General features: G+C 71.2%; 100 protein-coding genes, 3 rRNA genes and 7 pseudogenes (2 of these 110 running past the window's edge). 35 read left to right on the top strand and 75 right to left on the bottom strand.

Features of this window, described 5'->3' with window-relative positions:
• Both DNK56_RS12125 and DNK56_RS12120 read right to left on the bottom strand, forming a co-directional pair.
• Positions 1 to 231 carry the beginning of an IS1182 family transposase gene (locus DNK56_RS12125; RefSeq protein WP_111335593.1) on the bottom strand. It extends 1,425 nt beyond the left edge of the window, so 231 of the gene's 1,656 nt are visible here — the first part of the coding sequence; its start codon is at positions 229 to 231; its stop codon lies off the left edge, out of view.
• A gap of 33 nt (positions 232 to 264) precedes the next feature.
• Positions 265 to 1,665, bottom strand: a complete 1,401-nt coding sequence (locus DNK56_RS12120; RefSeq protein ID WP_274543569.1) for an RNA-guided endonuclease InsQ/TnpB family protein — start codon at positions 1,663 to 1,665, stop codon at positions 265 to 267.
• Between the two features lie 23 nt (positions 1,666 to 1,688).
• Here DNK56_RS12120 and tnpA (DNK56_RS12115) point away from each other — a divergent pair, with 23 nt between their 5' ends.
• Positions 1,689 to 2,117 (top strand): IS200/IS605 family transposase, encoded by a 429-nt coding sequence (tnpA, locus tag DNK56_RS12115; protein WP_111333421.1) that lies wholly within the window; start codon positions 1,689 to 1,691, stop codon positions 2,115 to 2,117.
• Positions 2,118 to 2,221: 104 nt separating this feature from the next.
• Here the strand turns inward: tnpA (DNK56_RS12115) and DNK56_RS12110 are convergent.
• Positions 2,222 to 3,388: pseudogene (locus DNK56_RS12110) on the bottom strand (right-handed parallel beta-helix repeat-containing protein); the annotation flags it as partial.
• 120 nt (positions 3,389 to 3,508) lie between these two features.
• Here DNK56_RS12110 and hmgA point away from each other — a divergent pair.
• Genes hmgA through DNK56_RS12095 form a run of 3 tightly spaced genes read left to right on the top strand, consistent with a single transcriptional unit; the run spans position 3,509 to position 7,042 of the window.
• The gene (gene hmgA, locus DNK56_RS12105) at positions 3,509 to 4,834 is read left to right on the top strand and encodes a homogentisate 1,2-dioxygenase (protein ID WP_111333419.1); all 1,326 of its coding nucleotides are present in this window, start codon (positions 3,509 to 3,511) and stop codon (positions 4,832 to 4,834) included.
• A gap of 46 nt (positions 4,835 to 4,880) precedes the next feature.
• Positions 4,881 to 5,666 (top strand): GntR family transcriptional regulator, encoded by a 786-nt coding sequence (locus tag DNK56_RS12100; protein ID WP_111333417.1) that lies wholly within the window; start codon positions 4,881 to 4,883, stop codon positions 5,664 to 5,666.
• 56 nt (positions 5,667 to 5,722) lie between these two features.
• Complete coding sequence (locus DNK56_RS12095; protein WP_158558540.1) at positions 5,723 to 7,042, top strand: type ISP restriction/modification enzyme; 1,320 nt, start codon at positions 5,723 to 5,725, stop codon at positions 7,040 to 7,042.
• Between the two features lie 6 nt (positions 7,043 to 7,048).
• Here DNK56_RS12095 and DNK56_RS12090 read toward each other — a convergent pair whose 3' ends face one another.
• The 3 genes from DNK56_RS12090 to DNK56_RS12080 all read right to left on the bottom strand — a co-directional run bounded on the left by DNK56_RS12090 (position 7,049) and on the right by DNK56_RS12080 (position 9,058).
• Complete coding sequence (locus tag DNK56_RS12090) at positions 7,049 to 7,675, bottom strand: TetR/AcrR family transcriptional regulator (protein ID WP_111333415.1); 627 nt, start codon at positions 7,673 to 7,675, stop codon at positions 7,049 to 7,051.
• 166 nt (positions 7,676 to 7,841) lie between these two features.
• Entirely contained in the window at positions 7,842 to 8,105 is a 264-nt protein-coding gene (locus DNK56_RS12085; RefSeq protein WP_093709516.1) for a hypothetical protein, read from the bottom strand.
• Between the two features lie 152 nt (positions 8,106 to 8,257).
• Entirely contained in the window at positions 8,258 to 9,058 is an 801-nt protein-coding gene (locus tag DNK56_RS12080) for an SGNH/GDSL hydrolase family protein (RefSeq protein WP_199563778.1), read from the bottom strand.
• A gap of 277 nt (positions 9,059 to 9,335) precedes the next feature.
• On the opposite strand from DNK56_RS12080, the gene DNK56_RS12075 reads away from it, so the two are divergent.
• The 7 genes and pseudogenes from DNK56_RS12075 (at position 9,336) to DNK56_RS12045 (ending at position 16,345) form a co-directional block, all read left to right on the top strand.
• Positions 9,336 to 9,560, top strand: coding sequence for a hypothetical protein (locus DNK56_RS12075; protein WP_111333410.1), 225 nt, complete (start codon positions 9,336 to 9,338; stop codon positions 9,558 to 9,560).
• A 90-nt stretch (positions 9,561 to 9,650) separates the two neighbouring features.
• On the top strand, positions 9,651 to 12,305 hold the full coding sequence (locus tag DNK56_RS12070; RefSeq protein ID WP_146610497.1) for an ABC transporter permease: 2,655 nt from the start codon (positions 9,651 to 9,653) through the stop codon (positions 12,303 to 12,305).
• A gap of 23 nt (positions 12,306 to 12,328) precedes the next feature.
• Positions 12,329 to 12,598 (top strand): annotated as a pseudogene (locus DNK56_RS12065) (IS982 family transposase); the annotation flags it as partial.
• 246 nt (positions 12,599 to 12,844) lie between these two features.
• Positions 12,845 to 13,387: a TlpA family protein disulfide reductase gene (locus DNK56_RS12060; protein WP_111415641.1), complete on the top strand. Its 543-nt coding sequence runs from the start codon at positions 12,845 to 12,847 to the stop codon at positions 13,385 to 13,387.
• The gene (locus DNK56_RS12055) at positions 13,384 to 15,252 is read left to right on the top strand and encodes an ABC transporter ATP-binding protein (RefSeq protein WP_111333404.1); all 1,869 of its coding nucleotides are present in this window, start codon (positions 13,384 to 13,386) and stop codon (positions 15,250 to 15,252) included. Before DNK56_RS12060 ends, DNK56_RS12055 begins: the two co-directional genes overlap by 4 nt.
• Positions 15,249 to 15,920 (top strand): ABC transporter ATP-binding protein, encoded by a 672-nt coding sequence (locus DNK56_RS12050; RefSeq protein ID WP_241989846.1) that lies wholly within the window; start codon positions 15,249 to 15,251, stop codon positions 15,918 to 15,920. Before DNK56_RS12055 ends, DNK56_RS12050 begins: the two co-directional genes overlap by 4 nt.
• Complete coding sequence (locus DNK56_RS12045) at positions 15,920 to 16,345, top strand: S26 family signal peptidase (protein ID WP_111333402.1); 426 nt, start codon at positions 15,920 to 15,922, stop codon at positions 16,343 to 16,345. The genes DNK56_RS12050 and DNK56_RS12045 overlap by 1 nt, the downstream gene beginning before the upstream one ends.
• A gap of 34 nt (positions 16,346 to 16,379) precedes the next feature.
• Here DNK56_RS12045 and DNK56_RS12040 read toward each other — a convergent pair whose 3' ends face one another.
• Positions 16,380 to 16,754 (bottom strand): GntR family transcriptional regulator, encoded by a 375-nt coding sequence (locus tag DNK56_RS12040; RefSeq protein ID WP_111333400.1) that lies wholly within the window; start codon positions 16,752 to 16,754, stop codon positions 16,380 to 16,382.
• A 69-nt stretch (positions 16,755 to 16,823) separates the two neighbouring features.
• On the opposite strand from DNK56_RS12040, the gene DNK56_RS12035 reads away from it, so the two are divergent.
• Both DNK56_RS12035 and DNK56_RS12030 read left to right on the top strand, forming a co-directional pair.
• Positions 16,824 to 17,744, top strand: a complete 921-nt coding sequence (locus DNK56_RS12035; protein WP_111335718.1) for a GNAT family N-acetyltransferase — start codon at positions 16,824 to 16,826, stop codon at positions 17,742 to 17,744.
• Positions 17,725 to 18,222, top strand: coding sequence for a DUF402 domain-containing protein (locus DNK56_RS12030; protein ID WP_111333398.1), 498 nt, complete (start codon positions 17,725 to 17,727; stop codon positions 18,220 to 18,222). Before DNK56_RS12035 ends, DNK56_RS12030 begins: the two co-directional genes overlap by 20 nt.
• Before the next feature lie 15 nt (positions 18,223 to 18,237).
• Here DNK56_RS12030 and DNK56_RS12025 read toward each other — a convergent pair whose 3' ends face one another.
• From DNK56_RS12025 to DNK56_RS12015, 3 genes are all read right to left on the bottom strand, one after another.
• A complete protein-coding gene (locus DNK56_RS12025) occupies positions 18,238 to 19,137 on the bottom strand; it encodes an esterase/lipase family protein (protein ID WP_111333396.1) in 900 nt (299 codons plus the stop codon).
• Between the two features lie 213 nt (positions 19,138 to 19,350).
• Positions 19,351 to 20,349, bottom strand: a complete 999-nt coding sequence (locus tag DNK56_RS12020) for a DNA polymerase Y family protein (RefSeq protein ID WP_111335714.1) — start codon at positions 20,347 to 20,349, stop codon at positions 19,351 to 19,353.
• A complete protein-coding gene (locus DNK56_RS12015; protein ID WP_199563780.1) occupies positions 20,346 to 23,903 on the bottom strand; it encodes a DNA polymerase III subunit alpha in 3,558 nt (1,185 codons plus the stop codon). Before DNK56_RS12015 ends, DNK56_RS12020 begins: the two co-directional genes overlap by 4 nt.
• A gap of 126 nt (positions 23,904 to 24,029) precedes the next feature.
• On the opposite strand from DNK56_RS12015, the gene DNK56_RS12010 reads away from it, so the two are divergent.
• Together DNK56_RS12010 and DNK56_RS12005 are read left to right on the top strand one after the other, a co-directional pair.
• Positions 24,030 to 25,031, top strand: coding sequence for a DUF3533 domain-containing protein (locus tag DNK56_RS12010; protein ID WP_111333394.1), 1,002 nt, complete (start codon positions 24,030 to 24,032; stop codon positions 25,029 to 25,031).
• A gap of 27 nt (positions 25,032 to 25,058) precedes the next feature.
• Positions 25,059 to 25,583 (top strand): hypothetical protein, encoded by a 525-nt coding sequence (locus DNK56_RS12005; protein ID WP_111333392.1) that lies wholly within the window; start codon positions 25,059 to 25,061, stop codon positions 25,581 to 25,583.
• 63 nt (positions 25,584 to 25,646) lie between these two features.
• Here DNK56_RS12005 and DNK56_RS12000 read toward each other — a convergent pair whose 3' ends face one another.
• The gene (locus DNK56_RS12000; RefSeq protein ID WP_111333390.1) at positions 25,647 to 26,810 is read right to left on the bottom strand and encodes an RNA-guided endonuclease InsQ/TnpB family protein; all 1,164 of its coding nucleotides are present in this window, start codon (positions 26,808 to 26,810) and stop codon (positions 25,647 to 25,649) included.
• A gap of 17 nt (positions 26,811 to 26,827) precedes the next feature.
• On the opposite strand from DNK56_RS12000, the pseudogene tnpA (DNK56_RS11995) reads away from it, so the two are divergent.
• Positions 26,828 to 27,250: pseudogene (gene tnpA, locus DNK56_RS11995) on the top strand (IS200/IS605 family transposase); the annotation flags it as partial.
• A gap of 132 nt (positions 27,251 to 27,382) precedes the next feature.
• Here the strand turns inward: tnpA (DNK56_RS11995) and DNK56_RS11990 are convergent.
• The 3 genes from DNK56_RS11990 to DNK56_RS11980 all read right to left on the bottom strand — a co-directional run bounded on the left by DNK56_RS11990 (position 27,383) and on the right by DNK56_RS11980 (position 29,904).
• Positions 27,383 to 28,180, bottom strand: coding sequence for a tetratricopeptide repeat protein (locus DNK56_RS11990; RefSeq protein ID WP_111333388.1), 798 nt, complete (start codon positions 28,178 to 28,180; stop codon positions 27,383 to 27,385).
• A 305-nt stretch (positions 28,181 to 28,485) separates the two neighbouring features.
• Positions 28,486 to 29,028 carry a DUF5067 domain-containing protein gene (locus tag DNK56_RS11985; protein ID WP_241989845.1) on the bottom strand — a complete coding sequence of 181 codons (543 nt, stop codon included), beginning with the start codon at positions 29,026 to 29,028 and terminating at the stop codon, positions 28,486 to 28,488.
• Positions 29,029 to 29,061: 33 nt separating this feature from the next.
• The gene (locus DNK56_RS11980; RefSeq protein WP_111335710.1) at positions 29,062 to 29,904 is read right to left on the bottom strand and encodes an MFS transporter; all 843 of its coding nucleotides are present in this window, start codon (positions 29,902 to 29,904) and stop codon (positions 29,062 to 29,064) included.
• Between the two features lie 71 nt (positions 29,905 to 29,975).
• On the opposite strand from DNK56_RS11980, the gene DNK56_RS11975 reads away from it, so the two are divergent.
• A protein-coding gene (locus DNK56_RS11975; protein WP_111333386.1) for an IS3 family transposase occupies positions 29,976 to 31,168 on the top strand; the annotation gives its coding sequence in 2 pieces (ribosomal slippage) (positions 29,976 to 30,240 and positions 30,240 to 31,168; 1,194 coding nt in all).
• A 46-nt stretch (positions 31,169 to 31,214) separates the two neighbouring features.
• On the opposite strand, the pseudogene DNK56_RS11970 reads toward DNK56_RS11975, so the two are convergent.
• Positions 31,215 to 31,757: pseudogene (locus DNK56_RS11970) on the bottom strand (MFS transporter); the annotation flags it as partial.
• Between the two features lie 250 nt (positions 31,758 to 32,007).
• Positions 32,008 to 33,168, bottom strand: a complete 1,161-nt coding sequence (locus DNK56_RS11965) for a DUF5685 family protein (protein WP_111333383.1) — start codon at positions 33,166 to 33,168, stop codon at positions 32,008 to 32,010.
• Positions 33,169 to 33,536: 368 nt separating this feature from the next.
• Between DNK56_RS11965 and DNK56_RS11960 the strand changes: the two genes are divergently transcribed.
• Positions 33,537 to 33,980, top strand: coding sequence for a cell division protein SepF (locus DNK56_RS11960; protein ID WP_111333381.1), 444 nt, complete (start codon positions 33,537 to 33,539; stop codon positions 33,978 to 33,980).
• A gap of 15 nt (positions 33,981 to 33,995) precedes the next feature.
• On the opposite strand, the gene DNK56_RS11955 is transcribed toward DNK56_RS11960, so the two are convergent.
• Both DNK56_RS11955 and DNK56_RS11945 read right to left on the bottom strand, forming a co-directional pair.
• Positions 33,996 to 35,207: an acyl-CoA dehydrogenase family protein gene (locus DNK56_RS11955; protein ID WP_111333379.1), complete on the bottom strand. Its 1,212-nt coding sequence runs from the start codon at positions 35,205 to 35,207 to the stop codon at positions 33,996 to 33,998.
• Positions 35,208 to 35,328: 121 nt separating this feature from the next.
• The gene (locus tag DNK56_RS11945) at positions 35,329 to 37,053 is read right to left on the bottom strand and encodes an MFS transporter (protein WP_111333376.1); all 1,725 of its coding nucleotides are present in this window, start codon (positions 37,051 to 37,053) and stop codon (positions 35,329 to 35,331) included.
• 523 nt (positions 37,054 to 37,576) lie between these two features.
• On the opposite strand from DNK56_RS11945, the gene DNK56_RS11940 reads away from it, so the two are divergent.
• The gene (locus DNK56_RS11940) at positions 37,577 to 38,602 is read left to right on the top strand and encodes a phosphatase PAP2 family protein (protein ID WP_111333374.1); all 1,026 of its coding nucleotides are present in this window, start codon (positions 37,577 to 37,579) and stop codon (positions 38,600 to 38,602) included.
• 77 nt (positions 38,603 to 38,679) lie between these two features.
• Here DNK56_RS11940 and DNK56_RS11935 read toward each other — a convergent pair whose 3' ends face one another.
• Positions 38,680 to 38,895: an I78 family peptidase inhibitor gene (locus DNK56_RS11935; protein WP_111333371.1), complete on the bottom strand. Its 216-nt coding sequence runs from the start codon at positions 38,893 to 38,895 to the stop codon at positions 38,680 to 38,682.
• Positions 38,896 to 39,515: 620 nt separating this feature from the next.
• On the opposite strand from DNK56_RS11935, the gene DNK56_RS11930 reads away from it, so the two are divergent.
• Both DNK56_RS11930 and DNK56_RS11925 read left to right on the top strand, forming a co-directional pair.
• Positions 39,516 to 40,298 carry a hypothetical protein gene (locus tag DNK56_RS11930; protein WP_111333369.1) on the top strand — a complete coding sequence of 261 codons (783 nt, stop codon included), beginning with the start codon at positions 39,516 to 39,518 and terminating at the stop codon, positions 40,296 to 40,298.
• A 149-nt stretch (positions 40,299 to 40,447) separates the two neighbouring features.
• Positions 40,448 to 40,705 (top strand): hypothetical protein, encoded by a 258-nt coding sequence (locus tag DNK56_RS11925; protein ID WP_111335708.1) that lies wholly within the window; start codon positions 40,448 to 40,450, stop codon positions 40,703 to 40,705.
• 96 nt (positions 40,706 to 40,801) lie between these two features.
• Here DNK56_RS11925 and der read toward each other — a convergent pair whose 3' ends face one another.
• From der to aroH, 5 genes are all read right to left on the bottom strand, one after another.
• Positions 40,802 to 42,271: a ribosome biogenesis GTPase Der gene (gene der / locus DNK56_RS11920; RefSeq protein ID WP_111333366.1), complete on the bottom strand. Its 1,470-nt coding sequence runs from the start codon at positions 42,269 to 42,271 to the stop codon at positions 40,802 to 40,804.
• 64 nt (positions 42,272 to 42,335) lie between these two features.
• Positions 42,336 to 43,043, bottom strand: coding sequence for a lysophospholipid acyltransferase family protein (locus tag DNK56_RS11915; RefSeq protein WP_111333364.1), 708 nt, complete (start codon positions 43,041 to 43,043; stop codon positions 42,336 to 42,338).
• Entirely contained in the window at positions 43,040 to 43,756 is a 717-nt protein-coding gene (gene cmk, locus DNK56_RS11910; protein ID WP_111333362.1) for a (d)CMP kinase, read from the bottom strand. The genes DNK56_RS11915 and cmk overlap by 4 nt, the downstream gene beginning before the upstream one ends.
• A 138-nt stretch (positions 43,757 to 43,894) precedes the next feature.
• Positions 43,895 to 44,980, bottom strand: coding sequence for a prephenate dehydrogenase (locus tag DNK56_RS11905; RefSeq protein ID WP_111333360.1), 1,086 nt, complete (start codon positions 44,978 to 44,980; stop codon positions 43,895 to 43,897).
• Positions 44,977 to 45,339, bottom strand: a complete 363-nt coding sequence (aroH, locus tag DNK56_RS11900) for a chorismate mutase (protein WP_111333358.1) — start codon at positions 45,337 to 45,339, stop codon at positions 44,977 to 44,979. Before aroH ends, DNK56_RS11905 begins: the two co-directional genes overlap by 4 nt.
• 128 nt (positions 45,340 to 45,467) lie before the next feature.
• On the opposite strand from aroH, the gene DNK56_RS11895 reads away from it, so the two are divergent.
• Positions 45,468 to 46,166, top strand: coding sequence for a nucleotidyltransferase domain-containing protein (locus DNK56_RS11895; protein ID WP_111333355.1), 699 nt, complete (start codon positions 45,468 to 45,470; stop codon positions 46,164 to 46,166).
• 23 nt (positions 46,167 to 46,189) lie between these two features.
• Here DNK56_RS11895 and DNK56_RS11890 read toward each other — a convergent pair whose 3' ends face one another.
• From DNK56_RS11890 to DNK56_RS11830, 13 genes are all read right to left on the bottom strand, one after another.
• Entirely contained in the window at positions 46,190 to 47,206 is a 1,017-nt protein-coding gene (locus DNK56_RS11890; protein ID WP_111333353.1) for an ADP-ribosylglycohydrolase family protein, read from the bottom strand.
• A complete protein-coding gene (locus DNK56_RS11885; RefSeq protein ID WP_111333351.1) occupies positions 47,203 to 47,934 on the bottom strand; it encodes an NUDIX hydrolase in 732 nt (243 codons plus the stop codon). Before DNK56_RS11885 ends, DNK56_RS11890 begins: the two co-directional genes overlap by 4 nt.
• A complete protein-coding gene (locus tag DNK56_RS11880; protein ID WP_111333348.1) occupies positions 47,931 to 49,010 on the bottom strand; it encodes an AAA family ATPase in 1,080 nt (359 codons plus the stop codon). The genes DNK56_RS11885 and DNK56_RS11880 overlap by 4 nt, the downstream gene beginning before the upstream one ends.
• Positions 49,007 to 49,660 (bottom strand): nicotinamide riboside transporter PnuC, encoded by a 654-nt coding sequence (gene pnuC / locus DNK56_RS11875; RefSeq protein WP_111333345.1) that lies wholly within the window; start codon positions 49,658 to 49,660, stop codon positions 49,007 to 49,009. The genes DNK56_RS11880 and pnuC overlap by 4 nt, the downstream gene beginning before the upstream one ends.
• A gap of 133 nt (positions 49,661 to 49,793) precedes the next feature.
• On the bottom strand, positions 49,794 to 50,951 hold the full coding sequence (locus DNK56_RS11870; RefSeq protein WP_111333343.1) for a pseudouridine synthase: 1,158 nt from the start codon (positions 50,949 to 50,951) through the stop codon (positions 49,794 to 49,796).
• Positions 50,951 to 51,598, bottom strand: a complete 648-nt coding sequence (gene scpB, locus DNK56_RS11865) for an SMC-Scp complex subunit ScpB (RefSeq protein WP_111333341.1) — start codon at positions 51,596 to 51,598, stop codon at positions 50,951 to 50,953. The genes DNK56_RS11870 and scpB overlap by 1 nt, the downstream gene beginning before the upstream one ends.
• 4 nt (positions 51,599 to 51,602) lie before the next feature.
• Positions 51,603 to 52,577, bottom strand: a complete 975-nt coding sequence (locus DNK56_RS11860; protein ID WP_111333339.1) for a segregation and condensation protein A — start codon at positions 52,575 to 52,577, stop codon at positions 51,603 to 51,605.
• A gap of 72 nt (positions 52,578 to 52,649) precedes the next feature.
• Positions 52,650 to 53,240, bottom strand: coding sequence for a hypothetical protein (locus tag DNK56_RS11855; protein ID WP_111333337.1), 591 nt, complete (start codon positions 53,238 to 53,240; stop codon positions 52,650 to 52,652).
• A complete protein-coding gene (locus DNK56_RS11850; protein ID WP_111333335.1) occupies positions 53,237 to 54,355 on the bottom strand; it encodes a ParA family protein in 1,119 nt (372 codons plus the stop codon). The genes DNK56_RS11855 and DNK56_RS11850 overlap by 4 nt, the downstream gene beginning before the upstream one ends.
• Before the next feature lie 366 nt (positions 54,356 to 54,721).
• Positions 54,722 to 55,837, bottom strand: a complete 1,116-nt coding sequence (gene ald / locus DNK56_RS11845) for an alanine dehydrogenase (protein WP_111333333.1) — start codon at positions 55,835 to 55,837, stop codon at positions 54,722 to 54,724.
• A gap of 172 nt (positions 55,838 to 56,009) precedes the next feature.
• Positions 56,010 to 58,046, bottom strand: coding sequence for a tetratricopeptide repeat protein (locus tag DNK56_RS11840; protein WP_111333331.1), 2,037 nt, complete (start codon positions 58,044 to 58,046; stop codon positions 56,010 to 56,012).
• Between the two features lie 180 nt (positions 58,047 to 58,226).
• Positions 58,227 to 58,853, bottom strand: coding sequence for an NUDIX domain-containing protein (locus DNK56_RS11835; RefSeq protein WP_111333329.1), 627 nt, complete (start codon positions 58,851 to 58,853; stop codon positions 58,227 to 58,229).
• A gap of 89 nt (positions 58,854 to 58,942) precedes the next feature.
• Complete coding sequence (locus DNK56_RS11830; protein WP_111333327.1) at positions 58,943 to 60,610, bottom strand: CTP synthase; 1,668 nt, start codon at positions 60,608 to 60,610, stop codon at positions 58,943 to 58,945.
• A 420-nt stretch (positions 60,611 to 61,030) separates the two neighbouring features.
• Here DNK56_RS11830 and DNK56_RS11825 point away from each other — a divergent pair, with 420 nt between their 5' ends.
• On the top strand, positions 61,031 to 62,833 hold the full coding sequence (locus DNK56_RS11825) for a glycoside hydrolase family 15 protein (RefSeq protein ID WP_111335706.1): 1,803 nt from the start codon (positions 61,031 to 61,033) through the stop codon (positions 62,831 to 62,833).
• A gap of 63 nt (positions 62,834 to 62,896) precedes the next feature.
• Here DNK56_RS11825 and DNK56_RS11820 read toward each other — a convergent pair whose 3' ends face one another.
• The 6 genes from DNK56_RS11820 to DNK56_RS11795 form a co-directional block, all read right to left on the bottom strand.
• A complete protein-coding gene (locus DNK56_RS11820) occupies positions 62,897 to 63,784 on the bottom strand; it encodes a sulfurtransferase (RefSeq protein WP_111333325.1) in 888 nt (295 codons plus the stop codon).
• A gap of 138 nt (positions 63,785 to 63,922) precedes the next feature.
• A complete protein-coding gene (locus DNK56_RS11815) occupies positions 63,923 to 64,999 on the bottom strand; it encodes a glycosyltransferase family 4 protein (protein ID WP_111333323.1) in 1,077 nt (358 codons plus the stop codon).
• Between the two features lie 234 nt (positions 65,000 to 65,233).
• Positions 65,234 to 66,979, bottom strand: a complete 1,746-nt coding sequence (recN, locus tag DNK56_RS11810) for a DNA repair protein RecN (RefSeq protein WP_199563782.1) — start codon at positions 66,977 to 66,979, stop codon at positions 65,234 to 65,236.
• A 109-nt stretch (positions 66,980 to 67,088) separates the two neighbouring features.
• The gene (locus DNK56_RS11805; protein ID WP_111333319.1) at positions 67,089 to 67,994 is read right to left on the bottom strand and encodes an NAD kinase; all 906 of its coding nucleotides are present in this window, start codon (positions 67,992 to 67,994) and stop codon (positions 67,089 to 67,091) included.
• The gene (locus DNK56_RS11800) at positions 67,991 to 68,806 is read right to left on the bottom strand and encodes a TlyA family RNA methyltransferase (RefSeq protein ID WP_111333317.1); all 816 of its coding nucleotides are present in this window, start codon (positions 68,804 to 68,806) and stop codon (positions 67,991 to 67,993) included. The genes DNK56_RS11805 and DNK56_RS11800 overlap by 4 nt, the downstream gene beginning before the upstream one ends.
• Positions 68,807 to 68,813: 7 nt before the next feature.
• The gene (locus DNK56_RS11795) at positions 68,814 to 69,095 is read right to left on the bottom strand and encodes a hypothetical protein (protein ID WP_443064223.1); all 282 of its coding nucleotides are present in this window, start codon (positions 69,093 to 69,095) and stop codon (positions 68,814 to 68,816) included.
• Positions 69,096 to 69,137: 42 nt separating this feature from the next.
• On the opposite strand from DNK56_RS11795, the gene DNK56_RS11790 reads away from it, so the two are divergent.
• The gene (locus DNK56_RS11790) at positions 69,138 to 69,485 is read left to right on the top strand and encodes an SCP2 sterol-binding domain-containing protein (RefSeq protein WP_111333313.1); all 348 of its coding nucleotides are present in this window, start codon (positions 69,138 to 69,140) and stop codon (positions 69,483 to 69,485) included.
• 4 nt (positions 69,486 to 69,489) lie between these two features.
• Here the strand turns inward: DNK56_RS11790 and DNK56_RS11785 are convergent, their stop codons facing one another.
• The 4 genes from DNK56_RS11785 to DNK56_RS11770 form a co-directional block, all read right to left on the bottom strand.
• Complete coding sequence (locus DNK56_RS11785) at positions 69,490 to 70,317, bottom strand: ABC transporter ATP-binding protein (protein WP_111333311.1); 828 nt, start codon at positions 70,315 to 70,317, stop codon at positions 69,490 to 69,492.
• Positions 70,318 to 70,367: 50 nt separating this feature from the next.
• The gene (locus tag DNK56_RS11780) at positions 70,368 to 71,441 is read right to left on the bottom strand and encodes a FecCD family ABC transporter permease (protein WP_111333309.1); all 1,074 of its coding nucleotides are present in this window, start codon (positions 71,439 to 71,441) and stop codon (positions 70,368 to 70,370) included.
• Positions 71,438 to 72,397, bottom strand: coding sequence for a FecCD family ABC transporter permease (locus tag DNK56_RS11775; protein ID WP_111333307.1), 960 nt, complete (start codon positions 72,395 to 72,397; stop codon positions 71,438 to 71,440). Before DNK56_RS11775 ends, DNK56_RS11780 begins: the two co-directional genes overlap by 4 nt.
• Positions 72,398 to 72,565: 168 nt before the next feature.
• Complete coding sequence (locus DNK56_RS11770; protein WP_111333305.1) at positions 72,566 to 73,594, bottom strand: HAD hydrolase-like protein; 1,029 nt, start codon at positions 73,592 to 73,594, stop codon at positions 72,566 to 72,568.
• Positions 73,595 to 73,665: 71 nt separating this feature from the next.
• On the opposite strand from DNK56_RS11770, the gene DNK56_RS11765 reads away from it, so the two are divergent.
• The gene (locus tag DNK56_RS11765) at positions 73,666 to 74,946 is read left to right on the top strand and encodes a DUF1015 family protein (protein ID WP_111333303.1); all 1,281 of its coding nucleotides are present in this window, start codon (positions 73,666 to 73,668) and stop codon (positions 74,944 to 74,946) included.
• Between the two features lie 71 nt (positions 74,947 to 75,017).
• Here DNK56_RS11765 and DNK56_RS35325 read toward each other — a convergent pair whose 3' ends face one another.
• The 5 genes and pseudogenes from DNK56_RS35325 to DNK56_RS11740 form a co-directional block, all read right to left on the bottom strand.
• The gene (locus DNK56_RS35325; protein ID WP_199563845.1) at positions 75,018 to 75,833 is read right to left on the bottom strand and encodes a tetratricopeptide repeat protein; all 816 of its coding nucleotides are present in this window, start codon (positions 75,831 to 75,833) and stop codon (positions 75,018 to 75,020) included.
• Positions 75,834 to 77,240: 1,407 nt separating this feature from the next.
• Positions 77,241 to 77,357: ribosomal RNA gene (gene rrf / locus DNK56_RS11755) — 5S ribosomal RNA — on the bottom strand.
• Between the two features lie 136 nt (positions 77,358 to 77,493).
• Positions 77,494 to 80,619: ribosomal RNA gene (locus tag DNK56_RS11750) — 23S ribosomal RNA — on the bottom strand.
• A 305-nt stretch (positions 80,620 to 80,924) separates the two neighbouring features.
• Positions 80,925 to 82,450 (bottom strand): 16S ribosomal RNA (locus DNK56_RS11745).
• The 16S, 23S and 5S rRNA genes sit together here, the layout of an rRNA operon.
• A gap of 608 nt (positions 82,451 to 83,058) precedes the next feature.
• Positions 83,059 to 83,448: pseudogene (locus tag DNK56_RS11740) on the bottom strand (DNA-3-methyladenine glycosylase); the annotation flags it as partial.
• 67 nt (positions 83,449 to 83,515) lie between these two features.
• On the opposite strand from DNK56_RS11740, the gene DNK56_RS11735 reads away from it, so the two are divergent.
• Positions 83,516 to 84,964, top strand: a complete 1,449-nt coding sequence (locus tag DNK56_RS11735; RefSeq protein ID WP_111333299.1) for a recombinase family protein — start codon at positions 83,516 to 83,518, stop codon at positions 84,962 to 84,964.
• A gap of 41 nt (positions 84,965 to 85,005) precedes the next feature.
• Here DNK56_RS11735 and DNK56_RS11730 read toward each other — a convergent pair whose 3' ends face one another.
• Both DNK56_RS11730 and DNK56_RS35905 read right to left on the bottom strand, forming a co-directional pair.
• A complete protein-coding gene (locus DNK56_RS11730; RefSeq protein WP_111333297.1) occupies positions 85,006 to 85,617 on the bottom strand; it encodes a DNA-3-methyladenine glycosylase in 612 nt (203 codons plus the stop codon).
• Between the two features lie 50 nt (positions 85,618 to 85,667).
• Positions 85,668 to 85,784, bottom strand: a pseudogene (locus DNK56_RS35905) (DNA-3-methyladenine glycosylase); the annotation flags it as partial.
• A 74-nt stretch (positions 85,785 to 85,858) separates the two neighbouring features.
• Here DNK56_RS35905 and DNK56_RS11720 point away from each other — a divergent pair.
• The 3 genes and pseudogenes from DNK56_RS11720 (at position 85,859) to DNK56_RS11710 (ending at position 87,870) form a co-directional block, all read left to right on the top strand.
• On the top strand, positions 85,859 to 86,641 hold the full coding sequence (locus DNK56_RS11720; protein ID WP_111333292.1) for a sporulation protein: 783 nt from the start codon (positions 85,859 to 85,861) through the stop codon (positions 86,639 to 86,641).
• A gap of 164 nt (positions 86,642 to 86,805) precedes the next feature.
• Positions 86,806 to 87,213, top strand: a pseudogene (locus DNK56_RS35900) (hypothetical protein); the annotation flags it as partial.
• Between the two features lie 150 nt (positions 87,214 to 87,363).
• Entirely contained in the window at positions 87,364 to 87,870 is a 507-nt protein-coding gene (locus tag DNK56_RS11710) for an HNH endonuclease (RefSeq protein WP_111333290.1), read from the top strand.
• A 62-nt stretch (positions 87,871 to 87,932) separates the two neighbouring features.
• On the opposite strand, the gene DNK56_RS11705 is transcribed toward DNK56_RS11710, so the two are convergent.
• The 4 genes from DNK56_RS11705 to DNK56_RS11690 form a co-directional block, all read right to left on the bottom strand.
• Entirely contained in the window at positions 87,933 to 88,700 is a 768-nt protein-coding gene (locus DNK56_RS11705; protein ID WP_111333288.1) for a sulfite exporter TauE/SafE family protein, read from the bottom strand.
• Between the two features lie 61 nt (positions 88,701 to 88,761).
• The gene (locus DNK56_RS11700; protein WP_111333286.1) at positions 88,762 to 89,691 is read right to left on the bottom strand and encodes an SPFH domain-containing protein; all 930 of its coding nucleotides are present in this window, start codon (positions 89,689 to 89,691) and stop codon (positions 88,762 to 88,764) included.
• 74 nt (positions 89,692 to 89,765) lie between these two features.
• On the bottom strand, positions 89,766 to 90,197 hold the full coding sequence (locus DNK56_RS11695) for an NfeD family protein (RefSeq protein ID WP_111333284.1): 432 nt from the start codon (positions 90,195 to 90,197) through the stop codon (positions 89,766 to 89,768).
• A gap of 73 nt (positions 90,198 to 90,270) precedes the next feature.
• On the bottom strand, positions 90,271 to 91,068 hold the full coding sequence (locus tag DNK56_RS11690; RefSeq protein WP_111333282.1) for an ABC transporter ATP-binding protein: 798 nt from the start codon (positions 91,066 to 91,068) through the stop codon (positions 90,271 to 90,273).
• A gap of 166 nt (positions 91,069 to 91,234) precedes the next feature.
• Here DNK56_RS11690 and DNK56_RS11685 point away from each other — a divergent pair, with 166 nt between their 5' ends.
• Entirely contained in the window at positions 91,235 to 92,014 is a 780-nt protein-coding gene (locus DNK56_RS11685) for a hypothetical protein (protein WP_111333280.1), read from the top strand.
• Between the two features lie 70 nt (positions 92,015 to 92,084).
• Here the strand turns inward: DNK56_RS11685 and DNK56_RS11680 are convergent, their stop codons facing one another.
• Both DNK56_RS11680 and DNK56_RS11675 read right to left on the bottom strand, forming a co-directional pair.
• On the bottom strand, positions 92,085 to 92,729 hold the full coding sequence (locus DNK56_RS11680) for a response regulator (RefSeq protein ID WP_111333278.1): 645 nt from the start codon (positions 92,727 to 92,729) through the stop codon (positions 92,085 to 92,087).
• Complete coding sequence (locus DNK56_RS11675; RefSeq protein WP_111333276.1) at positions 92,722 to 93,867, bottom strand: GAF domain-containing sensor histidine kinase; 1,146 nt, start codon at positions 93,865 to 93,867, stop codon at positions 92,722 to 92,724. Before DNK56_RS11675 ends, DNK56_RS11680 begins: the two co-directional genes overlap by 8 nt.
• Before the next feature lie 423 nt (positions 93,868 to 94,290).
• Here DNK56_RS11675 and DNK56_RS11670 point away from each other — a divergent pair, with 423 nt between their 5' ends.
• Positions 94,291 to 95,097, top strand: a complete 807-nt coding sequence (locus tag DNK56_RS11670; protein ID WP_111333274.1) for a transglycosylase SLT domain-containing protein — start codon at positions 94,291 to 94,293, stop codon at positions 95,095 to 95,097.
• A gap of 98 nt (positions 95,098 to 95,195) precedes the next feature.
• Here the strand turns inward: DNK56_RS11670 and DNK56_RS11665 are convergent, their stop codons facing one another.
• On the bottom strand, positions 95,196 to 97,769 hold the full coding sequence (locus DNK56_RS11665; protein ID WP_111333272.1) for an ABC transporter ATP-binding protein/permease: 2,574 nt from the start codon (positions 97,767 to 97,769) through the stop codon (positions 95,196 to 95,198).
• 227 nt (positions 97,770 to 97,996) lie between these two features.
• Between DNK56_RS11665 and serB the strand changes: the two genes are divergently transcribed.
• Positions 97,997 to 99,253: a phosphoserine phosphatase SerB gene (gene serB / locus DNK56_RS11660; RefSeq protein WP_199563783.1), complete on the top strand. Its 1,257-nt coding sequence runs from the start codon at positions 97,997 to 97,999 to the stop codon at positions 99,251 to 99,253.
• A gap of 120 nt (positions 99,254 to 99,373) precedes the next feature.
• Here the strand turns inward: serB and DNK56_RS11655 are convergent, their stop codons facing one another.
• The 4 genes from DNK56_RS11655 to DNK56_RS11645 form a co-directional block, all read right to left on the bottom strand.
• Positions 99,374 to 99,892 (bottom strand): SixA phosphatase family protein, encoded by a 519-nt coding sequence (locus tag DNK56_RS11655; RefSeq protein ID WP_111333270.1) that lies wholly within the window; start codon positions 99,890 to 99,892, stop codon positions 99,374 to 99,376.
• A 74-nt stretch (positions 99,893 to 99,966) separates the two neighbouring features.
• Entirely contained in the window at positions 99,967 to 100,176 is a 210-nt protein-coding gene (locus DNK56_RS11650) for a hypothetical protein (protein ID WP_111333268.1), read from the bottom strand.
• A gap of 155 nt (positions 100,177 to 100,331) precedes the next feature.
• Positions 100,332 to 100,442 (bottom strand): SGM_5486 family transporter-associated protein, encoded by a 111-nt coding sequence (locus DNK56_RS36455; protein WP_018553371.1) that lies wholly within the window; start codon positions 100,440 to 100,442, stop codon positions 100,332 to 100,334.
• Positions 100,443 to 100,468: 26 nt separating this feature from the next.
• Complete coding sequence (locus tag DNK56_RS11645; protein WP_111333266.1) at positions 100,469 to 101,779, bottom strand: CynX/NimT family MFS transporter; 1,311 nt, start codon at positions 101,777 to 101,779, stop codon at positions 100,469 to 100,471.
• A gap of 68 nt (positions 101,780 to 101,847) precedes the next feature.
• On the opposite strand from DNK56_RS11645, the gene DNK56_RS11640 reads away from it, so the two are divergent.
• Positions 101,848 to 102,534: a FadR/GntR family transcriptional regulator gene (locus tag DNK56_RS11640; protein ID WP_111333264.1), complete on the top strand. Its 687-nt coding sequence runs from the start codon at positions 101,848 to 101,850 to the stop codon at positions 102,532 to 102,534.
• Here DNK56_RS11640 and DNK56_RS11635 read toward each other — a convergent pair.
• From DNK56_RS11635 to DNK56_RS11600, 7 genes are all read right to left on the bottom strand, one after another.
• Positions 102,531 to 102,905, bottom strand: coding sequence for a hypothetical protein (locus tag DNK56_RS11635; RefSeq protein ID WP_111333262.1), 375 nt, complete (start codon positions 102,903 to 102,905; stop codon positions 102,531 to 102,533). The two genes, DNK56_RS11640 and DNK56_RS11635, sit on opposite strands and share 4 nt — an antisense overlap.
• A 220-nt stretch (positions 102,906 to 103,125) precedes the next feature.
• A complete protein-coding gene (fabI, locus tag DNK56_RS11630; protein ID WP_111333260.1) occupies positions 103,126 to 103,893 on the bottom strand; it encodes an enoyl-ACP reductase FabI in 768 nt (255 codons plus the stop codon).
• A gap of 5 nt (positions 103,894 to 103,898) precedes the next feature.
• On the bottom strand, positions 103,899 to 104,618 hold the full coding sequence (gene fabG, locus DNK56_RS11625; protein WP_111333258.1) for a 3-oxoacyl-[acyl-carrier-protein] reductase: 720 nt from the start codon (positions 104,616 to 104,618) through the stop codon (positions 103,899 to 103,901).
• Positions 104,619 to 104,745: 127 nt separating this feature from the next.
• A complete protein-coding gene (locus DNK56_RS11620) occupies positions 104,746 to 105,132 on the bottom strand; it encodes a type II toxin-antitoxin system VapC family toxin (RefSeq protein ID WP_111335702.1) in 387 nt (128 codons plus the stop codon).
• A 5-nt stretch (positions 105,133 to 105,137) separates the two neighbouring features.
• Positions 105,138 to 105,422, bottom strand: a complete 285-nt coding sequence (locus tag DNK56_RS11615; RefSeq protein WP_111333256.1) for a type II toxin-antitoxin system Phd/YefM family antitoxin — start codon at positions 105,420 to 105,422, stop codon at positions 105,138 to 105,140.
• A 197-nt stretch (positions 105,423 to 105,619) separates the two neighbouring features.
• Positions 105,620 to 106,516 carry a helix-turn-helix transcriptional regulator gene (locus DNK56_RS11610; RefSeq protein ID WP_111333254.1) on the bottom strand — a complete coding sequence of 299 codons (897 nt, stop codon included), beginning with the start codon at positions 106,514 to 106,516 and terminating at the stop codon, positions 105,620 to 105,622.
• Between the two features lie 509 nt (positions 106,517 to 107,025).
• A complete protein-coding gene (locus DNK56_RS11600) occupies positions 107,026 to 107,478 on the bottom strand; it encodes an ATP-binding protein (RefSeq protein ID WP_111333250.1) in 453 nt (150 codons plus the stop codon).
• Between the two features lie 170 nt (positions 107,479 to 107,648).
• On the opposite strand from DNK56_RS11600, the gene DNK56_RS11595 reads away from it, so the two are divergent.
• Together DNK56_RS11595 and DNK56_RS11590 are read left to right on the top strand one after the other, a co-directional pair.
• Positions 107,649 to 108,518 carry a helix-turn-helix domain-containing protein gene (locus tag DNK56_RS11595; protein WP_111333248.1) on the top strand — a complete coding sequence of 290 codons (870 nt, stop codon included), beginning with the start codon at positions 107,649 to 107,651 and terminating at the stop codon, positions 108,516 to 108,518.
• Positions 108,515 to 108,736 (top strand): DUF397 domain-containing protein, encoded by a 222-nt coding sequence (locus DNK56_RS11590; protein ID WP_111333246.1) that lies wholly within the window; start codon positions 108,515 to 108,517, stop codon positions 108,734 to 108,736. Before DNK56_RS11595 ends, DNK56_RS11590 begins: the two co-directional genes overlap by 4 nt.
• Positions 108,737 to 108,983: 247 nt before the next feature.
• On the opposite strand, the gene DNK56_RS11585 is transcribed toward DNK56_RS11590, so the two are convergent.
• The 3 genes in view from DNK56_RS11585 to DNK56_RS11575 are tightly spaced (each overlapping or abutting the next) and all read right to left on the bottom strand, a layout consistent with a single transcriptional unit that may run on beyond the window.
• Positions 108,984 to 110,591 (bottom strand): class I SAM-dependent DNA methyltransferase, encoded by a 1,608-nt coding sequence (locus DNK56_RS11585; protein ID WP_241989842.1) that lies wholly within the window; start codon positions 110,589 to 110,591, stop codon positions 108,984 to 108,986.
• Positions 110,588 to 112,114: a restriction endonuclease subunit S gene (locus tag DNK56_RS11580; protein ID WP_111333244.1), complete on the bottom strand. Its 1,527-nt coding sequence runs from the start codon at positions 112,112 to 112,114 to the stop codon at positions 110,588 to 110,590. The genes DNK56_RS11585 and DNK56_RS11580 overlap by 4 nt, the downstream gene beginning before the upstream one ends.
• Positions 112,111 to 112,753, bottom strand: partial view of a DEAD/DEAH box helicase family protein gene (locus DNK56_RS11575; protein ID WP_241989841.1) — the final stretch only. It continues 3,053 nt past the right edge of the window; the window shows 643 of its 3,696 coding nt (coding positions 3,054-3,696); its start codon lies beyond the right edge, outside the window; it ends in the stop codon at positions 112,111 to 112,113. Before DNK56_RS11575 ends, DNK56_RS11580 begins: the two co-directional genes overlap by 4 nt.

The raw sequence follows: 112,753 nt of genomic DNA, 5'->3' as shown, positions 1-112,753 counted from the left end.
CCGGTCGGTGAGCCCTTCTGCGTACTGCAGGACCGAGACCAGCGCCAGCGCGCCGGGCGAGACCGCCGGACGCCCCCGCTTCGCGAACGCCTCCGCGAAGGACCCGTCCTCGAACAGCGAGCCGAGAGCCTCGCGCACCCGCACCGCAAGCGTGCCCTTCGGGAACGCCGCCCGCACCACCCGAGCGGTCAGCTCCGGCACCCCACGGTCATCCCGGGACTCCAACGACACCCAGCCCACCCCTCGCTCCAACGAACAGAACGATCATGCCAACCACAACGAGTCGACGACGCCAGTTTCTGCATTCCCCAACGGAGTCGTGAACGAGGGAGATTCCCGCCTGGCTTGCGCCGGTGGGTTGGACGGCTTACGCCGCCTGACGACTGCCCTCCCGGCAGCCGGGATGACCACGGTGTGGCCGATCCGGTACAGGTGCAGGATGTTCCGGGCCGCGTTCTCGTCGGCGTTGCCGGTCCATCCGCACATGCTGTTCTTGCACACGAACGTGGCCTGGTCCTCGCGGCTGCCGGGTGTGACGAGCCCGCAGGCGTGGCAGCGCTGGGAGGTGTACGGGGCCGGGACCTTGACCAGGGTGCCCCCGTTTCGGGCGGTCTTGTACCCGAGCATGGTCATGGTCCGGCCCCATGCCTCTTGGGCTATGGAGCGGTTCAGTCCGGCCTTGGCCGCGACGTTCCTGCCCGGCTCCTCGATGGTGCCCTTGGCGCTCTTGGTCATGTTCGTGATGTGCAGGTCTTCCACCACGATCACGCCATACGTGCGGGCGAGCATGGTGGTGGTCTGGTGCTGCCAGTCGGTTGCTCGTCGCGTGGCTGTTGCTCGGAGTCTGCCGATCCGGCGGTACACAGCGCGCAGGCGGCCTGAGAACTTCTCTCCGCGCTTGCGGTGCTGCTTGAGACGTGCGGCGTGCTGCTCAAGGCGGAGCAGCACGGTTTTTTCCTTCTCGGTGAGCCACTTGTCCCGGTCGGCGGTGCCGTCGGGAAGGCGCGGCGCGTGGCTGTGGTCCTGGTGGTTGCCGTCCGATAGGGCGAGGGGGAGGTTCACGCCGAAGTCGATGCCGATCTCGGGACCGGTGTGCGGGGCCGGGACGGCCTCTCGGGTCTGGACGCGGAAGGCGATGTGCCAGCCGAGCGAGTCCTTGACCAGCCGTGCCCCGGTGATCCGGTTGTCGGTGTCGGCCCGCTTGCCGATGGGAAGGTCGCGGGTCCAGCGGAACCGGACCCGTCCGATCTTCGGGATCTGGGCCTCGCCCCAGCGGCGGTTGATCCGAACGATGTTCAGATCCCGGCCCTGCGGCACGTCCACCGTCAGCGGAGTGCGGATGCGGGCCTTGAAGTTCGGCTCGTCCGCCCGTCCTTCCCAGCAGTTCTTCCATGCCTGGAAATACGTCTTGAGGACGGCCTGTGCCGCCTGTGCGGGCAGCACACCGAGCCAGTCGATCTCTTTGCGGGCCTGCCGGATCGCCTCGTCCGCAGCCTTCAAGTCGCGGCGGTACTTCGGCGTCATCGTCCAGAAGTCGTGCAGCAGGTTCCACGTCGTACGCGCCGCGTGGCCCTGGTCGTCCATGAGCCGGACTTGCGCAGGAGTGAGCGCCAGTCGGGCGCGGTGCCCGAACTGCCGCTTCTCGTACGCGATTTCCTGACCCATGATCTTCACCCTAGCATAGGTTTATGTCACCACGATGGAACCCCAATCCCGATGTACGCACAGGACGTCACGTCGTCTACAACTTGCACGTCCACTTGGTTTTCGTAACGAAGTACCGACGCAAGGCCATGACCGACGCCATGCTGACGCGGTGCGAAGAGATCATGCGGGAGGTGTGCAGCGACTTCGAGGCCGAGCTGAAACAGTTCAACGGCGAGGACGACCACGTGCATCTCCTGGTGCACCACCCGCCAAAGGTCCAGCTCTCCAAGCTGGTCAACAGCCTCAAGGGAGTCTCGGCCCGGCTGCTGCGCAAGGAGTACGACAGCCACGTGCGCCGATATCTGTGGGGCGGACACTTCTGGTCCGGCTCCTACTTCGCAGGCTCCTGCGGCGGCGCACCGCTGACCGCGGTCAAGCAGTACATCGAGAACCAGAAGCGGCCCGTCTGACCGTTGCCCCGGAGGCTCGCAGCGAACTCCGGCGCTGCGCGCCTCCGCGCCAAGGATGGCCTTCACCCCCGCCCTGAAGGGCGGAGCACTGGCCAAGATCAGAGGTAGAGGTTCCAGTTGCCGCCCGCGGTGATGATTCCGGTGCCGGGCGGCATGGAGATCTGGGGGCAGACCACCCCGTCCTCGTAGCCGCGTTCGGCGGGCGGCCGGGCGCAGGTGCCGTCGGCGACGTAGCGGTAGTAGTCGGCGTTGTTGTCGTGGATGAGGTTGCGTTCGAAGCGAGCGTGGTTCTGCGGGAGCCCGGGGTGGCCGGGGAAGGCGCTGTCCATGGATGCGCCGCCCATGTTGTGGTCGAACTCGTTGTCGTGGACGTAGACGGAGTCGCCCGCGGTGCCGGAGTAGCCGACCATGCTGTGGTGGCTGCGGCAGCCGGTGATCTCGATGGAGTAGCGCGGCACGTCGTAGCCGTAGCCGTCGTTGATGTTCGAGGCGCTGCCGGGGTAGATGCCGGAGTCGCCGTTGCCGTAGGACTCGCAGTTCTTGTACAGGCCATGGTCACTGGCGAAGGTCAGGAAGCCGTACTCGTCGTTCCAGCGGGTCAGTACGTCGTCGATGACGAAGCCGTCCTGGGCCAGGACGTAGAGCGAGTTGAAGGTGGTGCGCTGGGCGGTGAAGTTCTTGAAGTAGACGCCGTCGGAGCCGTCCGAGCGGATGGCGTTGAGCTTGCGGTACTTGGCGTCGATGACGACGTCCGTGCGGGCGGCGCCGGTGCCCTCGATCTGGAGGTCCTTCTTGCCGAGGATCGCCACCAGGTTCTGGTTGTGCGGGCACTTCAGCTGCTGGGCGTAGCTGAGGATCTGGTAGCCGAGCTTGGAGTCGGGTGCCTTCAGCCGGGCGCACTCCCCCGCCGGCTTCGGCAGCGAGGGCTCCTCCTCGTACAGGCCGGGGAGGATCGCGATGTTCATGCCGGGGCGGTCGACGGCGTCCACGGCCTGCTGGAGGTGGCGGTAGCCGGAGGCGCGGCAGCGTTCGAAGAGCTTGAGGTTGCGGGTCCTCAGCGCCTCGGGGAAGCCGGACACCCGGCGTTCGAAGTCGGCGCGGTCGGTCTTGCAGACCAGCAGGTCGGGTGCGCCGGACCGGTACTCGGGGACGCTGCCGGTGCCGTCGGGCAGGGTGACCGGCCGTTCCTCGTGCGCCTGGGCGGCCGGAGCCGCCAGAGTTGCGGCGACGAGCGCCGCCAGGACCACCGAAAGTCTACGTGTCCACGACATGTGGCGGAGAGTAGAGCATTGTTCAGCTTTTTGAACCCCTTCCGCACGGCGAATGCCGTTGACGCGCCCGCCTTCCATTCCTACGGTTGTGCATAGGATTTCTTCTCACCGGGAGCGCACATGAGCGGCATCGAGCAGGCGAGGAAGACGGCGGAGGCGCTTGTGTACTCCACCGGTTTCGGCAATCAGCACAGCTCCGAGGCAGTACCGGGAGCGCTCCCGCACGGGCGCAACTCGCCCCAGCGGGCCCCGCTGGGGCTGTACGCGGAGCAGCTGAGCGGTTCGGCGTTCACCGAGCCGCGCGCCCACAACCAGCGCAGCTGGCTGTACCGCATCCGCCCCTCGGCCGCCCATCCGCCGTTCGTCCGCACGGACAACGGCGCGCTGCGCACCGCCCCGTTCACCGAGACCGTCCCCGACCCGAACCGGCTGCGCTGGGACCCGCTCCCGGACCCGGCGCCCGGCACGGACTTCCTCGCCGGTCTGTGGACGCTGGGCGGCAACGGCGACGCGGCGCAGCGCACCGGCATGGCCGTGCACCTCTACCACGCCGACACGTCCATGGACCGGGTGTTCAGCGACAGCGACGGCGAACTGCTGATCGTCCCCGAGCACGGCGGGCTCCTCCTGCGCACCGAGCTGGGCATGCTGCGCGCCGAGCCCGGTCATGTGGCCCTGATCCCGCGCGGCGTCCGCTTCCGGGTGGAGCTGCTCGACGCCACGGCGCGCGGGTACGTCTGCGAGAACTACGGCCGCCCCTTCGTCCTGCCGGACCTGGGGCCGATCGGCGCCAACGGGCTGGCCAACGCCCGCGACTTCCTGGCGCCGGTCGCCGCCTACGAGGACGTGGAGCGCCCGGTCGAGGTGGTCAACAAGTACTGCGGCAACCTCTGGACGGCGACGTACGACCACTCCCCGCTCGATGTGGTGGCCTGGCACGGCAACCACACCCCGTACGTCTACGACCTGCGCCGCTTCAACGTCATCGGCTCGATCAGCTACGACCACCCGGACCCGTCGATCTTCACGGTGCTGACCTCGCCCTCGGACACGCCGGGCCTGGCCGGGGTCGACTTCGTGGTGTTCGCGCCGCGCTGGCTGGTCGGCGAGGACACGTTCCGCCCGCCGTACTTCCACCGCAATGTGATGAGCGAGTACATGGGCCTGATCGAGGGCGCCTACGACGCGAAGACGGCCGGCAAGGGCGGCTTCGTGCCCGGCGGCGGCTCGCTGCACAACATGATGTCGGCGCACGGCCCGGACCGGGAGACCTTCGACAGGGCGAGCGCGGCCGAGCTGAAGCCGCAGAAGATCGACGACGGACTGGCCTTCATGTTCGAGACCCGCTGGCCGGTCACCGCCACCGCTCAGGCGGCGTCGGCGGACCGTCTTCAGCACGGTTACGACGACGTATGGCAGGGTCTGAGCCGCAACTTCCGGCCGTGACGGACCCCGCCGCCCGAGCCGGCGTCCCCGCAGGCAGGAGAACCAGGTGCCGCACCCCGCTCCCCGTACCCCCGCGCCCCGCGATGCCTCGTTCGCGCCCGACTCGCTGGTCCTGAACCGCAAGCTGCCGCTGTGGTACCAGGTCTCGCAGTCGCTGCGGGCGTCGATACTGGGCCGCGCCCCGGACGCCACGCTGCGGCTGCCCACCGAGGAGCGGCTCGCGGCGCACTACGGGGTGAGCGTCCTGACCATGCGCCAGGCACTCAAGGAGCTGGAGACGGAGGGCCTGATCAGCCGGCACCGGCGGCGCGGCACGTTCATCGAGCCGCACGCCCGCCGCAGCTCGCCGGTCCGGCTGCTGGGCTCCATCGACGCGATCGTGGCCCAGCAGTCGGGCGAGCGCTCCACGCTGCTGGACCACGGCCCGGTCCCGGTGCCGGGCGAGGTGGCGGAGTACTTCCCCGGCTGCGCGGAGGTCGTCGGCTACCGCCGGCTGCGGTGCGAGGAGGAGAGCGGCGAGCCGACCAACTGGGCGCAGAACTGGGTGCACCCCGAGGTCGCGGCGGACCTGGACGCGGCGGACCTCGACCGGTGGCCGATGACGAAGGTGCTGCGCGACCGGGTCGGGGTGCCCATCTCCCGGATCACCGACACGGTCGAGGCCCGGCTCGCCGACCCGGCCACCGCCGAACTGCTGGGCGTGCCGCTGCTGAGCCCGATCCTGTACTACACGGGCGTCACCTACGACGAGGGCGGCCGGGTGGTCGATGTGGCGCAGATCCGCTACCGGGGCGACCGGTTCTCGTTCTCGGTGACGGTCGAGGCGCACTGACGGTCGAGGGCGCACCGACGATCGAGGCGCACCGGGCCGTGCACGGGGTCGTTACGATGCCGGGGAAGGCGGCGGGCGCGGCAGGCGGGGAGGGCGACACGGTGGCAGCACCGGCAGCGGCCGGGTCCGGCACGGACCCGAGCGGCCCGCTCCTCGACGACCTCATGCCCTGGTCGGTGCGGCCGCTGCGGACCGGGCGCGCCTGGGTCACCGCCCCCGACGCGGCATCGCTGCGGGCCCGCTGGGAGCGCCTGGTACGTGCCGAGGCCGAGGAGCGCGAGCGGCTGTTCGCGCCGACCCGGGCCCGTACGCAGCACAGCGCGGTGGCCGCCCTGCCCGGCCGGCCCGGCGCCACCGGCCGCTTCGCCCGTGAGTCGGGGCCCTGTCCGGAGCCGGTGCGGGTGCTGCACGGCCCGTTCGACGAGCAGTGGCTGCTCCCCGACCACCGGCTGATCGACGTGGCCCGGCCCGAGCTGTGGCGGGTGGCCGACGCCGGGCAGCTCTTCCTCGTGGAGCACGGCCGGGTGCCACACGATCCGGGCCCGCCCGTGTCGGTGACGACGCTGCTGCCGGACGGCCACTCCCCCGCCGGGCGCCCCGGCCGCGTCCGCCCGCTGCACCGCCGCCCCGGCGGCCTCGAACCCAACCTCGCGCCGGGCCTGCTGCCCGTGCTGCGCGCCCGGTACGGGGACGGGGTGAGCGCCGACGCGGTGGCGGCCTGGATTCTGGCGGCGGCCCGCCCCTCGCCGGCCGGCTGCGTGGTCCCGCTCCCGGCGGACGCCGCGCGCTGGGCGGAGGGGGTCGGGCTGGGCCGGGAGCTGCTGCGGCTCCAGTTGCGCGGGGCGCGCGGGGCGAAGCGGCCCCGGCTGCCGGGCGGGCAGCGGCCGTATGTGCGGGCCGCCGTGGGGCCGGACCCGGCGCCCCTGGTGTACGACGCCGGGGAGCGGGTGCTCCACCTCGGTGCGGGCCGCATCGCGCCGGTGCCCGCGGGGGCGTGGGAGTTCCGGGTGAGCGGGGTGCGGGTGCTGGAGCTGTGGTGCGAGCGGCGGGCGGCGGCGTGCGGGGCGGCGGGGGCCAGGGGTGCGGGCGCCGGGGATGCGGGGGCCGGGGATGCGGGGCTCGACGCGGTGCGGGCGCGCGGCTGGCTCCAGGAGTGGACCTCGGAGCTGCTGGAGCTGATCTCGCTGCTCGCCCTGCTGGCCGAGCTGCGGCCCCGGCAGGAGGCGCTGGCCGGGGCGCTGGCGGCGGAGCCGGGGATCGGCGCCGACGAGCTGCGGGCGGCCGGGGTGCTGCCGGTGCCGGAGGCCGCGCGGCGGCCCGCCTCGGTGCTGGATCACCGCGAGGAGGGCCCGGACGGGCAGTTCGCGCTGCTGTGAGCGGGGCTACTTCCGGGACGCGTCCCGGTCCGGGAGGGCGGCGGGGCGGTCCAGGGCGCCGAGCAGCCGGACGAAGCCGGACTCCAGGAAGGCGGCGAGTTCGTCCGGGGCGTCCGGCTCCTCCAGCGGCCAGCTGGTGACGGCCTCCTCGGCGAAGGCGAGCCAGGCGCGGGCGGCCAGGGTCAGCCGGGGCGACGGCGGCATGCCGAGTGCGCGCTGTCCCTCCTCGACCCGGCGGGCCAGGGTGGCGCGGGTGGTCTCGACGATGTCCTCGACGGCGGGGTGGCTCCCGGCGGCGCCCCGGACGAGGGCGAGATAGATCCTGCGGCGCCCGGCGACGTACGCGACGAATCCGGCGATGAACGCGCGCGTCCAGCAGACCGGGTCCAGCGAGGCGTCCGGTTCGGTGGCGGCGGCGAAGTCGTCGCACACCTGGCGCACCACGGAGCGGTAGAAGTCGCGTTTGGACTCGAAATAGTGGAAGAGCAGGCCCCGCGATATTCCGGCGCGGCGGGCCACGGCATCGGTGGACAGCTCGTCCAGGGTGCGATCGGCGAGCATATCCATGCCGATCGCCACCAGCTGGGCTCTTCGCTCATCGGGGCGCAGGCGCGCTGCTCGCTTCTCGGACATGGGCACAGTGTAGAAGTAGTTCGACTTCGAATTACCTCCCTACCCGTCCGAGTCCGCCGGGCACGGTGCGTAACCGGGTGCGGACATAGCGACGCGCCACTGCCGCTCCGGGGATGACGGAAGAGCGGGCAGCGGCGCGCTGCGTGAATCCTGGGCGGCCGTGGGGTCAGTGGCGGCTGCCGAAGAGGGAGCGCCGCAGCCGGCGCAGTGGCGCGAAGAGCGAGACCCGTGCACTTCGGCTGCGCCGGGCATGCCCGGCGTCGCGCGAGGTCAGCTCGCGCATCAGCAGGGTCGCTTCCGCGGATTCGCGCTGCGGGACGACGGGGCCGCCCAGCACCGCGAGATGGCGGTCGAGGCGCGAACTCGTCGCACCGCTCCCGCAGGTAATGGCAGGTACGCGCGCCCTGCTGCGTACCGTTATCTGTTCCATGTCACTCCCCACCCGTACGAGGGCACTCGGCCGCAGGTTAACCCTATCCCCTGCCACTGACACTCGTGTATCCCACCACCGGGATTGCGCACACGTGTACGGAGGTTGACGCCGTGTCGGCGGGCGCGCCCCTTCCCGGGGCGCGCCGCCGGTCAGTCGAGCGCGTTGAGGACGGGCAGGTAGCCACCGGACTGGCCGGCGGCGAAGGGGTGGTACGACTCGCCGATGTTCAGCCAGTTGAGGCTGTGCAGCCAGGAGTCGCCGGAGCAGATCTCGTGCCCCGCGAAGGCGGAGGTGACGCTGCCGAAGCTGAAGCCGTGGTCGGCGGCGCGCTTGGCGGTGGCCGTGTTGAGGTAGTCGGCGGCGCCGTTGATGGCGCTGCGGATCGTGTCGTTGAGGCCGACGATGCAGGAGCCGCCGATCTTGTAGAAGCGCGGGTAGCCGAGGACGACCACCCGGGCGTTGGGCGCCTTGGCCCTGATCGCGGAGTACACCGCGTCGAGCTTGCCGGGCAGCGTGTTGTCCACGTAGCCGCGGGCGGTCGCGATGCGGCTGAGGCAGGTGGACTGCGACCGGAGGACACAGGTCGTCATGACGTCGGCGAAGCCCGCGTCGTTGCCGCCGATGGAGATGGAGACCAGGTCGGTCGAGGAGTTGAGCGGGCCCAGCTGACCGGCGGTCACATCGCCGGTGCGCGCGCCGGAGCAGGCGGTGAAGGCGAAGGAGGAGGGCGAGTGGGCCGCGGCCCAGAGGGAGGGGTAGGCGCGGGTGCTGCGCTTGCAGTCGCCGCTGGAGCCGATGTAACTCCCGGAGCCGACACCCGAGGAGTACGAGTCCCCGAGGGCGACGTAGTCGACGGAGGCCGCGGCGCTCGCGCTGCCCGCCCCGGTCAGGGCGAGAACGGCACCGAGCAGGACTGAGGACGAGAGGGCCACGAGTCTGGACAATTTCACGGGATCTCCCTTGGACCGGCCGGCAGGATCTCTGCCTACTCAGTGGTAGCAGCGCGGACCGGCTTTTCGGAAGTGTTCATGCCAAGTCAAATGGGTGAGCTTTCGACGACGGCGCCGTAACGGCCGGAAGGGCCAACTACCCGTTCCCACCAGGGGGTTGCAGCTACCCCGCACGGATGTTCTACTCCATTGGTCCAGGCCAATACCCCGCGGGCAGGAGTCATCTCCTGTGACTCCCGCGCATTCGCGGCGGCACCGACGAGAAGAGGAGATTTCCGTGAAGTTCATTACCGGACTCGGCGACACCCTGCTCCGGAAACTGGTGCCCGAAACCGAGGCGCAGGCCGCCTGTGTCACCTGCGGCACGGGCTGCACGTCGTACAAGCAGTACAAGTGCGAGCAGGGCATCCGGCAGTTCGCCCGGTGCTGCTACATGGCGGGCCGCAGCAACTGCTCCGCACCGTATTGCGGCAGCTGGACCTACTGCGGCAACTACTGCTGATCCCGGCCGCACCCCTGAGTGGCGCGGCCCACGGTTGACCGCCCGCCCCACCGAACGGACCCCGACGAGGAGAACCTTGTGCTGCGTCTGATGCGACAGCAGCTGCTGAACCACTGGGCGCGCTCGCTGGCGCTGCTCGTCGGGATACTCGTGGCCGTCTCCTCGTTCGCCGTCCTCTCCGCCACCACCGAGTCCGCCCGGCTCACCGTCACCGGCACCGTGGGCGACAGCCGGGGCGCGTACGACCTGCTGATACGGCCCCCGGAAGCCGCGCAGGGGCTGGAGACCGAACGCGGACTGATCCGGCCCAACTCGCTCTCCGACGTCTACGGCGGCCTCACCCGCGCCCAGCTCGCCGCCGTACGCCGGGTGCCGGGCGTAGAGGTGGCGGCCCCGCTGGAGGTGCTCGGCTACGCCACGGAACCGGGATCGGTGAGCATCGACCTCGCCGGGCTCGTGCCGGACGGCACCCGGGGCACCTACGAACTCGGCCGGACCTGGTCCTACGACCGCGGCCTGTCCACCATCAGGCAGCGGCCGCACACCGTCTTCATCACCCCCTATCCGCTGGAGACCCGTCCCGGAAAGAGGGTGGTCCGCCAGGAGGCCGACGGCAGGGCCGAATACCTGACCAACCGCTACTTCGAGGTACTGCCCTCCGGTGAACGCCGCGAGGTGTGCAAGGGCGGCCTCCGGGCGGAGGAGCAGTCCCGCGGACTCAGCCCCGCCGTCACCTGCCTGTCCTGGTCGGGGATCACGGCGCGGGGCGAACAGCCCGGGACCCAACATTCCGGACCGTGGACTCGCGTCGTCTTCTCCTTTCCGGTGTCCTATGTCATCGCCGGCGTCGACCCCGAGGCCGAGGCCGGGCTCTCGGACCTCGCGAACGCCGTGACACGGGGCCGCTACCTCACCTCCGCCCCGCCCCGGCAGGTGCCCGGCCGGGGCGGCGAAGCCCCCGGCGCGGTGCTGCCGATGCTGCGCTCCGCCGACGCCTCCAGCGATCTGGCGGTCGCCGTCACCCTCTCCCGGGAGGACGACGGCCACCAGATCCTGAGCAAGAGGTTCGACGCCGGGTCCCGGCAGCTGGAACATGCGGTCGGCAAACGGAGCCAGGCCGTACTGGGCTCGCTCCAGGCCACCGGACCCGTCACGTACGACACGGACGGAGACGGTACCGTACGGCCCCGCACCGTGTCCCGCCCCGACAAGGAGGTCGCCGCACTACCGCTCGACGGCCGGGACCTGTGGTTCCGCTCGCTCGTACCGCAGGGGGAACAGGGCGAGCGGCCCCCCGCCGTACCCGAGATCGTGGGCTCCTTCGACCCCGGCCTACTCCCCGGGTTCGACACGGCGAGCCGCGTCCCGCTCGGCACCTACACGCAGCCGGAGCTCACCGGCGCCGACGCGCGGTCCAGGAAGCTGCTCGGCGGGAAACCCCTGCGCCCCGCCTCCTCCCCGACCTCCTACATCCAGCAGCCGCCGCTGCTGCTGACCTCGACGGCGGCCGCCGACTGGCTCGGCGCCCACGGCTACCTGACGTCCGGCCAGGCCGCGGCCCCCATCTCGGCAATCCGGGTACGGGTGGCCGGGGTCACCGGCGCGGACGCCGCTTCCCGTGAGCGCGTCCGGCTGGCCGCCGAGGCCATCGGCCGCGTTCCCGGTCTCCGGGTGGACATCGTGCTCGGCTCGTCGCCCGCCCCGCTCACCGTCGAACTGCCCGCGGGCGAGCACGGCCGGCCCGTGCTCGCGCTCACCGAGTGGTGGAGCAAGAAGAACGTCGCCTCGCGGATCGTCCGGGCGTCCGACACCAAGTCGCTGGTCCTGCTCGGTCTGGTCCTGGTGGTGTGCGTGCTGTTCGTCGCGAACGCCGCGGCGTCCTCCGTACGCTCGCGCCGGTCCGAGTGGGGACTGCTCACCGCGGTCGGCTGGCGGCGCCGGCATCTGTTCGGTGTGGTGCTCGGCGAACTGCTGCTGCTCGGCACGGTGGCCGGGCTGCTCGGCGCCGCCGCGGCCTGGGGGGCCGCGCGGGCGCTCGGGGTCGACGCGTCGGCCACCCATGTGCTCTCGGCCGTCCCCGTGGCACTGGCCGTCGCGGCGGCCAGCGGTGCGGTGCCGGCCTGGCTCGCGTCCCGCGTGCAGCCGGTGACCGCGCTGCGCCCGGCGGCCGCCACCGGTAGCCGGGCGAGGATGTTCGCAGGGGTGACCGGCCTGGCCGTGGCCAACGCCGTACGGGCCCGGGGGCGCAGTCTGCTGGGCGCCATGGCCGTCGCGACGGCGACCGCCGCGACCCTGCTGCTCCTGGCGGCGACCTACGCCTTCCGCGGGACACTCGCCGGGTCGCTCCTGGGCGAGACGATCTCCGTCCAGGTGCGCTCGGCCGACGTGGCGGCCGTGGTGACCATGTCGGTGCTGTCCGTCGTAGCCGTGGGCGACGTGCTGTACCTCGGCGTCCGGGAACGGGCCGCCGAGTTCGCCCTGTTGCGGGCGGTCGGCTGGGGCGACGGCGTGGTCACCCGGCTGGTCCTGCTGGAGGGCGCGCTCATCGGACTGGCGGGGTCGCTGGCCGGGGTACTGCTCGGGGGGGCGGCCGTGCTCCGGCTGTCCCCAGGCGGCTGGACGGCTCTCCTGCCCGCGGCCTGCGGGGTGGTGGCCGCGGGCCCGGTACTGGCCGCCGCCGCGGGCTTCGTCCCCGTACTGATCCAGCGCAGGCACCCCACCACCCGGCTGCTGGCGGAGGAGTGAACGCCGTGGCGTATGCCGTACCGGCCTTGCGCGGGGCCGAACTGCTGCGGCCGTCGTTCAAGCGGGAGAAACGCCGCACGGGCGAGTCTCTGCTGAAGTCGGTGCGGCAGCTGATCGAGTCGGTGAACGACACCCTCAAGGGCCGGCTCGGCCTGAGAACAGCGTGGCGGCCGGACCTTCGAGGGCGTCGCCGTCCGCGTCGCCCAGCGCGTCCTCGCGCTGGCTCGGCGATCCGGCACAACCACAAGACCGGACAGCCGGTCATGCGATCCCTGAACGCCTACGACCACTGATCACACCGGAACAACTCGTCCAGTGCCCCTCCCGGCAAGCTTTGCCCCGTCGCGCCGCCCAGCACGCACGCTCGCCGCGTTGGCCAAACGCCCTGGTAACTCCTTCCCCAAGCTCTTGACGAGCAGGGGAGGCCCCATCCAAGGACTTCCGGCCGCCTTGCGATCGCACGCACTGGACAACGCTCCTCACGGGGCAAACATTGCCGGTCACGGCACTAGTGAAGATCCCCTGAAAGAGGAATGGGCATGATCTATCTGGCCACCGGACTCGTACTCGTGGGAGCCGTCACGGTACTCAATCTGATGCTGACCCTCGCGGTGATCAGGCGGCTGCGCAAGCACGAGGACGAGCGGCGGCAGCAGAACTTCGTCCCGCCCGAGTCCGGCCCGGAGACCGGCGCGGCGCTCCCCGCCTTCACCGCCGTGACCCTGGCTGGCGAGCCGGTCACCGCGGACTCGCTGAAGGGCCGTCAGGCGGCGCTCACCTTCCTGTCCACGGACTGCTCCGCCTGCGTCATGGCCGTGAACGACATGCCCGAGTTCGCCCGGCGGACCGGCATGGACGCCTCGCAGATGCTGGTGGTCATCGCCGGGGACGAGGCCGACGCGCACAGGATGGCGGAGCCGCTCGCGGGCATCGCGACCGTGGTGGTGGAGGAGACCGGCGGCCCGCTCTCGGCGCTGTATTCGATCCGGGCGACCCCGACGACCGTGCTGGCGGACCCGGACGGCACGGTCACCTACGCCGAGGCCGGCACCAACCCCGTGCTCGAAGGTCTCCCGGCGTGACCGGCGGCCAGGAGCCGGCCGTGCACCGGCTGGGCGGTCCCCGCGGACTGGTCACCGGAGCGGGCGCGGCCCTGGCCCTGACCTGGCGGGCGGGGCGGGGCGCCTTCACCTGCCAGGTCCTGCTCACCCTCGTACAGGGGCTGCTGCCCGCCGCGGTCACCCTGCTCACCAAGTGGCTCTTCGACTCCGTGCAGTACGGCACCACGCCGGGCGGGCTGCCGCCGATGGCCCTGGTGGCGGCGCTCGGCCTGTGCGGCACCCTGCTGGCGGCGCTGCCGTACGCCTCCGACTACGCCAAGTCCCGGCTGCGGCGCGGGATCTCCTACCGGGCGCAGCGGGAGCTGTACGGCAAGGTGGAGGGGTTCGTCGGGATGTCCCGCTTCGAGAACCCGGACTTCCTGGACCGGCTGCGGCTGGCCCAGGACTCGGCGACCGGGGCGCCCGACCAGATCACCACGGCGATGTTCGGCCTGGTGCAGCAGGCCACGGCCGTGACCGGGCTGGCCGTGGTCCTCTCCGGGGTCTCCCCCTGGCTGACGGCGGTCACCGTCGCGGCGGCGGTGCCCGCGCTGTTCATCCAGGTCTCGCTCAGCCGCCGCGAGGCGCAGATGGTGTGGGCGATCAGTCCGCGCAACCGCCGCCAGTTGTTCTACCAGACCCTGATGCTGGACCTCGCCGCCGTGAAGGAGGTCCGGCTGTTCGGCGCCGGCGGCTTCCTGCTGCGGCGGATGAACGCCGAGACGCGGGCGATCAACGCCGCCGAGGAGCGGCTGGACCGCCGGGTGCTGGCCTTCCAGGCCCCGACCTCCGCGCTGGGCGGGATCATCGCCGCGTGCGGGCTGGCGTGGATGATCCACGGCGCGCAGTCCGGCCGGTTCGGTGCGGGCGACGTGTCGGCGTTCATCGGTGCCTCGGCCGGTGTCCAGGGCGTCCTCTCCTCCGCCATCCTGCATGTCACCAGCGGCTACCAGGCGCTGCTGACCTTCCGTCACTTCGTCGACATCCGGCGGCTGCCCACCGACCTTCCGGTCCCGGCCGCGCCGCTGCCCGTCGCGCCGCTGCGCGACCGCATCGAGCTGGACGACGTCTGGTTCCGGTACGGGGAGGACGGGCCGTGGATTCTGCGCGGGGTGAGCCTGACCCTGGAGCGCGGCGAGTCGGTGGCGCTGGTGGGGCTGAACGGGGCGGGCAAGAGCACCCTGGTCAAGCTGCTGTGCCGGCTCTACGACCCGACGCGGGGCACGGTGCGCTGGGACGGCACCGACATCCGGGACCTGGACCCGGCGCTGCTGCGGGAGCGGATCAGCGCGGTGTTCCAGGACCGGGTGGCCTACGACCTGTCGGTGACGGACAACATCGCGATGGGCGACCTGCGCCACCACGGCGACCCGGAGCGGATCGCCGCGGCCGCGCGCCGGGCGGACGCGCACGACTTCGTCTCGCGGCTGCCGCGCGGCTACGACACGATGCTGTCCCGGATCTTCCCGGAGGCCGACGAGGAGGACCCGGACTCGGTGGGCGTCACGCTGTCCGGCGGGCAGTGGCAGCGCCTCGCCCTGGCCCGTGCGATGCTCCGCGAGGGCCGCGACCTGCTGATCCTGGACGAGCCGAGCGCCGGTCTGGACGCGGCGGCCGAACAGAGCCTGCACGAGCGGCTGCGCGCCCACCGCGAGGGGACGACCAGCCTGCTGATCTCCCACCGGCTGGGCACCGTGCGCCGGGCGGACCGCATCGTGGTCCTGGAGGACGGCCGGACCCGGGAGTGCGGCAGCCATGACGAACTGATGGACCTGAAGGGCGAGTACGCGAGACTCTTCTCCCTTCAGGCGTCCGGATACACCGAGAACAGGGAGGTGGAGGTGTGAGCGCCGCGATGATCGAGGTCAGCTCCCTCTCCAAGACGTACGGGGCCGGCTCCGGCTCACCGGTCCGCGCCTGCGACGGGATCGATCTGACAGTCGCCCGGGGCGAGTTCGTCGCGCTCACCGGCCCCTCGGGGTCGGGCAAGTCCACCCTGCTGTACTTGCTGGGCGCGCTCGACCGGCCCGATGCGGGGAGCATCGACGTCGACGGGGAGCGCATCACCTCGATGAACCGCGCGCGGCTGGCCGCCTACCGGCGCCGGGTGGGATTCGTCTTCCAGCGCTTCCATCTGCTCCCTTCGCTGACCGCGCTGGACAACGTCATCGCGCCGGTGCTGCCACACCGGGTCGACTTCGACCGGCGGGCCAGAGCCCGGGAACTACTGGCCTTTGCCGGTCTTGAGGGCCGGGAGCATTCGCTGCCGTCGAGGCTGTCGGGCGGACAGCAGCAGCGGGTGGCCATCGCCCGCGCTCTGATCGGCGGTCCGCGGCTGGTCCTCGCGGACGAGCCCACGGGCAACCTGGACTCGCGATCGGGCGGGGACGTCCTCGATCTGCTGGCCGGGCTGCGCGAACGACACGGCACCACGGTGGTGCTGGCCACGCACGACGCCCAGGTGGTGGAGCGCTGCGACCGGGTGATCCGGGTGCGGGACGGGCGGGTCTCGTGATGTCCGTCGCCGTAATGTGCGCCGGTGCCGTACTGGTGGCCGGACTCGGCGCGTGGTGGGTGCGGCGCACCTTCGTCACCGTGACGGTGCGCGGGTACAGCATGATGCCGACCCTGGCCCCCGGCACCCGCGTGCTGATGCGGCGCGGCACGCGCGGGGTGCGCAAGGGCGGCATCGTGGTGGTCGCCTGCCCGGAGCCGGACACCGCGTGGCGGGGCAAGGCGCCGATCACCGGGGACCTGGCGGCCACCGAGTGGTACATCAAGCGGGCGGTGGCCCTGGCGGGCGACCCGTTCGCCGGTGAGCCGGTCCCGGAGGGCTTCCTCGCGGTGGTCGGGGACAACCGGCACAGCGACGACTCACGGCGGTTCGGACCCTGCCCGATGGACCAGGTGCTCGGCTCGGTGGTCCGCACCCTGGGGTGACGGGGCACGCGGGGCGGACGGAGGAGGGCGCCGCTCAGTCGGCGAAGACCGCGCGTACCGCGTCCTGGGCGAGTTCCAGGGCGCGGGCGTGCGAGAGGCCGAGGCGGCGGGCCTGTTCGGCGTACGCGCGGGCCGCGGCGGCCGCGTTGCGGTCGGCGGTGTCCCCGGCGGCGGCGATGAACGTGCCGTTGCGGCCGCGGGTCTCGATGACGCCGTCCGCCTCCAGCGCCCGGTACGCCTTGGCGACGGTGTTGGCGGCGAGGCCCAGTTCCTCGGCGAAGCCGCGTACGGTCGGGAGCCGGTGGCCGACCGGCAGCACGCCGGAGCGGGCCTGCTCGGAGATCTGGGCGCGCAGCTGCTCGTAAGGGGCGGTGCCGGATTCCGGGTCCACGGTGATGTTCGCAGTCACGGGCCGATTGTCCCCCACGGACGGAAATCGGGAGGCGTGCGGGGCGGCGGCGCCGGTACGGTCCCGGCCATGACTGTCATCGTGCGCGACTTCCGGCCCGCCGACGCCGAGGGGTGGGTGCGGGTGCGGCGCGCCGCGCTCCCGTACATGATCACCACGCCGGAGCAGGTCGTCTTCGAGCTGGCCGCCGCTCCCGCCGGGCGGCGGTCCCGGCCGCTGGTCGCCGAGGAGGACGGCGAGATCATCGGGACGGCGCAGGTCGGTCTGGCCCACGACAGCCCCGAGCCCGGACAGGCGTTCTGCAATCCGTACGTCCATCCGGAGCGGACCGGCCGGGGCGCGGGCTCGCTGCTGCTGCGCACCGCCGAGGAGTATCTGGCCCTGGCCGGCGGGACCGCGGTGCACAGCTGGGTCATGGACACGCCCGGCAACCGGGAGTTCGCCGCGCGGCACGGCTACACACCGGGCCGGCCGGCCCACTTCCTCCATCTGGACCTGGCCCGCGGCACGCTGCCGCCCCGTCAGGAGCTCCCGGCCGGAGTGGAGCTGCGGACGGCCGCGGACTTCGCCGGCGACCCGCGCCCGCTGTTCGAGGCGGACGCCGAGACCACCGCGGACGAGCCCGGCGACACGCCGTCCGTGCTCGACGACTACGAGGAGTGGCTCGCCGGGACCTGGCACGACCCCGGCCTCGACCACGCCCTGACCTCGGTCGTGGTGGCGGACGGCGAGGTGGTGGCGTTCAGCGTCGCGCGCACCGACGGGGTGGACCGCTACTGGTCGGGCATGACGGGCACCCGGCGGGCCCACCGGGGCCGGGGGTACGCCAAGCTCGCGAAGAACGACTCGCTGCACCGGGCGCGCGCCGCCGGGTACACCGACGCGTACACCGGCAACGACGCCGGCAACGAACCGATGCTGGCCGTCAACCGCTGGTTCGGCTACGAGATCTGTGCCACGGAGGTACGCCATGTCCACCGCTTCGCCTGACGGAGCCCTGACCGTCGTCCTGCTGAAGGCCGGCCGGACCAAGCTGCGCTATCCGGCGGTGCGGATCGCCGACGACGGCACCCGGGTCACGGTGCGGGCCCCCTGGGCGGTCCCGGGCGTCCGCGACTTCGGGTTCGTACGGTTCGAGCCGGGCGACGTGTTCACCGAGCACTACTGGCGCGACGCCTGGTTCTCGGTGAAGGAGGTCCGCACGGGCACGGGCGAGCTCAAGGGCTGGTACTGCGACATCACCCGGCCGGCCGAGGTCCGGGACGCCGAACTGGTCGTCGAGGACCTGGACCTCGACCTGTGGGTGTCGGCCGACCGCTCCGCCGTCCTGTGCCTGGACGAGGACGAGTTCGCCGCGAGCGGACTGGCCGGCCGCGACCCGGAGGCGGCCCGCGCCGCCGTGCGCGCCCTGGACGAGCTGGAGCGGCTGGCCCGCTCGGCGGACGGCCTCGCCCCGCTGCTGGCGTGAGGGGCCCGGCGGGGGTCAGCGCGCGCCGATGACGGAGGCACAGGTGGTGGGGGTGGCGTGCGCCGGGTCCAGGGCGTTGGCCACCTCGTGGTAGGCGATCCGGTCGATGGTCCCGATCGCCACGTGCTCGGACAGGTCGAGCGGGCAGAGGTCCTGGAGGAGGACGTTGCGTACGTTCGGCCCGTCCAGGAACTGGCTGCGGTACGGGGTGACGACCTCGTCGTAGCGGGTGGCGATGACGGTGTAGCGCACACCGGGCACGGTGTCCGGCAGGGAGTTGAGCTTGGTGATGAAGGGCGATCCGGCCACCTGGTCGGCGAGTCCGGGCGTACCGGCTTCGAGCAGGTCGCCGGCGCCGGGGAAGTACGGCAGGAGCCTGGTCAGGCCGAGCAGGGTGGTGCCGTGGTTGTCGGGGGCGATCCCGATCAGGGCGTTGACCTTGGCGGCTCCGCCGAGGAACTTCAGGTAGTAGTTCGGCATCATGCCGCCCTGGGAGTGGCCGACGATATCGGTCTCGGACGCGCCGGTGGAGGCGAGCACCTTGTCGACGAAGGCGGCGAGCTGTCCGGCCGACGCGTCGATCGGGCCGAGGCCGTTGAAGACCGGGACGCCGGGCAGTTGGCCGTAGTCGAGCGAGTAGACGCAGTAGCCCCGGTTCACCAGGTAGGGGGCGAGGACGAGCCAGTTGTCGATCGAGTTCCCGAAGGTTCCGTGCACCAGGACGACGGGACGCGGGTGGGCGGCGGAGGGCTTGCAGGAGTAGTCGTTCCAGCCGCGCGAGGTGGTGGCCGTCGCGGTGGTGGGGGCGGCGGCTGCGGCCGCCGCGGGGGTGGCGGCCACGGCGACGGCGAGGAGCAGGGCGGCGAGTGTCCGGCGGGCGCGTGGGGAGCGCGGCGCGCGGGTCCAGGGCAGCATCGTGGGGGTCTCCTTGCGGCTCAAGGGAGTTGCGATGGCTGTGCACCCTGCGGCCCGGACCACAAGTTTCCGCTGTCTTTCTGTGTGCTCATGCCAAATTACGCACGAGTAGGGTCCAGTGGGAAGTTACGCGTCGGTAAAAAGTGCGCCGCCCGACCGCACCGCGAGCCGCCCGGCCCGGAGCCGCCCCGCCGGCATGACACCCCGCCCCGCTCAGGCCGCCAGCCGTCCCGGCATCACCGCGCGCGGGCCGAACCGTTCCCGCAGCCGGTCCGCGACCGCCTCGATCCGCCGCGCCCGCTCGTCCACCGGGTCGAAACTCAGCTGGCGGGCGGCCCGTTCGGCCTCGCCCAGCCCCTCGGCGCGCAGCCCGATCCCGCGCACCCTGGCCCGCTGGAGGGCGAACGAGTCGTGGATGCGGTACGCGAGCGCGGTCAGCTCCGCGGAGTGCGCGGTGGGTTCGCGGAGCGTACGGCTCCGGGTCAGCGTCGCGTAGCCGGTCCGGTCGGCGTAGCGCACCGAGACCGCGAGCGAACGGCACACCTGCCCCTCGCCGCGCATCCGCGCGCCCAGCTCCTCGGTGAGCGACATGAGCGCGCCGCGCTGCCGCTCCCGGTCCAGCTCGTCGCGCGGGAAGGTGCGTTCGGCGGCGACCGCGCGGGCGGCGGCGTTCGGCACGACGGCGGAGCGGTCGATGCCGTGCGCCCGCTCCCACAGCTCGCGCCCGGTCCGCGCCCCGGTGATCCGCTGGAGGGTGGCGAGCGGGGCGGCGGCGATCCGGCCGACGGAGTCGAGCCCGTACCCGCACAGGGTGCGGGCCGTCGCCGGCCCGACACCGTCCAGCGCGGCGGCCGGCCGGTCCGCGAGGAAGCCGGCCACCCCGCCCTCGGGCACCACGAAGGTCGTCCCGGGCGCGGCCTGCCGCAGCGCCATCCGGGCCAGCATCGGGTTCTGGGCGGCCCCGATCGCGCAGTCCACGCCGTACAGGGCCAGCGCGCGGACCCGGATCACCGAGGCCAGGTCCCGGACGTCCCGCCCGAAGTAGCGCAGCGCGCCGCGCACATCGGCCAGCGCCCCGTCCGGCGGGGCCGCCTCCACGACCGGGGTGAGCGAGCCGAGCAGGGCGAGCAGCCCCGCGTACCCGGCGGCGTCCGGGGGCCCGCCGCCGATCCGGCGGAACCGCAGGCAGAGAATGCCGGGCCGCCCGTTCATCCCGCGCTCCCCGGGCTCCGGTGCCACAGCTTCCGGCCGGTGGGCAGCCCCTCGCCCGGCGGCTTGAGGTCGGCCCACGGGTTCATCTCGTAACCGGTGGACATCCGGATGCGGCGGCCTCCGTCGCCGCCCGGTGCCGGGTCATCGCGGGACCCGGACCCGGACCCGGACCCGGACCCGGGCTCGGGCACCTGCGCCAGTCGGGCCGCGACCGCGTCGAGCCCACCGGTGCGCCGCAGTTCGGCCAGCTCCGCGAGGTCCCAGGCGGCCGCGCCGACGACGCTCAGGCTGCGGGACCCGCGCCGCTGCACCACCCCGCGCACCAGCAGCAGCCAGGAGTGGAAGACGGTGTGCGCGCAGGCGGCGTGGCTGTCGTCGAAGAAGGCCAGGTCGACCAGGCCCGTACCGTCGTCCAGGGTGGTGAAGACGACCCGGCGGCCGGAGCGGACGGGCGGGGTCTGGGTCGCCGCCTTGGCGCCCGCGACCAGCACCGTCTCCCCGTGCCGCGCCTCGCGCAGCCGCTTGGCCGAGACCGCGCCGAGCTCCTTGAGGAAGGCGTGGTGATCGCTCATCAGATGGCGCGAGACGTCCATGCTCAGCACGCCCAGTTCGGCGCTGAGCCGTTCCGCCTCGTTGAGGTCGGGCAGGCCGACGGGCGCGGTGCGGTGCCCGCCGTCGAGCGGGAGCTGCGCACCGGCGCCGCCGGAACCCGCGCCCCGCCGGGCGCGGTGCAGTTCGGACAGGTGCAGCAGCAGATCGCGGCGGTTGGCCCCGAACGCGTCCAGCGCGCCGACGCGCGCCAGCCGTTCGGCGACAGGCCGGCCGGGACGGGCCCGCTGCCAGAAGTCCAGCAGGGAGCCGTAGGGCTGCCCGTCCTCGATCCGGGCGACCTCGGCCTCGCTGATCCCGTGGACGTCCGAGAGCGCCAGCCGCAGCCCCCAGCGCTTCTCCGCCACCCCCTCATCCGCTCCCTCATCAGACATCAGTTCGATTCGATGGGTGGCCGCGGACCGGTTCACGTCCAGCGGCAGCACCGGGACCCCGCGCCGCCGTGCGTCGGCGAGCAGCAGCCGCTTCGGGTACATGCCGGGGTCGTGGGTGAGCAGCCCGGCGTAGAAGGCCGCCGGGTGGTGGGCCTTCAGCCAGGCCGACTGGTACGTGGGCACCGCGAAGGCCACCGCGTGCGCCTTGCAGAAGCCGTAGCTGCCGAACGCCTCGACGATCTCCCAGGCACGGGCGATGACCTCGGCCCCGTATCCGCGGGCCGCCGCGTGCTGGGCGAACCAGACCCTGATCCGGCTCTGCGACTCGGGGTCGGAGAGCCCGCGCCTGACCCGGTCGGCCTCGTCGCGGCCGCAGCCGGTCATGATGTCGACGATCTGGATGACCTGTTCGTGGAAGACCACCACGCCGTACGTCTCGCGCAGCGGTTCCGCCAGGTCGGGGTGCGGGTAGCGGACCGGGGCGCGGCCGTGCCGGGCCTCGATGAACGGGCGGACCATGTCGGCGGAGACCGGGCCGGGCCGGAACAGCGAGATGTCGACCACCAGGTCGTGGAAGTTCTCCGGCTGGAGCCTGCCGACCAGGTCCCGCTGGCCGGGCGACTCGATCTGGAAGCAGCCCAGCGTCTCGGCCGTCCTGATCAGCTCGTACGTGCGCGGGTCGCCGGGCGCCACGGCGTCCAGGTCCACCTCGCGCCCCGAGGCGCGCTTCACCTCGGCGACCGCGTGCGCCATCGCCGACTGCATCCGCACGCCCAGCACGTCGAGCTTGAGCAGCCCGAGGTGCTCCACGTCGTCTTTGTCGAACTGGGACATCGGGAAGCCTTCGCCGCTGGTGGGCACGACGGGGGTACGGGACATCAGCGAGGAGTCCGAGAGGAGGACCCCGCACGGGTGCATGGCGACCCCGCGCGGCAGCGCGTCCAGCGCCTCCACCAGCTCCCACAGCCTCCCGTACGTCTCCCGGGTCCGGGCCACCTCGCGCAGTTCGGGCAGCTCCTCCATGGCCGCGCGGGCGTCGCGGGCCCGGATGTGCGGGAACGCCTTGGCGAGCCGGTCGGTCTCGGCCGGGTTCAGGGAGAGCGCGGCGCCGACGTCGCGGATGGCGTGCCGCACCCGGTAGGTCTCGGGCATGGCGACGGTGGCGACCCGCTCGGCGCCGAAGCGGTCGATGATCGTGCGGTAGACGTCGAGCCGGCGGGCCGATTCGACGTCGATGTCGATGTCGGGCAGCACGAAGCGCCGCTTGGACAGGAAGCGCTCCATCAGCAGCCCGTGCTCGACCGGGTCGGCGTGGGCGATGCCCAGGAGGTGGTTGACCAGCGAACCGGCCCCGGAGCCGCGGGCGGCCACCCGCACCCTCATCGCGCGTACGTCGTCGACCACCCGGGCGACCGTCAGGAAGTACGAGGCGAAGCCGTGGTGGGCGATGATGTCCAGCTCGTGGTGCATCCGGTCCCAGTACTCCCGCCTGCGGTCGTAGCCGCGCAGCACCATGCCGGCGGCGGCGCGGGAGGCCAGCACCCGCTGGGCGGTGCGCCGGTCCGCGCCGACGAGGCGGGGCTCGGGGAAGCGGACGGAGCCGAGGCCGACGTCCCCCTCGGGATCGACTGCGCAGGCTTCGGCGGTGTGCCGGGTCCCGGCGAGCAGCCGCGCCCCGGCCCCGGCGCCGAGTCCGGCGGCGGCGGTGATCCGCTCGGCGGTCTCCGCCATCGCGCGGGCGTCCTTGAGCCAGCGCTCACCGCTGTCGAGCGGGGCGCGGCGCGGGTCGACGGGGACGAGCCGGCGGGCGGCGTCGAGCACGTCGGCGACCGGGCCCTGTCCGGCGTCGGCGTACCGGACGGCGTTGGTCAGCACGGCCCGTACGCCCTGTTCGGCGGCGAGGCCGACGGTACGGGCGGCGAGCCGCAGCGAGCCGGGCCCGGTGCCGGTGCGCCCGTGGTGGACGGCTTCGAGCCGCAGGGCGTCGCCGTACAGCTCGCGCCAGGGGGCGAGGAGGGCGGCAGCCAGGCCGGGGCGGCCGGCGGACAGGGCCCGGCCCACGTCGGAGGCGGGGCCGAGCAGCACGACGAGCCCTTCGGCGGGCAGCGCGGACCGGTCGGCCAGGGGCCGGCCACCCTCGGGAACGGCGGCGTGGGCGGCGGTGACCAGCCGGCACAGGGCGGCCCAGCCACGGGCGCCGTCGCGGGCGAGGAAGGTCGCACGGGGTGCGGATTCATCGACAAAGGCACCGCCGCGCACCGGGTTCCGGGGCCGGGGCGCGGCCCTGGCCTCCCCGGCCACCGAACCCACCGCGAGGTCCACCCCGAACAGCGGGCGCACCCCTTCCCGGGCGCAGGCACGGGCGAACCGGACCGCGCCGGCCAGGGTGTCCCGGTCGGTCAGGGCGAGGGCGTCCATGCCCCGCTCGGCGGCGCGTGCGGCCAGCCGCTCCGGGTGCGACGCCCCGTACCGCAGGGAGAACCCGGAGGCGGTATGCAGATGCGTGAACCCTGGCACCTGCACCTCCTGGACCGATTCGTACGCGCTACCCACCCCCTCGCTCTCCACCATAAACCAAATTTCGAACACACGTACGATACCCGGAGCCGTCCGTTCCTCCCCCGGTCCGCGCCTCCCCCTCCGCCGTTCGGCCGCGCCCCGACTGCGCGGGCGGCGGGCACCCCGGAGCGTGGGGGCATGACTTTCGCCGCCGAGGTGAGGAAGGCCGTCACTCCACGGGCCGCTCTGCTCGTCATCGGGGTGCTGGCGCTCCAGCTGCTGTTCATCGCGTCCTACATCGGAGCCCTGCACAACCCGAAGCCGACGGACGTCCCCTTCGGCGTCGTCGCGCCCCGGCAGGTGTCCGCCTCCCTCGTCACCGAGCTGGACGAACTGCCCGGCGGCCCGCTCGACCCCCGCGCGGTCGCCGACGAGGCCACCGCACGCCGGCAGATCCTCGACCGGAAGCTCGACGGCGCCCTGATCGTCTCGCCCCGGGGCAACCGGGACACCCTGCTGGTCGCCTCCGGCGGGGGCACCGTCCTGGCCAACTCCCTGACGAAGATCATCAAGGAGGCCGAGGCATCCCGGGAGCGCACCGTGCGCGCCGTGGACGTGGCCCCGGCCTCGCCCCGGGACTTCGACGGGCTGTCCTCGTTCTACCTGGCCGTGGGCTGGTGCGTCGGCGGCTACCTGTGCGCCTCGATCCTGGCCATCAGCGCGGGCAGCCGCCCGGCCAACCGGCAGCGCGCGCTGATCCGGACCGGGGTCATGGCCCTGTACGCGATCGCGGGCGGCATCGGCGGCGCGGTCATCATCGGCCCGATCCTCGACGCCCTGCCCGGCAGCTTCTGGGGGATGTCCGGCCTGGGCGCGCTCACCGTCTTCGCGGTCGGCATGATCACCCTCGCTCTGGAGGCCCTCACCGGCATCGTCGGCATCGGCCTGGCCGTCCTGATCGTGGTCATCGCGGGCAACCCGAGCGCGGGCGGCGCCTTCCCGCTCCCGATGCTCCCGGACTTCTGGCGCGCGATCGGCCCGGCCCTGCCCCCGGGCGCCTCGACCTGGACGGCGCGCTCGATCGCGTACTTCCGCGGCAACGCGGTGACCGGCCCGCTCCTGGTGCTGTCCGCCTGGGCGGTGGCGGGCACGCTCATCACCCTCCTGACAGCCCTGCGCAAGAAGCCGGACCCCCGCTAGTCCGCCCCGGGCCTACCATCGGCCCCTATGATCACACTGGCCGTCACCGTCGGGCTCGCGTTCGCCGGCTTCGTCATCACCTATCTCAACGGGCTGCGCCTCGCACAGCGCCAGGAACGCCTCGCCCGGGTGAACCGCCAGCTCAGCGACCTCTACGGCCCCCTGTTCGCCCCCACCGAGGCCAACAGCCGCATCTTCGCCGCGTTCCTGGAGCGCAACGCCCGCGCCGACGGCAGGTCGCCCTTCGCCCATGAGACGCCGCCCACGGACGAGGAGCTGGCCGAGTGGCGGCTGTGGGTGACGACCGTCTTCCTGCCGAACATCCGGGCCATGCGCGATCTCGTCCTCGGCCACGCCGACCTCCTGCGCGAGCCGGTGATGCCGCCGCTCCTGCTCCAGCTGTGCGCCCATGTCTCGGGGTACGAGATCACGGCCGCCCGCTGGGCGCAGGGCGGTTACGAGCACCATCTCTCGGTGGTGCCGTTCCCCGCCCAGGAGGTGGCCGTGTACGCGCGCAGGGGCTTCTCCGAAGTCAACTTGACCCGGTCCTGAAGGGCCGGGTTTGGAGGTAGCGCCCGACTGGCTGCCGGGTTGGCTCCTCCGTCCAGTCATCCCTTATGGGGTGGCAGGGACGCGTGACTCACGCCCCGCGGTCCACACGGCCTCGCCCTTGCGGGCGAGGTTGTGGGACGCGTTGTCGTCCGCGTTGGCCAGGAACCCGCAGGCCCGGCACGCGAACGTCGCTTGACCGACACGGTTCTTCCGGTCGATGTGACCGCACTCGGAGCACTGCCGGCTGGTGTGGGCCGGATCGACGTACACCAGCGGCACCCCGGCCCGGCGTGCCTTGTACTCCACGAAGGAGGCAAGCTGGTGGAAGCTCCACGAGTGCAGAGATGACCGCTGGTCCTTGCGGAGCCGTACCCGGCTGCGGATGCCCGTCAATTCTTCGAGGGCGATACCGGCGCCGGTGCGTTCAGCGGTGGTGACGATCTTCTTCGAGACGATGTGGTTGACGTTGGCGGTATGCCGGGCTTCCTTCCGCGAACGCTTCTTCAGGAGACGCTTCGCGGACTTGGTGCCCTTGGCCTGCAACGTGCGCCGCAGGTCGAGCTGTCGCTTGCGGTGCCGCTTCAGGCCCCGGCCGGCGGCCCGGTACCCGGTCGATGTGGTGGCGATGTTGACGATGCCGAGGTCGACGCCGACGAACCCGTCCGGCTCGTACACCTCGGGCTCGGGGATGTCGCAGACGGCGACGAGGTAGAACACGCCGTCGCGTTCGATCAGGTCCGACTCGCCCTTGCGGTGCTCGCGCAGCATCTTCAACGCGTCCGGCGAGCAGGCGAACCGCACGCCCTTGAGACGTCCGGCCACCGTCCAGACCGACACCGTTGCGGCGTCGTGCTGCCAGGACAGGCAACGATCGTCATACGGCTGCGCGGCCCCGGGCCGGAACGTGACCGGCTTCGACTCCGCCTTGATCCGCCGCTTCGAACCCGGCTTTCCCAGGTTCCCCGCCTTGATGTTCGCCTTCAACGTGGTGTAGGCATCACACGTCTTCTTGATGACGTGCTGGGCGGCCTGTGCCCCCAGCCCCCGGGCCTTCAACTCGGTGTAGGTGTGCTTGCGCAGCTCGTACTCACGCGGCACACCATGATCGAACGCCACCGCCGACACCCAGCAGGCGGCCTCGTTGACCGTGCGCAGGGTGGAGCGCAGCGCGGCGGCCTGACCGGCCTCCGGCATCAGCTTCACCTGAGTCACGAGCTTCACAGCCATGATCGTAGCGTCGACCTATGTCACCTCGCTGGGAGCCAAACCCCAACATTCACAGGGGCAGAACCGTCGCCCACACCCTCCACGCCCACTTGGTCTTCACGCCCAAGTACCGGCGTGGCCCCCTCACTGACGCAATCCTCACGCGCTGCGAGGAGATCATGCGCGCGGTATGCGCGGACTTCGAGACCGACCTGGCCGAGTTCAACGGCGAACGCGACCACGTACACCTCCTGGTGCACCATCCGCCGAAGGTCGCCCTGTCACGACTGGTCGGCTCCCTCAAGAGCGTCTCCGCCCGCCGGCTCCGGCAAGAGTTCCCCGACCACATCCGGAAATACCTGTGGGGCGCACACTTCCGGTCCCCGTCCTACTTCGCGGCATCCTGCGGCGGAGCACCACTCAGCATCATCAAGGACTACATCCAGCAGCAGAAACATCCGCTCCAGATCTGGACTCCGAGTCGGAGCAGTCCAGAGAAGCGATCCCTCCCAGGCCCGAAGGCCCGGGGTTCCTCGCTAGATCCCGCTGAAGAAGGAGCAGGCCGCCTCCCCGGCCGACACCGCACCGGCTGATCAGCCCACCGACCCGCGCCACCGGTCGCGCTGCCGGCGGGTCCACCGGGTGCCCCGGTGGCGGGGGCCCAGTACGCGTTCCATGTCGGCCGACAGCCGTTCGTACGCGTCGAGGGCGCCCGCCGCGTCACCGGCCCGCGCCCGCAGGCCGGCCAGGGTCAGCCGGGTCAGCAGGACGACGTGGTGGTCCGCGCCGCGCAGCCGCGTCCGCTCCCGCAGCAGCCGCTCGTACGCCTCCACGGCACCGGCCTCGTCCCCCTGGTGCCGACGCACCTGGGCCAGATGCCACAGGGCGGCCACATCGGGCGGTTCCTTCCGCACGACCACCGCCTCCGGGAGCCGCCCCTCCAGCTCGTCCCACCGCAGCACGGGCGGCACCCACCCCTCCCGCTCCCGCCAGTACGCCCGGTTGCGGCGCGCCCACGCGGCGCGGGCGGGGTCCTCGCCCGGCAGCAGCAGCCCGTACGCGTCCGCCGCGCCTGTCGCGTCACCGGCCTCCGTCCGCACCTGGGCCAGGAGCAGCCGGGTGTCCAGGACCAGCGGATGGTCCGCGCCCCAGGCCGCGGTCCGCAGCTCGACCAGCCGTTCGTAGGACGCGACGGCGACCGGGTCCCCGCTCTCCCTGCGCCGGGCGGCGGTGTACCGCAGTTCGCGGGCCTCGCCCCTCTCCTCGCCCAGCAGCCGGTCCCGGCCGGTCAGCAGCCGGCCCGGATGGCACTTCAGATCCCTGCGGACGGCGCGGGTGTCCCCGAGGACGCCCACTCCGATCGCCACCCAGCGCGTCCACTTCCTGTCCATGCTTGCCCCCGTCTCCGCACCCGTACGTCCACCGTACCCAGACAACCCCCGGCCCTGGGCGCCGTCGCGTCCGGGGCCGGGGGTCAGAGGCTTCCGTTGCGGAAGCCGGTCGTTATCCTTCAACCAACTCACAGGTTTGCAACGCACCTTGACAGAGCCTTTGGTGTCGGCGACATGTTAAGCGCCAGGGCCGGGCCGCTCACCACACCGCGCTCATCGAAGGAATGTCGGCTCACGTTTTGACCGTGACGAAGCCCCGCTGCCCCGGAACTCGGGTTCCGGCGGGCGGCGGGGTTTCGGCGTACTCAGAAACTCGCGGTGCGGTCGAAGCCTGTGACCTTCAGCTTGACGCCGTTCACAGTTTTGAGCGTTGTGGGGAACTCGCCTTTGGCCGTTTGGCCGGGCTGCACGTCGGTTTCCATCTGGGTCCCGTTCTCCAGCCGGGTACCGTCCGCGCTGACAACCTCCCAGTCCCATGAGTAATTGGACTTCTCGCTGCTGTTGTTCTTGATCGTCCACACGAGCCAGATGTTGGTGATCCCGGCCGATGAGCGGTCGTCGAGTTGGAAATCGACGAGGTCCGCCCGCTCGTCCTGAGACTTCTTCGTCGTTTCGGTTGAGGCACTGGCCGCCTCGCTCGGTGCGTCCGTGACGCTGTCGTCGGAGCCGCCGCTCAGCGCAATTACCATGACAATCACGCCGATGACGACAGCTGCGACCAGCGCGCCACCGCATCCCCACAGACAGCCGCGACTCCGTCGGCTCTTCCGCGGCGGTTCGTACGGAGGCGGACCGCCGTCCGGCTCTCCCCACCGAGGACCGTTTTCAGGCTGTTCATTGGATGGCATGGTCCGCCTCCTCCGCATACGGGTGTCGCCACGCTAGGGAAGTCGGGAGGAGCACCGCGAGCCGGGAGAAGCCATTCGGGTGATGGCCCCGGTGACCGGACAGGCTTTCTCCTTGACCACCAGCGGCGCGAGGCAAAGCCCCCGGACCTGAGCAATGGCCAGCGGCACGACGGCGGCGGCCGCGATGATCAGGGCGCCCACCGCCAGCGTCGTGCGAAGCCCGAACACCTGAGAGGCGGGGCCCGCCAGGAGGTATCCGATGGGCACGGGAAGGATCTGCCCGAGCGTTGAGTAGGACAGGGTCCGGCCCAGCCGGTCCGCCGGAATCCTCTCCTGCACCAACGAGGCCCACACGGTCATGCTCACCGCCAGCCCCGAGCCCGCCAACGCCGTGGCGGCCGCGAGGACGGGCAGCGGTACGGCCGCCGCCATCGCGCCCAGCGGCACCGCCATGGAACCGGTTCCCGCACAGACCACGACCCCGACCCGACGCGGCTTCCACATCAGGGCGAGCGCCGCCCCGGCCACCAGCCCCGCGGTGAAGCCGGAGACCACCACGCCCCACGGGGCGGCGCCGCCGAGCACCCGCTGTCCGTACACCGGGCCCAGGAGCTGGTAGCCGACCAGCCACACAGGAACGATCACGGCGGCTTGGCAGACCATCACCCACAACCAGCGGCGGGAGCGGAAGTCATCCCAGCCCTCGCGCAGGTCGGCGGTGAAGCCGGTCCGGACCTTCACGTTCTTGGCCTTGAGGCTGATCCGGGAAAAGAGCAGGGCCGAGGCAGCGAACGTGAGAGCGTCCCAGCCGAGGGCCCAGCCAGGGCCGACCACGGCGACCAGGACGCCGCCCAGGGCGGGCCCCGCCACCTTCATGAGCTGCACTGATCTTCGTGGAGTCCCTGAAGCCTGGGTTACGCTTCCAGGCGTAAGGAGAACCACGAGCTGTGCCAGCACCACGCAAATACCCCGATGAACTCCGTGAGCGCGCCGTCCGCGAGGTCCGCTCCACCGGCCGCCCGGTCGCTCACGTGGCCCGCGACCTCGGCATCCACAAGGAAGCCCTGCGGTCCTGGGTCCGCCAGGCCGAGGCAGACGCCGGAGAGCGCGACGACCGCCTCACCACCGCCGAACGCGACGAGCTGAAGGAACTGCGCAAGGAGAACGCCGAGTTGAGGCGGGCCAACGAGATCCTCAAGGCCGCCTCTGTGTTTTTTGCCCAGGAGATCGACCGTCCCCGGACGAGGCCGAGCAGGTGATCGACCACTTGCGCGAGAAGGACCTCGGGGTCGATCCCGTATGCCGGGTGCTTCAGCTGTCGCCGTCGACGTACTTCGCGCGCAAGAAGCGGCCGAAGTCGGCCCGCCGCCTGCGCGACGAGGAACTGATCCCGCTGGTCACAGCCGTATGGGAGGACTCCGGACGCACCTACGGCGCACGCCGCGTCACCCGCGCTCTGGCCCGCGCCGGCCACCCGGTCGCGCGGTGCACGGTCGAGCGGCTCATGCGCGAGCTCGGCATCGAGGGCGTCACCCGCGGGCAGCGCCGCCGCACCACGATCCCGGAGCCGGCCGCCCCGCGCCCGCCGGACCTGGTCAACCGCCGCTTCGAGGCGAGCCGCCCGAACCAGCTGTGGCTGGCCGACCTGACCTACATCCGCACCTGGTCGGGCTGGGTCTACGTCGCCTTCGTCCTGGACGCGTACTCCCGGCGGATCGTGGGCTGGCAGGCCGCCACCCATATGCGCACCGACCTCCCGCTGGACGCGCTGGAGATGGCCCTGTGGCGGCAGAAGATCAAGAAGGACGCCGACCTCATCCATCACAGCGACAGGGGGTCGCAATACGTGTCCATTCGCTATACGGAGCGTCTCGCCGAGGTCGGTGCCTCGGCGTCGGTCGGGTCCGTCGCGGACAGCTACGACAATGCGATGGCCGAGGCCCTGAACGGCACCTTCAAGGCCGAACTGATCGAGCATCAGGGGCCGTGGCGGGACTATGACGAGGTCGAGCGGGCCGTCTTCCAGTGGGTCGCGTGGTACAACGGTGAACGACTCCACTCCGCCCTCGGCTACGTGCCACCAGATGAGTTCGAGCAGGATTACTGGGCGAGACTGGAGCAAGTCCCGCAGACCGCTTGATCACACGATCGCGGACTCCACGAAAGTCGGGGCAGCTCATCACGGTGTTCTGCCCGATCTTCAGCAGGGCATTGGCCGCGTGCCGGAGTTCGGCCGGAACGACCTCCACGACGATGCCGCCGGCCGCCGGGGTGAAGAAGGCCCCCGCCGCCCCGCAGACGGCCGACATCGCCACCAGGTGCCAGACCCGGGCCGTACCCGAGAGGAGCAGGAGCACCGCAGCCGCCTCCGCGGCCGCGCAGACGATGTTGGACCACACCATGACTCGGTGTCGGGGCAGCCGGTCCGCGACGACGCCGCCAACGAGCAGCAGCAGGATCTGTGGTACGACGCTCGCCGCGAGGACCGCGCCCAGCGCCCCCGGCCCGCCACCAATCTTGAGCACCGCGAAGGCGAGCCCAATGGGCGCCACAGCCGATCCGGTCCAGGAGAGCAGGCGGGCGGCGAAGTGCAGCCGGTACGGTCTGATCGTCAAGGGGGCGCCTGCCTCCCGGACCCGGGCCGCCCAGCTGATACGGGGGACGGGCCCTGCTGGATTCCGGTCGTGCAGCCGCGCCTTACGCAAGATCCAACTCCACCCAGAGAACACGAAATCCCGGCGGTCAGGTGCCGCCGGGAAGGTCACCCCGACTCTAGAGCACCCCGAAGATCGTCTGTCTCGGACGCACCAACAGGCGCCCTTGGACTTAACCGTGAAGACTCAGTGCGTTGCGGGGTGCCGGGCCGGCTTCGAGGACCGGCGCGCCGTCCCGCTCCCGCCAGCGCTCCCAGTCCCGCGCCGCCTGCTGTTGTGCGTGCGTACTCATGGCCCCACCGTTCCACATGGGACCGGCTCCGCCTCAGCAGTCGCAGCCGCAGTCGCAGCAATTGCAGCAATCCCCACAGCTGCTGCACGCGTCGCAGCCGTCGCAGCAGTCCCCGCAGTCGCACTGACTGCACAGCCCCTCGCGCCGCTGGCGGGTCCAGGGGTCCTCGAAGGTGCCGCAGCACATCTGGCAGGTGCAGGCGAGCCCGGCCCACACCAGGCAGCCCATGACGAGCCCGCGCCGGTCGCGCGGCGGCTCGGGCGGCCGGGGCCCGGCGGGCCCGCCCGGTCCGGTGGGGGTGTACGGGTTGCCCGGCGGCGGCCCGAAGGAGCCCGCGGGCCCGGTTCCTGACGGTGCGCCGGGCCCGGCGGCCGCTTCGTCGGCCCGGTGCGAGCAGACGTCCGTGGCGAAGGCCCGGTCCACCGAGCGCCGCAGTTCATGGGCCAGCAGGACGTGTGCGAGGCGGTCGTCGGTGAACTCCGCGTCGCGCAGCGCCAGCCGTACGCCCCGCAGCGCGTCGTCGCACAGCCGCCGGGCCTCGGCGCGCGAGGTGCCGGTCGCGGTGAGCGGGTTCCAGGCGCCCGACGCGGCGTCGGCCTCCTGGTCCTCCACCGCGTCCAGCAGATGCGCGAGGCGTCCGAAGAGGCGTCCGGCCTCGGCGAGCGGTTCGGCGTTGTGCGGCTTGCCCGCGAGGACGGCGGTGTGCGCGAAGGCCGCGGCGGTGGCGGTCTCGGTGGGCTCGGTGACCGTCAGCAGCGGGGTGCCGGGGCCGGCCAGCAGCTCGATGCCGGTCTGGCGGTCCACGGCGTCCACGAGGACCGCGGTGTCGAAGCCGAGCCGCGCACCGGTGCGGGCCCCGGCCCGGTCCCAGCTCGCCGCCACCCGGCGGGCCGCCGCGGCGACCGGGCGGCGGGCCAACAGGCCGTCCCGGTCGGCGACGTGGTCCCGGACCTTCGCCGAGGCCAGCACCAGCGAGACGGCCGCCGCCAGCCGGGCGCCCTCGCCGCGCGCGACGGGCGCGGTGCGCATCGAACGCAGCGGGCAGGGCCCGGCGGTGCGGCGCTGTCCGGGCGTGCGTTCGACCTGAGCCTCCGTCAGCACCGAGACGATCAGGCCGTCGTAATTGGTGACGATCCGGGCGAACTGCCCGTGGTCGGAGCGGAGCGCCAGGCAGAGCCCGCACAGATGCGCCATCCACTCGGTCCTGAGCCCCTCGGAGAGGCGATGCGTACAGGGCCTGACTATTCCGAACACGGTCTTCCCCCCGGAGTTTCGTTCATGTGTGCGCCGCACTCGGGCGCGAGCGCGACGGCATCGTACCGAGCGGACCGTTCACCCGTACGTCCCCCATGTCACCCGTACGGCCCGGAGCATCATATTTTCTTTCTTCACCCCCCTTTACCTGTACGAATCCTGACGAATCGCCACATCCTCTGCACCAGTACCGTCACGAATGTCCTGCGCGCCGCCTATCCCCTTGGCGCGCGATCCGCATCATGGACGACCATAGGGATACGAAAGAGATGCGGAACACCAAGGAACCGCGGTGAGAGGAGGCGTCCATGGGATCGGTGCGCAAGGCGAGCGCCTGGCTGGGCCTCGTCGAGGACAACGACGAGCGGTACTACGACGACGACGAATACGCCGAGGGTGCGCGGACCGGCACCGGCCAGGCCTGGGTGACCGATCCGCGCGTGCGGGTGGCCTCCGAGGCGGCCCAGGAGACCGGCCGCCGGATCGCCACGGTGACCCCGGACAGCTTCCGGGACGCCCGCAGCATCGGCGAGCTGTTCCGGGACGGCGTCCCGGTGATCATGAACCTCACGTCCATGGACTCCGCCGACGCCAAGCGCGTGGTGGACTTCGCCGCCGGGCTGATCTTCGGACTGCGCGGGTCGATCGACCGCGTGGCCACCCGGGTCTTCCTGCTGACTCCCGCCGACACCCAGGTGCTGAACGGCGAAGCCGCCGGCCGCCCGGCCGACGGCTTCTTCAACCAGAGCTGACCGCCCTCCGGGCGCTCATCGGAACGCGTCCAGACCGGTGAGCGCCTTCCCCAGGACCAGCTGGTGCATCTCCACGGTGCCCTCGTAGGTGAGCACCGACTCCAGGTTGGTCGCGTGCCGCATCACCGGGTACTCCAGCGAGATCCCGTTGGCGCCGAGGATCGTGCGCGAGGTGCGGCAGATCTCGATGGCCTCCCGTACGTTGTTCAGCTTCCCGAAACTGACCTGCTCCGGACGCAGCCGCCCCGCGTCCATCCGCCGGCCCAGGTGGTGGGCGAGCAGGATTCCCTTGTGCAGCTCGACCGCCATGTCGGCGAGCTTGGCCTGGGTGAGCTGGAAGCCGCCGATGGGCCTGCCGAACTGCTCCCGGCTCCGCGCGTACGCCACGGCCGCCTCGAAGCTCGACCGGGCCGCGCCCATGGCGCCCCAGACGATGCCGTAGCGGGCATGGCTCAGACAGCTGAGCGGGCCGCGCAGCCCGGTGACGCCCGGCAGGACGGCGTCGGCGGGCAGCCGTACCTCGTCCAGGATCAGTTCGCTGGTGACCGAGGCGCGCAGCGACCACTTGTGCCGGATCTCGGGCGCGGAGAAGCCCGGCGCGTCCGTCGGCACCAAGAAGCCCCGGATGCCGCTGCCGTCCTGGCTGTCGCCGGTCTGCGCCCAGACGACCGCGACCCCGGCGACCGAACCGTTGGTGATCCACATCTTGCGGCCGCTGAGCACCCAGTCCCCGCCGTCGCGCCTGGCGTACGTGCGCAGGCCGGCCGGGTCCGAGCCGTGGTCCGGTTCGGTGAGGCCGAAGCAGCCGATGGTCTCGCCGGCCGCCATGCCGGGCAGCCACCGCCGCCTCTGCTCCTCGGAGCCGTAGCGGTGGATCGCGTACATGGCGAGGGAGCCCTGTACGGAGACGAGCGAGCGGATGCCGGAGTCGGCCGCCTCCAGCTCCAGGCAGGCCAGCCCGTACTGGACGGCGGTGGCGCCCGCGCAGCCGTACCCCTGGAGCGACATGCCGAGCGCGCCGAGCGCGCCCAGTTCGCGGGTCAGCTCGCGGATGCCGGGCAGCTCGCCGTTCTCGTACCACTCGGCGATGTGCGGCAGGACGCGGTCGGCGGCCCAGGTGCGGACCGTGTCGCGGATCGCGAGGTCCTCGGGGTCCAGCAGGTCGTCGAGGCCGATCGGGTCGTGGGGGTCGAAGGGCGGGAGCTTCGGGGTGGGGGCGGTGGACATGAGGGTGTGCCTCCGGCAGAACGACGGGGAACGGCTACGGGACGGCTGGGAACGGCGACGGGACTACGGGTCGGTTACGAGCAGTCATGGCCAGGCATGGACGGCTCGAAAACTAGCAGCGTTAGTTACGTTGCCGTGCCGACGTTACGACCCGGTGTGCCGCTCGTCCAGAGCCCCCCGCCCCGGCCGGCCGGCGCCGGGCGGGCAGCCGTACCGCCGCGTCCGGGCACTCGACGGCTGCCGCGGGTGCCGGGGCCACCGCGTCCAGGCGCTCCGCGGACTCGCGCGGCTCGCACAGCTTCGGCGCGCACTCCATCAGCCGGGGCAGCCGCAGCGCGGCCAGCGCGCCGAGCAGCAGCAGCCCCGCGCTGACCATCAGCGTGACGTGCAGCCCGTCGATGAAGGCGTCCCGCGCGGTGGCGCGCAGCACAGCGCCGAGGGGGCCGCCCAGTTGCGCGGCCTCCTGGTACGCCTCGCCCAGGGAATGCGAGGCCGCCGCACTCGCGGAGGCGGGGACCCCGGCGGCGGGCAGGCCGGCCAGGCCGGGGGTGTACGCGGCGTTCATCACGCTGCCCAGCAGCGCTATGCCCATCCCGGCGCCCAGCTGGTAGGAGGTCTCCCCGATCGCCGCCGCCCCGCCGGCCCGGTCGGCGGGAGCCTCGCTGAGCATCGACTCGTACGCGCCGAAGAGCGTGGACTGGAGGCCGAAGCCCAGGGCGACGAACGCGACGGCCAGCAGCCAGGCCCGGTCGTGCCGGCCCATCGCGGTCAGCGTGAGCACCGAGGCGGCGGTCAGGACGAACCCCCAGCCGACCATCCGGCGCGGCCCGAGCCGGCGCAGGGTGTGGGAGCCGGTGGCGCCGGCGGCCATCGCGGCGAAGGTGAGCGGGAGCAGTCTGAGGCCGGTCTCCAGGGGGCTGAGGCCGAGGACGAGCTGGAGGTACTGGACGGCGACGAGCTCCAGGCCGACCAGGGCGAGCATGGCGAGGACGATGCAGCCGACCGCGGTCGAGAAGGCGGGCCTGCCGAACATGCCGATGTCGATCAGCGGATGGGTGCGCCGTTTCTGGCGGCGGACGAAGGCGACCAGCAGCGCGGCGCCGAGCAGCAGCGGCACCAGGGTGGCGGCACCGGTCAGCCCCTCCCCCGTACCGGCCCGCTTCACGCCCAGGACCACGCCGAGCACTCCGGCCGCGGCCATCAGCGCGCCGAGCACGTCCCACGGGCCGTCGTCGCTGCCCCGCGACTCGGGGAGCAGCAGCCGGCCGACGGGGAGGATCAGGGCCATCAGCGGGATGTTGATCAGGAAGACCGAGCCCCACCAGAAGTGCTCGACGAGGAATCCGCCGATGACGGGGCCGGTGGCGGCGCCGACCGCGGCGACGGCGGACCAGACGCCGATCGCGACGGCCCGCTCGCGCCGGTCGGGGAAGACCTGGCGCAGGATCGAGAGCGTCGCGGGCATGATCATCGCCCCGCCGACGCCGAGCAGGGCCCGGGCCGCGATGAGCACGCCCGCGCTGCCGGCCAGGGCGGCGACGGCGGACGCGACGCCGAAGAGGGCGTAGCCGATCAGCAGGACGCGGCGGCGGCCGACCCGGTCGCCCAGGGTGCCGAAGAGGATCAGCAGGGAGGCGCAGACCAGCGGGTAGGCGTCCACGATCCAGAGCAGCCCGGCGGCGCTGGGCCGCAGGTCCTCGGTGACGGCGGGGACGGCGACGTGCAGCACGGTGGCGTCGAGCGCGACGAGCAGCAGGCTGAGGCAGAGGACGACGAGGACGACCCAGCGATTGGCACCGTCGGCGGCCGAGCGCAGGCGGATTCGGGCGGTGGTCGTCCCGGACATGCATCTACCTCCCAAAAGGTCCCTCGCACTCGGCGGGCCCATGGGACGCGGTGTCCACCGTCCCTCGGGGGCCCGGCATCGAACGGGCGAGTGATCCGTCAGCGTACGCGAGTTCGGCAGGGCCACACGTGGCCCATCTCATACCGTCCGACCCGGTGAAGTGTGGCGTACGCCACTGCCGCACACCCGTTCGGGTCACCGTCGGGACCTGCGGCGATCCATCGGCGGCCGCCCGGCGGCGCCGCACGGCCGCCCACCCGAAGCCGTACGGTAACCGGACTGCCACCCTCCGTTCCGTTCCGGCGCGCTGTCGATAAACACACTTCGAAGACCCGGAGACAGTGCGGCTATTTCGGTGAATTATCTTTTCGAACAGGCATCGCATAACCCTCGTAAAGAAATACGAGAGTTATTCATGCTCCCTGGAAAAACCCGCCCGGTGAGACGCAGTCCACATCACATCGTCATCACGAACCGCCCGGATCGACCGGGACACTCACTCACTCGCTGTAACGTCGATTGGGTGCGTACCGACATCTTCGCCCGGCTGGACCGGGAGCCGGAACCGCCGAAGATAGAGACACCGCGGATGAGCCGTCACCGCATCGCTCTCTTCGGCGGGACGTTGGCGTTCTATGTGGCCATCGTCGTCGCCGTGCTCATGTCGACCTGGCTGGTGGCCCTGGACTGGAAGGTCATGCTCTTCCGGCCCTACGAGCAGTGGCCCTCGATCCACGCCGCCCTCGACTACTACGTGGTCCTCGGGCAGCGCGGACCCACGGCGGTCATGGTCGCCTGCTGGCTCGGCTGGCGCTCCTGGCGGCAGCACACCCTGCGTCCGCTGCTGACGCTGGGCGCCTCGCTGCTCCTGCTCAACCTGTCGGTGGGTGCGGTCAAGATCGGCCTCGGCCGGCTCGGCCCGCACTACGCGACCAGGATCGGATCGGCCGAGCTCTTCGCCGGCGGCGATATATTTCCCTCGGGTCACACCGCCAACGCCGTGGTGACCTGGGGCATCCTCGCCTACCTGGCCGCCACCCCGAGGGCCAGGCGCTATCTGTCGGCCCTGTCCGCGATCGTCTCGCTCGGCGTCGGCCTCACGACGGTCTACCTCGGTACGCACTGGCTGAGCGACGTGCTCCTCGGCTGGGCGGCCGGCCTGCTCATCCTGCTGGGCCTGCCCTGGGTGGAACCGCTGATCACCCGCGCCGAGAACTGGATCTTCGTCGCCCGCGCCCGGCTGGGCGCACCCGGCAGCAGGCCGCTGCGCCCGGCGCCCGCCGCCGCCCCCGCCGCCGCCCCCGTGGCCGCCCCGGCCGGCCGGCCGGGCACGCCGCAGACCGGGGACGAGCCGGCCGCGCAGAGCCCGGCACACGGTCAGACGGGGCGCCCGCCGACCGCGAGCACCCGCCCGCGCCCCGCGCCCGCCGTCCACGCGGTGCGCTCGGAGCGGTCCCCGGTCACCCCGGCCGGCAGCCGCCGCCCGCCGCACGCGGACCGCGCCTCGCGCGGGGGTACGGCTCCGGCCCGCCCGGTCGCCGGCGGCTGACGCCCCTTCCGTACCGCCCCCAGGGCCCCGGCCGCGACGGCCGGGGCCCTTCGCGCGTCCGGCGGGCCCGCGGGCGGTCAGCCGGTCCAGCAGCGCCGGACGACGCCGCCGTCGACCTCGAAGTTGATCCGGCCCGCCTGGAACTCCATCGTGACGAACGTGCCCGGCGCGAGGGACCGGACGGTGGTCCAGCCGTGCTCCCGGGCCCGCCGCTCGGCGGTCTCCGCGGCGAGGCCCACATACGCGCCGGTGGCGTCGTCGGGCTGGGCGGGAGGGGTCGGTATGGGTGCCATACCTTCACCGTAGGCGGCCGGGGGCGGAGGCGGTAGCCGGGGCCTCACGGGGCCGCACGGCACCTTCACGTCCCTCACCGGTCACGCTTGTGTCACAGGATCACGACATGTGTTCCCCTCGGGCTCCTTCACTCGAACGAGCGATTCACAACCGGACGCACAGTAATCGCACAGGCCGGTGAACGATCATCGGACCGGTAGGCCCGGGGCGCGGAAACCGGGCGGAAACCGGGTCGATTTCCGCCTCCCGGCGCAGTTGAATTCCGCACGGAAAGCACGCCGCAAAGGCGGGCTTCGCCGGTATTTAACCTTTCCTTATTGTGCCCTTGTCCGAAAGGGCCGCCGGAGCCGCCTCCGGGAGGGCCCGGACACGCGCCGGCGACCGTATAGCGGACATCCCGCTCCCCCGCATTCCGACCCTGCGCGGGCGGCCCGTCGCGCCCCCGTCGCGCCCCCGTCGCGCCCCCGCCGCCCCCCGCCGCCCCGCGCCGCCCGCGCGCTCCGCACGCCCCCCGGCCCGATTCCGTACGCCTTCCGGCGTGACCCCGGCAGCGGATCGCCCGTTGTCATCACTGAGCCGGGAACCGCCCGGCGCACGTACCGAGTTCGAGGAGCCACCCGTGCCGCGCATGCTCGATGTCAGCGAGGACGTACGCGCCGAGATCGGCGACGCCGAAGCCGACCGGCTGCTCGTCGGCGACAACGCCCCCGGCAGCTACGACTGCACCTCCTGCCGCACCCCCGGCGACTCCGAGCAGGAGCGCACCAGCACGGTGCTGTTCGTCGGCGACGAGACCGCCGTGCTCGCCTTCGCGCACGCCAGCTGCATCCCCTCCCAGGTCGTCCAGGTCGCCGAGGAGCAGCTCCAGGGCGCCGTCCGCAGCATCACCGGCGGCGACGGGGGCGAACCGGAGCGGGTCGTGCCCGAACAGGCCGTCCTCGGCATCACCAGCGGCCTCGTCCTGATCGACGACGAGCTGCACCCGGCCCTGGTCGTGGAGCCGACCGGCGCCATCGCCCGCCCCGGCACGGACGGCCGGGACGGTGACCAGTTCCTCCAGCTGCTCCTGGAGCAGGGCTTCCAGCCGGTCCACCGCATGGAGCAGGTGCCCGAGGTGCTGCACGGCTGGTCGATCCTGCTCGCCATGGGCCAGCTGCACGCCGTGCTCCAGCCGGGCACGGGGGGCGGCTCCCCGGTCGCCTGGTGGCAGGCGCACGCGCCGCTCCAGGTCACCGAGGGCTGGCGGACGGCCGTCAACAAGTCGCAGACCGTCCTCGTCTACGCCGCCCCGGCGGGCTCCATCGGCCAGCAACCCCGCGAGGACCTGCTGCGCGACGCGCTGGAGAAGGCGTCGGCAGCCGGGCTCCTGGTCGCCGCCGCCATGCCGCTGGCCGGGACCTGACCGTGCCGGCGCTCCCGCGCCGCCGGCGAACAGGTGTCTTCCCGACGGGTGTTTCTCCGGCGGGCCCGCATCCGACGACCGACGAGGTCGTTGGCCCTTACGTGCACTCATACGACCCCTCCCACCAGCGCCAGGGCCCCATCCCCGCCATGCGTCCCTCGCAGGAACCCTCGGGCGGCCCGTCCCACACCCCGATCTACGACGCGCTGTACTCCGAGTACCGCCGCTCGTTCCGGGCGCTGCCGGGAGACCGGACCGGGGAGGAGAATCTGGGCCTCCAGGCCCTCGGCACCGGTCTGCCCGGCTCGCGCGCCCCGATGCGCGGCCTCGGCGGCTGGCAGCGGGTGGGACGGCACGCCGGGCACGCCCGGCCCGCGGCGCTGCCGCCCGGCTCGCGGGACGCCTGACCGCGGGGACCGGCGCAGGCCCCGGGACACGGCGCAGCCCCGGACCGCACGCGCGCCGTGCGGTCCGGGGCTGCGCCGTGCGCGTACCCCTGGGGGCTACTTCTTGCGGCCGCGCTTCTCGCGGACCCGCACCGAGATGTGGATCGGGGTGCCCTCGAAACCGAACTCCTCGCGCAGCCGGCGCTCGACGAACCGCCGGTAGCCGTGCTCCAGGAAGCCGGAGGCGAAGAGGACGAAGCGCGGCGGCTTGGTGCCCGCCTGGGTGCCGAACAGGATGCGGGGCTGCTTGCCGCCCCGGACCGGGTGCGGGTGGGCGGCGACGATCTCACCGAGGAAGGCGTTGAGGCGGCCGGTCGGGACGCGGGTCTCCCAGCCCTCCAGCGCGGTCTCGATCGCGGGGACCAGCTTCTCCATGTGGCGGCCGGTGCGGGCGGAGACGTTGACCCGGGGGGCCCAGGCGACCTGCGCCAGCTCCGTCTCGATCTCCCGCTCCAGGTAGTAGCGGCGCTCCTCGTCCAGCGTGTCCCACTTGTTGAAGGCGAGCACGACGGCGCGGCCCGCTTCCACGGCCATGGTGACGATGCGCTGGTCCTGGACGCTGATCGTCTCGCTGGAGTCGATCAGGATGACCGCGACCTCGGCCTTCTCCAGGGCGGCGGCGGTGCGCAGCGAGGCATAGTAGTCCGCGCCCTCCTGGAGGTGGACCCGGCGGCGGATGCCGGCCGTGTCGATGAACTTCCAGGTGACGCCGCCGAGCTCGATCAGCTCGTCCACCGGGTCGCGGGTGGTGCCGGCCAGCTCGTTGACGACGACGCGCTCCTCGTTGGCCACCTTGTTCAGCAGCGAGGACTTGCCGACGTTGGGGCGGCCGATGAGCGCGATGCGGCGCGGGCCGCCGGTGGCGGTGCCGAAGGACTGCGGCGGGGCCTCGGGCAGCGCCTCCAGGACGGCGTCCAGCATGTCGCCGGTGCCGCGGCCGTGCAGCGAGGAGACCGGGTGGGGCTCGCCGAGGCCGAGCGACCACAGAGCGGTGGCGTCCGCCTCGCCGCTCTGGCCGTCCACCTTGTTGGCACAGAGCACGACGGGCTTGCCGGCCCGGCGCAGCAGCTTGACGACGGCCTCGTCGGTGTCGGTGGCGCCGACGGTGGAGTCCACCACGAAGACGACCGCGTCGGCCGTCTCGATGGCGTACTCCGCCTGGGCGGCGACGGAGGCGTCCAGGCCGAGGACGTCCTGCTCCCAGCCGCCGGTGTCGACGACCTTGAAGCGGCGGCCCGCCCACTCCGCCTCGTAGGTGACGCGGTCGCGGGTGACGCCCGGCTTGTCCTGCACGACGGCCTCGCGGCGGCCGATGATCCGGTTCACCAGGGTCGACTTGCCGACGTTGGGGCGACCGACGACGGCGAGGACGGGCAGCGGTCCGTGACCGGCCTCGTCCAGCGCGCCCTCGACCTCTTCCGGGTCGAACCCCTCCTGCGCGGCGAGCTCCATGAACTCCGCGTACTCGGCATCGCCAAGCTCTCCGTGCTCGTGGTCCGAGCCGCCGGAGTGAATCTGGTCGTTCATGAAGTCCGTTCCTCTTTGCATCATCATCGATGGACCGCGCAGCGCGCGGTCCACTACTCAAGTCTTACTCGGTGCGCCCGGTGAGGCGCCCGGCGTGCTCCAGGTGGCCGGTCAGCCGGTCCTGGATGCGCAGCGTGGCCTCGTCCAGCGCCTTGCGCGTACGTCTGCCACTGCCGCCCACCCGTCGCCCGCCACCACCCTCGCGGGAGCTTCGCGCCCCTTCCTGGGCTTCGAAGGGTGCTCCGAAGACGATGTCGACGCGGCTGCGCAGCGGCGGCAGTGCCGATATCAACCTGCCGCGGCGCTCGGTGCTTCCCAGGACGGCCACGGGCACGATCGGCGCCCCGCCGCGCAGCGCGAAGTACGCGAGTCCGGCGCGCAGCGAGGCGAAGTCTCCGTCGCCCCTGGTGCCCTCGGGGAATATCCCGAGCACCCCGCCGCTCTCCAGCACGCCGAGCGCGCGGGTGATGGCGGTGCGGTCGGCGGTCGTGCGGTCCACCTCGATCTGGCCGATTCCGTGCAGGAACGGGTCCAGGGGGCCGACGAACGCCTCTTTCTTGATCAGGAAGTGGACGGGCCGGGGCGCGGTGCCCATCAGCATCGGCCCGTCGATGTTGTGCGAGTGGTTCACCGCGAGTATGACGGGTCCGGCGGCGGGTACCCGCCAGGCGCCGAGGACACGGGGCTTGAAGAGCCCGTACATCAGCCCGATCCCGATGCCGCGCCCGACCGCCGCACCGCGCGGCGAGGGCGCGCCCGTGGCGTCGGTCACTTCGCGGCCCGCGTCTCCCCGACGAGGGTGACGACACACTCGATGACCTGCTGGAGCGTCAGCTCGGTGGTGTCCACCTCGACGGCGTCGTCCGCCTTGGCGAGCGGCGAGGTCTTGCGGCCGGAGTCCGCGGCGTCCCGCTTGATCAGCGCCTCCTTGGTGGCGGCGAGATCGGAGCCCTTGACCTCGCCGCTGCGGCGGGCTGCGCGGGCCTCCGGCGACGCGGTGAGGAAGATCTTGAGGTCGGCGTCGGGCAGCACGGTGGTGCCGATGTCGCGGCCCTCGACCACGATGCCCTTCTCCGCGCCGGCGGCGATGGCGCGCTGGAGCTCGGTGATCCGGGTGCGCACCTCGGGGACGGCGCTGACGGCGCTGACCTTGGAGGTGACCTCCTGGGTGCGGATCGGGCCGGAGGCGTCCTCGCCGTCGACGGTGATGGTGGGGGCGGCGGGGTCGGTGCCGGAGACGATGACCGGCTTTCCGGCGGCGGTCGCGATCTGGGCCGCGTCCTGCACGTCGACGCCGTTGTTCAGCATCCACCAGGTGATGGCGCGGTACTGGGCGCCGGTGTCCAGGTAGCTGAGGCCGAGCTGGGCGGCGACGGCCTTGGAGGTGCTGGACTTGCCGGTGCCGGAGGGGCCGTCGATGGCGACGACCACGGCGGCCGGGGCGGTCCGGACGGCGGCGCTTACGGTTTCCACGGTGGTGGACACCTTCCTGGTGCTCGGGCGGGCTGGGCGGGACGCGTGAACCCGCCCCGCACAAGGTTACCGAGTGCCGGGACGGGTCCGACCACCCCTGTGGACAACCGTGCGACCGGGGTGCGGCGCGGCGGGGGCGGCGACGCGGGGCTACTGCCGGAGCGACCAGCCCCGCTCGCGCAGTGCGGCGGCCAGGGCCGGGGCGGCGCTGGGTTCGACCATGAGCTGGACGAGCCCGGCCTGCTGGCCGGTGGCGTGCTCGATGCGCACGTCCTCGATGTTGATGCCGGACCTGCCCGCGTCGGCGAAGATCCCGGCCAGCTCGCCGGGCCGGTCGCTGATGAGGACGGCCACGACCTCGTAGGAGGCGGGGGCGGCGCCGTGCTTGCCGGGCACCCGGACGCGTCCGGCGTTGCCCCGGCTCAGGACGGAGCGGATGCCCTCGGTGCCGGCGCGCCGCTCGTCCTCGTCGGCGGACTGGAGCCCGCGCAGCGCGGTGACGGTCTCCGTCAGGTCGGCGGCCACCCCGGCGAGGACGTCGGCGACCGGGCCCGGATTGGCGGCCAGGATCTCCACCCACATCCTCGGGTCGGAGGCCGCGATCCGGGTCACGTCCCTGATCCCCTGCCCGCACAGGCGCACCGCGGTCTCGTCGGCGTGCTCCAGGCGGGCCGCGACCATGGAGGAGATCAGCTGCGGGGTGTGCGAGACGAGGGCGACGGCCCGGTCGTGGGCGTCGGCGTCCATGACGACCGGCACGGCGCGGCACAGCGCGACCAGTTCCAGGGCGAGGTTGAGCACCTCGGTGTCGGTGTCCGGGGTCGGGGTGAGGACCCAGGGGCGGCCCTCGAACAGGTCGGCGGTGGCGGCGAGCGGTCCGGAGCGCTCCTTGCCTGCCATGGGGTGGGTGCCGATGTAGGCGGTGAGGTCGGCCCCCAGCGCCTCCAGCTCGCGGCGCGGGCCGCCCTTCACGCTGGCGACGTCGAGGTAGCCGCGGGCGACGCCGTCGCGCATGGCGGCGGCGAGCACGGCGGCGGTGTGGGCGGGCGGTACGGCGACGACGGCGAGGTCCACCCGGTCCTCGGGCGGTGTGTCGGTTCCGGCGCCGAGGGCGGCGGCGGTCCTGGCCGACTCGGGGTCGTGGTCCACGAGGTGGACGGCGATGCCGCGGCTCGCGAGGGCGAGGGCGGCGGAGGTGCCGACGAGGCCGGTACCGATGACGACGGCGCTTCTCACTGGGCGATGTCCTTGCGCAGGGCGGCGGTGGCGCCGAGGTAGACGTGGTTGATCTCGGCCTTGGACAGATAGGTCTCGACGTGGGCGAGGATGCGTACGACGCGGGGCATGGCGCCCTCGATGTCCAGTTCCTGGGCGCAGATCAGCGGGACGTCGACGATGCCGAGGCCGCGCGCCGCGGCGGCCGGGAAGTCGCTGTGCAAGTCGGGCGTGGCCGTGAACCAGATGCTGATCAGGTCGTCCGCGACGAGTTCGTTGCGTTCCAGGACGGCGGTGAGCAGGGCGCTGACCTGCTCGTCCATGTGCCCCGCCTCGTCCCGCTCCAGCTGGACGGCTCCGCGGACCGCTCGTACCGCCACGTCGTGCTCCTTGCTTGTCCGTATCGCTTCGGGCGCTTGTGATCAGCGTAGAGGGGCGGCGGGGGCGCGCGCCGGGGCGCCCTTTTTATGAGACGCGCCGGTGCGGGGCGCTGGCGTACGCTCCCGGCATGATCGCTCCGACCGACGAGGAACTGGCGCGCCGGCACACGGTCTACTCCTGTGTGATGGGGTCACGCGCCTTCGGTCTCGCCACGGAGGACAGCGACACCGACCGGCGGGGCGTGTTCCTGGCGCCGACGCCGCTGTTCTGGCGCTTCGAGAAGCCGCCCACGCATATCGAGGGCCCGGCCGAGGAGCAGTTCTCCTGGGAGCTGGAACGCTTCTGCGAGCTGGCCCTGCGCGCCAATCCCAATGTGCTGGAGTGCCTGCACTCGCCGCTGGTGGACCATGTGGACGCCACCGGCCGCGAACTGCTGGCGCTGCGCGGCGCCTTCCTCTCGCTGCGGGCCCACGACTCCTTCGTGCGTTACGCGGTGGCGCAGCGCCGGAGGCTGGAGGCGGACGTCCGGCGGTACGGCGCCCCGCGCTGGAAGCACGCCATGCATCTGCTGCGCCTGCTGGCGAGCTGCCGGGATCTGCTGCGCACCGGCGTCCTGGACATCTCGGTGGGCGAGGCCCGCGAGGACCTGCTGGCGGTCAAGCGGGGCGAGGTCCCCTGGCCGGAGGTGGAACGCCGCATGACCCGCCTGGCCGCCGGGACCGAGGAGGCGATCGCCGCCTCCCCGCTGCCGGCCGAGCCGGACCGGGCGCGCGTGGAGGACTTCCTGATCCGCGTCCGCCGCGCGTCGGCGCTGGCGGCGGGCTGAGCGCCCGCCGCCGTACGGCCCGTTCACGCGTCCCAGAGCGCTCCCAGGGCCAGCAGGTCGGACCGGTACTCGATGCGGTCCACCCACGCGGTGGGCCAGGCGCCGGCGCCGAGGTGGGCTCCGGCCAGGGCGCCGGTCAGGCAGGCGATGGAGTCCGAGTCGCCTCGGGTGCAGGCGGCCCGGCGCAGGGCGGTGACGGGCTCGTCGGGGAAGAGCAGGAAGCAGTGCAGGGCACTGGCGAGGGCCTCCTCCGCTATCCAGCCGTCCCCCGTCCGCTCGCACGGGTCGGTCTCCGGGGAGGGGCTGCGCAGCGCGTCCTGGACGGTTTCCAGCGCGGCCAGGCACTCGTCCCAGCCCCGCCTGATGAACGCCTCGGGCGAGGCGTCGTGGGTGTGGCGCCACAGGTCGCCGAGCCAGCCGTCGAGGTAGCGGTCGCGGTTCTCGTACGCGTAGGAGCGCAGCAGGCCGATCAGGCCGAGGGGTTCGGCGCCCCGGGCGAGCAGGTGCACGGCGTGGGCGGTCAGGTCGGAGGCGGCGAGCGCCGTGGGGTGGCCGTGGGTGAGGGCGGACTGGAGCTGGGCGGCCCCGGAGCGCTGTTCGCCGCTGAGGCCGGGGGCGAGTCCGATGGGGGCGACGCGCATGTTGGCGCCGCAGCCCTTGGAGCCGGTCCGGCTGGCCTCCTGCCAGGGCCGGTCGCCGTCGAGGAGGTGACATGCCTCCAGGCAGGTGCGGCCGGGGGCGCGGTTGTTGTCGGGCGAGTGGTACCAGTCGACGAACTCCTCGCGCACCGGGCGGGCCAGCCGCAGCCCGGTGAGCGTGCCGCGGTCCATGGCGGTGCGCAGGCCCCGGCCCAGGGCCAGGGTCATCTGGGTGTCGTCGGTGACGAGGGCCGGCTTCGGCAGCTCCATCTCCCGCCAGGGCCCGCACTTGGCGAGGATCGACGGCACGTCGTTGAACTCGGTGGGAAAGCCCAGCGCGTCACCGAGGGCGAGGCCGGTCAGGGCGCCGGTGGCGGCCCTCTTCGTACGGGTCGTGGTCATCTCTCGCGTCCTTCCGGTCGCAGCAGCGGGGGGTGCAGGGTGGTGGCGTCGCCCGCCCGGTAGAGGGCGGCGGGTTTGCCGCGGCCGCCGGTGCGGCGCGGGGCCCCTTCCGCGGGCCGGACGAAGCCCGGTGTGGCGAGGACCTTGCGGCGGAAGTTGGGGCGGTCCAGCTCCACGCCCCAGACGGTCTCGTAGACCTGCTGGAGCTCGCCGAGGGTGAAGTGCGGCGGGCAGAACGCGGTGGCCAGGCAGGTGTATTCGAGCTTGGCGCCGACGCGTTCGCGGGCGTCGGCCAGGATGCGGTCGTGGTCGAAGGCGAGCGGGCCGGTGCGGTCGGCGTCCCACCACCGGGCGCCCGCCGCGTCGCCGCCGCCGCGCGGTTCGGGCAGGTCGGGGACGAGCGCGGCGTGGGCGACGGAGACCACGCGCATCCTCGGGTCGCGGTCCGGGTCGCTGTAGGTGCGCAGCTGTTCCAGGTGGAGGCCGGAGACGGTGCCGGTACTCAGCCCGGTCTCCTCGGCCAGTTCGCGGCGGGCGGCCTCCCCGGCGGACTCGCGGGGCAGCAGGAAGCCGCCGGGCAGCGCCCAGTGGCCCCGGTACGGCGCTGCGCCGCGTTCGACGAGCAGGACGTGCAGCCGGGACGCGCGGACCGTGAACACCGCGAGATCGACGGTGACCGCGAACGGTTCGAAGGCGTGCGGGTCGTAGCCCTCGGGGGCGGCGCTCATCGGTGCTCCGGGAGGGGTGCGGTGAAGTTCCAGCCCTCGGCGAGCAGCGCGTCCACGGCTTCGACCGCGCGGGCGAGCCGGGTCTCGTGGCTGCCGGTCAGCTCGATGAACGGGCGGCCGGTCCGGGTGAGTTCGGCCCGGAACCGGTCGGTCATCCAGGGCCGCAGCTCCTCGCCGTCGCGCAGCCCGTCGTCCTCGAAGGCGACGCCCTCGTGGTCGGTGAGCAGCCACAGGTGGTGGCGGACCCGGTCGGCGATCCGCTCGACGAGGGGGTTGCGGCCGCCGACGTACCGCTCGTGCCACACGGTGGTGGCGAAGGAGTCCGTGTCGCAGAAGAGCACCGGGGAGCCGGTGGAGGCGGCCTCCTCCTCACGGGCGTTCTGGGTCTCGGCGATGTGCGGGAAGTCGTGGGTGGACAGGGTGACGTCCTCCCACTGGGCGCGGGGCCACCGCTCGCGCAGCTCGGCGAGCTTGTGCTCGCTGAACTCGCGCCCGTACTCGGCGACGTACCCCGTGTGCGCCCAGACGCCGCCGCGCCGACGGTAGTGGGCGGCCAGGGCGCGGGCCAGCGTGGTGGTGCCGGTGGACTCCGCGCCGAGGACGACGACGCGGCGGGCGAGCGCCGCCCGGACCGGCGCTTCGAGGAAGCCCCACTGGCCGGCCGGGTCCGCGCGGACTGCGGTGCCGGAGACCGGGTGGACGGTGCGCCCGGGGTCGACGCAGACGTTCTCGGCGCCGAAGCGGCGGGCCAGTTCCTCCCCGTACGACTCCGAGGTGAAGACGGCGTCCACCCGTTCCGGGACCGCGGCGGTGAAGACCGCCATGTGGGCGTCCCAGACCGCCGGGTCGTGGAGGTCCATGTGGATGTCGTCCATGGTGCCCACCACCGTCACACCGGGGTGCGCCCGGCGCATCCACTCGACGCGGTCGGCGAGCGGGACGGACTCCACGGAGGCGGCGCAGACGAGGACGGTGAGCCGTTCGCAGCGGGCGGCCGCGGTGCGGACGAGGTGGTGGTGGCCGGCGTGCGGCGGGTAGAACTTGCCGAGCACGAGTCCGTGCGGATAGCGCTTCATGCCGGAACCTTCGCGGGTCGCGGGCCGGATGTGGCCAGGTCGCGGCGCCAGTTGCGCAGGCCGGCCAGGCACAGGGTCAGGAAGCCGATGTACAGCAGCGAGGTCAGGTACAGCTCCTTGTGCGCGTACAGCGGGATGTAGACGACGTCGGCGGCGATCCACAGCCACCAGGACTCGACGAGCTTGCGGCACTGCCCGTACGTCGCCGCGAGCGAGAGCGCGGTGGTCAGGGCGTCCCAGAACGGCACGGTCGAGTCGGTGGCCCGGTCGAGCAGGACCGTCAGCGCGACGGTCCCCACCGCCCCCGCCACGAGCAGCCCGGTCCACTCGGTGCGCGTGGTGCGCCGCACCGGCAGCCCGTCCGTGCCCGGTCCACCCCCGTGGGTCCAGGTCCACCAGCCGTACGCGGCGAGGGCGATGAAGACGATCTGGAGTCCGGCGTCGGCGTAGAGGCCGGACTGGGTGAACAGCAGGATGAAGAAGAGGTTGTTGGCGATGCCGATCGGCCAGTTGGCGAGGTGCTGGCGGGCCACGAGCCAGACGCACAGCGCGCCGCTGCCGAAGCCCAGCACCTCGGTCCAGCTGACCGGGGTGTCCAGGACCGTCACCAACGGCTGCTGCAGGGGATCGAGTATGTCCGCGAGACTCACGCCCGCCTCCTTAATAGTCACTGTGACTATAAAGGGTCGGAGCGGCATGCGAAAGGCCCGCGGCCGGTTTCCCTTCCGGAAGAATCCGGGAACGGAACCGGCCGCGGGCCTCGGGTACGGGCTACAGGGAGGGCTACAGGCCGACCTCGCGCATCAGCATGCCCACCTCGGTGTTGGTGAGCCGGCGCAGCCAGCCCGACTTCTGGTCGCCCAGGGCGATCGGGCCGAAGCCCGTACGCACCAGCCGGTCCACCGGGAAGCCCGCCTCGGCCAGCATCCGGCGCACGATGTGCTTGCGGCCCTCGTGCAGCGTGACCTCGACCAGGTAGTTCTTGCCGGTGTTCTCCACGACCCGGAAGTGGTCGGCGCGGGCGTAGCCGTCCTCCAGCTGGATGCCGTCCTTGAGCCGCTTGCCCAGGTCGCGCGGGAGCGGGCCCTGGATGGCCGCCAGGTACGTCTTCTTCACGCCGTACTTGGGGTGGGTGAGACGGTGGGCCAGCTCGCCGTGGTTGGTGAGCATGATGATGCCCTCGGTCTCGGTGTCCAGCCGGCCGACGTGGAAGAGGCGCGTCTCGCGGTTGGTGACGTAGTCGCCGAGGCACTGGCGCCCGTCCGGGTCCTCCATCGAGGCGACGACCCCGGCCGGCTTGTTCAGCGCGAAGAACAGGTAGGACTGGGTGGCCACGGTCAGCCCGTCCACCTTGATCTCGTCCTTGTGAACGTCGACGCGCATGCCCTGCTCGATGACGATCTCACCGTTCACCTCGACCCTGCCCTGGTCGATCAGCTCCTCGCAGGCGCGGCGCGAGCCCATGCCGGCCCGGGCGAGCACCTTCTGCAGCCGCTCGCCCTCCTGCTCGGCGCCCGGGTGCGTCTTCGGGGTCCTGATCTCGGGCTTGTTCGCGTACCGGTCGCGGTTGCGCTGCTCGATCTTCGCGTCCAGCTCGCGCGGGCGCGCCGGGGCGCCGTACGGGCCGCGCCGGGGGCCGCCCTTCGCGCCGCCGCCCTGCGGGCTCTTCGGACCGCCCTTGGCGCCGCCCCGGGCCGCCGCGCCGCGCCCCTTGCGAGCCCCGTCGGCGCCGGGCCGGTCGGAGCCCACCTCGTAGCGGCGCTCCTCGGGCCTGGGCTTGCGGGGGCGCTCCTCGTTCCGGCGGTCCTCGCGCTCGGAGCGGGGCGTCCGCGCGTTCGGGTTGCTGTTCCGGCCGGTGCCGCTGTGGTTCCTGCCGCTCCGGCCCCCGCCGCTGCCGCCGCTCCTGCCGCCGCTACCGCTGTTCCTGCCACTGCTTCGCATCAAAAGTCCGTCTTGTCGTCTGCGTGAGTATCCGGGGTGTCCGGTGCGTCCGGATCGAACGACGGCACACCCTCTGGCGTCTCGGCCTCGATCGCGTCCGCCTCGGGGAGGAAGGGCGCGAGCTCCGGGAGCTCATCCAGGCCACGCAGGCCCATCCGCTCCAGAAAGTAGTTCGTCGTCCTGTACAGGATCGCACCTGTTTCGGGTTCCGTGCCCGCCTCCTCGACGAGGCCCCGCTGGAGCAGGGTCCGCATGACCCCGTCACAGTTCACGCCGCGCACCGCCGAGACCCGCGAGCGGCTCACCGGCTGCCGGTACGCGACCACCGCCAGGGTCTCCAGCGCCGCCTGGGTCAGCCGGGCGTGCTGGCCGTCCAGCACGAACCCCTCGACCGCCGCCGCGTACTCGGGCCGGGTGTAGAACCGCCAGCCGCCCGCGACGAGCCGGAGGTCGAAGCCGCGCCGCTGCGCGGTGTACTCGCCGGCCAGTTCGCGCAGCGCGGCCGCCACGGCCCGGCGGGGCCGCTCCAGGATCTTCGCGAGGTGCTCCTCGGTGGCCGGCTCGTCCACGACCATCAGGACGGCCTCCAGGGCGGGCTTGAGGTCGAGATCCGCGACCGGGGAGCCGGTGGGGCCCTGCTCGCTCATGGCGTCACGTCCTTCGGGGGTGCGGTGAGGCGTCCGGGGCCTCCTGGTCGAACTCGTCCGTCACAGCCGGCTCGGCGCCCTCCCGCCCCGCCCAGCGCACCATCAGCTCGCCGAGCGCCACGTCCTGGTCCAGGGCGACGGCCTTCTCCCGGTACAGCTCCAGCAGGGCGAGGAAGCGGGCGACGACGGTGAGGGTGTCCGGGGCGTCCGCGGTCAGCTCCCGGAAGCTGATCTCCCCCGCCTCGCGGACCCGCGCCACCACGATGCCCGCCTGCTCGCGCACGCTGACCAGCGGGGCGTGGATGTGGTCGACGTACACCTGCGGCCGGGGCCGGGGCCGCATCGCCTTCACGGCCAGCCGGGCGAAGCCCTCGGCGCCGATGCCGATGACGACGTCCGGCAGCAGTTCGGCGTGGTGCGGTTCGAGGCCGACGGTACGGGGGAAGCGGCGGGCCTCGGACGCGAGGCGGTCGCTGAAGATCTCCGCGACCCGCTTGTACGCGCGGTACTGCAGGAGCCGGGCGAAGAGCAGGTCCCTGGCCTCCAGGAGCGCCAGGTCCGCCTCGTCCTCCACCTCGGCCGCCGGGAGCAGCCGGGCGGCCTTGAGGTCGAGGAGGGTCGCGGCGACCACCAGGAACTCGGTCGTCTGGTCCAGGTCCCAGTCGGGGCCCATGGCCCGGATGTGGGCCATGAACTCGTCGGTGACCTTCGACAGCGCGACCTCGGTCACATCCATCTTGTGCTTGGAGATCAGCTGGAGCAGCAGATCGAAGGGCCCCTCGAAGTTGGCCAGCCGCACGGTGAACCGGCCGTCGCCGGAAGCGGGCGCGGATGCCTCGGATTCGGGGGCGCCTGCGGGCGCGGGCGGCTCGGGGACCCCGGCGGCCTCGGGCGGCGTCTCCACGGGCGCGGCGCCCGCCCCGGGTCCGCGCCCCAGCGGGCGGCGGGCGGTGCGGGCGGGCTCGTCGGGTGTCGGCATGGAGGTCCAGGTGCGCGGAAGGGGATACGGCGGCGGGCGGCGGCCCCTCGGGGCAGGCTACCCGCGTGCCGGTCAGCGGCCGCGCAGTCGCCGTACGAGGATGCTCGCGTCGCCCCGGGACTCCAGGTCGGCCAGGACCACGGCGACCGCCTCGCGGACGATCCGGCCCCGGTCCACGGCGAGGCCGTGCTCGCCGCGCAGGACGAGGCGCGCGTGCTCCAGGTCCATCAGCTCCTCGGCGGAGACGTAGACCGTGATCTTCTCGTCGTGGCGCTCGCGGCCGCTGGGCCGCCGGTTCGCCCCGCGTCCGCCGCGCCGGCGCTGCTGCTGCACCACGGGGGCCTGGGCCGGCTCACGCTCGGCGGGCTGCTGCGGGCGGCGGGCGGCCTGCGCGGCGACCGCGACCCGGTCGCCGGCCTCGCCCCGGCTGCGCGAGTCGCCCGTGTCGGCGCCGGCCGTCGAGTGCTCGGGGCGGGCGGGTGCGGTGCCGGGGTCCGGGGCGGCCTCCCCGGCGGCGTCGGTGCCGGGTTCGTTCTCACCGGCCGGAGCCGGCACCCGGACCTCGGCGGCGTTCGCCTTGCGCCTCCGTTCGGCGGGCGACGAGGACTGCAGCCCCATCCCCCCGGTCGTACGGAACAGTTCGTCGGCTCCGGGCAGACTCACTCGGCGTGACACCGGGCGAGCACCTCCCTGGCGAGCTGGCGATAGGCGGCGGCACCGACCGAGTTGGAGGCGTACGTGGTGATGGGCTCACCGGCGACCGTGGTCTCCGGGAAGCGGACCGTGCGCCCGATGACCGTGTGGTAGACGTGGTCGTCGAATGCCTCGACGACGCGCGCCAGGACCTCGCGGCTGTGCACCGTACGGGAGTCGTACATGGTGGCGAGGATGCCGTCGAGCTCCAGCTCCGGGTTGAGCCGCTCCTGGACCTTCTCGATGGTCTCGGTGAGCAGGGCCACCCCGCGCAGCGCGAAGAACTCGCACTCGAGCGGCACTATGACCTTGTGCGCGGCGGTCAGCGCGTTCACCGTGAGCAGGCCGAGCGAGGGCTGGCAGTCGATCACGATGTAGTCGTAGTCGGCCATCAGCGGCTTGAGGGCGCGCTGCAGCGTGGACTCGCGGGCCACCTCGCTGACGAGCTGCACCTCGGCCGCGGAGAGGTCGATGTTGCTGGGGAGCAGGTCCATGTTGGGGACCGCGGTCTTCAGCAGGACCTCGTCTGCCGCCATGCCCCGCTCCATGAGCAGGTTGTAGACGGTCAGGTCCAGCTCCATCGGGTTGACCCCGAGGCCGACCGAGAGGGCGCCCTGCGGGTCGAAGTCGACGAGCAGGACACGGCGTCCGTACTCCGCGAGTGCCGCGCCCAGGTTGATGGTCGACGTCGTCTTGCCGACGCCGCCCTTCTGGTTGCACATCGCGATGATCTTCGCGGGGCCGTGATCGGTCAGCGGGCCCGGAATCGGGAAGTAGGGCAGGGGGCGGCCGGTCGGGCCGATCCGCTCGCGGCGCTGGCGGGCCGCGTCCGGCGCGAGCGTGGCCGCGTACTCCGGATCGGGCTCGTACTCGGCGTCGGGGTCGTAGAAGTGCCCCTGGGGCGTCTCGTCGAAGTCGGCGAGGGGGGCGGTGTCCCGGCCACTCTCGTTGCCGGCCATGGCGTTCACGTGTAGGCCGTCCATCATCTGGGGGACTGTCGTCATGTGCTGGTGGGTGGCGAAGGTGCGGACAGCGACGGAGCCGACAGCCTCCAGCCCGTGCGGGCTCCGGCCCCGTGCGGGCATCCCTGGTCGAACACCTCCGGGAGTAATTGTCGACTCATTCACAAGTCGTCTTACCTCCTTGGACGTGACCAGGAAACTTATCGATAGGTCAGCGTGGCACCATGCCGACGATTGGCGACTCTATGGCGTGTCCCCTGTCCGCAGCAACACAATCCGCCGGACCCGGCACGTTGTGTCGGCAATCGAACGCCCCGCTGTCAAGGGCGCGCCGTGCCCGGAGCACACTTTTCCCGAGTGTACGAAACGGTTGAATGGTTACGTTCACGACGAGTTGCTCGGGGGCGCGCGGGCTCCGGGCACGCCTCCGGCCGGACCTTGACAACAAGGTCCGGCCGGTCACGCGGAGTTGACGAAGTCGGTTGACCGTCAGCCGATGAGCGAACTCAGTTCGACGTGGTCGAGGCCGTGCGCCTCCGCCACCTCGCGGTAAACCACCTGTCCGTCATGGGTGTTGAGGCCCTTGGCGAGGGCGGCGTCGCGGCGCAGCGCCTCCTGCCAGCCCCGGTTGGCCAGCTCCACGATGTACGGCAGCGTGGCGTTGGTGAGGGCGTACGTCGAGGTGTTGGGCACCGCGCCGGGCATGTTGGCGACGCAGTAGAAGACCGAGTTGTGCACCGTGAAGGTGGGCTCGGCGTGGGTCGTGGCGTGCGAGTCCTCGAAGCAGCCGCCCTGGTCGATCGCAATGTCGACAAGTACACTTCCGGGCTTCATCCTGGCGACCAGCTCGTTGGTGACCAGCTTCGGCGCCTTGGCACCGGGGATGAGCACGGCACCGATGACGAGGTCGGCCTCGACGACCGCCTTCTCCAGCTCGAAGGCGTTGGAGACGACCGTCTGCACCTTGGTGCCGAAGATCTTGTCCGCCTCGCGGAGCTTGTTGATGTCCTTGTCGAGCAGGGTGACGTGGAAGCCGAGGCCCACGGCGATCTGGGTGGCGTTCCAGCCGGAGACGCCGCCGCCGATGACGACGGCCCGGCCGGCCGCCGTACCGGGCACGCCGCCCGGCAGCACACCACGGCCGCCGGCCGAGCGCATCAGGTGGTACGCGCCGACCTGCGGGGCCAGCCGGCCCGCGACCTCGGACATCGGGGCGAGCAGCGGCAGCGCGCGGTTCGCGGTCTCGACGGTCTCGTAGGCGATGGCGGTGGTGCCCGACTCCAGCAGGGCGTCGGTGCACTCGCGGGAGGCGGCGAGGTGCAGGTAGGTGAAGAGGGTCTGGCCCTTGCGGAGGCGGTGGTACTCCTCGGCGACCGGCTCCTTGACCTTGAGCAGCAGGTCGGCGGCGGCCCAGACCTCGTCGGCGGTCTCCAGGATGGCCGCCCCGGCCGCCACGTACTCCTCGTCGGTGATGGAGGAGCCCGCGCCGGCACTCCGCTCGACGACGACCTGGTGGCCGTGGCGGACGAGCTCATGCACACCGGCAGGCGTGATCGCCACGCGGAACTCGTTGTTCTTGACTTCGCGGGGGATGCCGACCTTCATGTCGATCACGGTCCTTGGCTCAGAGGATAATCCGGGCACAGCGCTGCAAAAGGGGTAGTTGCACCGCATGTGAAGGCACCGCGAACGGGCGCGGTACAGCCAGTCTAATGAAGGACTTCCAGCTGTCTAGCCTTGCAAAGCATTATTTTTCCCGCGAAGCACTGCGGGTTTCTTAGGCCGGACTCGTTCCGCCCAGCAATCGGTCGGCCGTACCCCGGTGCAGCCCGGCCGCCGCCGGGTCGCCGAGGCGGTCCAAGGTGTCGGCGAGCCGGAGCTCCAGCGCCGCCTGCAACCGCACGTCCCCGACCCGCCGCGCCCACTCCACCGCCTCCCGGCAGGTGCGCAGCGACTCCTGCGGCCGGCCCGCGTACTCCTGGACCCGGGCCGTCTCGCTGAGCGCCCGCGCCTGGGCCGGCAGATCGCCGAGCCTGCGGTGGCCGGCCGCGGCGGCCCGCCAGTTGCGCAGCGCCTCCCCGTACCGCCCGGCGTAGGTGTGGACCGCGCCGAGCCGTCCGTAGAGGCGCGCCGCCTCCGCCGCCTCGCCCTGGGTGAGGCGCTGGGCGAGCGCCCGCCCGTACCAGTCGGAGGCCCGGTGGTAGTCGCCCAGCTCCGCGTAGGCGCCGCCGATGGACTCCATGGCCCGCCCGGTGGCGTACGGGTCCTTCGCGGCCCGCCCGGCGTCCAGCGCCTCCCGGTAGCGGGCGAGCGCCTCCTTCGTCCGGCCGGTCCCGGCGTCCAGGTCGGCCAGGTTGAGCAGGGCCGCCGCCCGTTCGCGGGGCAGGTCGCGGCGGACCGCGACGGCCAGCACCAGGCCGTGCAGGGCGTACAGGTCGGGCGCCGCGGCGTCGGTGCCCTCGTGGGCGGCCAGGGCCCGCACCAGCGCAGCGACCAGCCTGCGGGCCAGGGTGTCCAGCTCGCCGTCCCGCACGGCGGCCCGTGCGGCGGCCAGCAGCGCGGGCCTGCGGGCGCGCAGCCAGGCGGCGGCCGCGTCCGGGCCGGGGAAGCGCAGCGTGCGCGGGAGCCCGGCGAGCCGGCGGCGGGCCGGGGAGCCCTCCGGGTCGGTGACGGCCCGGCAGGACTGGAGCAGGCGCACGGTGCGCTCCAGCATGCGGGCGCGGGCGAGCTGGATCTCGGCCGGGCGGTCCCGGTCGTCCAGCAGGGCCCGCAGCAGCCCGGCGAGGCAGCCCGGCACCTCGTACTGCGGTTCCTCGACGTCCTCCTCGCGGCGCAGCAGCCCGAGCGTCACGAAGTCGTCGAGGGTGCTCCGGGCGGCCGACACGGAGCAGCCGGCCAGCGCGGAGGCGGTGTGGGCGTCGGCGAGGCCGCCGGGGGCGAGGGCGAGCAGGCGCAGTATCCGGGCCGGGGTGGCGGGCAGCGAGTCGTGGACGAGGCGGAAGGCGCGGATCAGCGGGCGGGCCCCGGCCGGTGCCTCGGCGTCGTCCGGCAGCGCGCGCAGCCGGCGCGTGGCGTCGGCCACGGAGGCGGTCGGTCGGGCGGCGAGCCAGCCGCCGACCAGGGCGAGCGCGGCGGGCTGTCCGCCGCACTCCTCGGCCATGGTCTGCGCGGCCAGCGGGTCCACGGTGATCCTGACCTGGCCGGTGGCGCGGCCCAGGAGCTGGACGGCGGAGCCGGTGTCCAGGCCGCCGATGGTGCAGGGGCGGACGCCGGGGATGCCGGTGAGCGGGCCGCCGGACGTGGCGACGACCAGGCAGTCCGGGTTGTCCGGGAGCAGCGGGTCGACCTGTTCGGCGTCCGGCGCGTCGTCGAGCAGGAGCAGGGCGCGGCGGGTGGCCAGGGCCTCGCGGAGCGTCTCGGTGAGTTCGTCCTCGTCGGCGCCGGGCGGGCCTGCGATGCCGAGCCGGTCCAGGAGGGCGCGGGCGGCGCGTTCGGTGGGGACGGGGGTGCCGTCGTTGCCGGTGAGCCGGACGCGCAGCAGCCCGTCCGGGTAGTCGCCGGCCTCCAGGAGCCTGCGGGCGAGTTCGGCGGCCAGCGCGGTGCGGCCGGAGCCGGGGCGTCCGGCGATCAGGAGGACCCGTGCGCGGGCGCTGCGGCGGCCGGCCATGGTGTCGAGTCCGGCGCGCTCGATGTCGGCGCGCAGTTGTTTCAACTCCCGTTCGCGGCCGAAGAATCGGGCCGTTTCACGGACGGCAGGCTCCTCGGTCCCCGCTGCCTCGGCCGGGCCGCTGGTGTCCACCGCCTGATCCGTCACGGGCCACGCTCCACTTCGCCGCACGCCTCGCCCGCCGGGACTCCGGTCAGGGCATTTCGAAGCGTAGTTCAGGCGGATGGACGGACGAGGTGGAGCGCGTCCCGGACGTCCCCCGATCGGATCAGCATTTTTTACGATCGGGGGACGGGGGTCGTGGGCCGGGGATCGGGGGACGGGGTGTCAGGCCTCGAAGGGGCGGGCCGGCCAGGGCGCCTCGGCGGGCCGCAGCGATTCGACGCCGTCGCCCGCGAGGACGGCGGCGAGCGCGAGCACGCCCACCACCAGGCAGCTGTTGTGCAGTTCCCCGGCGAGCACCTTGCGCACGAGGTCCTGGAGCGGTACCCGGTCCAGCTCCATGTCGGCCTCCTCCTCGGAGACCTCGAAGCGCTCGCCCTCCGCGTCGGAGACATCGCGGGCGAGGAAGATGCGGACGGCCTCGTCGGAGCCGCCGGGCGAGGTGTACAGGTCGGTCAGCACCCGCCAGTCCTCCGCCTCGACGTACGCCTCCTCGTACAGTTCGCGCTGCGCGGCGTGCAGCGGGTTCTCGCCGGGCACGTCGAGCAGGCCGGCCGGGATCTCCCACAGCTTGTGGCGGACCGGGTGGCGGTACTGGCGCAGGACGAGCACCCGGCCCTCGCCGTCGAGCGCGAGCACCGCGACCGATCCGGGGTGCACCTGGTAGTCGCGGTGCGCGACCGTTCCGTCGGGCATCTCCACGTCGTCGGAGCGGACGCTGGTCTTCTTCCCCCGGAACGGGGTAGCGCTCGCGGTGACCCGCCATTCCTCGGGCGTGTCCTGGATACCCATCTGCGTCCTCCCACGAAAAACGGTGACCGGGGCCCGCGCCCTGTACGGACGCGGGCCCCGGTCAACCGTAACGCCTGCGGGGATGCCGCCTACTTGCCCTGCTCGCCCCCGGCCGCGGTCTTGCGGGCGACGGCCGCCTTCACCAGACCGGCGAAGAGCGGGTGCGGGCGGGTCGGGCGGGAGCGCAGCTCCGGGTGCGCCTGGGTGGCGACCAGGTAGGGGTGGACCTCGCGCGGGTACTCGACGTACTCGACCAGCTTGTTGTCCGGCGAGGTGCCCGAGAAGACCAGTCCGGCCTTCTTCTCCAGCTCCGCGCGGTACGCGTTGTTGACCTCGTAGCGGTGGCGGTGGCGCTCCTCCACGTACGGCTGGTCGTCGTACGCCTCGCGGACCAGCGAGCCCTCGGCGAGCTTGGCCGGGTACAGGCCGAGGCGCATGGTGCCGCCCAGGTCGCCCGCGCCCTCGACGTAGGCGAGCTGCTCCTCCATCGTCGAGATGACGGGGTGCGCGGTGGCGGCGTCGAACTCGGTGGAGTTGGCGTCGGGGATCTCGGCGAGGTTGCGCGCCGCCTCGATCACGATGCACTGCAGGCCCAGGCAGAGGCCGAGCAGCGGCACCTTGTTCTCGCGGGCGTACTGGATCGCGCCGACCTTGCCGATCACACCGCGCTCGCCGAAGCCGCCGGGGATGCAGATCGCGTCCACACCGGCGAGGGCCTTCTGCGCGCCGGCCGGGGTCTTGCAGTCGTCGGAGGCGACCCACTCGACCTTGACGCGGGCCTTGTTGGCGAAGCCGCCGGCCCGGATGGCCTCGGTGACCGAGAGGTAGGCGTCGGGCAGGTCGATGTACTTGCCGACCAGGGCGACGGTGACCTCGTGGTCGGGGTTGTGGACGCGGTCCAGCAGGTCGTCCCAGGTGGTCCAGTCGACGTCGCGGAACGGCAGGTCGAGCTTGCGCACGACGTAGGCGTCCAGGCCCTCGGTGTGCAGCACCTTGGGGATGTCGTAGATCGACTTGGCGTCCACGCAGGCCACCACGGCCGCCTCGTCCACGTCGCACATCAGCGAGATCTTGCGCTTGATGGCGGTCGGCACGTCGCGGTCGGCGCGCAGCACGATGGCGTCCGGCTGGATACCGATGTTGCGCAGCGCGGCCACGGAGTGCTGGGTGGGTTTGGTCTTCAGCTCGCCGGACGGGCCGATGTACGGCAGCAGCGAGATGTGCACGACGAAGACGTTGTCCCGGCCGACCTCGTGGCGGACCTGGCGGACGGTCTCCAGGAACGGCAGCGACTCGATGTCGCCGACCGTGCCGCCGACCTCGGTGATGACGACGTCGACGTCGTCGGTGGCCATCCGGCGGATGCGGTGCTTGATCTCGTTGGTGATGTGCGGGATGACCTGCACCGTGTCGCCGAGGTACTCGCCGCGCCGCTCCTTGGCGATGACCTGCGAGTACACCTGGCCGGTGGTGACGTTGGCCGAACCGTCCAGGTCCACGTCGAGGAAGCGCTCGTAGTGGCCGATGTCCAGGTCGGTCTCGGCGCCGTCGTTGGTGACGAAGACCTCGCCGTGCTGGAACGGGTTCATCGTGCCGGGATCGACGTTCAGGTACGGGTCGAGCTTCTGCATGGTGACCCGGAGTCCGCGCGCCTTGAGCAGGGCGCCGAGGCTGGAGGCAGTCAGACCCTTGCCGAGGGAAGAGGCGACACCCCCGGTGACGAAGATGTGCTTGGTCGTCGTGGATGTGGGCTGCATAGCCAAAGGGGGCTCCCGTGGTCGCGCGATCATGAGGTGCGTGCCGGCGTTGTCGTCCGGAGGAATTCCGGGGATGCCGTCGCTGCGGTTCGGGGGCCTCGTCCGCTCTCGCGGACGACCACCGGTCCACGGGCTACCAGGGTATCAGCGACGGGGGGAGCCCGCTTCCGGCCGTGCCGCGCGCGAGCCCCCCGCGAGCCCCTTGTGCCCCTCGCACCCCACTCGACCGGCGGAACCCGGTTCGTCAAGAGGGTCGCGCGGACCACCCCGCTGCGTCGTATCCTTCTCGAACCCACTCGCTCGGGCGAGGCTCGGGCGAGGTATGTGCTCGCGGGTCCCCCACGACGACCCCTGGCAACGACCTCTTGACCCGCAGTAAGCGCCCCACGGGGCGACATGGCCGTTCGACTGGAGATGCACGTGGCCGGGCGCATCGAGGATTACGCACTCATCGGAGACATGCAGACCGCCGCCCTGGTCTGCCGGGACGGCACAGCCGACTGGCTGTGCCTGCCCCGCTTCGATTCACACGCCATTTTCGCGGGGCTGCTGGGCACCGAGGAACACGGCTTCTGGCGTCTGGGGCCGGCCCGCCCCGAGGGCACCGAGCCGCCTCCGGCCGACCGCCGCCGCTATCGCGGGGACTCCCTCGTCCTCGAATCGGAATGGGACACCCCGCGCGGCACGGTCAGAGTGACCGACTTCATGCCGCCGCGCGACGGGGCGCCGCAGCTCATCCGGATCGTGGAGGGCGTCAGCGGCCGGGTGCCGATGCGCTCGGAGCTGCGCATGAGGTTCAGCTACGGCCGCGTCACCCCCTGGGTGCACAAGGTGGGCTCGCGCACGGTCGCGGTCGCCGGACCGGGCTCGGTCTGGCTGGACACCGCCGTGGACACCTACGGCGAGAACCTGACCACGTACTCCGACTTCACCGTGGCCCCCGGCGACCGGATCGCGTTCACCATCAGCTGGCAGCCCTCGCACCTGGAGGCGCCCGCCCTCCCGGACCCGGAGGGCTCGCTGGAGGCGACCGCCGACTTCTGGCGCGAGTGGGTCGAGCAGTGCACGTACCACGGGCCCTACCGCGAGGCCGTGGTCCGCTCGCTGATCACGCTGAAGGCCCTGACGTACGCGCCGACCGGCGGCATCGTCGCCGCGCCGACCACCTCGCTGCCGGAGGACATCGGCGGCTCCCGCAACTGGGACTACCGCTACACCTGGCTGCGCGACGCCGCGATCACCCTGTCCTCGCTGCTGCGCACCGGCTACCGCGAGGAGGCCCGCGCCTGGCGCGAGTGGCTGCTGCGCGCGGTCGCCGGCGACCCGGAGAACCTGCAGATCATGTACGGGATCGCGGGCGAACGCGAACTGGGCGAGGCCGAGCTGGAATGGCTGCCGGGCTACGAGGGCTCCGCCCCGGTCCGGGTCGGCAACGGCGCGGCCGGGCAGCTCCAGCTCGACGTGTACGGCGAGGTCACCGAGGCGCTGCACCTCGCGCACATGACGGGCCTGGCCCGCAACGACTACGCCACCGGGCTCCAGCTCAAGCTCATCGAGTACCTGGAGAAGCACTGGACGGAGCCCGACGAGGGCATCTGGGAGGTGCGCGGCCCGCGCCGCCACTTCGTGCACTCCAAGGTGATGGCCTGGGTCGCCGTGGACCGGACGATCAAGCTCATCGAGTCCGGCGACGCGGAGGGGCCACTGGAGCGCTGGCGCGAGCTGCGCGACGACATCCACCGCGACGTGTGCGAGCGGGGCTACGACAAGGAGCGCAACACCTTCACCCAGTCGTACGGGTCGAAGGAGCTGGACGCCTCCCTGCTGCTGATCCCCCAGATGGGCTTCCTGCCCCCCGACGACAAGCGGGTCATCGGCACCATCGAGGCCATCCAGCGGGAGCTGTCCACGGAGGACGGCTTCGTCCTGCGCTACCCGACCGCCGGTGCGAACGCGGGCGTGGACGGTCTGGAGGGCGACGAGGGCGCGTTCCTGGCCTGCTCGTTCTGGCTGGCGGACGACCTGGCGATGATCGGCCGGGTGGACGAGGCCCGCCGGCTGTTCGAGAAGCTGCTGTCCCTGCGCAACGACCTGGGCCTGCTGGCCGAGGAGTGGGACGCGCGGCTCCAGCGCCAGGTGGGCAACTTCCCGCAGGCGTTCAGCCATGTGCCGCTGATCGACACCGCCCTGCGCCTCACGGCGAGCGGAGCGTACGTCGGCTGACCCGCCGCCCCGCGTACGCCCCCGCCCGGCAGCCGTTCCCCGGCAGCCGGGCGGGGTCGTTCTTCAGCCGTTCCGCGGCCCTGTCGCGACCGGCCGGTCCGGGGACGGCAGTCCCCACTCGCTCCACGACCCGTCGTACACCGTCAGGTCCCGGTAGCCCGCCAGGTCGGCGCCGAGCGCCAGTACGCACGCGGTCACGCCCGACCCGCAGCTGAAGTACAGCCGCTCCCGGTCACCGGCCGCCCCGGCGAACGCGGCCCGCAGCTCGGCGGGCGGCAGCATCCGCCCCTCGCCGTCCTGGAGCCGGCCGAACGGCAGACTGACGGACCCCGGCATATGGCCGCCGCGCAGCCCGGCCCGCGGCTCCGGCTCCGTGCCCTCGTACCGTCCGCGCGTCCGGGCGTCGAGCACCGCGGCCGCCGGATCGGCCAGCGCGGCGGCCACCTCGCCGGCCCCCGCCAGCGGCCCCGGCCGGGGCACGGCCGTGAATTCCCCGCGCCCGGGGGCGGCCGGCGGCGCGCCCCGGTCGACGGGCAGTCCGGCGGCGGCCCAGACGGGCAGGCCCCCGTCGAGCACGGCGCACCGGTCGAAGCCCATCGCCCGGAGCATCCACCAGGCCCGTGCGGCGGAGTAGATCCCGGCGGCGTCGTACACGACGACGGTGTCCGCGTCGTTCAGGCCGAGCGCCCGCATCTCCTCGGTGAACCGGCCGGCGTCCGGCATGGTGTGCGGCAGCGGGCTCACAGGGTCGGAGAGCGGGCCGTCGAGGTCGAAGACGCGGGCGCCCGCGATCCGCCGGCCGCTCCCCCGGTGCGCGCCGACCGAGGCGTCGAGCACCAGCAGTCCGGGGGCGCCCAGGCGCGCGGCGAGCCAGTCGACGGGGACCAGCGGCCCCGGCAGCGCGCCGATCGCGCCGCCCCGCGCCCCGTCCGCCCGTACGTCCTCGCCCATGCGCCCTCCCGGCTGCCCGAACACCGGACCGCCCCGGCCCGGATGTGCAAGATCGCAGCCGCTCCCGGCCGTGTCAACGGCCGCCTGCCGCGCCCCGGTCCGGTCGGGCTCCCCCGCGTCGCGGCGCCCCGGTCCCGGTCAGCCCACCGCCAGTTCGTCGTACACGCACAGCACCTGGGCCACCGTGTCGTCCTCCGTGGGCCAACTCGCCGCCTGCCGCGGTCCGTCGGCGGCCAGCCGGTCCCGCGCGGCCGGGTCGACGAGCAGCCGGGCCACCTCCATGGCGAGCGCCTCGCCGTCCCCGTACGGGACGAGCACCGCCGCGTCCCCCACGAGTTCGGGCGTACCGCCGACCGCCGTGGCGACCAGCGGCACCCCGGACCGCAGGGCCTGCTGGGCCGTCGTCGAGCGGGACTCCCAGCGGCTGGGCAGGACGGCGACGTCGGCGGCGGCCAGCAGCGCGGCGGCGTCGGGCCGGTCGCCGAGCAGTTCGACGGGCAAACCCTCGGCCGTGATCCGCTTCCGCAGGGCCGCCCGCTCCCGCCCCTCGCCGACGACGGCCACCAGCGGCACGGGGTCGAGCAGGCGCCACAGCGCCGCCGCGTCGAGCAGGGTGCCGTAGCCGCGGTGCGGCACGAGGCTGCCGAGAGCGACGATCAAGGGACGCTCGACCGCGCCCAGTTCGGCGCGCAGCTTGTCGGCGGGCGGCGCGGCCGGCAGCGGTGGCCGGGGGGCGGCGACGGGTGCGAGCCGCGCGTCGCGGGCGCCCCGGACGCGCGCCCGGTCGACCAGGTCGGACGAGGTGGCGAGCACCACGGCCGCCGCCCGTACCGCGCGCCGCTCCAGCAGGTGCAGCAGCCGGCGGCGGGCCCCTTCGGCGTGCGCCCGGGTGTGCCAGGTGACGACCAGGGGGACGGGCCGGCCGCCGATCGCGAGGGCCGCCCGCACGGCGGCGTGCAGCCCGTGGGCGTGGACGACGTCCGCCTGGGCGCAGGCGGCGCGCAGCGCGGCGACGGCCGCCGGGTCGCTGCGCCGGGGCACGGGCGCGAAGTCGGCACCGGTGGCGGAGAAGTCGTGGGTGCGGTCCAGCGCGGCGGGCGCGCAGACCGTGACCCGCACGCCGCGGGCGACCAGCCCGGCGGCCAGCGAGCCGGCGTGCGCGCTGCTGCCGGCGCTGCCGCCGCCGAGTACCTGCACCGTGCGCAGCTGTGACACGTCGATCGGCTCCCGGTGGCTCCCGAGTCGGGGAATTGAACAGGGGCAAGGATGCCAGTCCGTACGCACGTTCCGGCGCGAGGGAACCGTTCCTCCAGTGCCGATCGCGACAAACCGGGCGCTGTACACCACTCGCACGGGTGAAAGAACGCGCGCCCTCGACGCGCCCCGGTTCACTCCCGCCACGCCGTCCGGGCCGGGACCGCATAATGCGGCCCCGGCCGGGACGGGCGGCTACGCGTCGGCGCGGGCCGCCGCGAGGAGTTCCTCGGCGTGGGCGCGGGCGGTCTGCGAATCCTCCTGTCCGGCGAGCATCCGGGACAGCTCGCGCACCCGGTCCTCGCCCTCCAGGACGGTGACCCCGCTGCTGGTCACCGAGCCGTCCACGGTCTTCTCGACCAGCAGCTGCCGGTCGGCGAACGCGGCCACCTGGGGCAGATGCGTGACGACGACGACCTGGGCCGACCTGGCGAGCTTGGCGAGCCGCCGCCCGACCTCCACGGCCGCCTTGCCGCCGACGCCCGCGTCCACCTCGTCGAAGAGGTACGTGGGCACCGGGTCGGACCCGGCGAAGACCACCTCGACCGCGAGCATCACCCGGGACAGCTCACCGCCCGACGCGCCCTTGGCGATCGGCCGCGGCTGGGCGCCCGGGTGCGGGGCCAGCAGCAGTTCGACCTCGTCGGCGCCGGCCGGACCGTAGGCCACGGCGCGGCCGCCGATCTCGATGCCGGACGCCTCGTCCGCCGCCTCGGTCTGCCGGATGTCGAAGGACACCCGCGCGTGCGGCATGGCCAGGGAGGCCAGCTCCGCGGTCACCGCCTCGGCGAAGGACGCGGCGGCCGCCGTCCGGGCGTCGGTCAACGCCTGCCCGAGGCCGGAGAGTTCGGCGCGCAGCGCGTCCCGCTCCGCGGCCAGCTCGCCGATCCGGTCGTCGTCGCCCTCCAGCTCGGTGAGCCGGGCCGCGCCCTCCTGCGCCCAGGCGAGCACGGCCGCGATGTCCTCCCCGTACTTGCGGGTGAGGCCGGTCAGCGCGGCGCGCCGTTCCTCGACGGCGGCGAGCCGCAGCGGATCGGCGTCCAGCTGGTCCGCGTAGCCGGACAGTTCGCCGGAGACGTCGGCGAGCAGGATGGAGATCTCGCCGACCCGGTCCGCGAGCGAGGCGAGCGCCGGGTCGTGCGAGCGCACCCCGTCGAGAGCCTGACGGGCCGCGGCCACCACGGTCGTGGCGTCCAGGGCCTCCGGGTCCTCCGGGTTGCCGGCCAGCGCGGTGTGCGCCAGGGCGGCGGCGGAGGCGAGCGCGTCGGCGTGCCCGAGCCGCTGGGCCTCGGCGGCCAGTTCGACGTCCTCGCCGGGCAGCGGTTCGACGGCGGCGATCTCGTCGAGACCGAAGCGCAGCAGGTCGGCCTCCTGGGCGCGCTCGCGGGCGCGCGTCGTCAGCTCGTCCAGCTCCGTCGCGACCGCACGCAGCCGCTTGTAGGCCGCCGCGTAGGCCGCCAGCGGCCCGGCGACGCCGTCGCCCGCGTACCGGTCGAGGGCCTGGCGCTGCCTGGCCGGTTTGAGGAGGCCCTGCTGGTCGGTCTGGCCGTGCACGGCGACGAGTTCGTCGGCCAGCTCGGACAGCACGCCCACCGGCACGGATCTGCCGCCCAGGTGCGCCCTGGAGCGCCCTTCGGCGGAGACGGTGCGGCTGATGAGCAGCGCGCCGTCCTCGATCTCGGCCCCGGCCTCCTCGGCCCGCGCGGCCACCGCGTCTCCCGCGGCCACCGTGATCCGGCCCTCGACGACCGCGGCCTTGGCACCGATCCGTACGAGGGCGGGGTCGGCGCGCCCGCCGAGCAGCAGCCCCAGGCTGGTGACGACCATGGTCTTGCCCGCGCCGGTCTCGCCCGTCACCGCGGTGAAACCGGGTGACAGCTCCACCACCGCGTCGTCGATGACCCCGAGCGACCGTATCCGCATCTCCTCCAACACGGACATGACCATACGAGGTTTCCCCGCCCGCGTGCACACGGGCCACGGCCCGGCCGCCCCCGATCCGCGGCCGGTCCGGCGGCCGGCGGGAGATCGGCCGGGGATCAGCTGGGGCTCAGTTGGGGGCGCCCCGCCAGCCCGAGACGGGCAGCGCGAACTTGGCCACCAGGCGGTCCGTGAACGATGCCTGGTGCAGCCGGGCCAGCCGTACGGGGACGGCGCCGCGCCGCACCTCGACGCGCGCGCCGGGCGGCAGCTCGACGGTGCGGCGGCCGTCGCACCAGAGCACTCCGTGCGGGGTGTGCGGCTGGACCTCGACGGCGAGCACCGAGGACGGCGAGGTGACGAGCGGCTTGGCGAACAGGGCGTGGGCGCTGATCGGGACCATCAGCAGGGCCTCGACCTCCGGCCAGACGACGGGCCCGCCGGCCGAGAAGGCGTACGCGGTGGACCCGGTGGGCGTGGCGCAGACGATGCCGTCGCAGCCGAAGCCGGTCACCGGCCGGCCGTCGATCTCCAGGACGACTTCGAGCATCCGCTCGGGCGACACCTTCTGCACGGCCGCCTCGTTGAGCGCCCAGTCGGTGTGCACGACGTCGCCGTTGCTGTGCACCAGCACGTCGACGGTCATGCGTTCCTCGACCGTGTAGGCGCGGGTGACGACCCGGTCGACGACCCTGTCGAGGTCGTCGCGCTCGGCCTCGGCGAGGAAGCCGACGCGGCCCAGGTTGACGCCGAGCATCGGCACCCCGGAGGCGCGGGACAGTTCGGCGCCGCGCAGCAGGGTTCCGTCGCCGCCGAGGACGATCAGCAGCTCACAGCCGTTGAGCACCTCGGGCGTGGCGTCGGTGACGGTCTCGACGGACGAGGGCAGGGGCAGGTCGGCCGCCTCCGTGGCCAGGACCCGTACGCCCAGGCCGCTGCGGAGCAGCCCCTGGACGACGAGTTCGGCACTGCGGATCGCGGCCGGCCGGCCGGTGTGCGCCAAAAGGAAGACTGTACGTGCCGCATTCGTCGTCAACGAGGCCCCTCCGCCACTGCACGGTCGACATCCGCGGGATCGAGTTCAGGTGCCCCGGCCCGCAGCCACAGAAAGTACTCGACGTTCCCCGAGGGCCCCGGCAGCGGGCTGGCCGTCACGCCCAGGACCCCCAGCCCCAGCACGCGGGCCCGCCGGGCCACTTCGCGTACCGTCTCGGCGCGCAGTTCGGGGCTGCGCACCACCCCGCCGCCGCCGAGGCGTTCCTTGCCGACCTCGAACTGCGGTTTGACCATGAGGACGAGGTCGGCGTCGGGGGCGGCGCAGCGGACGAGGGCCGGCAGCACAAGGCCGAGCGGGATGAACGAGAGGTCGCCCACCACGAGGTCCACCGGTTCGCCGTCGATCGCCTCCAGGGTCAGTTCCCGCACATTGGTGCGGTCCTTGACCACGACGCGGTCGTCGGATTGGAGCGACCAGGCGAGCTGGCCGTAGCCGACGTCGACGGCCAGGACCTTCGCCGCCCCGGCGCGCAGCAGTACGTCGGTGAAGCCGCCGGTCGACGCCCCGGCGTCCAGGGCCCGCCGGCCCTCGACGCGGAGCCCCTGCGGGACGAAGGCGGCGAAGGCGCCCGCCAGTTTGTGGCCGCCGCGCGAGACGTACTCGGGGTCGTCGTCGTCCTTGGTGACGACGACGGCGGCGCTGGTCTCGACCTGGGTGGCCGGCTTGGTCGCGGTGTTGCCGCCGACGGTCACCCGGCCCGCCGCGATCAGCTGGCTCGCGTGCTCGCGCGAGCGGGCGAGCTTGCGGCGTACCAGTTCGGCGTCGAGACGGCGACGGGCGACTCCTGCCACGTTCGGTTCAGCTCCTGTGGTCGTACGAGGGCGTCCTTGCGGGGCCCGGTGCGGGGGCGGGGCCGGCGTCCAGCGCGTCCAGCGCCTCGCGCAGACCCCGGTGTACATCCTCGTACACCTCGGTGTGCCCGTCCGCCGCGAGGTGGTCGGCGTCGGCCAGGCGCTCCAGCAGGGCGTCCACCGCGGTGCTGCCGGTGGGCGTCCGTACGACACCGAGGGGCGCGGGCTCCGCGGGCGCGGCCGGCTCCGGCGGGGTGTCCGTCTCGGGCTCGGGCATCGGGTCGCTCATGCGGAAACGCTACCGCGTGGGGCTGCGGTACCGTCGAGCACGATGGCGACCATGGCGGAGTGCCGCAGCGCACTCGACAGACTTTCCGACAATCTCGCGGGGGCGGACGGCGACGTGCGCCGCGCCGCCGATCTGGACCGCTCGCTGAGCTGCCACATCAGAGACCTGGACGTCACGTTCACCGGCCGGCTGTCCGGCGGCCGCATCCGGGTTCTGGACACCCTGGAGGGGCCGCCCCGCGAGAAGGCCGAGATTCGTCTGGCGATGACCGGGGACGATCTGGTCGCCATGGTGGACGGCGACCTGAACTTCGCCAAGGCGTGGGCCTCGGGGCGCGTACGCCTGGAGGCGGGCTTCCGGGACCTGCTGAAGCTGAAGTCGCTGCTGTAGGGGTTCAGCCCCGGCCCGCGCTCGCCGGCACCTTCCGGGCGCGCGCCCCGCGCACCCGCGCCGCCGGTACGACCAGCGGCGTTCCCGTCTCGGGGTCGGGAATCACCTGGCAGCGCAGCCCGAACACCCGCTCCACCAGTTCCGCGGTGACGATCTCGCCGGGCGGCCCCTCGGCGACGATCTCGCCGCCGCGCATCGCGATGAGGTGGGTGGCGTAGCGCGCGGCGTGGTTCAGGTCGTGCAGGACGGCGACCAGCGTCCGCCCGCGCGTCTCGTGCAGTTCCGCGCACAGGTCGAGCACGTCGATCTGGTGCTGGATGTCGAGGTACGTGGTCGGCTCGTCCAGGAGCAGCAGCGGCGTCTCCTGGGCGAGGGCCATCGCGATCCAGACCCGCTGGCGCTGGCCGCCGGACAATTCGTCGACATAGCGATCGGCCAGCTCGCCGACGCCCGTGGAGGCCATCGCCTCCTGGACGACGTGCTCGTCCTCGGGCGACCACTGCCGCAGCAGGCCCTGGTGCGGGTAGCGGCCGCGCGCCACCAGGTCGGCGACGGTGATGCCGTCGGGCGCGATGGAGGACTGCGGCAGCAGGCCCAGTGTCTTCGCGACCTTCTTGGCGGGCAGTCCGTGGATGGACCGCCCGTCCAGCAGCACCTGGCCGCTGCTCGGCTTCAGCATCCGGGACAGGGCCCGCAGCAGGGTGGACTTGCCGCAGGCGTTGGGGCCGACGATCACGGTGAAGGAGCGGTCCGGGATCTCGACCGAGAGGTTCTCCGCGATGACCCGCTGGTCGTAGCCGATGGTCACCGAGTCCGCGGTGAGGCGCTGCATGGTCGTACTCCGGGGGTGGGACGGACGGTGGGGGTCGGCGGTGCGGGGGCTCATATGCGTCCCGCCTTGCGTTCGGTCACCAGCAGCCACACCAGATAGCAGCCGCCCAGGACCCCGGTGACGACGCCCACGGGCAGTTGCCGGTCGCCGAACGCGTCGAGCGCGATCCAGTCGGCGACGAGCAGCAGCGCGGCGCCCATCACGGTGGCGGCGACCAGGTTGGGGCCGGTGGACCGGGTCAGCCGGCGCGCCAGCTGGGGGGCGCTCAGCGAGACGAAGGCGATGGGCCCGGCGGCGGCCGTGGCGACGGCGACGAGCAGCACGGCGGAGCCCATGAGCAGCAGGCGTACGCGTTCGACGCGCACCCCGAGCGCGTACGCGGCGTCGTCGCCCATCTCCATGACGCGCAGGGCGGGCCCGTGCCCGTACACCAGCGGCAGCAGTACGGCGCAGACGGCCAGCAGCGGCCAGACCTGCGCCCAGTCGCGGCCGTCGAGCGAGCCGGTCATCCAGACGACGGCCCGGGTGGCGTCGACCAGGTCGGCCTTGGTGATCAGGTACTGGGTGACGGCGGTCAGCATGGCCGCCGCGCCGATCCCGACCAGGACGAGCCGGAAGCCGTGCACCCCGCGCTTCCAGGCCAGCAGGTAGACGGCGACCCCGGTGACCAGGCCGCCGGTGATCGCGCCGCCCGCGACGGCCGCCGCGCCGCCCTGGAAGAGGACGATCACGGTGAGCGCGCCGACGGTGGCGCCCTGGCCGAAGCCGAGCACATCGGGGCTGCCGAGCGGGTTACGGGAGATGGTCTGGAACACGGCACCGCCGGCCCCGAGCGCCGCGCCGACGAGCAGGCCGACGAGCACGCGGGGCAGCCGGAGTTCCGTGACGATGAACTCCTGCTGGAACGTGCCGTGGCCGAAGAGCGTGGTCACGACCTCGCCGGGCGTCATCGAGAAGTCGCCGCTGCCGATGAGGACGACCGCCGCGCCCGCCGCGACGGCGGCCAGGGCCAACGCCACCGCGGCGGCCCGCACGTTCATCCGGAACGAATACCCGCCGGGCGTCCGCACGGCCCGCGCCGGACGGACGGCGCGCGCCGTCTCCTTCGTGGTCGTGGCGCTCACAGCTGGGACATCCTCTTGCGTCGTACGAGGTGGATGAAGACGGGCCCGCCGATCAGCGCGGTGACGATGCCGACCTGGAGTTCGGACGGCCGGGCGACGACCCGGCCGACCACGTCCGCGCCGAGCAGCAGCACCGGCGAGAGGACGGCCGCGTACGGCAGAATCCACCGCATGTCCGGGCCGGTGAGAGCACGCACCAGGTGCGGGATCATCAGCCCGATGAAGACGATCGGCCCGCACGCGGCGGTCGCGGCCCCGCAGAGCAGGGTGACGGCGAGCATCGCGAGGACGCGGGTCCGGGTCAGATGGGCGCCGAGCGCCCTGGCCGTGTCGTCGCCCATCTCCAGGGCGTTCAGCGGGCGCGCGATGAACGCGGTGAGCAGGACGCCCAGCGCGATGAACGGCCACACCTTGTCGAACGTCCCGGTGTTCGCGGAGGCCAGCGAGCCGACCGTCCAGAACCGCAGCCGGTCCAGCGCCGCCGAGTCGAGCAGCTGTACGGCGTTGACGTAGCCGTAGAGCGCGGCGGTGACGGCCGTCCCGGCGAGCGCCAGCCGCACCGGCGTGGCCGCGCGGCTGCCGCCGAGGAAGTACACGGCCACCGACACGATCGCGGCGCCCGCGAAGGCGAACCACACATAGCCGGTCAGCGAGGTGACGCCGAAGAAGCCGATGGCGGAGACGACGGCGGCCGAGGCGCCGGCGTTGACCCCGAGGATGCCCGGCTCGGCGAGCGGGTTGCGGGTGAGCGCCTGCATCACCGCCCCGGCGAGCCCGAGCGCGGCGCCGACGACGAGCCCCAGCACGGTGCGGGGCACGCGCACATCGCGTACGAGGACGTCGTCGCCGCTCCCCGCGTAGTGGAACAGGCCGTGCCACACATGGGAGAGGGGCATCGCCTTGGCGCCGATCGCGATGGACGCGAAGCAGACCAGCACGAGAACGGCCACGGCCACCAGGAGCCCCGCCGCTCTCGCCGCGTGACGTCTGCGGGGAGCGGCGGCCGTCTCCGGCGCGGCTATCGGGCCGGAACGGGTATCCGGGGGACTTTCAACCAACACAAGGTTAGGTTAGCCTACCCAACCCCCATTTCCTCCGGCCCGGGTCCGCATGCGAGTCGCCGTCTACAGCCCCAGCCGGGCCACGGCCTTCTCCGCGTCCAGCCCGCATGGCCCGTCCCCGGCATGTGACCAGGCCGCCGCGCACAGCGCGCGCAGCCCGTCGAGCGCCCCGCCCTCGCCTTCCAGCACCAGCCGCCCGTCGCGCGCGCGGGCCGTCCAGCCGCCGCAGCCGAAGCCCTCGCCGTCCGCCGTCACCTCGGGCTGTCCGGTGAGCAGCCCGCGCAGATCCGCGTCGATGTACGTGGGCCGGTGCTCGGGCACGGCCGCCACCAGCTGCGCCGCGTCCGTCACCCCGGTCAGCACCAGCAGCGAGTCGACGCCGCCGTTGAACGCCCCCTCGATGTCCGTGTCGAGCCGGTCGCCGACCACCAGCGGCCGCCGGGCCCCGGTGCGCAGCACGGTCTCGCGGTGCATCGGCGGCAACGGCTTCCCGGCGACCCGGGGTTCGGCGCCGGTCGCGATCCGGACGACCTCCACGGCCGCCCCGTTGCCCGGCGCGATGCCCCGCGCGCCCGGAATCGTCCGGTCGGTGTTGGACGCGAACCACGGCAGGCCGCGATTGATCGCGTACGAGGCCTCCGCGAACCGGCCCCACGCGAGATCAGGACCGCCGTACCCCTGCACCACGGCGACCGGATCGTCCTCCGCCGACTCGACCGGAACCAGGCCGCGTTCGCGCAGCGCGACGTGCAGCCCCTCCCCGCCGACCACCAGCACCCGCGCCCCGGCGGGCAGTTGGTCGGCGACCAGCCGGGCCACGGCCTGCGCCGAGGTGATCACGTCGGTCGGCGCGGCCGGTACGCCCAGCTCGGTCAGATGCCGGGCCACGGCGTCCGGGGTGCGCAGCGCGTTGTTGGTGACGTACGCCAGATGCATCCCGCCGTCCCGCGCCGTGCCGAGCGCCGCCACGGCGTGGTCGATCGCCAGCCCGCCCGCGTACACGACACCGTCGAGGTCGAGCAGCGCCGTGTCGTACGCCTCGTTCAACGGCGTGCCGCTGCCGCTCGGCCTGGTCCTGCTCGTCCCGCTCATGTTCCGCGCTCCTCATCGGCTGCCTCTCCCCCGATCATCGCGCATCCCCGTACCCCACATACGATGCGTGGATGAATACACGAGGCACCACGGACCGGGGACTGCGTCTGATTCCGTTCCGCGGACTGCGTTACGTCCCCGAACGGGTCGGCAGCCTCGCCGCGGTGACCTCGCCGCCGTACGACGTGGTCGTCCGCCCGGACGGGCTGCTGCATCTGGAGTCGGCGGACCCGTACAACATCGTCCGTCTGATCCTGCCCCAGGCCGACACGGTCGCCGCCCGCAACGCCCAGGCAGCCGCGACCCTGCGCGACTGGCTCGCGGAGGGCGTGCTCGCACCGGACGCGGAACCCTCCCTGTACGTGTACGAGCAGCGCGGCGACGGCATCCTCCAGCGGGGCGTCGTCGGCGCCCTCGCGCTCTCCGGGCCGGACGCGGGCGTCGTGCTCCCGCACGAGGACGTCATGGCGCACGTCGTCGAGGACCGGGCCGACCTGATGCGCGCCACGGCCGCCCATCTGGAACCGCTGCTGCTGACCTACCGGGGCGACGAGGACGCCGCCACGGGCGCGACCGCCGTCATCGAGCGGACCGTCGACCGTCCGCCGCTGCTCGCCACGACCACCGAGGACGGCTTCCGCCACCGGCTGTGGGCGGTCACCGACGCCGGTCAACGCGCGGAGATCCAGGCGGACCTGATCCGGCATCAGGCCCTGATCGCGGACGGCCACCACCGCTGGGCCACCTATCTGCGGCTCCAGGAGGAGCACACGGACCCCGGCCCCTGGGACTACGGCCTGGTCCTGCTGGTGGACACCGCCCGCTACCCGCTCCGGGTACGCGCCATCCACCGGCTGCTGCACGGCCTGCCGGTCGCCGACGCGGTGGCCGCGCTGTCCGGCCTGTTCCGGGTGCGCGAGGTGCCGGGGCCGCTCCCCCGCGCCCTGGAGGCGCTGGCCGGCGCGGCCGACGAGGGCAACGCGTATCTCCTCGCGGGCGACGGCGGCTTCCATCTGGTGGACCGGCCCGACCCGGCGCTGCTCGCCCGCGCGGTTCCGGCGGACCGGCCGGCGGCCTGGCGGACCCTGGACGCGACGGTGCTGCACGCGGCGCTGCTCGACCGGGTCTGGCGCATCCCGGACGACCCGGCGCACATCGCGTACATCCACGACACGGCGGCGGCCGTGGAGCAGGCCGAGCGGCGCGGCTCCACGGCGGTGCTGATGCATCCGGTGCGCGAGGAGCTGGTCCGGGACCTGGCCCGGCAGGGGGTCACGATGCCCCGCAAGTCGACGTCCTTCGGCCCGAAGCCCGCCACCGGCCTGGTGCTGCGCAGCCTGGACCTCGGCTGAGCGCTCGCCCGTAACGCGGAAGAGGGCGGCACCCGTCGCGGGTGCCGCCCTCTTCTCATGCGCTACGCACGTTACGCCTTGGCCGGGCCGTCCTCGTCGGCGGGCGCGGCGACGTCACGGTCCTCGTCCCGCTCGTCGGCGGGCTCGTCGCCGTGCTCGTCGGCGGCGGGCACGCGGTCGCCGCGGTCGTGCTGCTCGTCGCCATGCTCGTCCAGGGCGTCGACGAATTCGACCCCGTCCAGCTCGGCGAGGCGGTCCGAGGCGTCGGTGGAGCCGTCCTTGTCGGACTCCAGCGCCTTGCCGAACCACTCGCGGGCCTCGTCCTCGCGGCCCGCTTCGAGCAGAGCGTCGGCGTACGCGTACCGCAGGCGCGGCGTCCAGGCGTGCACGGCGCTCGATGCCAGCTCGGGGCTCTGGAGCGTGACGATGGCGGCGTCGAGCTGCCCCATGTCGCGCCGGGCGCCGGCGGCCACGAGACGCATCTCGACCTGTCCGGCCTTGTCCAGCTTCTGCACCTCGGGCTCACCGGCCATGGCCAGGGCCTTCTCGGGCCGGCCCAGACCGCGCTCGCAGTCCGCCATGACGGGCCACAGCTCCACGGAGCCGGTCATCCGCCGGGACGCCCGGAACTCGGCCAGCGCCTCCGCGTACCGCTGGGTCGCGTAGGCGGCGAAACCGGCGGCCTCGCGGACGGCGGCGACACGCGAGGCGAGCCGCAGGGCCACGCGCGAGTACCCGTACGCCTCCTCGGGCTCCTCGTCGATGAGCCGGGCCACCATGACGAGGTTGCGCGCCACGTCCTCGGCCAGCGTCTTGGGCAGGCTCTGCAGTTCCTGGCGGACGTCCTGGTCGATCTCGTGGCCGGTGACGTCGTCGGGGATGGGCAGCCGCTTGATGGGCTCGCGGTCGCGGTCGTCGCGACGGTCGTAGCCGCCCGGCCGGCCACCCCGGTCGTCCCGGCCCCGGTAGCCGCCCCGGTCGCGATCGTCCCGCTGGCCGCGGTAGCCGCCGCCCCGGTTGTCGTCACGGCGGAAGCCGCCGCCGGAGTTGCCGCCTCGATCGTCGCGGCGGAACCCGCCGCCGGAGGGGCGGTCGTCGCGACGGAAGCCGCCGCCACGGTTGTCGTCGTCCCGACGCGGACCACGCGGCCGGTCATCACGACGGTCGTCGCGCCGGTCGTAGCCGTAGCCGCCGGAGCGGCCACCGCGGTCGTCGTCGCGACGCGGGCCACGGTCGCGGTCCCGGTCGCGGTCGTCACGGCGGAAGCCACCGCCGTACGAACCACCACGGCTGTCGTCACGCCGGTCGTCGCGGCGGTCGAACCCGCCGGGGCGCCCGCCCCGATCGTCGTCGCGACGCGGGGCACGGTCGTCACGGCGGAAGCCTCCGCCGAAGTTGCCGCCCCGGTCGTCGCGGCGGAAACCACCGCTGGAGGGGCGGTCGTCGCGACGGAAGCCGCCGCCACGGTTGTCGTCGTCCCGACGCGGACCACGCGGCCGGTCATCACGACGGTCGTAGCCACCGGGGCGGCCGCCCCGGTCGTCATCGCGACGGGGCGCGCGGTCGTCGCGGCGGAACCCGCCACCACGGTTGTCGTAGCCGCCACCCCGGTCATCACGGCGGAAGCCACCGCCGGAGTTGCCGCCTCGATCGTCGCGACGGAACCCGCCGCCGGAGGGGCGGTCGTCGCGACGGAAGCCGCCGCCACGGTTGTCGTCGTCCCGACGCGGACCACGCGGCCGGTCATCACGACGATCGTCACGACGGTCATAGCCGCCCGGCCGACCGCCCCGGTCGTCATCGCGGCGCGGGGCGCGGTCGTCGCGGCGGAAACCGCCACCACGGTTGTCATAGCCGCCACCACGATCGTCACGACGGAACCCACCACCGGAGCTACCGCCCCGGTCATCACGGCGGAAGCCGCCGCCGGAGTTGCCACCCCGGTTGTCGTCCCGACGCGGACCGCGGTCGTCGCGGTCCCGGTCGTCGCGGCGGAAGCCGCCACCCGTCGGCCGGCTGTCGTCACGGCGGTATCCACCGCGGTCGTTGTCCCGGCGCGGACCGCGCGAACGGTCGTCACGGCCGCCGCCGAAGCCGCCCCGGTCACCGCCGTCCCGTCGACGCGGCTCGCGCTCCGAACGATCGTCGGGAGAGTTGGTGGACATGGGTGTGGCTCCTGTCATCGGGGTACTACAGACATTCTCGCGCAGCCGGTCAACCGACGCGCTTCGGGCAAAACAAAAGGACCCTTGGTCCCAGCGCTGAACGCTGGGACCAAGGGTCCTTCAAAAATTGTTCGGCGGCGTCCTACTCTCCCACAAGGTCCCCCCTGCAGTACCATCGGCGCTGAAAGGCTTAGCTTCCGGGTTCGGAATGTAACCGGGCGTTTCCCTAACGCAATGACCACCGAAACACTATCGGCCACTCCGCGACAAGGCGGAGTATCGGCACTTAGCGAACAAGCACACTTTTTAGTTAAGTGAATGACGTTGTTCAACCAGCACGACTGTTCGTGGCCTGGGAACAACACAGTGGACGCGAGCAACTGAGGACAAGCCCTCGGCCTATTAGTACCAGTCAGCTCCACCCGTTACCGGGCTTCCACATCTGGCCTATCAACCCAGTCGTCTACTGGGAGCCTTAACCAATCAAGTTGGTGGGAATACTCATCTTGAAGCAGGCTTCCCGCTTAGATGCTTTCAGCGGTTATCCTTTCCGAACGTAGCCAACCAGCCATGCCCTTGGCAGAACAACTGGCACACCAGAGGTTCGTCCGTCCCGGTCCTCTCGTACTAGGGACAGCCCTTCTCAATATTCCTACGCGCACAGCGGATAGGGACCGAACTGTCTCACGACGTTCTAAACCCAGCTCGCGTACCGCTTTAATGGGCGAACAGCCCAACCCTTGGGACCGACTCCAGCCCCAGGATGCGACGAGCCGACATCGAGGTGCCAAACCATCCCGTCGATATGGACTCTTGGGGAAGATCAGCCTGTTATCCCCGGGGTACCTTTTATCCGTTGAGCGACAGCGCTTCCACAAGCCACTGCCGGATCACTAGTCCCGACTTTCGTCCCTGCTCGACCCGTCGGTCTCACAGTCAAGCTCCCTTGTGCACTTACACTCAACACCTGATTGCCAACCAGGCTGAGGGAACCTTTGGGCGCCTCCGTTACCCTTTAGGAGGCAACCGCCCCAGTTAAACTACCCATCAGACACTGTCCCTGATCCGGATCACGGACCCAGGTTAGACATCCAGCACGACCAGAGTGGTATTTCAACGACGACTCCACAACCACTGGCGTGGCCGCTTCAAAGTCTCCCACCTATCCTACACAAGCCGAACCGAACACCAATATCAAACTATAGTAAAGGTCCCGGGGTCTTTCCGTCCTGCTGCGCGAAACGAGCATCTTTACTCGTAGTGCAATTTCACCGGGCCTATGGTTGAGACAGTCGAGAAGTCGTTACGCCATTCGTGCAGGTCGGAACTTACCCGACAAGGAATTTCGCTACCTTAGGATGGTTATAGTTACCACCGCCGTTTACTGGCGCTTAAGTTCTCAGCTTCGCCACCCCGAAGAGCAGCTAACCGGTCCCCTTAACGTTCCAGCACCGGGCAGGCGTCAGTCCGTATACATCGCCTTACGGCTTCGCACGGACCTGTGTTTTTAGTAAACAGTCGCTTCTCGCTGGTCTCTGCGGCCACCCCCAGCTCACCAAGTAAATCGGATCACCAGGAATGGCCCCCCTTCTCCCGAAGTTACGGGGGCATTTTGCCGAGTTCCTTAACCATAGTTCACCCGAACGCCTCGGTATTCTCTACCTGACCACCTGAGTCGGTTTAGGGTACGGGCCGCCATGAAACTCGCTAGAGGCTTTTCTCGACAGCATAGGATCATCCACTTCACCACAATCGGCTCGGCATCAGGTCTCAGACTTATATGCACGACGGATTTGCCTACCGTGCGTCCTACACCCTTACCCCAGGACAACCACCGCCTGGGCTGGACTACCTTCCTGCGTCACCCCATCGCTTACCTACTACAAGTCTGGTTCATCGGCTCCACCACTACCCTCAACTCCGAAGAGATCGGGCCGGCTTCACGGACTTAGCATCGCCTGATTCAGTACTGGGCGTTTCAAAGCGGGTACCGGAATATCAACCGGTTGTCCATCGACTACGCCTGTCGGCCTCGCCTTAGGTCCCGACTTACCCTGGGCAGATCAGCTTGACCCAGGAACCCTTAGTCAATCGGCGCACACGTTTCTCACGTGTGTATCGCTACTCATGCCTGCATTCTCACTCGTGAACCGTCCACAACTCGCTTCCACGGCTGCTTCACCCGGCACACGACGCTCCCCTACCCATCCCAGCAGGCGTTGGCCCTGATGCTGGAATGACACGACTTCGGCGGTACGCTTGAGCCCCGCTACATTGTCGGCGCGGAATCACTTGACCAGTGAGCTATTACGCACTCTTTCAAGGGTGGCTGCTTCTAAGCCAACCTCCTGGTTGTCTCTGCGACTCCACATCCTTTCCCACTTAGCGTACGCTTAGGGGCCTTAGTCGATGCTCTGGGCTGTTTCCCTCTCGACCATGGAGCTTATCCCCCACAGTCTCACTGCCGCGCTCTCACTTACCGGCATTCGGAGTTTGGCTAAGGTCAGTAACCCGGTAGGGCCCATCGCCTATCCAGTGCTCTACCTCCGGCAAGAAACACACGACGCTGCACCTAAATGCATTTCGGGGAGAACCAGCTATCACGGAGTTTGATTGGCCTTTCACCCCTAACCACAGGTCATCCCCCAGGTTTTCAACCCTGGTGGGTTCGGTCCTCCACGAAGTCTTACCTCCGCTTCAACCTGCCCATGGCTAGATCACTCCGCTTCGGGTCTAGAGCGTGCAACTCAAATCGCCCTGTTCGGACTCGCTTTCGCTACGGCTTCCCCACACGGGTTAACCTCGCTACACACCGCTAACTCGCAGGCTCATTCTTCAAAAGGCACGCAGTCACGACGCACCGAGCAAGCTCGATGCGCGACGCTCCCACGGCTTGTAGGCACACGGTTTCAGGTACTATTTCACTCCGCTCCCGCGGTACTTTTCACCATTCCCTCACGGTACTATCCGCTATCGGTCACCAGGGAATATTTAGGCTTAACGGGTGGTCCCGCCAGATTCACACGGGATTTCTCGGGCCCCGTGCTACTTGGGTGTCTCTCAAACAAGCCGCTGATGTTTCAGCTACGGGGGTCTTACCCTCTACGCCGGACCTTTCGCATGTCCTTCGCCTACACCAACGGTTTCTGACTCGTCTCACAGCCGGCAGACCGTGAAAGAGAGATCCCACAACCCCGCATGCGCAACCCCTGCCGGGTATCACACACATACGGTTTGGCCTGATCCAGTTTCGCTCGCCACTACTCCCGGAATCACGGTTGTTTTCTCTTCCTGCGGGTACTGAGATGTTTCACTTCCCCGCGTTCCCTCCACACTGCCTATGTGTTCAGCAGCGGGTGACAGCCCATGACGACTGCCGGGTTTCCCCATTCGGACACCCCCGGATCAAAGCTCGGTTGACAGCTCCCCGGGGCCTATCGCGGCCTCCCACGTCCTTCATCGGTTCCTGGTGCCAAGGCATCCACCGTGCGCCCTTAAAAACTTGGCCACAGATGCTCGCGTCCACTGTGCAGTTCTCAAACAACGACCAGCCACCCACCACCCTGCTCCGAAGAACAAGTTCACTGGGGCCGGCAACCGAAGGACAGACTCAAACGAGCCCGTACCTTCAGATACCCAACAGCGTGCCCGACCCGACCCACTCACCCCCACGTTCCACGCTCCGAGGAGCAGTACTGGTGAAGACTCATGTGCCGTGCCGAGTAGTCAACGTTCCACCCATGAGCTGACCACCGTCGGACGTTTGCCGACGTAGTGGCTCTGGATTCCTTGCGGAATCTAGATGCTCCTTAGAAAGGAGGTGATCCAGCCGCACCTTCCGGTACGGCTACCTTGTTACGACTTCGTCCCAATCGCCAGTCCCACCTTCGACAGCTCCCTCCCACAAGGGGTTGGGCCACCGGCTTCGGGTGTTACCGACTTTCGTGACGTGACGGGCGGTGTGTACAAGGCCCGGGAACGTATTCACCGCAGCAATGCTGATCTGCGATTACTAGCAACTCCGACTTCATGGGGTCGAGTTGCAGACCCCAATCCGAACTGAGACCGGCTTTTTGAGATTCGCTCCGCCTCACGGCATCGCAGCTCATTGTACCGGCCATTGTAGCACGTGTGCAGCCCAAGACATAAGGGGCATGATGACTTGACGTCGTCCCCACCTTCCTCCGAGTTGACCCCGGCAGTCTCCTGTGAGTCCCCATCACCCCGAAGGGCATGCTGGCAACACAGAACAAGGGTTGCGCTCGTTGCGGGACTTAACCCAACATCTCACGACACGAGCTGACGACAGCCATGCACCACCTGTACACCGACCACAAGGGGGGCACCATCTCTGATGCTTTCCGGTGTATGTCAAGCCTTGGTAAGGTTCTTCGCGTTGCGTCGAATTAAGCCACATGCTCCGCTGCTTGTGCGGGCCCCCGTCAATTCCTTTGAGTTTTAGCCTTGCGGCCGTACTCCCCAGGCGGGGAACTTAATGCGTTAGCTGCGGCACCGACGACGTGGAATGTCGCCAACACCTAGTTCCCAACGTTTACGGCGTGGACTACCAGGGTATCTAATCCTGTTCGCTCCCCACGCTTTCGCTCCTCAGCGTCAGTAATGGCCCAGAGATCCGCCTTCGCCACCGGTGTTCCTCCTGATATCTGCGCATTTCACCGCTACACCAGGAATTCCGATCTCCCCTACCACACTCTAGCCTGCCCGTATCGACTGCAGACCCGGAGTTAAGCTCCGGGCTTTCACAACCGACGCGACAAGCCGCCTACGAGCTCTTTACGCCCAATAATTCCGGACAACGCTTGCGCCCTACGTATTACCGCGGCTGCTGGCACGTAGTTAGCCGGCGCTTCTTCTGCAGGTACCGTCACTTTCGCTTCTTCCCTGCTGAAAGAGGTTTACAACCCGAAGGCCGTCATCCCTCACGCGGCGTCGCTGCATCAGGCTTTCGCCCATTGTGCAATATTCCCCACTGCTGCCTCCCGTAGGAGTCTGGGCCGTGTCTCAGTCCCAGTGTGGCCGGTCGCCCTCTCAGGCCGGCTACCCGTCGTCGCCTTGGTAGGCCATTACCCCACCAACTAGCTGATAGGCCGCGGGCTCATCCTTCACCGCCGGAGCTTTCAACCTTCTCCCAGGAGGGAGAAAGTGGTATCCGGTATTAGACCCCGTTTCCAGGGCTTGTCCCAGAGTGAAGGGCAGATTGCCCACGTGTTACTCACCCGTTCGCCACTAATCCACCCCGAAGGGCTTCATCGTTCGACTTGCATGTGTTAAGCACGCCGCCAGCGTTCGTCCTGAGCCAGGATCAAACTCTCCGTGAATGTTTTCCCGTAATCGGGACCACACATCACGAGAGCGGAACGAACCGGGTCGGAATATGACCCGTCGTCCACTGCGTCCTCGCTGTGTTTTTTGCCTGCCCGATCCACAAGGGATCGCACAGGACTTTCAAAGGAACCTCCAACCTGCCGTAGCAGGCCGGGGTATCAACATATCTGGCGTTGACTTTTGGCACGCTGTTGAGTTCTCAAGGAACGGACGCTTCCTTTGTACTCACCCGCAGAACACTTTCTGGGGCTTTCCTCCGGGCGCTTCCCTTCGGTCTTGCGTTTCCGACTCTATCAGACTCTTTCGTGTCCGATTCCCGGCCGAAGCGGGTCAATCATTTTTCCGCTTTCCAGGTCTTCGCTTTCGCGCTTTCCCCTTTCGGCGTGTCCACTACTTTAGCGGATTCTCCCAGTTACTCATAATCGAGTCAGTGGGGCCGAATTCCGGCATGCCGAAACTCGCACCCTCTGGGGTGAGTCGTAGGTAGTGGTTGGCCGCTTCCGGGTCTGCGCGGTGTGCGATCCGATGGACCGAACCAACAGCTGTACCCGTGTCAAGCGACTCGGACAACATTAGGTGTCCCCCAGGGGGCGAGTCAAGTTCACCTGCGGCGGGGCACATGGGCGCGGTACGGGCTCACCGTGGGGTCGCCGTCGATCCAGTACCGCCAGGGGTGCACCGCCCCGTCGCCGCCCACTCCCGTGCGCGGCCCGTTCCGCACCTGGTCACGGGGCGGCGGGGCACCGTGCAGTACGTAGAGCTCGGCGCCCTCGTGGGCGATGGCGTCGGTGCCGTTCAGCGGCCGGCCGATGTCCAGGGCGGTCGCCAGGCGCGCCGGGCCTTTGGCCAGTTCTCTGTCATTACGGGCCGAAACTCGACGTTTGCGGGTCAGCTCGGCGCCCACCACGATCTCGCCGGCCCGCAGCAGGACCCCGCTCGCCCGGCCCTCGGGCCCGCACACCAGGTTCATGCAGTGCCACATTTCATAGGTGACTCACCAGGCATGCATGTCGTTGGTTCTGCATCATCCGCAAGCGACGGCAAGCAGGAGACGAGCAGTGCGAGCGATCATCTACGCCAGGCTCAGCCCCACCCCGAGGGGCGAGGAATCCAAGGGTGGGAATCTGACACAACAGGTCGAGCTGAGTCAGGCGCTGTGCGACCGGAAGGGCTGGTCGGTCGTAGCCACGATCGTCGAGAAGGACACGTCGGCTTCGACGAAGCGGGGAGCCAAGCGGAGCGCGGAGTGGGAACGCGTGAAGGCTCTGGTGGAGGACGGCAAGGCCGACGCCATCGTGTCCCGTCACTACGACCGTATGTACCGCACGCCCTGGGACCTGGAGGATCTGGTGGACCTGGCGGAGGTGACCGGCGTCACTCTGGCGGCCGCACAGGCACACGGAGTGCTCGACCTGTCCGCCCCGTCCGGCCGTCTGGCCGCTCGCATCGCCGCTGTGGTGGCTCGCAACGAGACAGAGATGCGAGTCGAGCGTCAGGTACTCGGACATCAACGGCGCAGGGAGTCGGGGAGGCCCTTCTGGAGTACTCGCCCCTTCGGCTTCGAGCGGGACGGCAGGCACCGGGGAGCAGAGGCGGAGGCCCTGCGGCAGGCGTACCGGGATGTCCTGGCCGGCGTCACCCTCTGGTCCATCGCGAAGGACTGGAACACGCGTGGGCTGCTCTCGCCGCACGGCAAGGAGTGGCGCAGCTCGAACCTTCGGATGGTCCTCTTGAAGCCGAGGAACGCGGGAATCCAGACATACTCACAGTGGGTCGAGAAGCCGGACGGTACGCGCGTGCGGCGGACCGAGGAGACCGGCGCGGGCAACTGGGAGGCAATCGTCTCCAAGGCCATGTTCCGGGCGCTGGTTCGCCACCTGAGCGACCCCGAGCGCAACACGGGCGGTGGCGGCAGACGTAAGGCGCTGCTGTCCGGCGTGGCCCGCTGCTCGAAGTGTCAAGCCGCCGTCACTCAAGGGTGGAGCAAGAAGAACGCGGCCGGAGAGCGGTACCGCATCTACACCTGCTCAGGTGGCCGGTGCATCACCTGCCCTGCGGACCCCCTCGACTCCTTCGTCGTCAGGAAGGTCATCGACAGGGCCGAGGAGTGGAACGCTGCACCGGCCACGCATGCCGCCGACGAGAAGCGCGAGGCCGAGCTGCTGGCCGAGGAGACGGCTACATCCGAGAGGCGCACCGCATTGGCGGAGATGTTCGCCGTAGGAGACATCGACGCGTCGACCTTGCGGACGGGCATCGGCAGGTGCGACGCCGACCTGACCAAGATCCGGTCCGAGCTGGCAGTCCTGGCATCACAGCGGGTGCGTGTCGACCTGGGCGACGTCGAGTACTTGTGGGAGGAACTGGACTACGAGGACCCCGACCGCATCGACCACGTGCGGACCGTCGTCATGCGGGTCTGCGAGCGAGTCGAACTGTTGCCGCGCGGGCGAGGAACCCGGGGCTTCCAGAGCGAGCACTGCCGGATCACGTTCCGGACATCCTGAGATCCGATCGGGTCGAGCCGGGTCCCTTGCCTGCGTTCTGTTCATGCTCGGTCGGAGAGCTTGGCTCTCGGGCTCAATCGGTACGCCGAGACCGTTGGATCACCGGCGAGGTAGAACCGGTGCTGCCAGTCGTGGGCCTTGCTCACTCCCACCCGAGGACCGACCCGGATGAGTGCGGTAGGTACCGGCTCGCCTTCGGACAACGCGACAGAGGTACCTGCCAGGAGGTCTGCGCCGTTGTGTTCCGCCGTGATGCCGAGTGCTTGGCCGACGTTCCCCGGGCCTCGGGCGAGCCGTGGGCCCTCGACCTTCTCCCCTCGCCGCTCGCGTGCCAGGTCTTCACCCTTGATGACTCTGCCTGCCCGGATGAGGACACCCGAGGCGATGCCGTCCGTCCCGGTGACGATGTTGGCGCACCAGTGAAGACCGTGGGAGCGGTAGACGTAGAGGTGCCCCGCGGGCCCGAACATGGTGGCGTTGCGGGCGGTACGGCCCCGGTAGGCATGGGAGGCCGGATCAGCCGTACCGGAGTACGCCTCGGTCTCCGTGATGGCGATGCTCACGACCCCCTCGGGGGTCTTGCAGGTGAGGACGGTCCCGAGCAGCCTGGGGGCGACCTCTTCAGCAGGATGGGCGAGGAAGTCGATGTTCACGCTGACCGCCTCGACATCCCGTACGTGAAGTGGACGCACGCGTGGCCGGGCGGCCCGTCCGGGGTGTTGCGTACTAGGTGGCGGCCGAGGAGATCGGGTGCCACCTCCAGTACGGGGCGGTCGAAGAAGTACCGCGGGAGCGGCGTACGGTCCGGGCCATCGATCATGAGGTTCGAGGTTAGCGGGAACCGAGTACGGTCGTGGCGCGTATGTAGGGGTCAGGAACTAGGAGGGAAACAAGATGGGCTTCAAGCGGCTGCTCGCGAGCATGGGTGCCGGCGGCGCCTCGGTGGAGACGGAGCTGAGCGAGGTCAACGTCGTTCCGGGCGGGGTCGTCCAGGGCGAGATCCGCGTCCAGGGCGGATCGGTCGACCAGCAGATCGAGGGGCTCTCCGTGGGGCTGCAGGCCCGCGTCGAGGTCGAGGGTCAGGACCAGGAGTACAAGCAGGACATCGAGTTCACGAAGCTGCGGCTCGGCGGCGCCTTCGAGGTGCGGGCCGGGGCGGTGCATGTGGTGCCGTTCGGGCTGGAGATCCCCTGGGAGACTCCGATCACCATGTTCGCCGGCCAGCACCTGCACGGCATGAACATCGGTGTGACCACCGAACTGGAGATCGCGCGCGCGGTGGACTCCGGCGACCTCGACCCGATCAACGTGCACCCGCTGCCGGCCCAGGAGGCCATCCTCGACGCCTTCGGCCAGCTGGGCTTCCGCTTCCGCAGCGCCGACATGGAGCGCGGCCACATCCGCGGCACGCGTCAGCAGCTGCCCTTCTACCAGGAGATCGAGTTCATCCCGCCGTCGCAGTACCGCGGGCTGAACCAGGTGGAGCTGTCCTTCGTCGCGGACGACCGCGAGATGGACGTCGTCCTGGAGATGGACAAGAAGCCGGGCCTGTTCAGCGAGGGCAGCGACTCGTACCGCGCCTTCAAGGTCGGTCTGCACAACTACCGCGAGACCGACTGGGCGGCATATCTGAACCAGTGGCTGGCGCAGGTCGGCGGGCAGCGCAACTGGCTCTAGGGTCGGAGGTCGGGCGCGGGGGGATCGATCCTCCCGCCGCGCCGTCCGACGGAGCCTCTCCTACAGAGAGGTGCTGACTTGAATCCGCCCCCGGCCGAAGCGGGGGATTCCTGGCTCACGCAGCCTGTCGGGTCGGCGACCCGACAGGTCTTCCACGATCAGCGCCAGCCGGGACGAAACCTGCCCGGTCCGACACGAAAAAGCTTGGCGATGCATGTGCCGTCTTGGTTCTCGACCAGCACGCGTACGGAGCTTGGTTCTCGCACCACACGCCGACCAGCGTACCCGATCATGTGGGCGGCCTTTCGCCCTGCTTCGCAGGAGTCCGGTTCATCCCCGGCCTGAAGGCCCGGGCCTCCTCGGAGCTTCCCGGGACGAAGGATTTCGGCGGGGCCGCCCCGCCGGCCGGGGAGAACCACCGCTATGTGTTCACGGTGTACGCGGTGGACACCGAGAAGCTCGGCGTCGACGGCGACACCTCGCCCGCCGCGGTCGGCTTCAACCTGCGGTTCCACACCCTGGGCCGGGCCCAGTTGATCGGTGAGTACGCGGAGCCCGCCGCCACCGACTGAGTACCAGAACTTCCGCCGCCGTTTGCCCTGCCCTGGTCCTGGAGAGATCAGGGCAGGGCATTTTTTTTAATGCGTTGTCCCTCACGGCGTGCGCGGCCAGAGTGGGTCCGGGCCCGCCAGGGGGCGGCCGGCACACGGGAGGTGGGCGAGATGCGGGACACGCTGGTGCTGAACGCGAGCTTCGAACCACTGTCGACGGTGACGCTGAACCGTGCGGTGGTGCTGATCCTTCAGGACAAGGCCGTCGTCGAGCAGTCGCACCCCGACCTCCGCATGCGTGGCGCCGATGTCGACATCCCGGTGCCCCGGGTGATCCGGCTCTGCCGGTACGTACGGGTGCCGTTCCGAAGACAGGCCCCGTGGTCCAGGAGGGGGGTCCTGGTCCGGGACCAGCACCGGTGCGCGTACTGCGGGAAGCGGGCGAGCACCGTCGACCATGTCGTGCCGAGGGCGCAGGGCGGGCAGGACACCTGGCTCAACACGGTCGCCTCGTGCGCCGAGGACAACCACCGCAAAGCGGACCGTACGCCGGAGCAGGCGGGGATGCCGCTGCTGCGGCAGCCGTTCGTACCGTCTCCGGCGGAGGCGATGCTGCTGGCCCTGGGGGCCGGTGAGCGTTCGGCGCTCCCGGAGTGGCTGGCGCACAGCGCCGCGTAGCCGGCGTACGCCCGATGAGGTGGCCGAAGCCCGTCTCCCCCGTGGAGACGGGCTTCGGGCGTTCAGCGGAGCAGCAGTTGGACGATGGCGGCCGTGCCGACCGTGACGATGAGGGCGCGCAGCAGGGTGGGGCTGAGGCGGCGGCCGACCTTGGCGCCGATCTGGCCGCCGAGGGCGGAGCCGATCGCGATCAGGGCGACGGCGGTCCAGTCGAAGTCGGCGACGAAGAGGAAGAAGAGCGCGGCGATGCCGTTGACGATGGCCGCGAGGACGTTCTTCACGGCGTTCAGGCGCTGCATGGTGTCGTCGACCAGCATGCCCATGAGGGAGAGGAAGATGATGCCCTGCGCGGCGGTGAAGTAGCCGCCGTAGACGCTGGCCAGGGTCAGGCCGATGTAGAGCAGCGGGCCGCCGTCCGGGTGGGCCGATTCGCCCTTGTCGGCGCGCCGTCGCTGGACGGCCTTGCTGATGCGCGGCTGGAGGATGACCAGGACGAGGGCCATGGCGACCAGGACCGGGACGATGGTCTCGAAGGCCGTGGAGGGCAGGGCCAGGAGCAGGGTGGCGCCGGTGAGGCCGCCGATGAGGGCTCCGGTGGTGAGCTTGAGGACGCGGGAGCGCTGGCCCCGGAGTTCCTTGCGGTAGCCGATGGCGCCGCTGATGGAGCCGGGGATGAGGCCGAGTGCGTTGGAGACGGTGGCCGTGACCGGGGGCAGACCGGTGGCCAGTAGGACGGGAAAGGTGATCAACGTCCCGGAGCCGACGATGGTGTTGATGGCTCCGGCGCTGATCCCCGCGGCGAAGACGGCGAGCATCTCCCAGATTGACATGGTGTTTCCCCCGTGCATGATCGGTGCTTTGTGCACGAATCATGCACGGGGGTGGAGCGTGTCAGTCGAGCGGGGGTTGCTCGCGCCGTTCCTGGCCGGTGTTGAAGCCGGGTGCGCCGGTGGAGAGGTTGCCGAAGGCGCCGCTGAGGCCCTTGAGGGCGTCGCCGATCTCGCTGGGTACGATCCAGAGCTTGTTGGCGTCGCCCTCGGCGATCTTCGGCAGCATCTGGAGGTACTGGTACGAGAGGAGCTTCTGGTCCGGGTCTCCGGCGTGGATGGATTCGAAGACCGTACGGATGGCCTGGGCCTCGCCCTCGGCGCGCAGGGCGGCGGCCTTGGCCTCGCCCTCGGCGCGCAGGATCGCCGACTGCTTCTCGCCCTCGGCGGTGAGGATCGCGGACTGGCGGGTTCCTTCGGCCTGGAGGATGGCGGCGCGCTTGTCGCGGTCGGCGCGCATCTGCTTCTCCATCGAGTCCTGGATGGAGGTGGGCGGCTCGATCGCCTTGAGCTCGACGCGGTTGACGCGGATGCCCCACTTGCCGGTGGCCTCGTCGAGGACTCCGCGCAGGGCGGCGTTGATCTCCTCGCGGGAGGTGAGGGTGCGCTCCAGGTCCATGCCGCCGATGATGTTGCGGAGCGTGGTGACGGTGAGCTGCTCGATGGCCTGGATGTAGCTGGCGACCTCGTACGTCGCGGCCCTGGCGTCGGTCACCTGGTAGTAGATGACGGTGTCGATGTTGACGACCAGGTTGTCCTGGGTGATGACGGGCTGCGGCGGGAAGGGCACGACCTGCTCACGGAGGTCGATCCGGTTGCGGATCGAGTCGATGAACGGGACGACGATGTTCAGGCCCGCGTTGAGCGTGCGGGTGTAGCGGCCGAACCGTTCGACGATGGCGGCGCTGGCCTGGGGGATGACCTGGATCGTCTTGATCAGGGCGATGAAGACGAGCACCACCAGAATGATCAGGACGATGATGATCGGTTGCATCGTTTCCTCGTGCCCTTCGGTTGATGATCGTCATCGAGTCTGACAGAACACGCCTTGCCGTGGGGGCCGTTCGGTCACATGACGACGGCCGTCGCCCCGTCGATGTCGACGACATCGACCTGTTGGCCGGGTTCGAAGCTGAGTCCGGCGTCGAGGGCGCGCGCCGACCAGATCTCCCCGGCCAGCTTGATCCGGCCGCCGGACGCGTCCACGCGTTCCAGTACGACGGCCTGACGGCCCTTCAGGGCGTCGATGCCCGTGGCGAGCTGGGGTGCGCGGTCGGCCCGTTGGCGGCCGGCGATCACCCGGACGACGGCGGTCAGCGCCACCGAGACGATGACGAAGACCAGGACCTGGGCGACGATTCCGCCGCCGAGGGCCGCCACGACCGCGGCGGCGACCGCCCCCACGGCGAACATGCCGAACTCGGGCATCGCGGTCAGGACGAGCGGAATGCCCAGTCCCACCGCGCCGATCAGCCACCACACCCACGCGTCGATGTCCACATGGTCATGGTAGGGCCGTCAACGCCCTTACGGACAGGGCGCGATCGGGGCGGTGGGGTTTCGGGGGCGGGTGTCAGGCGAGCGGCAGGCCGCGGGCGGTGTAGCGGTCGCCCTGGTGCTCGACGACGAGGGGCAGGCCGAAGCAGCGGGAGAGGTTGCGCGAGGTCAGCTCGGTCTCCATGGGGCCGGCGGCGAGCACCTTGCCCTGGCGGATCATCAGGACGTGGGTGAAGCCGGGGGCGATCTCCTCGACGTGGTGGGTCACCATGATCATGGAGGGCGCGTACGGGTCGCGGGCCAGCCGGCCGAGGCGGCGGACGAGGTCCTCGCGGCCGCCGAGGTCGAGGCCGGCGGCGGGCTCGTCCAGGAGGAGCAGTTCGGGGTCGGTCATCATGGCGCGGGCGATCAGGGTGCGCTTGCGCTCGCCCTCGGAGAGGGTGCCGAACTTGCGGTCGAGGTAGTCGGTCATGCCGAGCCGGTCGAGGAAGGCGCGGGCGCGGTCCTCGTCGACCTGGTCGTAGCTCTCGTTCCAGGTGGCGGTCATGCCGTAGGCGGCGGTGAGCACCGTCTGGAGGACCGTCTGGCGGCGGGGGAGCTTGTCGGCGAGGGCGATGCCCGCGATGCCGATGCGGGGGCGCAGCTCGAAGACGTCGGTGCCGACGCCGCCGAGGCGCTCACCGAGCACGTCGACGGTGCCCCTGGTGGGGAAGAGGTAGCTGGAGGCGATGTTGAGCAAGGTGGTCTTGCCGGCGCCGTTGGGGCCGAGGATGACCCAGCGCTCGCCTTCCTTGACCGACCAGGAGACGCCGTCCACCAGAGCGCGTCCGTCGCGGACCACTGATACGTCCACCAGCTCCAGTACATCGCTCATGAGCGCGTTGTCTCCCCATGCAGTGTCGAGATCGTCGCATGCCGGTCGGGCAGGCTCCCAGGGAAAACCTACGCCACGGCACGAGTACGGGCGGCGCTGGGCCCGCCGTCACGAACGGGGTCGTGACGGGACGCACACCGCCCACGACAGGTCCTAGGCTGTCCGCATGCTTGTGGAACCACGTTCAGGGGTGCTGGCCGCCTGGGGGAACGCGTTGCTGGCGGGGCTGGTGTCGCCGGACGACGCGGTGCTCGCCGTGGTCGGGGAGGACGCGGTGCACCGCGTCGAGGGGCTGCCCGGTGAGGCCGGTCCGGTGGGGCTCACGTTCGCGCTGGGGCGGCTGCGGTCGCTCGGGGTGAGCGGTTTCCGGGTCGCGCTGCCGGTGCCGGGGCATCCGCTGGGGCTGAGCGGTCCGCCGGAGTTCAACGCCCGTGCGCTGGAGGCGGAGGAGGCGGTGGTCGGCCACGGCGCGCCGTACGGGCTGGTGCCGGAGGTGCGCGAGGCGGGCCCGGCCGGGGATGTGCACGTGGATGTGGTGTGGCACTGCCTGGCGGTGCGGGAGGCGCCGCCGGCCGATGTGCCGTCGCTGGGCGAGGCGGAGCGGGAGCTGGCGGAGGCGCTGCGGGACGCGACGGCGGTGCTGACCCGGCTGGACGTGGCGGGGTCGGGGCCGGTGGCCGAGGCGGCGGTGGACGCGTACCGGGCGCGGGCGGAGCGGGGGCGCGAGGTGCTGGCGCCGGGCTATCCGCCGCGGGCGGTGCGGGTCCTGGAGCTGGCGCAGCGGGTCGGGCTGCTGGTCTCGGTGGCGTACGAGAACGGGCACGGCGGTGCGGTGAGCGCGTCGGAGATGGCGGCCAGGGCGGAGGCGCTGCGGCCGGTGGAGCGGGTGGCGCGGCGGGCGCAGGTGGCGGCGTACAACGCGTACGTGGAGGAGCCGGCGCGGTAGCGGGGGCTCGGGGTGCGCCGGTGCGGTCGGGAGGAACCCGGCGTGCGCCGGGCCCCCGCGCGGCCGGTGGTCAGCCTGCCGCTCCGTGGCGGACCGCCCACAGGGCGGCCTGGGTGCGGTCGGAGAGGTCGAGCTTCATCAGGATGTTGGAGACGTGGGTCTTGACCGTCTTCTCGGACAGGACCAGGGCGCGTGCGATCTCCCGGTTGGAGCGGCCGTCGGCGATCAGGCCGAGCACTTCCCGTTCGCGTTCGGTGAGGGTGCTCCCCCGGCCGGTGCCGGTGCCGGGCTCGTCCTGGGCGAGGAGTGCCCCGGCGACCTCGGGCTGGAGCAGGACGTGTCCGGCGTGGACGGAGCGGATGGCGCCGGCCAGGGCGTCCGGGTCGACGTCCTTGTACACATAGCCGGAGGCGCCCGCGCGCAGGGCGGGGACGACGGTGCGCTGCTCGGTGAAGCTGGTGACGATCAGCACCTTGGCCGGGTTCGCCAGTTCGCGGAGTCTGCGCAGCGCCTCGATGCCGTCGGTGCCGGGCATCTTGATGTCCATCAGTACGACGTCGGGCCGCAGCTTCTCGATGGCGGCCACGCCCTCGGCGCCGTCGGACGCCTCGCCGACCACTTCGATGTCGTCCTGGATCTCCAGGAACGTACGCAGGCCGCGGCGGACGACCTGGTGGTCGTCGACGAGCAGCACCCTGATGATCCTGTCAGCCACCGGGGATCTCCATCTCGATCGTGGTGCCCTTGCCGGGCTGGGACTCAACGGTGAGCCTGCCGCCGACGCCGCCGGCGCGGTCGCGCATGGAGACCAGGCCGAGGTGCCGGCCGGCGCGGCGGGTGGCGGCGGGTTCGAAGCCCCGGCCGTCGTCGGTGACGCGGAGCACGGTGGCGCCGTCGCGGCGGACGAGGGTGACCTCGACGTGGTCGGCGTCGGCGTGGCGCAGGGCGTTGTGCAGGGCTTCCTGGGCGACCCGGAGCAGGGCCTCCTCCTGGGCGGCGGGCAGGGCGCGGACGCCGGTGGAGGTGAAGGTGACGTGCGCGGTGTGGGCCCGGTCCAGGACCTGGACCTGGGTGCGGAGGGTGGCGACGAGGCCGTCCTCGTCCAGGGCGGCCGGGCGGAGCTCGACGACGGCGGCGCGCAGTTCGTCCACGGCTTCGGCGGCGAGGGCGGCGACCTGCTGGAGTTCGCCCTTGGCGCGGGCCGGGTCGCGGTCGACGAGGGTGGCGGCGGCCTGGGCGGTGAGCCGGAGCGAGAACAGTTTCTGGCTGACCGCGTCGTGCAGCTCGTGGGCGAGGCGGGAGCGTTCCTCGGCGATGGTGAGTTCGCGGCTGCGCTCGTAGAGGCGGGCGTTGGTCAGGGCGATGGCGGCGTGCTGGGCGAGGATCGAGAGGAGGTCCTCGTCCTCGGCGGTGAATCCGCAGACGCCCTCCGGCTTGGGGCACCTCTTGTTGGCGAGGAAGAGCGCGCCGATGGTCTCGTCGCCGTCCCGGATGGGCAGTCCGAGGAAGTCGGACATGTCGGGGTGGGCGCTGGGCCAGCCGCCGAAGCGGGGGTCCTTGCGGACGTCGGCGAGCCGCTCGGTGCGGGCGGTGTGGAGCATGGCGGCGAGGATGCCGTGCTGGCGGGGCAGCGGGCCGATGGCCTTCCACTGCTCCTCGCTGACGCCGTCGACGACGAACTGGGCGAAGCCGCCGTGGTCGTCGGGGACCCCGAGGGCGGCGTACTCGGCGTCCAGGAGTTCGCGGGCGGAGGCGACGATCGTCTTCAGGACGTCCCGTACCTCCAGGTGGCGGCTCATGGCGAGCAGTGCCGCGCTGACGGCCGCGAGGCCCGAGGGGGGTCGGTGGCTCATGCGGCTCACGGTACCGGCGGGGCCCGCTCGCCCGTATCGGGCCGGGGGCGGCCGGGGACCGGGGCGCAGGGCCTAGGACCTGCGGCGGGGGAGGGTCCGACCCGCGACCCGTCCGGAACATCGCATTCCGCATTGCTTCAGCAACGTACGGTCACGGCGAGGCTCGCCCGATGTGAGGCCACGCATAGGGTCCACGTCACTTACGAAGTCGCTTAGTGGACCGAAAAGGGCGATTTGGGCGGTCTTGACCTGGGGGCGAACCCGGCAAACCGCTCGCCATTCCACTACTCGGCTTCGTACGTCACACCTTTGCCAGGCCATTTTGCCGCCGCTAAGAATTGAGCTCGTCCCCGACGGAGATGCGCAGTCGCTCCCGTCTTCGTCCTCCGTGAGGACCCCCCGAATTCGAAGAGGTACGCCTGTATGTCCGCGCACAGCATCACCGGCCGTCTCCGACGCCTGAACAAGACCCAGAAGCTCTCCGCCGCCGGCATCTCCGCCGTCGCCGCCGCTGCCCTCTCCTTGTCCCTGGTGCCCGGTGATGCCGAGGCCGTGACCGAACCGCAGGCCCTCTCCGCAGCCCCGGTCGTCTTCGACTCCGCGAACTCCAAGCAGGTGCGGGCGATCCAGGACAGCGTCATCGAGCAGCACTCGACCGCCGAGAAGCTGGTCAAGGCCGCCGACGCCGCCAAGGCCGAGAAGGCCGCCGCGGTGAAGGAGGAGACGGGTTCGAAGTCCAAGCACTCCAACGACTCCGAGCGCTCCGATCGCTCCGGGAAGTCCGGCAAGAACGAGAAGTCCTGGGCGAAGAAGTCGAAGGGGCACGGCAAGTCCGAGCGCAAGTCCGAGAAGAAGTCCTCGCGCGGCGACGAGGCCGCGAGCCGCTCCTCCGCCCGTACGCACATGTACGCCAACAACCTGGACGGCTGGATTCGCGAGTCCCTGGCCATCATGAAGGAGCGGGGCATCCCGGGTACGTACGAGGGCCTGCACCGCAACATCATGCGGGAGTCCAGCGGCAACCCGAACGCCATCAACGACTGGGACATCAACGCCCGCAACGGCGTGCCGTCGATCGGTCTGCTCCAGATCATCAAGCCGACGTTCGACTACTACCACGTGTCCGGCACCCCGCACACGCAGTACGACCCGGTCGCCAACATCACCGCGTCGGCCAACTACGCCGCCGACAAGTACGGCTCGATCGACAACGTCAACAGCGCGTACTGATCCGCTCCGGCCGCGGAGCGTGACGAAACGCCGGAGGGCGGCACCCCGCGCGGGGTGCCGCCCTCCGGCGTGTACATGTCCGGGCCGGACACACCCGTCTACTTGCGCATGACCTCGGGCTCGTGGCGGCGCAGCAGCCGGGCGACGACGAAGCCGCAGACGACGCCGATGAACAGCAGGACCGCGACGTTCATCCCCCACTGGCCCGCCGTGTGCTCCCAGAGCGGGTCCAGGTCGGTGGGGTTGTTCTGGTCCCACGGCGGCATGAGGTGGGCGAGGTCCAGCGTCGAGCCGGCGCCCGCGATGGCCCAGCGGGACGGCATCAGCCAGGCGAACTGCTCCAGGCCCGGCGAGCCGTAGACCTGGAAGAGGATGCCGGTGAAGACGACCTGGACGATCGCGAACATGACCAGCAGCGGCATGGTCTTCTCGGCGGTCTTCACCAGCGAGGAGATGACCAGGCCGAACATCATCGAGGTGAAGCCGAGCGCGATGACCGTCAGGCACAGCTCGACGGCCGGCGGCATGATCAGGCCCTCTTCGGGCAGATCGCGGGTGGCGAAGCCGATGCCGCAGATGATGACGCCCTGCACGGCCGTGATCAGGCCGAGGACGATGACCTTGGACATCAGGTAGGCGGAGCGGGACAGGCCGGTGGCCCGTTCCCGTTCGTAGATGACGCGTTCCTTGATCAGTTCGCGTACGGAGTTGGCCGCGCCGGAGAAGCACATGCCGATGATGAGGATCAGCATGATCGTTCCGGCATCGCCGTTGAACTTGTGCGGCGGCTTCGGCGGGGCGAGCCCGTAGTCCGACGGGATGACCACGCTGACGATGCCGAGCACCGCGGGCAGGATCACCATCAGGCCCATGAAGCCCTTGTCGGAGCCGATCACCGAGACGTAGCGGCGCATCAGCGTCCACAGCTGGGTGCCCCAGCCCTGCGGCTTGGGCGGGCGCATCTGCTGCGGCGGCGGCATGTGCACCGACTGCGGGGCGGCGGCGTCGATGTCCGCGGCGTACATCTGGTAGTGCTGCGAGCCGCGCCAGCGGCCGCCCCAGTCGTGGTCGCGGTAGTTCTCGAACGCGGAGAAGACGTCGGCCCAGGTGGAGTAGCCGAAGAAGTTCAGCGCCTCGTCCGGCGGGCCGAAGTAGGCCACGGCGCCGCCCGGCGCCATCACCAGCAGCTTGTCGCAGATGGCCAGCTCGGCCACCGAGTGCGTGACGACCAGGACGGTACGGCCGTCGTCGGCCAGGCCGCGCAGCAGCTGCATGACGTCGCGGTCCATGCCCGGGTCGAGACCGGAGGTCGGCTCGTCCAGGAAGATCAGCGACGGCTTGGTGAGCAGCTCCAGCGCCACGGAGACGCGCTTGCGCTGGCCGCCGGAGAGCGAGGTGACCTTCTTGTCCTTGTGGACGTCGAGCTTCAGCTCGGTGAGGACCTCGTGGATACGGGCCTGGCGCTCGGCCTCGGTGGTGTCCGCGGGGAAGCGGAGCTTGGCCGCGTACTTCAGGGCGCGCGTGACGGTCAGTTCCTTGTGCAGGATGTCGTCCTGCGGGACCAGGCCGATGCGCCGGCGCAGCTCGGCGAACTGCTTGTAGAGGTTCCGGTTGTCGTAGAGGACGTCGCCCTGGTTGGCGGGCCGGTAGCCGGTGAGCGCCTTGAGCAGGGTGGACTTTCCGGAGCCGGACGGGCCGATGACGCCGATCAGCGACTTCTCGGGGACGCCGAACGAGACGTCCCTGAGAATCTGCTTGCCGCCGTCGACCGTCACCGTGAGGTGGCGGGCCGCGAAGGAGACCTCACCGGTGTCGACGAACTCTTCCAGCCGGTCGCCGACGAGCCGGAAGGTCGAGTGGCCGACGCCTACGATGTCGTTCGGGCCGATGAGCGCCGAGCCGGACTTGGACAGCGGCTGACCGTTGACGAACGTGCCGTTGTGCGATCCGAGGTCCCGGATCTCGAAGCGGCCGTCGGGCGTCGCGTGGAATTCGGCGTGGTTCCGGGAGACCTGGAGGTCGGAGACGACCAGGTCGTTCTCCAGCGCACGACCGATCCGCATCACCCGGCCGAGGGCCAGTTGGTGGAACGTGGTCGGGCTGCGGTCCCCGTAGACCGGCGGGGAGCCCGCCGGGCGGCCGGTGCCGGGGCCGGGCGGCGCCGGGGCCGCGCCCTGCTGCGGGACGTGCGGCTGCTGCGGCGTGTTCGGCTGCGGCACGTGCGGCTGCTGGGGGGCGGGCTGCTGCCAGCCCTGCTGCTGCGGCGGTACGGGCTGCTGGGGCGCCGGCTGCTGCCAGCCGGGGTGGCCCCCCTGCTGGGGCTGTTGGGGCGGCGGGGCCTGCTGCGGCTGCGCGGGGCTGTAGACGTCCGCGGCGCTCAGGGTCAGCCGGGGGCCGTCCGTGGCGTTGCCGAGGTTCACGGCGGAGCCGGCGGCGATCTCCAGCTGCTGAATCCGCTGGCCGTGCACATAGGTGCCGTTGGTGCTGCCGTGGTCCTCGATGAACCAGCTGCGCCCGTTCCAGCTGATCGTGGCGTGCCGCCACGACACCCTGGCGTCGTCGATCGTCATGTCGCCCTGCGGATCACGTCCGAGGGTGTACGACCTGGACGGATCGAGCGTCCAGGTCCTGCCATTCAATTCCAGTACGAGTTCCGGCACTCCGCGCCCCACCTAGTTGTCCCCCGTGTTGCCCCCGTCGCAGGGGGCCTAGGGATGCTGAACATCGTGGCGAACTATTCCAGGACCGGTCCCCGATACGAAAGCCGGGCGGTCCGAGGTGACCTCACCGAGACCTGGCCGGCCAGGCGAAAAGGGACGGACCGGTGCGCCCGGTGGGCTGTCCGGCACTCGGGACGGGCCGCCGCGGCCGGCGCGCGGACCGATACGGTGGAAACACCATGAGCGTATCCCGGCCCCCTGAGCCCGCCCCGTCTCCCGAGCCCGTCGCGTCCGTGCACGGTCCGGACGTCCCGACCCTTCTCGTGAAGATATTCGGGAAGGACCGCCCCGGCATCACCGCGGGCCTCTTCGACACCCTGGCCGCGTACGCGGTGGACGTGATCGACATCGAGCAGGTCGTGACGCGGGGCCGTATCGTCCTGTGCGCGCTGGTCACCGCCCCCACCTCGGGCGGGACCACGGAGGGCGACCTGCGTGCCACCGTGCACAGCTGGGCCGAGTCGCTGAAGCTCCAGGCCGAGATCATCTCCGGCAGGGGCGACAACCGGCCGCGCGGCTCGGGCCGCTCCCATGTCACGGTGCTGGGGCACCCGCTGACCGCGGAGTCGACGGCGGCCATAGCGGCCAGGATCACCTCGACCGGCGGAAACATCGACCGTATCTTCCGGCTGGCGAAGTACCCGGTCACGGCGGTCGAGTTCGCGGTGTCCGGTACGGGTACGGAGGAGCTGCGCAGCGCGCTGGCGCCGGAGGCCGCGGGCATCGGCGTGGACGTGGCCGTCGTGTCGGCGGGGCTCAGCCGCCGGGCGCAGCGGCTCGTGGTGATGGACGTCGACTCGACGCTGATCCAGGACGAGGTCATCGAGCTGTTCGCGGCGCACGCGGGCTGCGAGGCCGAGGTCGCGTCGGTGACCGAGCGGGCGATGCGGGGCGAGCTGGACTTCGAGCAGTCGCTGCACGCGCGGGTGGCGCTGCTGGCGGGGCTCGACGTCTCGGTGGTGGACAAGGTCCGCTCCGAGGTGCGGCTGACGCCCGGCGCCCGGACGCTGATCCGTACGCTGAAACGACTCGGCTACCAGGTGGGCGTGGTGTCGGGCGGGTTCACACAGGTGACCGACGACCTCCAGGAGCGGCTGGGGCTGGACTTCGCCTCCGCCAACACGCTGGAGGTCGTGGACGGGAAGCTCACGGGCCGGGTGACCGGGGACATCGTGGACCGGGCGGGCAAGGCCCGGCTGCTGCGGAGCTTCGCCGCCCAGGCGGGGGTGCCGCTGGCGCAGACGGTGGCGATCGGTGACGGGGCCAACGACCTGGACATGCTGAACACGGCGGGGCTCGGGGTGGCGTTCAACGCCAAGCCGGTGGTCCGCGAGGCCGCGCACACCGCGGTGAACGTGCCGTTCCTGGACACCGTGCTGTATCTGCTCGGGGTCACCCGCGAGGAGGTCGAGGCGGCGGACGGCCTGGTCGAGTAGCGGCCGCCGTACGTATGTGAGGCCGCCGCACGGGAGCGAGCCGTACGTACGTGAGGGACGGGAAGGGCCCCGGCGCGCATCGGGTGATGCGGGCCGGGGCCCTTCCGCGCGGGCCGCGGGTCAGTCGTTGGGCGTCCAGTACTCGGCGAGGCGGCCGACGCCGTGTTCGGCGGACTTCCAGGGGCCGGTGAACTCGACGACGGCGAAGGCGGCGGTCGGGAAGCCGCCGCGCGCCATCCGGGAGAGCGCGTCGCCCTCGCCGCTGCCGGAGAGGGCGTCGGCGAGCGCGTGCATGCCGGGGTTGTGGGCGATGACCAGCAGGTCGGCGACGTCGTCCGGGGTCTCGTTCACCAGGGCGATCAGTTCGCCGAGCGAGGCCTCGTAGAGCCGCTCCTCGTACACCGTCTTCGGGCGCTGGGGCATCTCGTGCACGGCCAGCTTCCACGTCTCCCGCGTTCTGGCGGCGGTGGAGCAGAGGGCCAGGTCGAAGGTGATCCCGGAATCGGCCAGCTTGCGGCCCGCCATGGGGGCCTCCATGCGGCCGCGCTCGGCCAGCGGGCGCTCATGGTCGGAATCCTGCGACCATTCCGCCTTGGCATGCCGGAGAAGGACGATCCTGCGAGATGTATCGGCGCTCATACACCTCAGCTTCGCATGAAACGTGCCACCTGGCGCAGGGTGTTGGAGCCTTCGTCCGGGCCGGGCGGCGGGCATCAGCGGGTCAGCAGCGCGAGGAGTTGCCGCAGCAGCTGGCCGGTCGCCGATTCGCCCGTGGCGGCCTGGGCCTGGCCCGGTCCGGCGATCAGCAGCAGCAGCGCGGCGAAGGCGAGGGCGGGCAGCACGACGGCCCACCACGGCAGCCGGACGTCGACATCGCCCGACGCCGGTCGGGTGGGCCGGGGGTGCTGCGTACGGGCCGGCATGTCCGCCTCCGTGGGTGCTCGGTTCTGTTACTCAGAACCTACGGAGGCGGGGGCGCCGCTCCCATCCGGTGAGCCACCCACTTCACCCTGACCCTGGCCCCCTAGGGGATGGTGGGGCCAGCACCACCATCGGCGTGGTCAGGAGGGGCGGGGGGTCATGGGGAGGCGATGGAGGCGATGACTCCGACGACGACCGTGATCAGCAGCATGGCCCCGAAGACGAGGAGCAGCTTCTTCTGACCGTTCTGGGGATTCGGATCGAGCACAGGTGACATGGCCCCAGTCTCGCATCTCAGCATTCGTCCTCGATCGTCCGGTCCCGGCCGGCCATGACGCCCATGACCATCTGCGGCACCATCAGGGCGGCCATCAGCCCGATGGGCAGGCCCCAGCCGCCGCTGTGCTGGTAGAGCACGCCGACCAGGAGCGGTCCGGGGATGGAGATCAGGTAGCCGGTGGACTGGGCGAACGCGGACAGCCGGACGACTCCGGCGCCGCTGCGGGCCCGCATGCCGATCATGGTGAGGGCGAGCGGGAAGGCGCAGTTGGAGATGCCGAGCAGCAGTGCCCAGGCCCAGGCGCCGCCGGCCGGGGCCAGGTAGAGGCCCGCGTAGCCGGTGAGGCCGCAGGCGCCGAGGAGGAGGACGATCGGGCCCTGGTGCCGCATCCGTCCGGCGACGCGCGGGATCACGAAGGCGAGCGGGACGCCCATGGCCATGGTGAGCGCGAGCAGGACGCCCGCCGTGCCGGCCGAGACCCCGGCGTCGCGGAAGATCTGGGGCATCCAGCCCATGGTGATGTAGGCGGCGGTGGCCTGGAGGCCGAAGAAGCAGGCGAGGGCCCAGGCGGTGCGGCTGCGGGTGATCCGGAGGTCGGCGGGCTGCGGCTGCGCGGCGGCCCGGCCCCCGGCGGGGGTGTCGTGGGCGGTGGCCCGGTCCCGTACGAGCGGGAGCCAGGGCAGGATCGCGGCGGCGGCGAGCACGGCCCAGATGCCGAGGCCGGCCTTCCAGCCGCCGCCCATCGCGTCGGTCAGGGGGACGGTGACGGCGGCGGCGAGCGAGGTGCCGAGGGCCAGGGCCATGGAGTAGAGCCCGGTCATGGAGCCGACGCGGTCGGGGAACCAGCGCTTGACGATCACCGGCATCAGGACGTTGCTGACGGCGATGCCCATGAGGGCCAGGGCGCTGGCGGCGAGGAAGCCCGCGGTGCCGCCGATGAGGGGCCGGATCACCAGGCCCGCGGTGATGGCGACCATGCCCGCGCAGACCACGGCGCCCGGTCCGAAGCGGCGGGCGAGGCGGGGGGCCATCACACCGAAGAGCGCGAAGCAGAGCGGGGGCACGGAGGTGAGGACACCGGCGACGCTGCCGCTCATGTGCAGACCGTCGCGCACCTCTTCGAGGAGGGCGCCGAGGCTGGTGATGGCGGGGCGCAGGTTGACGGCGGTGAGGACGAGCCCGATGGCGACCAGGCGCAGCGTCCACGGCGAGGGGCCGGTGTGCGGGGTGGTCGCGCCGTCGCGGGTGGCCGCCCGGCCCGCCGGGTTCAGGGTCCGGGTCACGGTCTGGTTCGCGGTCTGGGGAGTGGTCTCGTCGTCGGGCATGAGGCCATCATAGAATCATGGGATGATTGGTTGTCCAATCAGTCCGGAAGTTGCGACCGAGGAGCACCATGGCGCTGACGTCCCCGCGGCGTTCGGCACTCGCCGACCAGGTGATTGCCCAGCTGAGGAACCAGATCACGACGGGCGAGTGGCCGGTGGGTTCCCGTATCCCCACCGAACCCGAGCTGGTCGAGCAGCTGGGGGTGGCCCGTAACACCGTCCGCGAGGCGGTGCGGGCGCTCGCGCACAACGGGCTGCTCGACATCCGGCAGGGTTCGGGCACCTATGTGGTGGCCACCAGTGAGCTGGCCGGGGTGATGCACCGCCGGTTCGCCTCGGCGGACCCGCGGCACATCGCGGAGCTGCGCTCGACCCTGGAGTCGTCGGCGGCGCGGCTGGCGGCCGTCCGGCGCACGGAGCGGGATCTGAAACAGCTGGACGCGCTCATGCGGCGCCGGGAGGAGACCTGGGCGGCGGGGGACGCGGAGGCGTTCGTGGCCGCCGACGCGACGCTGCACCTGGCGGTGGTGGCCGCCTCCCACAACGAGGTGCTGACGGGGCTCTACGCGGACCTGGGCGACCTGCTGCGGGACTATCTGCGCGGTGACGTGGGCCAGGAGCTGCGGCCGGAGAACCATATGGACCACAGCCGGCTGGTCGAGGCGATCCGGGCGGGCGACGCGGAGACGGCGGCGGCGGAGGCCGCGAGCCACGCCCTGACCTGCCAGGCGGACCGGGTCGGGAACACCCCCTAGCGCCGCACGGCGTGGGTGATCCACGCGGAGGCGACTTCCTTCCAGCAGCGGTCGGTCAGGCGGACGGTCCGGGCCGGGCCGACGGTGACCGGCCGGGTGTCGGCGTCCACGTCCCACCAGCGGGCGCACTCGGTGTGCAGCTGGACGCGGTCGGCCCTGGGGTACGGGTTGTGGCAGTACGCGATGACCCGGGAGCCCTCGACGGACGTACGGCACTCCGCGCCGGAGGGTTCGGGGCTGGGTGCGGGCGGCGCGGCGGCACCGGCGGCTCCGACGTGCCCGGCGGCGTACAGGCCGGCCGGGACGAGCAGTCCGGCGATCACCGCGCCGGAGGCCAGCAGGGACCGGGTTCGGTGATGTGTGCGACGCACAGCGATCTCCTCCCCATGCCCGGCCGGAGCACCGTCCCGACCAGAAGTCCGGTTCCTCCACATTCTGCGGTGGATCGTCCGGCTTTTCGACCTGAGCGCCTTGGGGGGCGTGCGCGGGGGGCGTGCGAGGCGGGGCCACGCGGTGGGCGTACGGAAACGGCCGCGCACCGCCGCCCGGGGTTCCGGGGACGGTGCGCGGCCGAACCGTACAGGCCTGGGGTCAGGCGCCCATCATGTGCACGCCGCTGTCGACGTGGATGATCTCGCCGGTGGTCCGCGGGAAGAAGTCCGAGAGCAGGGCGACGATGCCGCGGCCGGCCGGCTCCGGGTCCTTCATGTCCCAGGCGAGCGGCGCGCGGGTGTTCCACACGTCGGCGAGCCCGTCGAAGCCGGGGATGGACTTCGCGGCCATGGAGCCGAGCGGCCCGGCCGAGATCAGGTTGCAGCGGATGCCGTCCGGACCCAGGTCGCGGGCGAGGTAGCGGGAGGTGGCCTCCAGGGCGGCCTTGGCCGGGCCCATCCAGTCGTACTGCGGCCAGGCGAACTGGGCGTCGAAGGTGAGGCCGACGATGGAGCCGCCCTCGCTCATCAGCGGCTTGCACGCCATGGCGAGCGACTTCAGCGAGAACGCCGAGACGTGCATGGCCGTGGAGACCGACTCGAACGGGGTGTTGAGGAAGTTGCCGCCGAGCGCGTCCTGCGGCGCGAAGCCGATGGAGTGCACGACGCCGTCCAGCGAGCCCAGCTCGTCGCGCACCAGGCCGGCGAGGCGGTCCAGGTGCTCCTGGTCGGTGACGTCCAGCTCGATGACCTTGGCGGGCTTGGGGAGCTTCTTGGCGATGCGCTCGGTCAGCGTGGGCCGGGGGAACGCGGTCAGGATGACCTCGGCGCCCTGCTCCTGGGCCACCTTGGCCGCGTGGAACGCGATGGACGACTCCATCAGCACACCGGTGATGAGGATGCGCTTGCCGTCGAGAATTCCGCTCATGCTGATCAGTGACCCATGCCCAATCCGCCGTCAACGGGGATGACGGCTCCAGTGATGTACGACGCGTCGTCGGATGCGAGGAAGCGCACCGCGGCGGCGATCTCCTCGGGCTGCGCGTAACGCGCGAGCGGCACCTGGGCCACGATGCCCTTGCGCTGTTCCTCGGTGAGCACCTGCGTCATGTCGGTGTCGACGAAGCCGGGCGCGACGACGTTGAAGGTGATGTTGCGCGAACCCAGCTCGCGCGCCAGCGACCTGGCGAAGCCGACCAGACCGGCCTTGGAGGCCGCGTAGTTGGCCTGGCCGGCGGAGCCGAGGAGGCCCACGACGGACGAGATGAGGACCACGCGGCCCTTCTTGGCGCGCAGCATGCCGCGGTTGGCGCGCTTGACGACCCGGAAGGTGCCGGTGAGGTTGGTGTCGAGGACGGAGGTGAAGTCCTCCTCGGACATCCGCATCAGCAACTGGTCCTTGGTGATGCCGGCGTTGGCCACCAGCACCTCCACGTTGCCGTGCTTCTCCTCGATCTCCTTGTAGCCCTGCTCCACCTGCTCGGGGTCCGTGATGTCGCAGCGGACCGCGAGGACGCCGGCCTCGGTGAGCTCGGCCGGCGGCTCTCCGGATCGGTAGGTGATCGCGACCTTGTCGCCGTTGGCGGCGAAAGCGCGGGCGATGGCGAGGCCGATGCCCCGGTTTCCTCCGGTGACGAGAACCGAGCGGCTCAACGGATCACCCTTTCGATAGCGGTCTGGTACCACGGAAACCTATCGGTACCGTCCGTGCGGCGGAGAATCGGCCCCTGACAGCGCCTCCCGCCGGGCACTGTCGGGTTCCTACAGTCCGCCCGTCCCGTCAGTCCGCCAGACCAGGTGCGTGGGCCGACAGCCCCTCGGCCCGAGCGGTCTCGAGCATCCTGCGGTCGTACGTCACCAGGGCGGTCAGGTCGTCCCGCAGTGAGAGCGCGCTGGCCACATGGATCGCGTCCAGCGTCCGCAGACGCCCGACCAGCAGCGCCGCCGCATCACGCACCTCGCGGGTGAGGAGAACCTCGGTGATCCGGGCGTCCAGGTCTTCCATGGCCTTCGGGAAGTGCCCCATGAGGTCCAGCGTCCGCACCGTCTCCACGAAGCCGAGCGTGCTGGTGGCGAGCGGCTCTGTGGCCCGTTCCTGGAGAAAGACGTCGAGCGTGCCCCAGTGACTGCGCCGGGTCATCCAGGTGACGAGGGCGGACGTGTCCATGTAGATCAACGGTCGTCCTCTTCGCGCTCGGCCAGCAGCAGCGCCACGGGGTCGACGTCCTCCGGCACCTCGTAGCACGGCATGCTGTGCCGCTCGGCAGCGGTGACCGGCTTCAGCTTGATCTTCCCCTGCGCCACCAGGTGCGCGTACCGCTCCATGGGACTGCCGGCCGGTGACAGTATCGCGATCACGTTCCCGTGCCGGGTGACCTCGATCGCCTCGCCCTTCTCGACACGGGCGAAGACGGCGCTGGGGTTGTACGAGAACTCGCGGACGGAGATGGTGCTCATGGCGATCCCCTACGTTGTACCTACATAGGCTCCACTGTAACCACAATGCGGCCCGGCACCACGGCAGTGCGCGCGCAAGCGTCTGCACAAGTCCGTCGACGCATTGCCTCAGCGTGCCCCAGGCTCAAGCTGTCCGGCCGACAGGGGGAACCTCAGTTTCCTTTCCTCGGCCCGGGAAGGACCCGGCGTGGCGGATCTCAGCGGACGAGAGTGAGGGGGGTGGCCGGCTGCACGGCACCGTTGGCGACGACCAGGAGAAGGTCGCCGACGGTGGCGTCGTCCCCCAGGCCCAGTTCGGACACAGGCCGTGCCCCTGGCAGCTCTCGCGCCGCTACGGGCATCAGATGCAGTTCGTTCTTCTCGCCCTGGAAGGCCAGCATCACCCAGGTCTCGTCCTGGCTGATCCGTTCGACCACGGCGCTCAGCCGGTCGGGCAGTACGGCGCAGACGATGGTGAGCCGTTGCCGCTCGGCCCGGGGGAAGGCGGAGATCATGTCGAGCAGTCCGGGAGCGGAGAGCGTGCCCTCCAGGAGTCGCGCGACGCCTGCCCGGTCGTCGGAGCGGTCGTCCTCCACGCAGTGCACGAACCGCGTGATGGGCAGTCCGTCGGCCAGGGCCTGCTGCCAGCGGGGCAGCATGAAGTCGATGTGCAGGGCGTCATCGCGGGTCGCCCCGGCGCCGCCGGCCTGTTCCCCGATGCCGGCCAGCCACGCGTTGACCTCCGCCCAGCGCCAGGCGAGTGAGCGCCCCACCGCGCCTTCGGGTTCCGGAAACGCGCCGGCGTCCGCGCGCCGGTCCCCGTTGACCCACTGCAGAACGTTCTGCCTGCTGTGACCCGTTCGCTCCGCGATGTCGGACACGCCGACCAGGTCGGGGTCCAATCGCAGCAGTCTCAGCTGGGGAAGCGCCTTCCGGAGCCGTACGACCAGGCGGTGCGCCGCATCGATGGCGCCGTCCCCGGACTCGGCCAGATCGAGCAGGTGCCTGCCCCGATGGCGGGTGAGCAGCCCGTCGAACTCGTCGAAGATGACGCCGACCGCCAGGTCGTCGTCCACCGTGACACCCTCCACGACAAAGAGAAACTCGTACTCCACTTCACCCTCATCCCCGTCCGAGCGTGCTCCCGCGAACCTTCGAGCCAGGGTGCGCCACCCCTCGCAAGGGCAGACTTACCCAGTCCGCATATGTTGTCAAACGACAACACCCCCGCTGAGGGCACGACGCGGATCCCCCTCGGGCAGCGGGCAGAGACGCGCCCGCCGCGCGATGGACCGGGCTGTGCGCGATGGGTTCCCCGCCGTGCCCGGGACCGGGATGGTGGTGCAGCTCCGGTCCGGGCAGGGGCAGTAGAGCCGCCCCCAGTGCCCTTCCTTGCACAGGGACCACCCCGCGGCCACGAGCTGCTTCAGCACCACGCGGATTTCCTTGTCCTGGTGATCCGCCGGTGACATCTCGCGCCCGACCATCCACCATCTCCCCAACACACGACGCCCGCTGCGGAGTTGACCGTCAACCCAGCATGTTCGGGAGACTACCCCGCAGGACCGACAACCGCTCAAATCGCACGTCAGCGCAGCAATGGGTGCTATGTGCGACCAGCTATCTAATGGCGCACCAGGCAGCGGATCTGCTTTCCGACCGGCGTCGGCGTGACGTCCCACCCCGGTGCGAGCGGATCCATGAGCGGCAGCCCGCGACCGGACTCGGCGGTGGAGTCGTCCGGTCGCACCCCGCGCCGACGCGGGAGGCCACGCCGGTCCGGGTCATGAAGCCTGACCCAGACCCCTGCCGCCGCCGGCTCCACCTCGGCGACCAGGGGTACGTAGTCGCCGCAGGCGTGCACCGCGTTGCCGTACAGCTCGGACAGGACCAGTTGGGCGGAATCGACGAGGTCCGGGGCGACGCCCGCGTTCAGAAGCGTCGCCCGGGTGAGCCCGCGCACGGCACGGAGGTTGCGAGGCGAGGCGGACATATGGAGGGAGAAGCCGGTGGGGGTGGGGGTGAGGTAGTGGCCGAGGGCGGCTGCCGGGACGACCTGAGTAACGGGGTAAGGCATGTGACCTCCTTGCGACTTGGCCGTCCTCAATGGACTGACTCGCTACGGGACGACCGCTTCACGTCAGGGTGCCGACTCAACGCCTCAACTCGCAAGCTTGTCACCCAAATTGCAGAACCGACTCTTTGTTCCCGTCGACTTGGCCGTGCGGCTGGTGCCATGCTCTCGCTATGCCAAACGTTCGCCCGATCCCAACGGTCCGTCGGCGTCGACTCGGCGAGGCTCTGCGGCGGTACCGCAACAGCGCTGGAATGAGCCTCGACACGGCCTCTGCGGCCCTTGGGTGGATCGGCCCCAAACTGTCCCGTATCGAAACGGCCAACGGCCACATCCGCCCTGCGGAGGTGGCCGCGCTGCTCGAGTCGTACGGTGTGAAGGACCCCGAGGTCGTCTCGGCCCTTGAAGGGCTGGCCAAGGACGCCCGCAAACAGGGTTGGTGGCAGACCTACAGCGGGATCGTCGCCCCGGCCTATGCGGACTACATCTCCCTTGAGTCCGATGCCGCCACTATCCACGAGTTCGCGCCACTGTTGATCCCCGGGCTGCTACAGACGGCCTCGTACGCACGCGAGACCATCGCCGCCAACGCGACCACGCGCACGACGGAGGAGGTTGCGGCGCTCGCCGAGGTACGACAGGCCCGACAGGCGGTGCTCACTCGTCCCCAGGGCACGCTGAAGTTCTGGGCCGTCATCCACGAGGCGGTACTGCACCAGCGCTTCGCGATCCGGCCCGACACCATCCGTGAGCAGCTGCGCCGACTACTCGATGTTACGGATCTCCCCAACGTGACGCTCCAGATCCTGCCTCTGCAGGCGACTCCCAACCCCGGTGGCGCAGGAGCGTTCAGCCTGGTCGGCTTCCCCGGCCCCATGCCTGACGTCGTACTGCTGGAGAATCTGATCGGAGCCACTTACGTTGAGGGGGTCGACGACGTACGTACGTTCGCTGACGCCTTCGAGCGGATCGTCGCGGCAGCCCTGCCGGTGGATGATTCGCTGGCCCTGATCGCTCGGATGGAAGAGAGACACCGCAAGTGAATGACCGTAGGGCGAGCCTGTACGCCTTCGACCTCTCCGCAGCCGCCTGGCGCAAGGCGACAGCCAGCGCCGGCGAGAACAACTGCGTCGAGGTCGCCAGTCTTCCCAATGGTGGACGGGCCGTCCGTGACTCTAAGGACCCTGACCGCACGGCGTTGCGTTTCACCGCCTCCGAGTGGGCCGCGTTCCGGGCGGGTGTGGTCGCGGACGACTTCTGACGGACGCCGAGCTGTAGGTTTCCCGTGAACCACGCCGGGAGACACGCGTAACACGGCTACTCCGGTGGCCAAGCCGTACCACGTGCGCGGCTGCATCCCGGATCTCAATGAGCCGAGAGTAACCGTCGCCCTGTGGACAGGTCTCGCGGCGCGCGAGAAGAAGAACCTCCTCCTGCCCCTCCCCCTGGTCTCCGGCGGCGGGTCGGTGGTTCCCTCAGAACCACCGACCCGCCGCCCTTGTCTGCGTCTACTTGCCGTCCGCCGACGGCGGCGCTTCCTTCTTCAGGGCTTGAGCCACGGCCGTGAACTCGGCCAGTGCCACTTCGAGTTCGTCGACGATTTCCTGCGCGATCACGTCCGGCGACGCGTACTTCGTGGCAGTGGCGGCGTCGGACTTGAGCACCGTGAGGTCGAGGTTGACCTTGTCCCGCGCGATCAGCTCGTCGTAGTCGTACGAGCGGAAGCGGTCGCTCGGGGTGCGCTTGGTGAAGTCCATACCACCGGAGTGGTAGGCGGCGACGAAGTCGTCGAGGTGCTGACGGCCAAGCTGGCGTTGCTTGAGTGTGAAGCGCTGGTCCGTACGGAAGTCGTAGACCCAGAGTTTGCGGGTGCCGGGGCGACCCCCGGTGCGCTGGCCCGTCTTGTCGAAGAACAGGACGTTGGCCTTGACGCCGTTGGCGTAGAAGATGCCGGTGGGCAGGCGCAGAAGGGTGTGGACGTCGCAGAGGTTGAGGAGGTTCCTGCGGATGGTCTCGCCGGCACCGCTCTCGAAGAGGACGTTGTCGGGGAGGACGAGGGCGGCCCGGCCGTTGGTCTTCAGCAGGTTGTAGATGTGCTGAACGAAGTTGAGCTGCTTGTTGGTCGTCGGCGCCCAGAAGTCGGTTCGGGCGGCGTAGGACTCGCCGGTGACCGAGCCGACGCCGAAGGGCGGGTTGGCCAGCACGATGTCGTAGTGCCGCTTCGGGGGGCGCGCCAGGGAATCCTGAATGGTGATGAGCGGCTTGGCCTCGGAGCTCCCGATGCCGTGCAGCAGCATGTTCATCAGGGCGAGGCGACCGGTCTCGCGGACCAGCTCGTACCCGGTGATCGCACCCGTCTGGAGCGCCCGCCCCTGGTCGCCGTACAGCTCGTCCTCGTAGTTCTGGACGAGGTGGGCGTGCGCCGCGATGAGGAAGCCGCCGGTGCCGCAGGCCGGATCGGTGAGGGTTTCACCGGGCTTCGGCCGGACACAGTCGACCATCGCGTCGATGAGCGGGCGTGGCGTGAAGTACTGGCCCGCCCCCGTCTTACGGTCCTCCGCACCTCGCTGGAGCAGGCCTTCGTAGGCGTCGCCCTTGAGGTCCTGGTTCTCCGTGGTCCAGGTGTGGGGGTTGATCAGGTCCTTGATCAGGCGTTCCAGGACGGCGGGTTCCTGAATCTTGTTCTGCGCCTTGGTGAAGACCTCTCCAAGCATGGTGCCGCCGCGCTGACCCAGGTCCTTGAGAATGAACTCGTAGTGGTCGAGCAGCGCTTCTGCGGACCGGGTCATCAGGCTCTGCCAGTCCCGGCCCTCGGGAACGAGTGGCTTCTCGGGGGCGTTGCGCCGGAAAACGGCCGGACGGTTGGCGCGCTCGTGGGCCATCTTCAGGAAGAGAAGGTAAGTGAGCTGCTCGACGTAGTCGAGGGTCGAGACGCCGGAGTGGCGGAGCAGCTCGCAGTACGACCAGAGCCGGTTGACGAGAGTGGAGGTCGAGACCGGGGCCGCGGAGGCAGCCTTCGCCTTGGCCTCGGTCGTGCGGGGTGCCGCCGAGGTCGCCACGCCGGCGGGACTCGCTTCGGTTACCTTCTCGGTGCTGCTGTTCACAGTCGTACTCACAGGGGAAGTGCTTCCTGGGTGCCGGAGGGAACCGGTCGCCCGGAGGTCGCGGGAGCGGTGGGGGGTGTCGTACGGGGCGCGCGCCTACGCTTGGCCGCCTTGGCGCCTGCGGCTCGCTCAGCCCGAATGCGATCGAGGAGTACGGACGCGGGCTCGTCGTCGGGGTCCTGGGGGACGAGGGTTCCGGTGAAGGCGGCGTGGAGGAGGGCGTTGCGCAAGTTCACGCCTTGCCGGTACACCCCCTGGATCACCTGCTGGGCGGCTTCCATCTCTGCCAGGTGGTTCTCGATTGACCTGACTAGATCTGTCTGCACAGATTCCGGCGGAACGGGTACCGGCATCAGCTTGATTCTTCGGAGACTGATAGAGGCGAGATTTACTGTCTGCTTCCCATTGCGGTCACACCAACTCTTGCCGAAGGCATTGGCATGCCAGGCAAGCAATCGGGGATTCAACGCCCCGCTCTTCACGCGTGCACGGAAAACGTGGTTCTGATGAATACAGTTTTCAATCTGCCCTTCCCAGACCCAGCCACGCCCCAGCTTGTCTCGGTCCCCGCCTTCGTTGAGAAGAACGTCACCGACTTCAAGCCTCAGCGACTGCGCCTTCTTCGGGGAGACCTTAATCTTCTCGACACGATCGAGCACGATGCGCCCACGCTGCACATTCGCAACCCGGAGGTATGGAACCTCGACGTACTCAGGATTATTCTGCTTCTTGCTGTCTTTCGTGACCCCTCCGACGACCTCTGCGAGTTCGCCGAGCCGAGCCCACTTCCATCCTTTCGGGAGGCCGGGAAGTATTCCATCGTCGACATCGGCAGGCTCAAGGTTGGCAGAGAACCGTTCGACTTCGTCCAGACCGCCACACGCACCGGCTCCGGTGATTTGATTCCTGAGGGCCGCGGAAGCTGCGAGAGCAGTCTGTACCGCCGATTCCCCCGCCTCAACATGCGCCAGTTGGTCGTCCAGCTTGGCGACGATGCGGTGTTGTTCGGCCAGGGGTGGCACCACTATCACTGTGTCCAGGAGGGCCTTGCGGGACACGCTCGCCTGGTTCACGTGGTTGTTCAGGATCGACTTGAAGTAACCGGTGGCCCACATGTGGTGCAACTGTGCAGCCAGAAACCTTCCATCCAGCCCTCCCGGACATCGCAGCCGGGTCATATGGTTGGAGAACGCAAGAGGCTCAGCGGAGTCCACCCATGCCGTCTTCCCCACCAGTACCGGACTGTTCGTGTTGTTGAAGAGAACGTCACCCCGTTCAACACGTCGGCCGGAGTCGTCAACGACGTAACGCGCGTCCAACGTGTCCAACATGCCATTACGGGTGATATTCATCGGGCGCAGATGAATAACTCCAACACCGTCACGGTTGTGCTTGCCGCTGGCAAACCCTGGCTGGACCTCGACACTCAATTCCTCAAGCGTCGCCCGAACCCACCCCGCAGGAAGTCCTTCCGTGACATCCCCCTCGGCCGCCGAGCCCGTCGGCTCCGGTCCCGTGTCCGAGTCGGTTGTCACGCGCTCAGCTCCTTGTCCAGTTCAGTGATGATGTATTCCGCCCGCGTTCCACCGAATTCCGCGATGAAGCCGTCCGTGCCGTTGTGCTTGGTGAAAGGGGGGTAATCCAGGTCGGCGGTGTCGAAGCGTACACGCCGGGCCGTCGCTTCGGCGATCCGGTCGAGCCACCACCGCTGGCGCGCCGTGAACAGGGTGCCCATCTGTTCCTGGCGGGCGATCCAGGCCTGATAGCGCTCCCGCACCACCTCCTCGTACGGGCGCGGGGCCGGTGCCCCCCGCTCCGCGCCGCCCGCGAGTTCGTAGCGGAGCAGGGCGAGCAGGTCGGAGGGGGTGCGCGCGCTACGGGCGCCATCGGCCGCCGCCCCGGTCACGGCCTCGCCCAGCCGCTCGTACGCCTGCCAGAGCCGGTCCGGGGTCCAGGCCCGCGGTGGGCGGGCGATGCTGCGGGCCACGTCGTCCAGCCTGGCCATGGCTGTCCTCGGCGACACGTCCGAGCCGGCGCCGAACGCGACGGACATGGCGGCGATCTCGTCGCGGTTGTCGGCGATGTACTGGCGCCAGTCGCGGACGGTCCGCAACGCCGAGTCATCGTCCTCGACGACCGCGCCCGCTCCCAGGAGCTCGTCCTTGCCGTTCTCG

The organism is Streptomyces sp. AC1-42W, from assembly GCF_003248355.1.
Classification (GTDB): Bacteria; Actinomycetota; Actinomycetes; order Streptomycetales; family Streptomycetaceae; genus Streptomyces.
The sequence above is the reverse complement of the archived record's forward strand: the minus strand, read 5'-3'. Positions and strand labels throughout refer to the sequence as shown.

Coding starts and splice junctions, on each gene's coding strand:
- DNK56_RS12120 (WP_274543569.1), bottom strand. CDS start 1,665: ATGGGTCAGGAAATCGCGTACGAGAAGCGGCAGTTCGGGCACCGCGCC.
- tnpA (WP_111333421.1), top strand. CDS start 1,689: ATGTCACCACGATGGAACCCCAATCCCGATGTACGCACAGGACGTCAC.
- hmgA (WP_111333419.1), top strand. CDS start 3,509: ATGAGCGGCATCGAGCAGGCGAGGAAGACGGCGGAGGCGCTTGTGTAC.
- DNK56_RS12095 (WP_158558540.1), top strand. CDS start 5,723: ATGCCGGGGAAGGCGGCGGGCGCGGCAGGCGGGGAGGGCGACACGGTG.
- DNK56_RS12090 (WP_111333415.1), bottom strand. CDS start 7,675: ATGTCCGAGAAGCGAGCAGCGCGCCTGCGCCCCGATGAGCGAAGAGCC.
- DNK56_RS12085 (WP_093709516.1), bottom strand. CDS start 8,105: ATGGAACAGATAACGGTACGCAGCAGGGCGCGCGTACCTGCCATTACC.
- DNK56_RS12070 (WP_146610497.1), top strand. CDS start 9,651: ATGCGACAGCAGCTGCTGAACCACTGGGCGCGCTCGCTGGCGCTGCTC.
- DNK56_RS12060 (WP_111415641.1), top strand. CDS start 12,845: ATGATCTATCTGGCCACCGGACTCGTACTCGTGGGAGCCGTCACGGTA.
- DNK56_RS12045 (WP_111333402.1), top strand. CDS start 15,920: ATGTCCGTCGCCGTAATGTGCGCCGGTGCCGTACTGGTGGCCGGACTC.
- DNK56_RS12035 (WP_111335718.1), top strand. CDS start 16,824: ATGACTGTCATCGTGCGCGACTTCCGGCCCGCCGACGCCGAGGGGTGG.
- DNK56_RS12030 (WP_111333398.1), top strand. CDS start 17,725: ATGTCCACCGCTTCGCCTGACGGAGCCCTGACCGTCGTCCTGCTGAAG.
- DNK56_RS12025 (WP_111333396.1), bottom strand. CDS start 19,137: ATGCTGCCCTGGACCCGCGCGCCGCGCTCCCCACGCGCCCGCCGGACA.
- DNK56_RS12020 (WP_111335714.1), bottom strand. CDS start 20,349: ATGAACGGGCGGCCCGGCATTCTCTGCCTGCGGTTCCGCCGGATCGGC.
- DNK56_RS12015 (WP_199563780.1), bottom strand. CDS start 23,903: ATGGTGGAGAGCGAGGGGGTGGGTAGCGCGTACGAATCGGTCCAGGAG.
- DNK56_RS12010 (WP_111333394.1), top strand. CDS start 24,030: ATGACTTTCGCCGCCGAGGTGAGGAAGGCCGTCACTCCACGGGCCGCT.
- DNK56_RS12005 (WP_111333392.1), top strand. CDS start 25,059: ATGATCACACTGGCCGTCACCGTCGGGCTCGCGTTCGCCGGCTTCGTC.
- DNK56_RS12000 (WP_111333390.1), bottom strand. CDS start 26,810: ATGGCTGTGAAGCTCGTGACTCAGGTGAAGCTGATGCCGGAGGCCGGT.
- DNK56_RS11990 (WP_111333388.1), bottom strand. CDS start 28,180: ATGGACAGGAAGTGGACGCGCTGGGTGGCGATCGGAGTGGGCGTCCTC.
- DNK56_RS11985 (WP_241989845.1), bottom strand. CDS start 29,028: ATGCCATCCAATGAACAGCCTGAAAACGGTCCTCGGTGGGGAGAGCCG.
- DNK56_RS11980 (WP_111335710.1), bottom strand. CDS start 29,904: ATGAAGGTGGCGGGGCCCGCCCTGGGCGGCGTCCTGGTCGCCGTGGTC.
- DNK56_RS11965 (WP_111333383.1), bottom strand. CDS start 33,168: ATGGCGCATCTGTGCGGGCTCTGCCTGGCGCTCCGCTCCGACCACGGG.
- DNK56_RS11960 (WP_111333381.1), top strand. CDS start 33,537: ATGGGATCGGTGCGCAAGGCGAGCGCCTGGCTGGGCCTCGTCGAGGAC.
- DNK56_RS11955 (WP_111333379.1), bottom strand. CDS start 35,207: ATGTCCACCGCCCCCACCCCGAAGCTCCCGCCCTTCGACCCCCACGAC.
- DNK56_RS11945 (WP_111333376.1), bottom strand. CDS start 37,053: ATGTCCGGGACGACCACCGCCCGAATCCGCCTGCGCTCGGCCGCCGAC.
- DNK56_RS11935 (WP_111333371.1), bottom strand. CDS start 38,895: ATGGCACCCATACCGACCCCTCCCGCCCAGCCCGACGACGCCACCGGC.
- DNK56_RS11925 (WP_111335708.1), top strand. CDS start 40,448: ATGCGTCCCTCGCAGGAACCCTCGGGCGGCCCGTCCCACACCCCGATC.
- der (WP_111333366.1), bottom strand. CDS start 42,271: ATGAACGACCAGATTCACTCCGGCGGCTCGGACCACGAGCACGGAGAG.
- DNK56_RS11895 (WP_111333355.1), top strand. CDS start 45,468: ATGATCGCTCCGACCGACGAGGAACTGGCGCGCCGGCACACGGTCTAC.
- DNK56_RS11890 (WP_111333353.1), bottom strand. CDS start 47,206: ATGACCACGACCCGTACGAAGAGGGCCGCCACCGGCGCCCTGACCGGC.
- DNK56_RS11885 (WP_111333351.1), bottom strand. CDS start 47,934: ATGAGCGCCGCCCCCGAGGGCTACGACCCGCACGCCTTCGAACCGTTC.
- DNK56_RS11880 (WP_111333348.1), bottom strand. CDS start 49,010: ATGAAGCGCTATCCGCACGGACTCGTGCTCGGCAAGTTCTACCCGCCG.
- DNK56_RS11870 (WP_111333343.1), bottom strand. CDS start 50,951: ATGCGAAGCAGTGGCAGGAACAGCGGTAGCGGCGGCAGGAGCGGCGGC.
- scpB (WP_111333341.1), bottom strand. CDS start 51,598: ATGAGCGAGCAGGGCCCCACCGGCTCCCCGGTCGCGGATCTCGACCTC.
- DNK56_RS11860 (WP_111333339.1), bottom strand. CDS start 52,577: ATGCCGACACCCGACGAGCCCGCCCGCACCGCCCGCCGCCCGCTGGGG.
- DNK56_RS11850 (WP_111333335.1), bottom strand. CDS start 54,355: ATGCCCGCACGGGGCCGGAGCCCGCACGGGCTGGAGGCTGTCGGCTCC.
- ald (WP_111333333.1), bottom strand. CDS start 55,837: ATGAAGGTCGGCATCCCCCGCGAAGTCAAGAACAACGAGTTCCGCGTG.
- DNK56_RS11835 (WP_111333329.1), bottom strand. CDS start 58,853: ATGGGTATCCAGGACACGCCCGAGGAATGGCGGGTCACCGCGAGCGCT.
- DNK56_RS11830 (WP_111333327.1), bottom strand. CDS start 60,610: ATGCAGCCCACATCCACGACGACCAAGCACATCTTCGTCACCGGGGGT.
- DNK56_RS11820 (WP_111333325.1), bottom strand. CDS start 63,784: ATGGGCGAGGACGTACGGGCGGACGGGGCGCGGGGCGGCGCGATCGGC.
- recN (WP_199563782.1), bottom strand. CDS start 66,979: ATGTCCGTGTTGGAGGAGATGCGGATACGGTCGCTCGGGGTCATCGAC.
- DNK56_RS11795 (WP_443064223.1), bottom strand. CDS start 69,095: ATGAGCGACCCGATGCCCGAGCCCGAGACGGACACCCCGCCGGAGCCG.
- DNK56_RS11790 (WP_111333313.1), top strand. CDS start 69,138: ATGGCGACCATGGCGGAGTGCCGCAGCGCACTCGACAGACTTTCCGAC.
- DNK56_RS11785 (WP_111333311.1), bottom strand. CDS start 70,317: ATGCAGCGCCTCACCGCGGACTCGGTGACCATCGGCTACGACCAGCGG.
- DNK56_RS11770 (WP_111333305.1), bottom strand. CDS start 73,594: ATGAGCGGGACGAGCAGGACCAGGCCGAGCGGCAGCGGCACGCCGTTG.
- DNK56_RS11765 (WP_111333303.1), top strand. CDS start 73,666: ATGAATACACGAGGCACCACGGACCGGGGACTGCGTCTGATTCCGTTC.
- DNK56_RS11720 (WP_111333292.1), top strand. CDS start 85,859: ATGGGCTTCAAGCGGCTGCTCGCGAGCATGGGTGCCGGCGGCGCCTCG.
- DNK56_RS11710 (WP_111333290.1), top strand. CDS start 87,364: ATGCGGGACACGCTGGTGCTGAACGCGAGCTTCGAACCACTGTCGACG.
- DNK56_RS11705 (WP_111333288.1), bottom strand. CDS start 88,700: ATGTCAATCTGGGAGATGCTCGCCGTCTTCGCCGCGGGGATCAGCGCC.
- DNK56_RS11700 (WP_111333286.1), bottom strand. CDS start 89,691: ATGCAACCGATCATCATCGTCCTGATCATTCTGGTGGTGCTCGTCTTC.
- DNK56_RS11690 (WP_111333282.1), bottom strand. CDS start 91,068: ATGAGCGATGTACTGGAGCTGGTGGACGTATCAGTGGTCCGCGACGGA.
- DNK56_RS11685 (WP_111333280.1), top strand. CDS start 91,235: ATGCTTGTGGAACCACGTTCAGGGGTGCTGGCCGCCTGGGGGAACGCG.
- DNK56_RS11675 (WP_111333276.1), bottom strand. CDS start 93,867: ATGAGCCACCGACCCCCCTCGGGCCTCGCGGCCGTCAGCGCGGCACTG.
- DNK56_RS11670 (WP_111333274.1), top strand. CDS start 94,291: ATGTCCGCGCACAGCATCACCGGCCGTCTCCGACGCCTGAACAAGACC.
- serB (WP_199563783.1), top strand. CDS start 97,997: ATGAGCGTATCCCGGCCCCCTGAGCCCGCCCCGTCTCCCGAGCCCGTC.
- DNK56_RS11655 (WP_111333270.1), bottom strand. CDS start 99,892: ATGAGCGCCGATACATCTCGCAGGATCGTCCTTCTCCGGCATGCCAAG.
- DNK56_RS11650 (WP_111333268.1), bottom strand. CDS start 100,176: ATGCCGGCCCGTACGCAGCACCCCCGGCCCACCCGACCGGCGTCGGGC.
- DNK56_RS11645 (WP_111333266.1), bottom strand. CDS start 101,779: ATGCCCGACGACGAGACCACTCCCCAGACCGCGAACCAGACCGTGACC.
- DNK56_RS11640 (WP_111333264.1), top strand. CDS start 101,848: ATGGCGCTGACGTCCCCGCGGCGTTCGGCACTCGCCGACCAGGTGATT.
- fabI (WP_111333260.1), bottom strand. CDS start 103,893: ATGAGCGGAATTCTCGACGGCAAGCGCATCCTCATCACCGGTGTGCTG.
- DNK56_RS11620 (WP_111335702.1), bottom strand. CDS start 105,132: ATGGACACGTCCGCCCTCGTCACCTGGATGACCCGGCGCAGTCACTGG.
- DNK56_RS11615 (WP_111333256.1), bottom strand. CDS start 105,422: ATGAGCACCATCTCCGTCCGCGAGTTCTCGTACAACCCCAGCGCCGTC.
- DNK56_RS11600 (WP_111333250.1), bottom strand. CDS start 107,478: ATGCCTTACCCCGTTACTCAGGTCGTCCCGGCAGCCGCCCTCGGCCAC.
- DNK56_RS11595 (WP_111333248.1), top strand. CDS start 107,649: ATGCCAAACGTTCGCCCGATCCCAACGGTCCGTCGGCGTCGACTCGGC.